This is a genomic window from Armatimonadota bacterium, from assembly GCA_028871815.1.
Lineage (GTDB): Bacteria > Armatimonadota > Chthonomonadetes > Chthonomonadales > Chthonomonadaceae > REEB205.
Genome location: JAGWMJ010000006.1, coordinates 115343 through 222737 on the forward strand (window position 1 = coordinate 115343; position 107395 = coordinate 222737).

104 protein-coding genes and 1 pseudogene (1 of these 105 only partly in view) are annotated in these 107395 nt (G+C 62.6%); 45 read left to right on the forward strand and 60 right to left on the reverse strand.

Annotation, left to right across the window (positions count from 1 at the left end; genetic code table 11):
* The 5 genes in view from KGJ62_08805 to pckA are tightly spaced (at most 54 nt apart) and all read right to left on the reverse strand, a layout consistent with a single transcriptional unit that may run on beyond the window.
* Positions 1 to 384: the beginning of a glycoside hydrolase family 16 protein gene (locus KGJ62_08805; protein MDE2126676.1), read on the reverse strand. The gene continues 417 nt to the left of window position 1, outside the view; the window shows 384 of its 801 coding nt (coding positions 1–384); the start codon lies at positions 382 to 384; its stop codon lies beyond the left edge, outside the window.
* A gap of 52 nt (positions 385 to 436) precedes the next feature.
* A complete protein-coding gene (locus KGJ62_08810; GenBank protein ID MDE2126677.1) occupies positions 437 to 727 on the reverse strand; it encodes a hypothetical protein in 291 nt (96 codons plus the stop codon).
* Positions 728 to 781: 54 nt separating this feature from the next.
* The gene (locus KGJ62_08815; GenBank protein ID MDE2126678.1) at positions 782 to 2029 is read right to left on the reverse strand and encodes a cation:proton antiporter; all 1248 of its coding nucleotides are present in this window, start codon (positions 2027 to 2029) and stop codon (positions 782 to 784) included.
* A 45-nt stretch (positions 2030 to 2074) separates the two neighbouring features.
* A complete protein-coding gene (locus KGJ62_08820; GenBank protein ID MDE2126679.1) occupies positions 2075 to 2803 on the reverse strand; it encodes a glycerophosphodiester phosphodiesterase in 729 nt (242 codons plus the stop codon).
* Positions 2804 to 2827: 24 nt separating this feature from the next.
* Positions 2828 to 4474 (reverse strand): phosphoenolpyruvate carboxykinase (ATP), encoded by a 1647-nt coding sequence (gene pckA, locus KGJ62_08825; protein ID MDE2126680.1) that lies wholly within the window; start codon positions 4472 to 4474, stop codon positions 2828 to 2830.
* A gap of 147 nt (positions 4475 to 4621) precedes the next feature.
* Here pckA and KGJ62_08830 point away from each other — a divergent pair, with 147 nt between their 5' ends.
* Positions 4622 to 5140, forward strand: a complete 519-nt coding sequence (locus KGJ62_08830; protein MDE2126681.1) for a TlpA family protein disulfide reductase — start codon at positions 4622 to 4624, stop codon at positions 5138 to 5140.
* Positions 5141 to 5172: 32 nt separating this feature from the next.
* On the opposite strand, the gene KGJ62_08835 is transcribed toward KGJ62_08830, so the two are convergent.
* The 3 genes from KGJ62_08835 to KGJ62_08845 are packed head-to-tail and all read right to left on the reverse strand — an operon-like array spanning position 5173 to position 7732.
* Complete coding sequence (locus tag KGJ62_08835; GenBank protein MDE2126682.1) at positions 5173 to 5550, reverse strand: DUF2203 domain-containing protein; 378 nt, start codon at positions 5548 to 5550, stop codon at positions 5173 to 5175.
* A 15-nt stretch (positions 5551 to 5565) separates the two neighbouring features.
* Positions 5566 to 6606 carry an ABC transporter permease gene (locus tag KGJ62_08840; GenBank protein MDE2126683.1) on the reverse strand — a complete coding sequence of 347 codons (1041 nt, stop codon included), beginning with the start codon at positions 6604 to 6606 and terminating at the stop codon, positions 5566 to 5568.
* Entirely contained in the window at positions 6581 to 7732 is a 1152-nt protein-coding gene (locus tag KGJ62_08845; GenBank protein MDE2126684.1) for a substrate-binding domain-containing protein, read from the reverse strand. The genes KGJ62_08840 and KGJ62_08845 overlap by 26 nt, the downstream gene beginning before the upstream one ends.
* Positions 7733 to 8028: 296 nt before the next feature.
* On the opposite strand from KGJ62_08845, the gene KGJ62_08850 reads away from it, so the two are divergent.
* The 4 genes from KGJ62_08850 (at position 8029) to KGJ62_08865 (ending at position 13246) form a co-directional block, all read left to right on the forward strand.
* Entirely contained in the window at positions 8029 to 9264 is a 1236-nt protein-coding gene (locus tag KGJ62_08850; GenBank protein ID MDE2126685.1) for a geranylgeranyl reductase family protein, read from the forward strand.
* Between the two features lie 7 nt (positions 9265 to 9271).
* Positions 9272 to 10441 carry a hypothetical protein gene (locus KGJ62_08855; GenBank protein ID MDE2126686.1) on the forward strand — a complete coding sequence of 390 codons (1170 nt, stop codon included), beginning with the start codon at positions 9272 to 9274 and terminating at the stop codon, positions 10439 to 10441.
* Between the two features lie 584 nt (positions 10442 to 11025).
* Entirely contained in the window at positions 11026 to 12063 is a 1038-nt protein-coding gene (locus tag KGJ62_08860; protein MDE2126687.1) for an SIS domain-containing protein, read from the forward strand.
* A gap of 46 nt (positions 12064 to 12109) precedes the next feature.
* A complete protein-coding gene (locus tag KGJ62_08865) occupies positions 12110 to 13246 on the forward strand; it encodes a DUF3866 family protein (GenBank protein ID MDE2126688.1) in 1137 nt (378 codons plus the stop codon).
* A 25-nt stretch (positions 13247 to 13271) separates the two neighbouring features.
* Here the strand turns inward: KGJ62_08865 and KGJ62_08870 are convergent, their stop codons facing one another.
* The 4 genes from KGJ62_08870 to KGJ62_08885 are packed head-to-tail and all read right to left on the reverse strand — an operon-like array spanning position 13272 to position 17728.
* Positions 13272 to 14231 carry an ImmA/IrrE family metallo-endopeptidase gene (locus KGJ62_08870; GenBank protein MDE2126689.1) on the reverse strand — a complete coding sequence of 320 codons (960 nt, stop codon included), beginning with the start codon at positions 14229 to 14231 and terminating at the stop codon, positions 13272 to 13274.
* Between the two features lie 13 nt (positions 14232 to 14244).
* A complete protein-coding gene (locus KGJ62_08875) occupies positions 14245 to 14544 on the reverse strand; it encodes a hypothetical protein (protein MDE2126690.1) in 300 nt (99 codons plus the stop codon).
* Positions 14541 to 16928 (reverse strand): endonuclease MutS2, encoded by a 2388-nt coding sequence (locus KGJ62_08880; protein ID MDE2126691.1) that lies wholly within the window; start codon positions 16926 to 16928, stop codon positions 14541 to 14543. Before KGJ62_08880 ends, KGJ62_08875 begins: the two co-directional genes overlap by 4 nt.
* Positions 16928 to 17728, reverse strand: a complete 801-nt coding sequence (locus KGJ62_08885; protein MDE2126692.1) for a phytanoyl-CoA dioxygenase family protein — start codon at positions 17726 to 17728, stop codon at positions 16928 to 16930. The genes KGJ62_08880 and KGJ62_08885 overlap by 1 nt, the downstream gene beginning before the upstream one ends.
* 69 nt (positions 17729 to 17797) lie before the next feature.
* On the opposite strand from KGJ62_08885, the gene KGJ62_08890 reads away from it, so the two are divergent.
* The 18 genes and pseudogenes from KGJ62_08890 to murQ all read left to right on the forward strand — a co-directional run bounded on the left by KGJ62_08890 (position 17798) and on the right by murQ (position 37562).
* Complete coding sequence (locus KGJ62_08890) at positions 17798 to 18520, forward strand: tyrosine-protein phosphatase (GenBank protein MDE2126693.1); 723 nt, start codon at positions 17798 to 17800, stop codon at positions 18518 to 18520.
* 29 nt (positions 18521 to 18549) lie between these two features.
* Positions 18550 to 21180, forward strand: coding sequence for a hypothetical protein (locus tag KGJ62_08895; GenBank protein ID MDE2126694.1), 2631 nt, complete (start codon positions 18550 to 18552; stop codon positions 21178 to 21180).
* 299 nt (positions 21181 to 21479) lie between these two features.
* A complete protein-coding gene (gene pilM / locus KGJ62_08900; GenBank protein MDE2126695.1) occupies positions 21480 to 22961 on the forward strand; it encodes a type IV pilus assembly protein PilM in 1482 nt (493 codons plus the stop codon).
* A gap of 40 nt (positions 22962 to 23001) precedes the next feature.
* Positions 23002 to 23904 (forward strand): hypothetical protein, encoded by a 903-nt coding sequence (locus tag KGJ62_08905; GenBank protein MDE2126696.1) that lies wholly within the window; start codon positions 23002 to 23004, stop codon positions 23902 to 23904.
* Between the two features lie 14 nt (positions 23905 to 23918).
* Positions 23919 to 24776, forward strand: coding sequence for a hypothetical protein (locus KGJ62_08910; GenBank protein ID MDE2126697.1), 858 nt, complete (start codon positions 23919 to 23921; stop codon positions 24774 to 24776).
* 46 nt (positions 24777 to 24822) lie between these two features.
* Positions 24823 to 25626, forward strand: coding sequence for a hypothetical protein (locus KGJ62_08915; GenBank protein ID MDE2126698.1), 804 nt, complete (start codon positions 24823 to 24825; stop codon positions 25624 to 25626).
* Between the two features lie 640 nt (positions 25627 to 26266).
* Positions 26267 to 26473 (forward strand): annotated as a pseudogene (locus KGJ62_08920) (hypothetical protein).
* A gap of 381 nt (positions 26474 to 26854) precedes the next feature.
* Positions 26855 to 28672: a hypothetical protein gene (locus KGJ62_08925; protein ID MDE2126699.1), complete on the forward strand. Its 1818-nt coding sequence runs from the start codon at positions 26855 to 26857 to the stop codon at positions 28670 to 28672.
* Positions 28673 to 28758: 86 nt separating this feature from the next.
* A complete protein-coding gene (locus KGJ62_08930) occupies positions 28759 to 29304 on the forward strand; it encodes a shikimate kinase (protein MDE2126700.1) in 546 nt (181 codons plus the stop codon).
* A complete protein-coding gene (aroB, locus tag KGJ62_08935) occupies positions 29304 to 30434 on the forward strand; it encodes a 3-dehydroquinate synthase (GenBank protein MDE2126701.1) in 1131 nt (376 codons plus the stop codon). Before KGJ62_08930 ends, aroB begins: the two co-directional genes overlap by 1 nt.
* Positions 30431 to 30715, forward strand: a complete 285-nt coding sequence (locus tag KGJ62_08940; protein MDE2126702.1) for a hypothetical protein — start codon at positions 30431 to 30433, stop codon at positions 30713 to 30715. The genes aroB and KGJ62_08940 overlap by 4 nt, the downstream gene beginning before the upstream one ends.
* Positions 30708 to 32600, forward strand: coding sequence for a PASTA domain-containing protein (locus tag KGJ62_08945; protein MDE2126703.1), 1893 nt, complete (start codon positions 30708 to 30710; stop codon positions 32598 to 32600). The genes KGJ62_08940 and KGJ62_08945 overlap by 8 nt, the downstream gene beginning before the upstream one ends.
* Positions 32597 to 33268 carry a ribulose-phosphate 3-epimerase gene (gene rpe, locus KGJ62_08950; protein ID MDE2126704.1) on the forward strand — a complete coding sequence of 224 codons (672 nt, stop codon included), beginning with the start codon at positions 32597 to 32599 and terminating at the stop codon, positions 33266 to 33268. The genes KGJ62_08945 and rpe overlap by 4 nt, the downstream gene beginning before the upstream one ends.
* A complete protein-coding gene (locus KGJ62_08955) occupies positions 33268 to 33624 on the forward strand; it encodes a hypothetical protein (protein MDE2126705.1) in 357 nt (118 codons plus the stop codon). The genes rpe and KGJ62_08955 overlap by 1 nt, the downstream gene beginning before the upstream one ends.
* Positions 33599 to 34732, forward strand: coding sequence for a bifunctional diaminohydroxyphosphoribosylaminopyrimidine deaminase/5-amino-6-(5-phosphoribosylamino)uracil reductase RibD (gene ribD / locus KGJ62_08960; GenBank protein MDE2126706.1), 1134 nt, complete (start codon positions 33599 to 33601; stop codon positions 34730 to 34732). Before KGJ62_08955 ends, ribD begins: the two co-directional genes overlap by 26 nt.
* A gap of 8 nt (positions 34733 to 34740) precedes the next feature.
* Complete coding sequence (locus KGJ62_08965) at positions 34741 to 35346, forward strand: riboflavin synthase (GenBank protein ID MDE2126707.1); 606 nt, start codon at positions 34741 to 34743, stop codon at positions 35344 to 35346.
* 109 nt (positions 35347 to 35455) lie between these two features.
* On the forward strand, positions 35456 to 36649 hold the full coding sequence (locus KGJ62_08970) for a hypothetical protein (protein ID MDE2126708.1): 1194 nt from the start codon (positions 35456 to 35458) through the stop codon (positions 36647 to 36649).
* Positions 36642 to 37562, forward strand: coding sequence for an N-acetylmuramic acid 6-phosphate etherase (murQ, locus tag KGJ62_08975; GenBank protein ID MDE2126709.1), 921 nt, complete (start codon positions 36642 to 36644; stop codon positions 37560 to 37562). Before KGJ62_08970 ends, murQ begins: the two co-directional genes overlap by 8 nt.
* A gap of 5 nt (positions 37563 to 37567) precedes the next feature.
* Here the strand turns inward: murQ and KGJ62_08980 are convergent, their stop codons facing one another.
* On the reverse strand, positions 37568 to 38596 hold the full coding sequence (locus KGJ62_08980; protein MDE2126710.1) for a peptidylprolyl isomerase: 1029 nt from the start codon (positions 38594 to 38596) through the stop codon (positions 37568 to 37570).
* Positions 38597 to 38700: 104 nt separating this feature from the next.
* Here KGJ62_08980 and tmk point away from each other — a divergent pair, with 104 nt between their 5' ends.
* Genes tmk through KGJ62_09010 form a run of 6 tightly spaced genes read left to right on the forward strand, consistent with a single transcriptional unit; the run spans position 38701 to position 43654 of the window.
* Positions 38701 to 39414 carry a dTMP kinase gene (tmk, locus tag KGJ62_08985; protein MDE2126711.1) on the forward strand — a complete coding sequence of 238 codons (714 nt, stop codon included), beginning with the start codon at positions 38701 to 38703 and terminating at the stop codon, positions 39412 to 39414.
* A 32-nt stretch (positions 39415 to 39446) separates the two neighbouring features.
* Positions 39447 to 40100 carry a thymidylate kinase gene (locus KGJ62_08990; protein MDE2126712.1) on the forward strand — a complete coding sequence of 218 codons (654 nt, stop codon included), beginning with the start codon at positions 39447 to 39449 and terminating at the stop codon, positions 40098 to 40100.
* 7 nt (positions 40101 to 40107) lie between these two features.
* Entirely contained in the window at positions 40108 to 41085 is a 978-nt protein-coding gene (locus tag KGJ62_08995; GenBank protein ID MDE2126713.1) for a CHAD domain-containing protein, read from the forward strand.
* The gene (locus KGJ62_09000) at positions 41075 to 41626 is read left to right on the forward strand and encodes a hypothetical protein (protein MDE2126714.1); all 552 of its coding nucleotides are present in this window, start codon (positions 41075 to 41077) and stop codon (positions 41624 to 41626) included. Before KGJ62_08995 ends, KGJ62_09000 begins: the two co-directional genes overlap by 11 nt.
* A 30-nt stretch (positions 41627 to 41656) precedes the next feature.
* Positions 41657 to 43270 (forward strand): Ppx/GppA family phosphatase, encoded by a 1614-nt coding sequence (locus KGJ62_09005; protein ID MDE2126715.1) that lies wholly within the window; start codon positions 41657 to 41659, stop codon positions 43268 to 43270.
* A 33-nt stretch (positions 43271 to 43303) separates the two neighbouring features.
* Entirely contained in the window at positions 43304 to 43654 is a 351-nt protein-coding gene (locus KGJ62_09010; GenBank protein ID MDE2126716.1) for a hypothetical protein, read from the forward strand.
* A 23-nt stretch (positions 43655 to 43677) separates the two neighbouring features.
* Here the strand turns inward: KGJ62_09010 and recO are convergent, their stop codons facing one another.
* From recO to KGJ62_09025, 3 genes are all read right to left on the reverse strand, one after another.
* Entirely contained in the window at positions 43678 to 44454 is a 777-nt protein-coding gene (gene recO, locus KGJ62_09015; protein MDE2126717.1) for a DNA repair protein RecO, read from the reverse strand.
* 57 nt (positions 44455 to 44511) lie between these two features.
* Positions 44512 to 44715, reverse strand: coding sequence for a hypothetical protein (locus KGJ62_09020; protein MDE2126718.1), 204 nt, complete (start codon positions 44713 to 44715; stop codon positions 44512 to 44514).
* Between the two features lie 65 nt (positions 44716 to 44780).
* Complete coding sequence (locus tag KGJ62_09025; protein MDE2126719.1) at positions 44781 to 45956, reverse strand: hypothetical protein; 1176 nt, start codon at positions 45954 to 45956, stop codon at positions 44781 to 44783.
* 175 nt (positions 45957 to 46131) lie between these two features.
* Between KGJ62_09025 and KGJ62_09030 the strand changes: the two genes are divergently transcribed.
* The 3 genes from KGJ62_09030 to KGJ62_09040 are packed head-to-tail and all read left to right on the forward strand — an operon-like array spanning position 46132 to position 48015.
* On the forward strand, positions 46132 to 46377 hold the full coding sequence (locus KGJ62_09030) for a helix-turn-helix domain-containing protein (GenBank protein ID MDE2126720.1): 246 nt from the start codon (positions 46132 to 46134) through the stop codon (positions 46375 to 46377).
* Positions 46378 to 47238: an ABC transporter permease gene (locus KGJ62_09035; GenBank protein ID MDE2126721.1), complete on the forward strand. Its 861-nt coding sequence runs from the start codon at positions 46378 to 46380 to the stop codon at positions 47236 to 47238.
* Entirely contained in the window at positions 47239 to 48015 is a 777-nt protein-coding gene (locus tag KGJ62_09040; protein ID MDE2126722.1) for an ABC transporter ATP-binding protein, read from the forward strand.
* 581 nt (positions 48016 to 48596) lie between these two features.
* Here KGJ62_09040 and KGJ62_09045 read toward each other — a convergent pair.
* Complete coding sequence (locus KGJ62_09045; GenBank protein MDE2126723.1) at positions 48597 to 49172, reverse strand: four helix bundle suffix domain-containing protein; 576 nt, start codon at positions 49170 to 49172, stop codon at positions 48597 to 48599.
* Between the two features lie 584 nt (positions 49173 to 49756).
* Between KGJ62_09045 and KGJ62_09050 the strand changes: the two genes are divergently transcribed.
* Together KGJ62_09050 and KGJ62_09055 are read left to right on the forward strand one after the other, a co-directional pair.
* Positions 49757 to 51016: a GAF domain-containing protein gene (locus tag KGJ62_09050; protein ID MDE2126724.1), complete on the forward strand. Its 1260-nt coding sequence runs from the start codon at positions 49757 to 49759 to the stop codon at positions 51014 to 51016.
* Positions 51013 to 51717, forward strand: coding sequence for a response regulator transcription factor (locus tag KGJ62_09055; protein MDE2126725.1), 705 nt, complete (start codon positions 51013 to 51015; stop codon positions 51715 to 51717). The genes KGJ62_09050 and KGJ62_09055 overlap by 4 nt, the downstream gene beginning before the upstream one ends.
* A gap of 6 nt (positions 51718 to 51723) precedes the next feature.
* Here KGJ62_09055 and KGJ62_09060 read toward each other — a convergent pair whose 3' ends face one another.
* From KGJ62_09060 to prfA, 20 genes are all read right to left on the reverse strand, one after another.
* The gene (locus tag KGJ62_09060; GenBank protein MDE2126726.1) at positions 51724 to 53724 is read right to left on the reverse strand and encodes an FAD-dependent oxidoreductase; all 2001 of its coding nucleotides are present in this window, start codon (positions 53722 to 53724) and stop codon (positions 51724 to 51726) included.
* A 92-nt stretch (positions 53725 to 53816) separates the two neighbouring features.
* Positions 53817 to 54692, reverse strand: a complete 876-nt coding sequence (locus KGJ62_09065; GenBank protein MDE2126727.1) for a hypothetical protein — start codon at positions 54690 to 54692, stop codon at positions 53817 to 53819.
* A gap of 23 nt (positions 54693 to 54715) precedes the next feature.
* Complete coding sequence (locus tag KGJ62_09070; protein ID MDE2126728.1) at positions 54716 to 56200, reverse strand: 4Fe-4S binding protein; 1485 nt, start codon at positions 56198 to 56200, stop codon at positions 54716 to 54718.
* Positions 56200 to 56694: a ferritin family protein gene (locus KGJ62_09075; GenBank protein ID MDE2126729.1), complete on the reverse strand. Its 495-nt coding sequence runs from the start codon at positions 56692 to 56694 to the stop codon at positions 56200 to 56202. The genes KGJ62_09070 and KGJ62_09075 overlap by 1 nt, the downstream gene beginning before the upstream one ends.
* Positions 56687 to 57199, reverse strand: a complete 513-nt coding sequence (locus KGJ62_09080) for a hypothetical protein (GenBank protein MDE2126730.1) — start codon at positions 57197 to 57199, stop codon at positions 56687 to 56689. The genes KGJ62_09075 and KGJ62_09080 overlap by 8 nt, the downstream gene beginning before the upstream one ends.
* Positions 57200 to 57232: 33 nt before the next feature.
* A complete protein-coding gene (locus KGJ62_09085) occupies positions 57233 to 58792 on the reverse strand; it encodes a hypothetical protein (GenBank protein MDE2126731.1) in 1560 nt (519 codons plus the stop codon).
* A 24-nt stretch (positions 58793 to 58816) separates the two neighbouring features.
* Positions 58817 to 59443, reverse strand: coding sequence for a methylamine utilization protein (locus tag KGJ62_09090; GenBank protein ID MDE2126732.1), 627 nt, complete (start codon positions 59441 to 59443; stop codon positions 58817 to 58819).
* A 354-nt stretch (positions 59444 to 59797) separates the two neighbouring features.
* A complete protein-coding gene (locus tag KGJ62_09095) occupies positions 59798 to 60676 on the reverse strand; it encodes a prephenate dehydrogenase/arogenate dehydrogenase family protein (protein ID MDE2126733.1) in 879 nt (292 codons plus the stop codon).
* A 44-nt stretch (positions 60677 to 60720) separates the two neighbouring features.
* Entirely contained in the window at positions 60721 to 61743 is a 1023-nt protein-coding gene (gene aroF, locus KGJ62_09100; protein ID MDE2126734.1) for a 3-deoxy-7-phosphoheptulonate synthase, read from the reverse strand.
* A 95-nt stretch (positions 61744 to 61838) separates the two neighbouring features.
* The gene (locus KGJ62_09105) at positions 61839 to 62933 is read right to left on the reverse strand and encodes a PKD domain-containing protein (GenBank protein MDE2126735.1); all 1095 of its coding nucleotides are present in this window, start codon (positions 62931 to 62933) and stop codon (positions 61839 to 61841) included.
* Positions 62930 to 63766 carry a YmdB family metallophosphoesterase gene (locus tag KGJ62_09110; protein MDE2126736.1) on the reverse strand — a complete coding sequence of 279 codons (837 nt, stop codon included), beginning with the start codon at positions 63764 to 63766 and terminating at the stop codon, positions 62930 to 62932. The genes KGJ62_09105 and KGJ62_09110 overlap by 4 nt, the downstream gene beginning before the upstream one ends.
* A 67-nt stretch (positions 63767 to 63833) precedes the next feature.
* Positions 63834 to 64331 (reverse strand): RecX family transcriptional regulator, encoded by a 498-nt coding sequence (locus KGJ62_09115; GenBank protein ID MDE2126737.1) that lies wholly within the window; start codon positions 64329 to 64331, stop codon positions 63834 to 63836.
* A gap of 4 nt (positions 64332 to 64335) precedes the next feature.
* Positions 64336 to 64893: a hypothetical protein gene (locus KGJ62_09120; GenBank protein ID MDE2126738.1), complete on the reverse strand. Its 558-nt coding sequence runs from the start codon at positions 64891 to 64893 to the stop codon at positions 64336 to 64338.
* Positions 64890 to 66296 carry a DUF4097 family beta strand repeat protein gene (locus tag KGJ62_09125; protein ID MDE2126739.1) on the reverse strand — a complete coding sequence of 469 codons (1407 nt, stop codon included), beginning with the start codon at positions 66294 to 66296 and terminating at the stop codon, positions 64890 to 64892. Before KGJ62_09125 ends, KGJ62_09120 begins: the two co-directional genes overlap by 4 nt.
* Before the next feature lie 11 nt (positions 66297 to 66307).
* Positions 66308 to 66685, reverse strand: coding sequence for a DUF2089 domain-containing protein (locus tag KGJ62_09130; protein MDE2126740.1), 378 nt, complete (start codon positions 66683 to 66685; stop codon positions 66308 to 66310).
* A gap of 157 nt (positions 66686 to 66842) precedes the next feature.
* Positions 66843 to 67844 carry a hypothetical protein gene (locus KGJ62_09135; protein MDE2126741.1) on the reverse strand — a complete coding sequence of 334 codons (1002 nt, stop codon included), beginning with the start codon at positions 67842 to 67844 and terminating at the stop codon, positions 66843 to 66845.
* Between the two features lie 51 nt (positions 67845 to 67895).
* Positions 67896 to 69017 (reverse strand): CPBP family intramembrane metalloprotease, encoded by a 1122-nt coding sequence (locus KGJ62_09140; protein MDE2126742.1) that lies wholly within the window; start codon positions 69015 to 69017, stop codon positions 67896 to 67898.
* A complete protein-coding gene (locus KGJ62_09145; GenBank protein MDE2126743.1) occupies positions 69014 to 69772 on the reverse strand; it encodes an ABC transporter ATP-binding protein in 759 nt (252 codons plus the stop codon). Before KGJ62_09145 ends, KGJ62_09140 begins: the two co-directional genes overlap by 4 nt.
* Entirely contained in the window at positions 69769 to 70638 is an 870-nt protein-coding gene (prmC, locus tag KGJ62_09150; protein ID MDE2126744.1) for a peptide chain release factor N(5)-glutamine methyltransferase, read from the reverse strand. Before prmC ends, KGJ62_09145 begins: the two co-directional genes overlap by 4 nt.
* The gene (prfA, locus tag KGJ62_09155) at positions 70635 to 71720 is read right to left on the reverse strand and encodes a peptide chain release factor 1 (protein MDE2126745.1); all 1086 of its coding nucleotides are present in this window, start codon (positions 71718 to 71720) and stop codon (positions 70635 to 70637) included. Before prfA ends, prmC begins: the two co-directional genes overlap by 4 nt.
* A gap of 378 nt (positions 71721 to 72098) precedes the next feature.
* Between prfA and KGJ62_09160 the strand changes: the two genes are divergently transcribed.
* Positions 72099 to 72581 carry a DinB family protein gene (locus tag KGJ62_09160; protein MDE2126746.1) on the forward strand — a complete coding sequence of 161 codons (483 nt, stop codon included), beginning with the start codon at positions 72099 to 72101 and terminating at the stop codon, positions 72579 to 72581.
* A 25-nt stretch (positions 72582 to 72606) separates the two neighbouring features.
* Here the strand turns inward: KGJ62_09160 and KGJ62_09165 are convergent, their stop codons facing one another.
* The 6 genes from KGJ62_09165 to KGJ62_09190 form a co-directional block, all read right to left on the reverse strand.
* Positions 72607 to 73218: a GNAT family N-acetyltransferase gene (locus tag KGJ62_09165; protein ID MDE2126747.1), complete on the reverse strand. Its 612-nt coding sequence runs from the start codon at positions 73216 to 73218 to the stop codon at positions 72607 to 72609.
* Positions 73219 to 73405: 187 nt separating this feature from the next.
* Positions 73406 to 73891: a VOC family protein gene (locus KGJ62_09170; protein MDE2126748.1), complete on the reverse strand. Its 486-nt coding sequence runs from the start codon at positions 73889 to 73891 to the stop codon at positions 73406 to 73408.
* 211 nt (positions 73892 to 74102) lie between these two features.
* The gene (locus KGJ62_09175; protein ID MDE2126749.1) at positions 74103 to 74654 is read right to left on the reverse strand and encodes a DUF1905 domain-containing protein; all 552 of its coding nucleotides are present in this window, start codon (positions 74652 to 74654) and stop codon (positions 74103 to 74105) included.
* 163 nt (positions 74655 to 74817) lie between these two features.
* Positions 74818 to 75405 (reverse strand): nucleotidyltransferase, encoded by a 588-nt coding sequence (locus tag KGJ62_09180; protein MDE2126750.1) that lies wholly within the window; start codon positions 75403 to 75405, stop codon positions 74818 to 74820.
* Complete coding sequence (locus tag KGJ62_09185) at positions 75389 to 75625, reverse strand: hypothetical protein (GenBank protein ID MDE2126751.1); 237 nt, start codon at positions 75623 to 75625, stop codon at positions 75389 to 75391. Before KGJ62_09185 ends, KGJ62_09180 begins: the two co-directional genes overlap by 17 nt.
* 69 nt (positions 75626 to 75694) lie before the next feature.
* Positions 75695 to 75910, reverse strand: a complete 216-nt coding sequence (locus tag KGJ62_09190; protein MDE2126752.1) for a type II toxin-antitoxin system HicB family antitoxin — start codon at positions 75908 to 75910, stop codon at positions 75695 to 75697.
* Between the two features lie 304 nt (positions 75911 to 76214).
* Here KGJ62_09190 and KGJ62_09195 point away from each other — a divergent pair, with 304 nt between their 5' ends.
* Positions 76215 to 77198, forward strand: coding sequence for an SUMF1/EgtB/PvdO family nonheme iron enzyme (locus KGJ62_09195; GenBank protein MDE2126753.1), 984 nt, complete (start codon positions 76215 to 76217; stop codon positions 77196 to 77198).
* Positions 77199 to 77304: 106 nt separating this feature from the next.
* On the opposite strand, the gene KGJ62_09200 is transcribed toward KGJ62_09195, so the two are convergent.
* From KGJ62_09200 to KGJ62_09215, 4 genes are all read right to left on the reverse strand, one after another.
* Positions 77305 to 78855 carry a hypothetical protein gene (locus KGJ62_09200; protein ID MDE2126754.1) on the reverse strand — a complete coding sequence of 517 codons (1551 nt, stop codon included), beginning with the start codon at positions 78853 to 78855 and terminating at the stop codon, positions 77305 to 77307.
* 277 nt (positions 78856 to 79132) lie between these two features.
* Entirely contained in the window at positions 79133 to 81130 is a 1998-nt protein-coding gene (locus KGJ62_09205; protein ID MDE2126755.1) for a DUF3857 domain-containing protein, read from the reverse strand.
* 70 nt (positions 81131 to 81200) lie between these two features.
* Positions 81201 to 82121, reverse strand: a complete 921-nt coding sequence (locus tag KGJ62_09210; protein MDE2126756.1) for an ABC transporter permease — start codon at positions 82119 to 82121, stop codon at positions 81201 to 81203.
* Positions 82003 to 82815, reverse strand: a complete 813-nt coding sequence (locus tag KGJ62_09215) for an ATP-binding cassette domain-containing protein (protein ID MDE2126757.1) — start codon at positions 82813 to 82815, stop codon at positions 82003 to 82005. The genes KGJ62_09210 and KGJ62_09215 overlap by 119 nt, the downstream gene beginning before the upstream one ends.
* Positions 82816 to 83097: 282 nt before the next feature.
* On the opposite strand from KGJ62_09215, the gene KGJ62_09220 reads away from it, so the two are divergent.
* Positions 83098 to 83385 (forward strand): hypothetical protein, encoded by a 288-nt coding sequence (locus KGJ62_09220; protein ID MDE2126758.1) that lies wholly within the window; start codon positions 83098 to 83100, stop codon positions 83383 to 83385.
* A gap of 122 nt (positions 83386 to 83507) precedes the next feature.
* Here the strand turns inward: KGJ62_09220 and KGJ62_09225 are convergent, their stop codons facing one another.
* Entirely contained in the window at positions 83508 to 84476 is a 969-nt protein-coding gene (locus tag KGJ62_09225; GenBank protein ID MDE2126759.1) for an aldo/keto reductase, read from the reverse strand.
* Between the two features lie 177 nt (positions 84477 to 84653).
* On the opposite strand from KGJ62_09225, the gene KGJ62_09230 reads away from it, so the two are divergent.
* The 6 genes from KGJ62_09230 to KGJ62_09255 all read left to right on the forward strand — a co-directional run bounded on the left by KGJ62_09230 (position 84654) and on the right by KGJ62_09255 (position 89717).
* Positions 84654 to 85985 carry an ankryin gene (locus tag KGJ62_09230; GenBank protein ID MDE2126760.1) on the forward strand — a complete coding sequence of 444 codons (1332 nt, stop codon included), beginning with the start codon at positions 84654 to 84656 and terminating at the stop codon, positions 85983 to 85985.
* A 537-nt stretch (positions 85986 to 86522) separates the two neighbouring features.
* A complete protein-coding gene (locus tag KGJ62_09235; GenBank protein ID MDE2126761.1) occupies positions 86523 to 87086 on the forward strand; it encodes a hypothetical protein in 564 nt (187 codons plus the stop codon).
* Between the two features lie 98 nt (positions 87087 to 87184).
* Complete coding sequence (locus tag KGJ62_09240; protein MDE2126762.1) at positions 87185 to 87760, forward strand: hypothetical protein; 576 nt, start codon at positions 87185 to 87187, stop codon at positions 87758 to 87760.
* 364 nt (positions 87761 to 88124) lie between these two features.
* The gene (locus KGJ62_09245) at positions 88125 to 88277 is read left to right on the forward strand and encodes a hypothetical protein (GenBank protein ID MDE2126763.1); all 153 of its coding nucleotides are present in this window, start codon (positions 88125 to 88127) and stop codon (positions 88275 to 88277) included.
* 646 nt (positions 88278 to 88923) lie between these two features.
* A complete protein-coding gene (locus KGJ62_09250) occupies positions 88924 to 89247 on the forward strand; it encodes a helix-turn-helix transcriptional regulator (GenBank protein ID MDE2126764.1) in 324 nt (107 codons plus the stop codon).
* Positions 89244 to 89717, forward strand: a complete 474-nt coding sequence (locus KGJ62_09255; GenBank protein ID MDE2126765.1) for an SRPBCC domain-containing protein — start codon at positions 89244 to 89246, stop codon at positions 89715 to 89717. The genes KGJ62_09250 and KGJ62_09255 overlap by 4 nt, the downstream gene beginning before the upstream one ends.
* Before the next feature lie 167 nt (positions 89718 to 89884).
* On the opposite strand, the gene KGJ62_09260 is transcribed toward KGJ62_09255, so the two are convergent.
* The 6 genes from KGJ62_09260 to KGJ62_09285 form a co-directional block, all read right to left on the reverse strand.
* Positions 89885 to 90616, reverse strand: coding sequence for an adenine nucleotide alpha hydrolase (locus KGJ62_09260; GenBank protein ID MDE2126766.1), 732 nt, complete (start codon positions 90614 to 90616; stop codon positions 89885 to 89887).
* A 244-nt stretch (positions 90617 to 90860) separates the two neighbouring features.
* A complete protein-coding gene (locus tag KGJ62_09265) occupies positions 90861 to 91049 on the reverse strand; it encodes a DUF2892 domain-containing protein (protein ID MDE2126767.1) in 189 nt (62 codons plus the stop codon).
* Positions 91050 to 91082: 33 nt separating this feature from the next.
* Positions 91083 to 94343 carry an efflux RND transporter permease subunit gene (locus KGJ62_09270; GenBank protein MDE2126768.1) on the reverse strand — a complete coding sequence of 1087 codons (3261 nt, stop codon included), beginning with the start codon at positions 94341 to 94343 and terminating at the stop codon, positions 91083 to 91085.
* Positions 94340 to 95845 (reverse strand): efflux RND transporter periplasmic adaptor subunit, encoded by a 1506-nt coding sequence (locus tag KGJ62_09275; protein MDE2126769.1) that lies wholly within the window; start codon positions 95843 to 95845, stop codon positions 94340 to 94342. The genes KGJ62_09270 and KGJ62_09275 overlap by 4 nt, the downstream gene beginning before the upstream one ends.
* 69 nt (positions 95846 to 95914) lie before the next feature.
* The gene (locus KGJ62_09280; protein MDE2126770.1) at positions 95915 to 96220 is read right to left on the reverse strand and encodes a helix-turn-helix transcriptional regulator; all 306 of its coding nucleotides are present in this window, start codon (positions 96218 to 96220) and stop codon (positions 95915 to 95917) included.
* Positions 96221 to 96609: 389 nt separating this feature from the next.
* Complete coding sequence (locus KGJ62_09285) at positions 96610 to 97794, reverse strand: hypothetical protein (GenBank protein MDE2126771.1); 1185 nt, start codon at positions 97792 to 97794, stop codon at positions 96610 to 96612.
* Between the two features lie 41 nt (positions 97795 to 97835).
* Between KGJ62_09285 and KGJ62_09290 the strand changes: the two genes are divergently transcribed.
* Both KGJ62_09290 and KGJ62_09295 read left to right on the forward strand, forming a co-directional pair.
* The gene (locus tag KGJ62_09290) at positions 97836 to 98264 is read left to right on the forward strand and encodes a hypothetical protein (GenBank protein ID MDE2126772.1); all 429 of its coding nucleotides are present in this window, start codon (positions 97836 to 97838) and stop codon (positions 98262 to 98264) included.
* Between the two features lie 163 nt (positions 98265 to 98427).
* Complete coding sequence (locus KGJ62_09295) at positions 98428 to 99750, forward strand: M20/M25/M40 family metallo-hydrolase (protein ID MDE2126773.1); 1323 nt, start codon at positions 98428 to 98430, stop codon at positions 99748 to 99750.
* A 4-nt stretch (positions 99751 to 99754) separates the two neighbouring features.
* Here KGJ62_09295 and KGJ62_09300 read toward each other — a convergent pair whose 3' ends face one another.
* The 6 genes from KGJ62_09300 to KGJ62_09325 all read right to left on the reverse strand — a co-directional run bounded on the left by KGJ62_09300 (position 99755) and on the right by KGJ62_09325 (position 106385).
* Positions 99755 to 100603 (reverse strand): phytanoyl-CoA dioxygenase family protein, encoded by an 849-nt coding sequence (locus KGJ62_09300; GenBank protein ID MDE2126774.1) that lies wholly within the window; start codon positions 100601 to 100603, stop codon positions 99755 to 99757.
* Positions 100604 to 100751: 148 nt separating this feature from the next.
* Complete coding sequence (locus tag KGJ62_09305) at positions 100752 to 102917, reverse strand: hypothetical protein (protein MDE2126775.1); 2166 nt, start codon at positions 102915 to 102917, stop codon at positions 100752 to 100754.
* Between the two features lie 184 nt (positions 102918 to 103101).
* Positions 103102 to 104355 (reverse strand): glycosyltransferase family 4 protein, encoded by a 1254-nt coding sequence (locus KGJ62_09310; GenBank protein ID MDE2126776.1) that lies wholly within the window; start codon positions 104353 to 104355, stop codon positions 103102 to 103104.
* Positions 104356 to 104422: 67 nt separating this feature from the next.
* A complete protein-coding gene (locus KGJ62_09315) occupies positions 104423 to 104653 on the reverse strand; it encodes a hypothetical protein (GenBank protein ID MDE2126777.1) in 231 nt (76 codons plus the stop codon).
* Positions 104650 to 104883 carry a hypothetical protein gene (locus KGJ62_09320; protein ID MDE2126778.1) on the reverse strand — a complete coding sequence of 78 codons (234 nt, stop codon included), beginning with the start codon at positions 104881 to 104883 and terminating at the stop codon, positions 104650 to 104652. The genes KGJ62_09315 and KGJ62_09320 overlap by 4 nt, the downstream gene beginning before the upstream one ends.
* A 101-nt stretch (positions 104884 to 104984) precedes the next feature.
* Positions 104985 to 106385: a hypothetical protein gene (locus KGJ62_09325; protein MDE2126779.1), complete on the reverse strand. Its 1401-nt coding sequence runs from the start codon at positions 106383 to 106385 to the stop codon at positions 104985 to 104987.
* Positions 106386 to 107395 lie beyond the last annotated feature (1010 nt).

Here is a 107395-nt window from a genome sequence, read left to right on the forward strand (position 1 = left end):
TCCCATCAGCCAGATGGCCGGCCACGTCCCGCTTCCGCCAGGGAGCTTCGCTCGTACTTCAAGCCGGCCGTACTCAAACGAAAAGGTATCGTGCGTTTGAAGGCTGGCCGATGTGAACTGCGCGCCCTTGTACGGCTCGTGGATACCCGTAATCGTGAGATGGCCATTCTCGACGCGCGCATTCGCAAGCCTGTCTTTGGTGTAGTACTCGGCCTCGTGATTGCGCAGCATGCCCACCTCCCATCCCCACTTTTTGGGGTCGGGCAGGCCGTTACCACTGAACTCGTCATGCCATATCAGGTGATACCCGGGCTCTTTGGGAACAGCGGCGGCAACCTGAAGCGCCGGCGGGCGCGCAAGGAGCACGAGCAGTAGTTGGATCATGGTGAAAGTTTACCGCGACGAAACGCGCCGTCATCCGAAACGGATTCAGCGATCACGAGCTGCCTGCCAGCGAGGTGGCATAGGCAGCTCCCACGCCAAGCAACTGACGCATCTCTCGCGTTTGTGCGCTGGCGATAAGCTCCTCCGACGGCTCATATCCCTGCCAGTGCTTCATCCAGAAGTGGCCGTAGTTGTAGATTAGCGCCTTGCGCGATGACCCCGTACGATTGTTCAGCGCTGCGTGCTGAATTCGGCCATTGAAGATGTATGCCGTGCCGGCAGGCTGCTCCATGCAGATGTGTCCCGGCATTGCGGCCGGATCCTTGTGGGAGGGCAGCACCACGTCATCGTCATCCAGGTTTTCGCCCCGCCAACCGGGAAGCGATGCGTCGGCGCGCTAAGCGGCGCCGCCGGATTTCTTTGCTCGCTTCGTACTGGGAGACGCGGCTGGCTGCCTCGAAGCGCCGGCATCGTCGTTTGGCAGTCGCCGGGCGAGCGGCGCAATCGCAAAGCTCTGTACCAGCACGGAGAAGCCGGCAACGATGAACGTTACCGCCTGCACCACATTGCGGTGGGCAAGAGCGGATGGCAGCACCATCGCCAGCGCCAATGCCAGCGCTCCGCGCAAACCGCCCATAACCAGGAGGGCCTGCCCCCGCAAGGATACAGTGCGACGCAAGCGGGCGAATGGCAGGCAGCATGCGGCAACGGCAACCGCACGCGCTGCAAGTACTACTATTACGGCAATAGAAGCAACTGCAGCCACAGAGGTGAGCGGTTCGCGCGCGCCGGCGATGCCCAGCAGCAGGAACGCGATGGAATTGGCGATGAAGGCAGCGTACTCCCAGAATCCGTCGACCGCTTCGTGCCCTGCAGGCGTGAGCCCGGAGTGCGTGCCCGCGTTGCCCATGACCAGTCCGGCGGTGAGCACGGCCACAATTCCGGAGAGGCCGAGAACGCCCGCTGTAAGGAATGCGCCCCAGGCCGTGAGGGTGGTGAAGGTGAGCTCAACCAGGTGGTCTTGCGAGCGCCCGGCGAAGAACAGCGCCGTTATCGCGAATGCAATTCCGAGGAGCACGCTGCCGCACGTTTGAAACGTGGCGGCGCTCAGCATGGCGCGAACAGGCATCTGGTGCGCTCGCACCATGTCGGCGGCGAGAGCAAACAGAATCGCGGCGGATCCGTCATTCAAAAGGCTTTCGGCCTCCAGGATGGTCCGGAAACGTCCGCCAATCCGCATATCTTTGAGCGTAGCGATCACCGATAGCGGGTCGGTGGCGGCGATAAGGGCGCCAAACATCATGGCGGCCGGCATCGGCCAGCCGGCGAGCCACCGCATGCCTGCAGCCGTAACTGTGGCCGAAATGACTACGCCGAAGGTGGTGAGCACCAGCACGAGCGGCAGGCTATGCCGAAGGTCGGACCATCGAAGCCGGATCGCAGCATCAAAGATGATCGGCGGCAGCAGGGCATTGAAAAGGAGGGACGGTGTGAGCGTGACGCTTGGCGCCAGGCGCAAGCCACCGATCACGAGGCCGGCCGCCACAAGTCCGGCCGTGTACGGAAGTTTGAAACGGCGAGCGATAAGAGCCACGAGGGCCGCCACCAGCAAGAGCAGGCCAAATCGCTCCATCGACTGCGTCATGCCGCTATTATGACCACGAGGCGCGCTTCGACAATTGTGACCCGGTCAGGGAAACTCTGCCGCCACCTGAGCAAGCAAATCGGGACGGTTACTGATGACGCCATCGACTCCAATAGCCAACAGCGTCTGGATCGTGGCCGGGTTATCCACCGTCCAGCAATAGACGCTCACTCCATATTCGTGCAGCGTGGCAACCCGTTCCGCCGTCGCGAGTGGGTACTCCCAGCTGACACCGTCGGTATTGAGGCGCTGGGCCCACGCTTCGAACGGTCCCTGGCCAGCAGGTAGTTCCGAGTGCGCGTCACGGGTTGTTGACAGCCGGAGTTCCGGCCATGCCGCACGAAACGCGGGCGCCACTTCTCGCGAAATACCGGAGATCAATGCGTGGGATGCGCCAAGTGGCCGCAGGGAATCGGCCGTGAGTTGCTCCACGCCGTGGCCGAAGACCTTCATATCGGCCATCAGCCCGCCACGACCAGCCATCTCGGAAACCAGCTCGTCCAGGGTTGGTACGCCCTCGCCGGCACCCAGTTCGAGTGCACCAAGTTCGCTGGCGGTGTGGTCGGCCACACTCCAGCGACGGCCGCTACTATCCTGAGCCTCGTCATCGTGGCACAGCACCAGCACGCCGTCTCGAGAAAGGCGCACGTCGCACTCAACGCTGCCGCAACCCAACGCGACGGCGTGCCGAAAACCGGATATCGTATTGGCCGGATAGTTTGCCGGCGCACCGCGATGTGCGATGGTCCGCCATATCGATGCGCCGTGCATCACGGATCTACGATGATAGCGTCACCGCTAATCCAGCAAAGGGCCGGCTGCGGCAACCGCCTCATCCACCTGAGAGCGGTAGCTTTCAAAGTTGTCGTGGAAGCGCTTCGCCAGCATGCGAGCTTGATGCGCGTACGCGGTGCCATCGGCCCAGCAGGCCTGAGCGTTCAGCAACTCACTTGGTATGCCCGGCGCCGAAACCGGCACATGGAGGCCAAACCAGGGCTCGGGCGCAAATTCAACGCGGCGCAACTGCCCACTGAGTGCCGCTTCCACCATCGCGCGCGTGTAACCAAGGTCGATACGGTGCCCCGTACCAAATCCACCGCCGGACCATCCGGTATTCACCAGCCAGACGTCGGACTTGTGCCGGCGGATGCGCTCTGCGAGCAGGTTTGCATATACCGTGGGATTCAGGGGAAGAAATGGCAAACCGAAGCAGGCGCTGAAGGTGGCTTCCGGGTGATTTGATAGGCCTCGCTCGGTACCAGCGATTTTAGCCGTGTAGCCGCTCAAGAAGTGGTAACTTGCCTGCTCGGGCGTCAAGCGACTGATGGGCGGCAGTACGCCAAACGCGTCTGCGGTAAGGAATACAATGTGCTTTGGATGCGGGCCGATGCTTGGCGTACAGGCGTTCGGCACATGCTCCAGCGGGTAGGCTGCGCGTGAGTTTTCGGTATACAGCGCGCTGTCGTAGTCCGGCTGCCGTGTCGCGCTGTCGAATACCACGTTTTCCAGCACCGCTCCAAACCGGATGGCGTCGAATATCTCCGGCTCTTTCTCCTGACTGAGCCGGATGCACTTGGCATAGCATCCACCCTCGATGTTGAAGACGCCGCTGTCGCTCCAGCCATGCTCATCATCGCCGATGAGGTCTCTGTCTGGGTTTGCTGAGAGAGTGGTTTTGCCCGTTCCGCTGAGGCCAAAGAAGAGGGATGTTTCGCCCGAGCTGCGTGAAACATTCGCCGAGCAGTGCATCGAGAGGACGCCCTGCAGAGGCAGCAGGTAGTTCATCAGCGTGAAGACGCACTTCTTGATCTCGCCGGCATACTCGGTACCGCCAATGAGCACGATGCGCCGGCCCATGTGGATCACAATGAACGTCTCCGAACGCGTGCCGTGTAGTGCGGGGTGCGCAAAACAGCTCGGCGCAACCAGTACCGTAAAACTGCGGCTGTCAGCGGGTTCGGCTGCGTCTGGGGCCAGAGCCTCCTCAACGGAAGCAATCCGGCTGGATCCCGCCGCATCCGGGCGCACCAGCAGCTGCCTTGCAAAAAGGCTGTGCCAGGCATATTCCGAGACGACCCGCACTCCTACGCGGTACCGCTCGTCGGCGCCGGCCGCCAGGGTTGCCTGGAAAAGGTCGCGCGTGGCGAGGTGTGTGCGGACCGTTTCAAGCAGGCGATCAAACGATTCTTCGCTCAGCTTCTGATTAACCGGACCCCAGTGGATGTGGTCGGAGGCGCCCGGTTCGTCCACAAAGTACTTGTCACGCGGTGATCGACCCGTAAACTTGCCGGTCCGCACCGCCAGAGCCCCGTTGGCCAGCAGGGAACCTTCTCCCTGTCGCACTGCGTACTCGATAAGTTCCGCCGGAGATGTGTTGCAATACAACTGGCGACCGGTCGACAAATTCATCTGCTCAATCGCGGTTTCAACGCGCGTATGCGTCATTGCACACGTCCTCCTGGTCCTGTTAATACCCACCACAAGCGGGTGCTACAATAGTACCCGCTTGTGTCGTGGTGGCAGACTAGCCGGCTGCGCGACGGCGGGCCGGACCGGCGGCACACTCGGGTGGTTTGGGACGGAGGCACTCCGATGTTACGGCTGAAGCTGGTAGGCGCCTTTCTGGTTTTGGGGATCGCGCTGCTGGTGGGCTCGTGGTTCTGGCACGTGCCCCAAAGCGAGAGGGTTTCCGGCACGGCTCCCGATTTTGCGCTGCCAGCCGACGGAGCTTTGCCTGCGACGCGTCTGACAGCGCTGCGTGGACATGTGGTCCTTCTCGATTTTTGGGCGACCTGGTGTGGGCCCTGCCGTGAGGAGATCCCTGAACTGGTGGCGCTGCAGAGCAAGTACGGCTCGAAGGGTCTTGAGGTGATTGGCGTATCGCTGGACGATGCCAATACCGCAGCGGCGATACCGGATGCGCGCCAACGGCTTGGCATCAACTACCGCGTGGCGATCGCATCACAAATCCCTGACCTGCACGGCTACGATTTTGCCTCTATCCCAACACTCTATCTAATCGGCCCGCATGGAGCCCTCCGCGGCAAGTGGGTGGGCCTGAATGCCGATTCGGATCTGGATGAGCAGGTGCAGGAGCTACTGCCGCGGTGACACCTGGCCGCGCTCGGCTGGTGCTGAGCGGCCTAAAGCGGTTGGCGTCCGTTGAATCCGTCATCCTCGGTGTGCCACCAGGTGATATCGTCCTCGCCATACAGCCAGCAGAGCAACACCTCGCGGCCGGCTCGAAGGTGCGGAAAGTCCACCAGACCGCGAACCAGATCCTTGACCTGAATGCCTCGATTTTGAATGGCGCGAGCGATCTCATGCAGTTCTGCAAGCTCCGCCGCTCCCGAATTGCGCTGCAGCCCGTGCCCGTTCGATGCCGCCAGCTTCTGTTGGGCGATCGCCTGCAGCTCGTTTTGTGATAGCCGGCCGGCCAGTTCCTGCACGCGCTCGATCTGTATGCGCAGCCAGGGCAGCTCGGCGCGAGCTTCCTGCACGGTGAAACGTTTATGCTCCATGGGGTTCTCGGAGAGTCATCGAGCAGCGCGGCGCTCGCGGATCGCCGTGGTCAATACCGCGAAGAGCAGCACACCGCCCACCACGGTGCCCTCCCAGAGGGACGGTTGTGTAAGCAGCAGGTTGATAGCGCTGAGAATGGTATAGAGAAGCGTCGCGCCCAGCACCGTTCCCAGCACACTCCCCTGGCCACCAAACAGGTTGGCGCCGCCGACCACGGCTGCGGCTACCGCGTTCAGTTCGTACGACAATCCCGCCTGGGGGTCGCCCTGCCCACCATAGCCGGCATACAGGATTCCGGCGAGGCATCCGAGCAGCGCGCTGCAGGTATAGGCAAACAGCTTGACGCGGAACACATTGACTCCGCTGAGTTCGGTTGCCTGCTCGTTGCTGCCCACGCTGTACAGGTACCGGCCCATTCGCGTTCGTGTCAGCACCGTATGCGTCACTACGGCAACCAGAATCAGCACAACGGTGGGTATGGGGAAGTGCCTGCCGATGTTGCCGTTGGCCAACCAGTTGAAGAGTGGGTACTTCACCGGGTCGAGGACGATCTGCTGGTGGTGGTTCATCACCAGCGCCTGGCTGCGCAGTACCAGAAGCGAGACCAGCGTGACCACGAACGCCGGCAGCCGGAGCTTGTGGATCAGGTTGGTGTGTATCCAGCCAAGAACCAGCGCCAGCGCTGCGGTGGCGACTATTCCCAGGAGCACAGCGGCAAGCGTGTAGAGGCGCTGGTCGAGGAGCGTCACGGTGCCGGCCAGAACCATGCCGGAAAAGCCGATCAGGGAACCCAGTGAAAGGTCGATGCCGGCTGTGATGATCACCACCGTCTCGCCGATGGAGAAGATGCCGAGCAGCGAGGTGTTCAGCAGAACGTTCTGGATGTTCCTGGCACTATAGAAGGTCTGCCTTGCGGGCGACCATACCATATACAGACCGAGCATGCCGAGCACGGCCAGAACGCTCATCTCACGTGAGCGCATCACGCCTGTCAGCCAACCCGAGCTGTTGCGGCCGGATGCCGCCGCGTCAGGTAGAGGTGAGGCCTTTTGCATGCAGGTCCTGGATAAATGGCTTGGCATTCGCCGGGGTGATGACCTGTACGCCGGTATCGATAATCGGTCCGTTGCGCGTCATGCCCAGCTTCTTCAACTCGGGGTCGATCAGCTTCAGCGCCGCATCCAGTCCAACCCGGTTGATCTGGTAGAGCATCTCGGCAGAGAGCCGTCCAAACTGGTACGGCTTCTGGACTACGGTGACATCCACCAGGCCCGCCAGCAGGTTGTCGAGCGTGCGCGGCTCGCCATCAAAACAGCAGATCTTGACCTTGCCAATCAGACCGGCTTTCTTGACCTCGTCAACGATGGCTGGGCCGTTATAGGAGTAGAGACCCAGGAAGCCGTTGATTTTTGAGCCGTATTTGGTGATGGCGTCGGCAACATTGGAATGCGCCTTGCCTACAATGTCTGCGTTATCCTCGTAGGGATCCTGCAGCATCGTTATATTGTGGCCATTGATGCTATCCAGAAAGCCATTGTACCGCTGCTTTGCGTTGTCGGCGCTCATGTTGCCAACAAACGCTACCATGTTCCCTCCCTGCGGCAGCAGCTTTACCACCTGCTGGCCGAGCAGCTTGCCGCTGGCGTAGTTGTTGGTGCCTATGTAGACCAGCCTCTCGCTGGTGGGCGAGTCGGAATCGAACGTGATCACGGGGATCCCCTTGGCGATTCCCGAGTTGATGACAGCGGAGAATGCCGCGGCATCGATGGTGGATACGGCAATGCCGTCGGCATTGGCGGCCATTGCCTGTTCAAAGGCGGTTTTTTGGCTGTCGTTATCCGTTCCCGGCGGCGCAGTCCAGCCGCTTTGCGGGCTCAACTGCAGCGCGGTGATCTCGTCTGCCAAACCCTTGCCCATCGAGTCCCAAAACGGAGAATTGCCGTTGGTGATCACCTTTACAAGCACGGGACCGGTGGGCTTGCGTGGCTTGTTGAACGCTGCCGCGGCCGACGACATGGCTACGGCTCCCGTCCCGCCAGCCGAACCAGCCGTGGCGCCGGCCGACGTGGTCGTGCTGGGATTGGCGCCGTTTTCGCCGCCCGATTTACTTTTGTCGCAGCCCATCGCGGCTGGAAAAGCTGCTGCCGTACCAAGAAGAAGCAAAAGCTGGCGTCGGTTCATGGCAATAACCTCATTGAAGTGCGCGCTACGATGCCCGTGCCGTGGGATTCCCTGAGCGGGAAGCCTTTTCCTTCCGGGCGACGGTATCAACGGCTGCGGGGTGGCCGGGCAGGGGCGGAGTCGGGTAAGTAGATACGTTCCACATATCACCCGGAAACGGGCCGGGTCGCCGGCTGCCTGCAGTCGGCGGATGAACTGCCTGCCTACCAGGAGTCACATGGCGTACCGTCCGGTTGAGTCGCTTCACCTGTGCCAGCGTTTCTGGCGCGCCGACCGGCCTGTGCTATAATCCGGCCATGGCCCACTTTGATGCGATCGTGATCGGCTCGGGCCCCGCCGGCAGTACCGCAGCCTTTCATCTGGCGCTCGGAGGGGCTTCGGTAGCGCTGTTGGAACGCTACCGCCTGCCGCGCCACAAAACCTGCGGTGGCGGCATGCCGATGACGATGGCGGACCAGCTTGAGATTGAGCGGCTTGGCCGCTTGGCGCCCGGGAGTTTTGTTGAGGCTGAAGTGGAGTGGATGCGCCACACCTGGATGTTTGGCGATGCCTCGCTGGCGCCTCTAAACCCCAATGGCGAAAAGGGCCATCGCCTGGCACTATGGATGGTACAGCGCGCCATATTCGACGCCGCACTGGCGCGACGCGCCGCCGACGCCGGCGCGGTTTTGATCGACGAAATGGTCGTAAAGAGCGTGGAGGTGGGTGGCCCGCCGACGGTACGTGCCTGCGGACCGGGCGGTGACTGGAACGCCACCTGTGCCGTGGTGATCGGTGCGGACGGCGCCAACGGAGTTACCGCAAAGTGCACCGGCCTCCGGTCCAAGCGCGCGCTTGCGATCGGCATGGAACTCGAGGTGCCGCACCGGTGGGGCGACGGGCATGCTACTCTGCGCCGTGACGTGGCTCATCTGGAATACGGCGCCGTGCCTCGGGGATACGCCTGGGTTTTTCCAAAGGCGGAGCATCTTAATGTTGGCGCCGGCGTCTTTCGGCCGCGCCGCGCCGACGGACGTGGAGATGCCGGTGTGCGGCAAGAGCTGCAGGCGGCCATTGTGGCTTACCTGGCTGCCCTGGATTTGCCGAAGCCGGCCGGTGGGGAGCGCTGGTACGCGCACCCACTACCCATCTACAACGGTATGGACACCGTGCAGACATCGGATGGCCGCGTGCTGCTGGCTGGCGATGCGGCCGGCCTCATCAATCCCTTTTTCGGCGACGGAATCCTGCATGCCGTCAAAAGCGGTAAGCTGGCGGCCGAAGCTGTGCTAAAGGGCGCTCCTCAAATGTACGCGGCGACTGTTGATCAGGAGTTCAAGCGCAACTTCGATGCAGCGCTCCGGCTCGCTCGCTTCTTCTACCAGTTCCCGGGCATGTGTTACCGAAACGGCGTGCAGCGTCCGATGGCGACGCGCACCGCTGGAATGCTGTTGAGCGGTGAGGTTGGGTTTCACCAAATGGCCGGGCGAGCGATGCGCCGGATGCGATCGGCCGATGGCGCCTCCGATCGAGTACCGCAGGCGCTGTCGTGATCTGGGGATGAGGCGCGCGCTCGTGATCGGCGCCGGCAGCATCGGCCGCGGCTTCCTTGCCCAGCTGTTTTACGAGGCCGGTTATGCACTCACATTTGTAGATGCCGATGCCCACCTGGTGGATGCCCTGAACCGGGCCGGCCGGTACTGCCTTCGTCTGGTCGGTGATAGCGAGCAGAGCCTGGAGATCGGTGGCTTCCGCGCCCTGCAGATCGGCCGTGCCGAGGAGGTAAGTCGGGCGGCGGCAGAGGCGGAAGTGGTATGTACCGCTGCCGGAGCCTCGGCACTCCCCTCTGTGGCCCGCATGCTTGCCGCAGGAATCGCTGCCCGTTCCGAGCCGCTGAACGTGATCCTTTGCGAGAACCTGCCGGATGCCAACCGGGCGTTTCTAACGGCGCTGACGCTGGAGCTTGAGCGGACTGGATCTGCCGATGCGGCGCCGGAGGTTGGCGGCGTGCGCGCTGTGGTAAGCCGAATGACACCGGTGGCGCCGTTTGCTGTGACGGGGTCGCTCGACCTCAAGGCAGAACCATACCGGCTATTGCCCCTGGATGCTTCCGCCATGGTTACGCGGCTCGGCCTGGTAGATGGCATGCTCCCCGTGGCTTCCTTCGAGGCATGGATGGCGCGGAAGCTCTATACGCACAACGCCTCACACGCCGCGCTGGGATACGCGGGCGCGGCACACGGCTGCAGATTTGCCGCTGATGCCCTGGCGCTACCGCCCGTCAAGGCGCTGGTGGAGGGTGTGATGTCCGAAACCGGTCCCGCACTCTGCCGCCTGATGGGTTTCGAACCTGCGGAGCAGCGCGAGTATGAGCAACAGCTGCAGCATCGCTTTTCGAACCGCTCCCTAGGCGACACGTGTGAGCGCCTCGCGCGCGACCCCATCCGAAAGCTCGGCCATGCCGACCGTTTGGCCGGCGCGGCGCTGCTCTGTAGAAGCGCCGGAATTGAAGTCCGCTGGCTGCCTCGCGTGATGGCGCTGGCCCTGAAGTGGCGAAGCGCTGAAGACGGCGAATCGATGGAACTGGAACGGTTGGTAAATCGCTTCGGGCCGCTAAAGACGATCGCTCAGGTCTGTGCGCTTGAGCCGAACGACCCGCTGGCTGTGCAGACTGCTGCGGTGTACTCGGAGCATTCAGCGTCGAGCGGTAAGTTTGCCGGTTGGTGCTGAGTAGCCCACGTAGGCCGCGCTACTGTGTCACGGGCGACGACGTCGCACGAAACCGGGCGGCAGCCGGTGAATATGACGGCTGACACACAACCGGTTGGCATACCACCCGGCGTGCAATCGGCCTCATCGGATCCACATCTGCTTCCGCTTTAATACAATGCCGGGCGAGTAACTGGATGTCGCCGAGTTTGGATGCAGCCCAGGAGTGGCTGAAGCAGCAGTTCCGCGGGCGCTTTTCACCCGCCGGCGCGTGGGAGTTGCGCATAACGGCTCGAGGCCGGCAGCAAACACCTGCGATCCGACGGTTCCCAAGCTACCGACTTGGTGGATTGCATCAACAAGGCGGCGATACGTCTTCTCCAGCTGGGCACGAAAGGCAGGGCGGGGATGGCTTACGTGCGAGGTGTTCGGTATGCAGTCGGAGTGTGCATGTCGCGCCACGGCATGGCCGAACAGCCGAGAGCTTCCAGCGCGCCATGGCCCGATGCGCGCGGCCTAAATAGTATTGGTGGCTTACTTTCGACGTGGGTATAATCTTCACAGTCACCCCGTGTTGCTTACTCTGAGGATGAGCTCGAACTGTAATGCAAGTGATGCGCGCCGAGATCAGAGAACAACCGGATGCCGTTGCGCGCGCGCTGGAGAACGCCGCGCCGCATGCCCGGCAGCTTGCCCAGCTGCTGCGGGACCGCGCAACTCGCCACGTCGTCATTGCCGCGCGTGGCACGTCGGATAACGCGGCGACGTACGCCCGCTATCTGCTTGAGATTGCGCTGCGCGTGCCGGTTGGGTTGGCCGCGCCCTCGGTATACACGCTCTACAAGGCCGAAGTGGACCTGCGCGATGCCTTGGTTTTAGGCATTTCGCAATCCGGAGTCGCACCGGACGTCATTGAGGTCCTTGCCGCAGCCCGGGCTCAGGGCGCGGTAACAGCGTGTATCACCAACGACGAGCAATCGCCGATCGCGTCGCAAGGTCACATCGTGCTGCCGTGCAGCGCCGGCCCGGAAAAGGCGGTTGCAGCCACGAAAACCTACACCACCAGTCTGGCGTTGATCGCGCTGCTGGCAGCTGAGTGGAAGCAGGATGACTCGCTGCGCCATGACCTGCTGGCGATACCCACGCACATTGAGGCGACTTTGGGCCTGGAAGCTGAGATGGATGCGCTCGCCGCCGAGCTTGCCGATCTCCGTGAGTGTGTGGTTCTCGCACGCGGCATCAACCTTGCGACCGCGCAGGAGGTGGCGCTCAAGCTTACCGAAACCAACTATCTGGCAGCGCGACCGTTCTCGGCAGCAGATTTCCGGCACGGGCCGATCGCTGCTGCGGGCAAGGAGCTGCCGTGCTTTCTGTTCGCCGCTCCCGGCGCGGCTTATAGTGACGTCCTTGATCTGGCGTGCGAACTGGAGCGTCGCGGCTCGCCCGTTGTGCTGTTTACGTCCGGCTCGCCGGTGGCCGCGCTGGGCCGGCGGTTGGTCCGGCTGCCGGGCAGTGTGGTCGAGCTCCTGAGTCCGTTGCTAACTGTGGTCCCGGGTCAGCTCCTGGCGGCGTCGCTGGCCACCGTCAAGGGAAATGATGCCGACTCGCCGCGCGGCCTGCACAAGGTGACCCGAACCCGGTAGCGCCGGGCGCAGACCTCGCTGCGGCGAAACGCTGGAAAGTTCAACCATGATAACGCGCCGCATGATCGGCACGGTTGAGGAGGTTGTGGAGGAGGACCGTGGGAGACAGATCCTGCGTGTCCGCACGGACGGCGGCGAGTGCCGCGATGCAATTGCGCTCACTGCGCTATGTGGGCTGGTCGCGGTTGGATGCAGGGTAAGCCTGAATACCGCGGCGGTCGAACTGGGCCTTGGCTCGGGTGGCCTGGATTTCGTAGAGGCCCCGCTGGATTCCGCGGAGGATCCGATCGAGCCTGCTGGACACATCCTTAAGGCCCGTTACACGCCCAGCCAGATGCCTGTGCTGGCCGTTGAGGCGCCGGAGAGCTGCGAGCACGAAAACCTCTCTGAGTGGCGCTCACTGGGCGAGCTTCCTGTAGTCTGCGTGGAGTTGCACAGCCAGATCCCGGCGGTATGCGCTGCCGCCCGATGGGAGGTGACGGCGAGCAACCTGCCGCCACCTCGCATCGTTTATGTGATGACCGATGGCGCCGCGCTTTCGCTGGGCGTGAGCGGGCTCGCCAAACGGATGCGGGCTGCCGGCCTGGTGGATGCCGTGATTACCTCTGGTCAGGCGTTCGGCGGTGACATCGAGGCCATCAACCTCTACTCGGCCCTGCTGGCAGCGCATGTGGTGTGTCACGCAGACATCGTCGTAACGGGCCAGGGACCGGGAAACGCCGGTACCGGTACGGAGTTGGGCTTTTCAGGCGTGGATCAGGGCATGGCGCTTAACGCTGCGGCTTCCATGGGCGCGCAGCCGATCGCAGTCGCCCGCATCAGCTTTGCGGATGGCCGCGCACGCCACCAGGGCATCAGCCACCATACGCTAACGGTATTGAAGCACGTGGCGCTTCGCGGCAGCATCGTGCCGCTTCCCCGGCTACCACCGCGACAATTGCGGGTCGTCCGGCAGGCAATGGAGGCAGCTGCCATCGAGCCGCGGCATCAGGCGGTTGTGGTAGATGCCGAGCGCGGACTGCGTGCGCTGGAGACCACCGGCGTGGAGGTGACCACGATGGGCCGGAGTGTGCAGGAGGATCGGGCATTCTTCCTCAGCGCGGCCGCTTCAGGCCTGATTGCTGGCCAGTTGTGCGTGCAAAGGCTTCGCGCGGCTGCCTCAGCCACCACGCCTCAGGAATAGGCGCTGCCGGGCGCAGCTTCGCGGCCTATTTGCCCTTGGCGCCACCCGGAAAGAGGTAGCGGACGATTACCAGGCAAAGCCCGACCACTTGTGCGAAAGTTTGAACTATAAGGGCTATTAGAACTTTATCGAATGGGATCAGTCGCTTTGGAAACGCCACAAGCCCGATAAACAGCAGCAGCTGGAACGCCAGTTCAAACCAGAGCGCGAACACCAGCGTCGCCGACCATCGATCGCGAAGGGTGTTGGCCTGTGCCTGACGTTCGGCTTCTGCCGCCGAGGCTTCCTGAGCCAGTTTGGTGCTGCGGCGAAGTGTGCCGCCGTCCGCCGGAGCGGCGTGGCGATCGGGCCGCGGAGGGATGAGATCCGCCTCCATGAAGGCCAACGGGGCAACAGGTTCGCCGATACCAAATGCCTTCACGATACGGCCCAAGCCGCGCTGCCGCCCTCGCACACGATCGCTCGTGTCGTTGGACATGCGGTATGCGGCTACCTCCTCCGGAACCGCAAACAGCGTGGCCAGGCTGGCTAACGGCGTCTGGTTTCGGCGGTAAGGCGCCAGAGTTTCGTCCGGCATCAGCAGGCAGGCGGCAAACCAGTTCGTGTCGGCTTCCAGCGCATCTGCGGGCGGACGGCCCAGCGCGGAGTGCCGCAACACCAACTCTTCGGCTTCAGGAATGCCACCCAGTTTCAGCGCGGCCAGGCCGCGAGCGATAGCGAACCGCTGCATAGGAAACGGTTCATCGTTAAAGATATGGATGGCTGGCGGCCTGGCCGAAACCACGCACAGTACTGCGTTCTCGTCCTCGCGCGGCCTGATCTGGATGGCAACGCCTTCGTTCTGCGCAATCCGCACCACGTCGACCATCGGTGATCGCCCTGCGCCGGCCGCAGGGTTGGCGAAGTTATCCCGCAGCAGTTCGGCCGCAGCCATGGCGACCTGGGCACTGCGCGGCTCGTTAGCGGCGGATGCCTCGGTATTCATTCTCCACTTCGTCTCAGTGGCCCACCGAATCGTGCCGGTAACCGCGTTTGTCGTTGCGGTGCAGGACCAAGCCAGCGAGATAGTCGCCAGCCAGCGCCATCGATGAAGCCACGGCAATGGCCCCGACCAGCAGAAATGGTGATGCGCGCCACCTGGCGCCTGCGGGCGCCAGCATAACCGCCAGTACGACTACGGCCGCCAAACCTGCCGTGCGAAGAAATACCCGCCAGCCGGCTTGACTCCATGCCGTAACCGCGCCGAGTAGCAGGCCGCCCGCAATGGCTGCCGCCAGTGGCAGTGCAACTGCGATCACGTTTTGAATACCACCACGGTTGCGCCCTCACCGCCTTCGGACGATTCACCGAGACGGTAGCTCTCGACCAGTGGATGCTCGCGGAGTTGTTCGCTCACAACCCGGCGCAGCACACCGGTGCCCTTTCCGTGGATGATGCGGGCCGTATGCATTCCGGCCGCAAATGCATCGTCCAGATACTTGTCGAGCAGCGGCAGCGCGTCCTCTACGCGCATTGCTCGAAGCATCAGTTCGGGCGCAATGGTAAGCGCTTTGCGCATGGCGATCTCGCGCGCGCCGTCCGAAGGACGGTCCGATGCGGCCTTCCTGGCAGCCTGCTTCGCCTCCGGCTTTGCCAGCCGGCGAAGCTGACCCAGCGGGAGCGTGACTCGCATCGCACCGATGATGAGCGCCGCCTGGCCGTTGACGGGGTCTTCGAGAAGCTGCCCGTCCAGGTTGAGCGTAGTCACCCTCACGGTGTCGCCCTTTCGGAGTGGCTCGCTGTTACCACCCGTCTCCTCCGGCTCGGGCGGGGCAGGCGCTTCCCGCGCGAAATCCGACCATGTCTCGGTTTCCAGCCGCTCCAGGCTTTGTTGAGGCGCGCGACCTCGGACCGGCGCTGCGCCGCGCTTTTCGATCTGCTTCAAGAGCGCCTCGGCCCGTGTGCGGGTTTGCTGCAGTAACTGCCGAGCCTCCGCGCGCGCCTCCGCCTGTACACCGGCTCGCAGTTCGGTCGCCTGCCGTACACGCTCCTCGTATGCGCTGCGCAAGTCGGCAGCAGCGTCACGGTCGCGCTCGGCTTCCACCTGGGCGCTCCGAGTGGCACGCCGGGCGGACTCAATCTGCTCGAGCAGCTGGCCGGCGTCCTGGTCGCGTTTCGAGAGGGAACCACGCGCCTGTTCAATCAACTCCTGCGGCATTCCAAGCCGCGCCGCGATATGAAATGCGTGGGAGGAGCCCGGCGTGCCTGGCAGGATGTGATAGGTGGGCGAAAGCGTATCGCGGTCAAATTCCACCGAAGCGTTGAGTACGCCGGGAGTGCGATACGCATACTCCTTCAGTTCCCCGTAGTGACTGGTCGCGATAGTGAGCGCTTGCTGCGCCAGCAGAGCGTTCAGGATTGCCCGGGCCAGCGCCGCGCCTTCAGCAGGATCCGTGCCGGCGCCAATCTCATCGAGCAGTACCAGCGAACACGGCTCGATATCGTGCAAGATCGCCGTGATGTTCTTCAGATGTGCGCTGAAGGTGGAGAGGCTCTGCCGCAGGTCCTGCTCATCGCCGATGTCGGCAAAGATGGCGGGAAAAACCGTAGCCTCAGAGCCTGCGCCTGCCGGAATCTGCAGCCCTGCCTGCAGCATCAGTGATAGAAGCCCTACCGTTTTCAGCGCTGCCGTTTTTCCGCCGGTGTTTGGTCCGGTGATCAGCAGCGTTTTGTAACTTTGGCCAAGCTCGATATCGATGGGCGTTACCGGATCGGGCAGCAGCGGATGCCGGGCGCCGATGTACCGCAAGCGCGCCTCCACATTCACAGCAGGTTCGGTAGCATCCATTTCGGCAGCGAGCTGTGCTTTGGCATGTACGAGGTCGAGGTGTCCGGCGATGCTGACAAGGCTAAGGAGCGCTTCCGCCGACGCCGCGACCAGCCTGGTCAGTTCGCGCAGTATCCGTTGTATCTCCTGCTGCTGCTGAGCGCGCATCTGCTTGAGTTCATTGCCGAGGGGCACCGTAGAGCTCGGCTCCACAAACACGGTGGCGCCGCTCTGACTGACGTCGTGGGCTATTCCACCAAACGCCTTGACATACTCACTCTTTACCGGAATGCAGTATCGCTCCTCGCGAACGGTAACCACAAACTCCTGTATCCAGGCGCTGTTTCGGCTGGACGCCAGGATTTCGTTGAGTTTGTTGTTGAGGCGATGGGTAACGATGCCGATCTCGGTGCGAAGCCGGCGCAGCTCCGGCGAGGCGGTGTCTTTCACCTCGCCTTCGGTAGAGATGCTCTCTTCGATCCGCTGTTCCAGAATCGGCAGCAGCGGCAGTCGCGCCGCCAATGCGGCGAGAACGGGCGCCACACCGGCACGTGCATGGAGATACGCCCGGAGCTGGCGGCCCGCGGCCACGGTGCGCATCACGGCGAGGAGTTCAACAGGCGTCAACTGCTGTTCCAGTTCCGCTCCTCGAATGGAAGGGCCAACGTCGCTAATGCCGGCAAGAGGAAAGGCTCCGGCGGCGCCGATGATTGTGCGGGCTTCCGCGGTTTCACGCAGCCGTTCCGCTACGGTTTCGGGCCACGGCGATGGCGCCAGCGCGGCGGCGAACTGGCGGCCCTGTGGCGTTGCCGTGCAGCGTTCCAGGCGTTCAAGGACCTGTGGGTACTGCAGGACAGACAGTGTGTGGGCGTCCACTACGCCCCTGCATCTTCCGTACTGCGGACGAGGCGGTTCCAGGTTGCGCGCAGTTCTTGCTGGAGCGCACGATCGGCCAGCGGTCCGGAAATCGACGCGTGCCTCAATCCGTCGGTGGCGGGGAAACCGCCGCCCGGCAGGGCGTCACCCTGAACAAAATGAAGCGCCACACCGGCTCTGGACTTCTGGGTTGGATTGGCGCCCGTACAATGAGGCGTGCCGTAGCAGAAGAAGACGGCGCCTCCGGCCTCAAGTTCCACCGTTACGGCTTCGCTCTCTTCCGGAAAACATCGAATATGGTGGTCGCTGAAAGGATCCCGCTCGTGGTTGAGCTGGTCGCGCTGCCTTCGTGGGACGACCCGGAGCGTACCGTTTTCCGTAGTGGCGTCGTCTATTGCGATCCACATCGCCGTTCCCATCGTGGGATCTGAGATGTGAAAGTAGGCGTTGTCCTGATGCCAGGCCGTTCCGGCGCCAGTGTGCGGTGGCTTGAGGAAGACCTGATCGAGGTGCAGCATGCTGCCGACGCCGATGAGGGCGTCGACAGCCGCCACCACGCTGGGCAGGTGCGGCACACATCGGAATGCCTCGCTGTGTGGCGAGAGCGGGCAGAGCTGGAGGTTGAATTGAGTACGCGACGTCGTGCGGGCGTCGCCATCTGTAGCAACATTACGGAGGCGGCCGCTTGCCTGCAGGTGTTGAATCTCGTTGCGCATGGTTCGCGTTTCCGCAGCGTTGAAGAGCGCTGGAACGCACGTCCAGCCTTCGCTCCGGAACTGCTTGATCTGATCTGGTGTCATCTGCATGGCGGTCGAAGGTGGTAAAGGTATAATGTGCGCAAGGTTGCCGGCTCAGGACTTCAGTTTGCAATGAGTATATCCGCTTCCAACAGCGCGCCGCCAAGCCCGTCGCGCCATGGCCGACGTTTGGCACGGAAAGCTGCGATCGGCCTGGTCGTATTCCTTGTCCCGGCGAGCCTTTTTCTCTGGTACATCGGTGTTTTCGGCGGGAACGTGCGCGTGGTGGTGCCTGGCGTTGCATATCGCAGCGCGGAACTCACCGGTTCCAACCTTGGCACGGTGCTGAAGCAGGACGGTATCCGTACCGTTATCAATCTGCGTGGCGGCTCAATGAAGAACGCCTGGTACCGGTCGGAGTTGGCGGAGTGTGCCGCGCACCACGTTCGCCACGTGGATGTACCGATGAGCGCTCTACGCTATCCATCGCCCGCTGCGCTCGACGGCCTTCTTGCCGCTTTTGATAAGGGGCCATATCCGGTGCTGTTTCACTGTGCCGGCGGCGCCGATCGCTCCGGTTTGGCCGGTACGCTGTTCCTGGATGTATACCGGCACGTGCCGCTGGATGCCGCTGAGAACCGGCAGCTTACATGGCGGTATGGTCACATGGCGTTCACCGAGACGCACTTTATGAACGATTTTTTTACTCTCTACCGTAACACCGGCGCCGGTATGCCACTGCGTACGTGGATTGTACAGAAGTATCCGGCGCTCTACGCGGCGCTGCCGTCACGCGACCGGGGCGCCGGCTTCGACCTGACACCTACAGCGCCGGCAAAGGTTGGCGGAACCTGATCCCGGCTCACTGAGGAGGCGAGGCATTCATGCGGTACGATTGTCGTTCCATTGGATTGCCGACGATTGCCTGTCTCACCACCCTCATGGCTTTGTCGATGGCTACGGGTGGCAAGCCGGTCGTCGCGCAAACAGCTCCGATGCGGAGCGCTACGGGCCGCTTCATCTCGGCGCAAGGTGTCGCGGCGCAGGTCGGCAGCTTCCCTTGTAATCTGGCGCTGAGTCCACGAGGAAACTGGATTGCTGTGACCACATCCGGCTCACGCGAGGTACTGACCCTCGTGAGCTCGGTTGATGACCATGTAACCGCTCGAATACCGTTCAACAGCCACCCAAAGGGTGGTTCGCGGGCGGCACTGTACTACGGACTGGCATTCTCGAGGCGCGCGGGTGAAACCCGGCTGTACGTTTCGCGCGGGCCAGAAGACCTCGTTTCGGTTTACCGCGTCACCGGAACGGGTGGTCTTCAGCGGGACGGCGATCCGCTGCACGACCCCTCGCACTGGCCCGGCGGCCTCGGTACGGGCGGCGGACCGAACTTTTTGGCCGGCATTGCCGTAAACAGCACGGGTACCGTTCTTTACACCACGCGCAACGAATCGAGTAGCTGGACGGATGAACACGGCTCCGTCGGCGTTCTTAGCACGCGTACGGGCAAAGTGCTTGCGCAGGTGACAACGCCGGGGTTTCCGTACGCTATTGCCGCGGTTACCGCGGGCCCGCTGGCTGATAAGCGCCTCTACGTTGCCAGCGAACGCGATGGCGTGGTGTCGGATATCGATGTCACCAACCCAGCGGCTCCGGTGGTTTTGCGTAACATTCCAACCGGCACGCAGCCGGAAGCATTACTGCTGAATCACTCGCAGACGCGGCTCTTTGTGGCGAATGCCGGCAGCGACACCGTGACTGCGCTTAACCCCGCCACGGATGCCGTGGAGGGCGCCATCCTGATGCGCCCAAGCTCAGTGCGCGGCCTGCCGGGCTGCACGCCGACCGGCCTTGCATTGAGCCCGGACGACTCCACGCTCTATGTTGCGCTCGCCGATATGAACGCGATCGCAGTGGTCCGGTTCGCCAACGGAGGGCATCGATTCCTTGGTTACATTCCCACCGGCTGGTATCCCACCGCGGTTGGAGTGAGCAGCGATGGCGAACGATTGTTCGTCACCAACGCCAAGGGCATTCGCAGTCCGTCACCCAATGCTCGGCAATTGGGTCCCGGCGGACGGTGGGGCACCTACATCCTCGATATCCTGGAAGGCAGCCTCTCCATGATGTCGGTGCCGCGAGATGCCGACATGCCGGCCCTCACAGCGCAGTCGGTACATAACGCCACGGTAGCCAACGTAGGTAAATGGGTTAGTGCAGGCGGTACCGCCGGCGGTGTGCCGCCCACAGGGATCCGGCACGTGATCTACATCATCAAGGAGAACAGGACCTACGACCAGGTACTTGGTGACGACCCACGGGGCAACGGCGACCCGAGCCTGACCCTTTTCGGCAAGAAAACCACGCCGAATCAACACGCGTTGGCAGACAGGTTCGTGCTACTTGATAACTTCTACTGCGCCGGAGAGGTATCCGCTGACGGCTGGCTGTGGTGCGTTGGCGGCATGTCCAACGCCTATTCAGCCCGCAACGTACCATTCAATTACAGCGGCCGCGGACGCGACTACGACTTCGAAGGCGCCGTCAATGGCGTGCCGGTTGACATGCTGGGTGAACCGGATGTGGCGGAGCCTTATGGCGGCTACATTTGGGATGCCTGCCTGCGGCAAGGCGTAAGCTACCGCACATACGGGATTTACGAAGCCTATGGTTCGGTTGGCGCCGGAGGCAAGCTGCTCACGAAGCCGAACGAGCCGACCAAGCAGGCGCTTACGGGTATTCACACCGATCCCGACTTTATGCGGTTCGCCACCCGTTATGCCGACAGTGACGCATGGCGCATCGACCGGGCCGCGGCTCCAAAGCAATTGCTGGCGTTTGGTCGGAATCATGCTCCAGATCGCTTCAGCGAGTGGAAGCGCGAATTCGACGGGTATGTGAAGAACCACGATCTGCCGCAGTTTGAGATGGTGCGGTTTATGCGGGATCACACAGCCGGCACTACACCCGGCCTCCAAACACCCACCGCGATGGTGGCGGACAACGACTACGCGGTGGGAGAGCTTGTTGACGCCGTTTCCCACAGCCCGTACTGGGCCAGTACCGCCATCTTTGTGGTTGAGGACGATGCTCAGGATGGCGAAGACCATGTGGACTGCCATCGCTCCACCTGTTACGTCATCAGTCCCTGGGTAAAGCCGGGGCTGGTGGACCACAGGTTTTCCAACACCGACTCGGTTTTGCACACTATGGAGGCGCTGCTGAAACTGAAGCCGATGTGCCAGTTCGACGCGGAGTCCAGGCCGCTGCAGGTATTCGGCAGCACGGCGGCGAATATCACACCGTACGACGCGATTCTGCCGTCGCGGGCCGTCATCGCACAGTTCAACACGCATACTTCGTACCGCTGGCGTGACTCCGAGAAGATGAACTTCTCGGTGGCCGATGCGGCGCCCGAGGCTGCGCTGAACAGCATCGTGTGGCACTCTGTAAAGGGAGCCGTGGTACCCGATCCGGCCACGCGTCGCAGCCTGAAGGGTGTGAGCCGATGAACCGTAACCGGGGCGGGTGCATCCAAACCTGTACCCGGCGCGTGCTGCCACGGGGCGACAAACACGGTATTCGCGCAGCGTTAACGGCCGGACGGGGTGTTGACACCTCATCGTAAACCTGTTACAATGCCCATGCCAGTATCTGTCGGGAACGACGTCGCGCCACGCAATCTGCCACTTACGATGCGTCAAATAGAGTGCTCAGAGTTCGGTTGCGTTGCGTCGTCGCTCATCTGGTCCTTCAAGCTCTCGCGCCGCAGCAGCCAACATTCCGTCGCTCGATAGGGGAACAGTGAAGCATGGCCGGTGGATCGTACGTAGGGCTTGATATCGGCACCAGCCTGATGAAGGTTACAGAGTGCCGCAGGGGCTCCGGTGGCAGCATTGAAGTTACTGCGATTGGCTACGCCCCAACCCCGACCGACGCGTATGAGAACAGCATCATCGTGGACGCGGCGGCGTTGGGCAAGGCCGTCAAGGATCTGATGAAGCAGGCTGGTGTGAGCTCCAAGGCAGTTGTCAGTTCGGTAGCCGGGCAATCTGCGGTTGTGGTGCGGGTTATAGAAGTACCGCAGATGTCTGACAACGAACTGGCCGAAGCGATGAAGTGGGAGGTGGAGCGCCACGTGCCCTTCGCGGTAAGCGAAGTTGTGATGGACTTCAAGCCCATCGATCGGGGCATGGCTACTTCCGACGGTCAGCAGATGGAAGTGCTGATGGCGGTTGCCCAGCAGGAGCTGATCGATCGGCATGTTGAGGTGCTGTTTGCGGCCGGCTGCAAGCCGGTGGCGATCGACGTGGAGCCGCTCGCCGTTGGACGCTCACTGCTGGATCTCGGCATTACCAGCACCACCCCCGGATATGCCGTAGCCGTTATCAATATCGGCGCTTCAAACACAGATATCTCCATATACCGCGATAAGCTGCTCGCGTTTCCGCGATCGCTTCCGCTTGCAGGTAACCAGTTGACGCAGGCAATCGCCTCCGCGATGGGCCTCTCGTTTGAAGATGCCGAGCGTCAGAAGTGTGATGTGGGTGAAGTAATACTCGATCAGTTATCGCCCGGAGGCTGGCAGCCCCCGGCGACCTCTCCGACCGGCGGCGGCTTCGTGGACTTTTCGATACCCGCCTCACCGGGCGCGTCGGAACCCGCAGCAGCTCCGGCTCCAAGTTCTTCACCATCGGGCCGGATGCCATTCGATTTCTCATCACCGGGCGAGGCTGCGCCGCCGGCGCAGGCCGACCTCACCGGCGGACTGCCGGGCGCTGCGGCTCTGCCTGAGCCGACGGGCTCCGAGGTTAGCGCGCCGGTCAGCGGCAGCGATACCGCCGAACCGGACGCCACGCCCGAGGCGCCACTGCCCGCCGCATTGACCCATGCGGAAGGCAACGCGATTCGCATCCAGGTGTTCAACGCAATGGCGCCGGTGCTAACCGAGATGGCCCAGGAAATCCGCCGTTCTCTGGATTACTATCGCGGCAAGTCGTCCGATGCTCGGGTTGACGAGATCCTGATTACCGGCGGTGGTTCGCAACTCAAGAATCTCGCTCCGTTTCTCGAGCAGGAGCTCGGCGTTCCGGCCAAAGTCGCCAATCCGCTTGCTGGCGTTACGGTCACGGCAAAGAACTACTCGCCCGACCACATGGCCCGAATGGCGCAGATATTTCCGGTTAGCGTGGGTTTGGGTGTCGTGGAGTTGGTCGCTCCAGCCAAAGCCGCCACTCGACCGAAAAAGCCGCCGAAAGCACCTAAAGTAAAGGCTGGACAGGCAGAGGCTTAGTCGCGAATCCCGGACCTGGCGACCGTCGGAGAAACTCACTATGTTACGCGTAAATCTGCTGCCACCCTATATCTACGACAAGCAAAAGAAGGGCAAGGTGGCTGTCGTCTGGGGCGTCGCGCTGGCGCTGCTGGTGGTTGGCTTTGTGCTGTGGCTGAGTTCCGTCCAGGCTGCCCTGAACTCCGCAACGGATGAAGACAACACCGCGAAGAACTACCAGAACACCTACAATGACCTGAATACCCAGATTGCGGCCGTCCAGACCGCAATCGCGGCGACGCAGGCACGTCAGACGTTTGTGGCAAATGCAGCTACGTACAACGAGGCATGGCCGGACTTGTTCAGCCACGTTCGCGACCTGATCAGCAGCAACGTTGTGCTCTATCAGATGCAGTTGGCGGGTGATCGGCAGACCATTACCTTCTCCGGGTTCGCACCGTCCGAAAAGGCGCTGGTGCAGTGGTGGCAGCAGCTGCGGACGCATACCGATGTGATCCAGCAGGTATCGCTTTCCCTACCGCCGCATCCATTTGTGCCAAACGGCGGAGTCGCCGGTAACAACGCGCCGCTTGGCGCGCAGGGCGGCGCCCCTCCCGGTTTTACCATCCAGCAAAAGATGCAGGCGATGAGCGGCGCTGCCGGCAGCCTCATGGGCGGTGGCCCAACACAAGCCCGCGGCACCGCCGGAGGTGGATCCCAGGCCAGCGCCAACACGGCCGTGCTCGATGGCCGGTCCGGCCTCAACTTTACCGGCGACATCGTTCTCGTGAAGCCATTTGTTGGCGGCGCGTCGGCGCCAACGTGGCCGCCCAGCGGCGGTGGGGGCGGCGGCGGAGCCGGTGGCGGCGCGTTTGGTGGGGGCAAGGGCGCAGGACCGTCGGCCGGTATGATGGGCCTTGGCGGCAGCGGCACCACCAGCAGCAGCAGCGCCGGCGCACAGTAGGAGCAACCGAACAATTGGGAAAATCAATATCCAGGCTGGAACTGCTCCACATCAACCTCATTGGCGCGGGTGCAGCCCTCCTGCTCACCCTGATCCTCTTCTTCGCTCTCATCCGTCCTAAACAGGAGGCAACCACGGCCATGCGGGCCGATGTGGCCAGCGTTGAGGGCTCGGGTGGAACGGCGGCTGCCGTGCAGAGCAAGCAGTCTGACCTTGCCAACACCAAGAAGCAGGCTGTTCAAACGAACGCAGACTGGCAAGTGAGTTCACGGCTGCTGATGCCGGGTGTGCCCTACGGCACCACAGATCAGATTCTGGCCACCTATGAAAACTGGCTGATCAAGGTCCCGGCACAGTGGGGTACGTGGCTCACATCGTGGTACGATGCTCAACGCGCGGATGGAATCACACGAAACCCGGGCGTGGAGTTCGCGATCCCATCGTACTCAACCGATCCCAACACGCTGGCGACGCTCACGGATCTCACCTTTCCACCCGGTGGAAAGGGCTGGAACGTATCACTCACGGCCAAGACATTCGACGACGCCATGCGCCACCTGATGCGATTCAACGGTATGCGCCGGCATGGTATGCCGGTGATCGATAATGTATCGCTTACGGGCCAGAGCCCCAACCTGCAGCTCAGCTATACGCTGAACATCTACGTTATTCCCGGCTCCGTACCGCCGGCTCCGGATCCCATGCTGGGCGGCGCGCTAGCATCGTCGAGCGGAGGTGGTGGCGGCGCACCGGGTCCCGGCGGCTCGCCATTCGGCAACGGCGGACCACCCGGACCGGGCGGCCAGCCACTAAGTGGCTTCGGTGGGCCAGGCGGCCGCGGCAAAAACAGTTCTGCCGGCATGATGAAGTAGTAGCGATTTCACAACCGCCCGGCGGCAATACCAGGAATCCAGCTTTATGAGCAAATTGAACCAACTGTTTTGGCCCGCGTTGTGCCTGGCAGCAACTGCCCTCGTTGCCGGCTGCCGCGGCGGCGCCGGCCAGGATGGCATCACCGAACCGACGAGTGCACCGATTTCCGTGGGTCAGCAGATTCCGCCTCACGGTAATAAGGCCAAAAAGGGCGGTCAGCCAGGGACCTCAAAGCACGGCGCGCAAAAGCCCACCGGCGCCGTGCCGGGCTCGAAACACAAGCCGGCTCCCAAGGGTCAGCCCGGTCTGCCGCCGGGCAAGCATTTGCCAGTGGCGGGCGGGGCGACGGGTGGAGCGCCGACCGCGCATAAGCCGGTGGTGACTGCCCTCGCAATTCCGCATCGCTCCGATCCATTCAGCGTTCCATGGCGCAAACCACCGCCGCCGCCTTACGTGTTTACGCAGGTTGCGCCTCTGCAGCTTGCTAACGTTCAGGTACCACCCCCGGCGCCGGTAAACGCCACGGTACGCGAAGAGCCAAGCCGCCGGGTCTCTGGTATCATGACGGGCGATGGCGTGTACGCGATCCTGGAAGACGCCAGCGGCAATGTAGAGATCGTTCAGCCAGGATCGGTAACCAGTGACCAGTATCGAGTCGTCTCAATAAATAAGGATTCAGTCAAGCTGGAGCGAAAGGTTGCGGGTATCACCTACGTCCAGGTGGTGCCACTCAGCGATACCAGCCTTGGCCCGACTAGTGGAACCGGTAGCCTCGGCGGTCGGCCCGGCCTCGGCGGCGGACGGCCCGGCAATCTGCCGGCAGCAGGTGGCGGGGGCGGCGCTGGCTAGTAGCCGGCGCGTGCTACGGGGATTTGTGGAAGAGAAGAAACGTAAGGTAGTAAATGCGGTGTCTACAGCGCCGCGCAGGATCAGGGAGAAATCAATGAGCAAGTGGCGAGTTTTCGGTATCGGCCTGGCCTCGGCCGGGCTGGCGCTGGCGGCCATGGCGGCGCTGCCCACAGCGGCGATAGCCCAGGATAACGGTGGACAGAGCGATTCCGCCGTAGCCAATCAAAAGGTGAACCTGGATGTGGAGAGCGCACAGCTTTACTACGCCCTCGAGCTTCTTTTCAAGCAGCTGAAGGGCGACGTAAGCTACGTTATCGACCCGTCGCTGAAGACGATTCCCGTGAGTGCGCACCTGCACCAAAAGCCGTTCCAGGTAGTACTGGAAACGCTGCTGCAGCAGAGTGGCGCACCGCTAACCATCAGCGTGCAGAACGGTATCTACAGCATCGTGCCGAAGCGTCAGGACCAGACGGCAACGCCGACCGGCACGAGCACGGACAATACCCAAACCGCACAGGAGCAGCCACGGTTTATCAAAATACCGGGCACCTCGCTGAACTTCAACTCCATCGACATCGTGCAGGCTCTGGGTGGCCGCATCATCATGTCTACGCCTGAGGCCAACAGCTTCGGCAGTGGTGGCATGGGCGGTGGCGGCATGGGCGGCATGGGTGGCATGGGTGGTGGTATGGGTGGCATGGGTGGTATGGGCGGTATGGGTGGTATGGGCGGCATGGGCGGTGGTATGGGTGGTATGGGCGGCGGCGGCTTTGGTGGCGGCATGGGCGGAGGCGGCTTCGGCGGAGGCGGCTTCGGTGGCGGCGGCGGCTTCGGCGGCGGCGGTCGCTAACATAGCGCCATCTGGCTTGGCAGTGTCTGCGACCGGCGGCAACACCACCGGTCGCAGACACCTGCGCGTTCCATGCGCCGGCAACAGCACTCATACTGCACCGTTGCTGGCCGCAGTAGCGCCTCGCGAATTGTGAAGTTGGAAGAAGGACTCTGCGCGAACCACGCAGAAGAGGTAGGCTGAGCCGCGGCAGCAAGCCGCGTATACGGCCACAGGGCATCGGCAACAGGTCTGACCTCTGCGCCGTCAGACATCTAAAGGGGGCTTCGCAACATGGGCTTGCACCGGCATTTGAGGCTTGCAGCAGGGTGTTGTTTCGTCGCGGCGATATTTGCATCGCTGCTTGGAGCGGCACAGCGGCCAGCCGAGGCCAGGGCGTTGCTGCCCGGGCAATCGGGGAATGCGCTGTTCAATACTCCGGTGGATGTTGAGCTGTCGAACGCGCCGTTGAACGTCGCGACGAAGCTCATCATGCAGAAGACCGGAATCAGCATCGTCTTCATTCATTCCGACACACCATACGGCAACGTTACGCTGTCGGTGAAGAACCAGCCGGCGCGCGATGTCTTGAAGCTGATGGCCAAGTCGGCTGGAGCCGATATGTGGGAGGCCAACGGCGTCTTCTTTATCGGACCAAAAGGCAGCGCTCCGAGGCAGGCGCCGCAGGAGCCTGATTCGGCGCCCGGACTCTCGCCCGAGAACCCGAACCCGCCCGGTCCGGTGCGCTACGAGAAGATTCAGTTGATGTACAACGACCCGCGTGACATTCTTCACCGGCTCGGAGTTCTCAGCGGCCCGATTCAGACCATTGAAGATCAACTTACGGCAAACGTGCTGCGGACGATGCTGCGCCAGGAGGATCCATACTCGTCAACCGGCACGATCAGCAGCCCGGCCACGTTCCTGCCGAACGGCGCCATTACGACGGCGCCGCCGCCCCAGGCTGCACCCTCCGTACCGACGGGTACGGCTGCAGGCAGCGTTCTGCCGCAGGCGCAGACCGGTGAAGGCGCATCGGCGGGCCCATCCGGTGTGCTGCCAAGCGGCGTTGGCGTAGGGTCGGATCAAGGCGCCGGTCGCGACCTCCAGAATCCGGACGAGTTTGGCCGCGGTCAGTTTGGCCGCGGCGGCGGCGGCGGTCTCGGCGGTGGCGGGTTCGGCGGAGGGCAAGGCGGCGGCGGCTTCGGCGGCGGGCTGGGTGGACAGGGCGGTGGCGCAGGCGGCTTCGGCGGCGCCGGTGGCGGCGGTCAGGGTCCGGGAGCAGGCGCAGCCGCGGGATTATTGCCGCCAGGCATTACCGCGAACGACCTCTATGCGTTTGATGCAGATAACAGCATCATCGTCCGCTATACCAACGCTGCGGCCCTTCGACAGCTCCGCGAAGTGATTCGCCTGCTGGACGTCAAGCCCAAACAGATTATGATCCGGGCGCAATTCGTCACGGTGACCCAGAATGATATCGACACGTTCGGTATCAACTGGAGCTTCCAGAAGGTTAACCTGGTCGGCGCAGTCAGCACGGGCTTTTCAGCAAGCAGCACGGCGTACATTCAATTCGCTACCGGAAACCTTCAAACGTCGCTCAGCTGGATCCTCACCACGGGCCGAGGTAAGTTGGTAGCCTCGCCGATGGCGACCACCCTGAACAACGTTGCCGTGCAGTTCGTAACCACCGAAGTGGTGCCAATCTTCCTGTCGCAGCCGGTATCGGTCGGAAATGGGACGGTCATCCTGACCTCAACCGTTACGCCGTTCCCGGTTACAACGGGCCTCGCAATGCTGCCGCGGATCAATGGTGATGACTCGATCACGCTGTTTGGTACGGCATTTGTCAGCAGCATTCTGGGAACGGAGACCGGGCCGAACGGTGAAAGCTTCCCGCTGGTCTCCGTAGAAGCGGCTCCGGTGCGCAGGATTATTCGCAGTGGCGATACGATGGTAATTGCCGGCTTGCTGCAGAAGCAGGACCTGGTCTCCAGCAACAGGGTGCCTCTGCTCGGCGATCTGCCTCTTATCGGCAGTCTGTTCCGCTCCCGAGGCGTAACCACCAACGACTCCGAACTGTTGGTGTTCATCACGCCAAGTATCATTCCGGAGCGGCCGCCGCTAAATGGCGTCGCCGGTGGTTTGAGCGGAGCCGGCGGCCTGTCACCGGAATCAGGTCCGGGCGGCGGCGGAGGCGGCATTATTCCGTAACGTCGGCTTTCTCTGTTCGGGTTTACTCGGCGCTCAGCGAACGGTACTGCGACACGCAGCCGAGCGCTGAGCGCCGTTTTCGCCACATGAACCAGTGCAGCAACATCGCCATCATCGGATTCATGGGCGCCGGGAAATCTACGGTCGGTCGACTTTGCGCCTCGATGCTCGGGATGGAGTTTGTGGATATCGACGAGGTTGTTCAGCGCTCCACCGGCCATCGAATCGCCGAGGTATTCGCTGAATGCGGTGAGGGCGAATTTCGCCGGCTGGAGGCTGCCGCTCTCCGCGAAGTCGCGTCGTCCAGCGGGGCGGTCATCGCGACGGGTGGTGGAGCGATATTGAACCCCGATACGCGTGCCACGCTGTGCGCCAGGTGCTTTTGCGTTTGGCTGCGCGTCTCAGTTGCAGAATCGTCGCGACGGCTCGCGGGTGTATCGGCCGACCGTCCACTTTGGTCCAGCGTGCGGGCCGAGTCGGAGGCTCGCCTCGCGGCGCGGGAGCCGCTCTACCGTCTCTGTGCTCATGCCACGGTCAGTACCGACGGGCTCAGTGCGGAGAACGTGGCGCTCGCCGTAGTGCAGCTATGGTCAAAAGGCTGTGGAGACGCCGGGAGCTCGGCGAAGGCGTGATGGCAAGCGCTCCAGTTACCAGTGAGGTGACGGTGCCGCTTGGCCAGCGGAGTTACCCGGTAGTCATCGGTTGCGGACTGATCGCTCCCGGTGCGACAATCGAACGTATCGCGGCGCAGATAGCAGATGGCAAGGTGGCCGTAGTTGCGCAAGCGCCGGTAATCCGGCGCTGGGCGCCGCTGTTCATGCGCTCACTGCACGATGCCGGTGTTCGCTCTGAGCTCATCTGCATTCCGAACGGTGAAGGCGCCAAGTCGCCGGCCAACGTCACACGGCTGTGTCGCCAGTTTGTGGCTCATGGGCTGGACAGGCGCTCAACCGTAATTGCTCTAGGCGGTGGTGTGACGGGCGATCTCGCGGGCTTTGCCGCGGCATCGTATCTGCGTGGAATCCAGTTTATGCAGGCGCCGACCACGCTTCTGGCGCAAGTAGATGCGGCAATCGGCGGCAAAACCGGCATCAACCTTCCGGAAGGTAAAAACCTGATTGGAGCAATCTGGCAGCCCACGCTGGTTGTGTCGGATGTGGATACTCTCGCGACGCTCCCACGCCGTGAGGTTCGGAGTGCGCTGGCCGAGGTGATCAAGTACGGCGTGATAGCCGACGCGGATCTTTTCCGTTACGTGCGGAACAACATGGATGCGCTGCTCCTTCGCGACCCTGCAGCGCTTACTGAAGTCGTGACGCGCTCGTGCCGCATCAAGTCCGGAGTGGTTGCCGAGGATGAAACCGAACAGGGACGCCGCGCGGTATTGAACTTTGGGCATACAGTGGCCCACGCACTGGAGAGCGTCACGCGGTACCGCATCTACCGGCATGGCGAAGCCGTGTCGATTGGTATGGTGGCTGCAGCAGCCATCGGCGTGGAGCTGGGCATCACCGCCGCAACCGACGCCGAGGCGCTGGACGCTTGCCTGCTGCAGGCCGGCCTACCTGTGACGATGCCGCAACTGCCGGTGGACGAGTTGTTGGAGGCCTGCTTCCGTGATAAGAAAACCGTGGATCGGCGGCTGAGGTTTGTACTGGCGCCAAGTATCGGCAAATGCTCCGTGGTGGCTGGAGTGCCGGTAGCCGCAGTGCGAAGCGCAATCACTCTGCTTCAGCGACCACCCTACGGTGCGCTGCGATGAACGGCAACGTGGCGGGCGCATCGCGTAAGGAGCCCGGGCCGTCGACGGCGCGCCTGGTGCTTGCCACCGGGTGGATCCTGCTTTTGGGTGGCCGGTGGTGCCTCGCGCCGGCGCTTCTGGGTTCGCGCCTGCTTAATGCGGTTGAACTGCGGAAGCTGGATGATGGAGTACTGTTAATGGCGTATCTGGCGCTGCTGCTGGCCACCGTGATCGTGCTTGCGTTGAGTTGGCTGCGACGCCGGGAACTACCACAGGAGCGCGCGACGGGCAGCCATGATTAACGAAGTGGCGAACGGCAGATATGAAGCGGTTGAAAAACTGGGTGAAGGAGCGATCTTCGCGGCCTACCGGGCTCGCGACCGGCAGCGCAATCGCGCCGTGACGCTTCGCGTGGTGCGCGGCGAGCTTCAGCCCGACACGGCGTTCATCGATGCTCTCAGGCAGCAGTGCAGTGTCGAGCAGACTCTCAACCATCCCGGCATCATCCACACCGAGGAAGTCGGCCAGCATAACGGATCCACATACCTGGTTTCGGAGTTCGTGCGCGGTCTCGACTTACGGGAGCGGATTCGCCGGATAGCGCCGTTCACACTCTCGGTGGCTGTGGAGTTTGCGTGCGCGCTCGGCGAAGCCCTGCATTACGCGCATAATTCCGGCTATGCACACGGCGACTTGCGGCCGGAGAACATCATCGCCACACCGGAAGGTGCATTGCGGGTTGCAAACTTTTCCGTTTATCGCGCCAGCCTTGCCAGTCCATCTGCGTCCGAACATATAGCGGCGGTGGCAGCACCGTATCGGGCGCCGGAATTCACACCGGGAAGTTTGCCAACCCCTGCCGGCGACATCTACGCGGTTGGCGCCATCGTCTACGAAATGCTGACCGGCGCGCCACCGTACGCGGCCGATAGTACCGAGGCGATGGCGGCGATGCATGCCGGCGCAAACATCCCACGCTTGCGCGCTGCAAATCCCGGTGTACCGCGCGCCGTGGAAGGCATTGTTACCAAGTGTCTCCAAAAGGATTTTACACGCAGGTATGCATCGGCGGCAGAGCTTTTGGCAGACTTGAAGATGGTGCGCGACGCCCTGCGGTTCGGCAAGTCGCTTTCGTGGTCACCGTTAGAGCTGCCGCCAACCGTGCCGCCCGGATCAGCGGCCGCAGTACCGACTGAGCCGGCCGCGCGCACGGAACGCGCCAGTCCGCCGCCGCCGTCGCGTTCAGCCGCCGCCAGGACCACCATGAAGAAGCAAAGTCGTTTCGGTCTCCTTGTATCGGCGCTGCAGATTACGCTCCTCGTTGCGATCGTCCTGGGCGGCCTCGGCGTTGTGGGTATCTGGTTCTACAAGTGGGGTATCCCCAAGGACGTAGGGGTGCCCGATGTGGTTGGCACGCCTATTGATCAGGCCGCTGCCACCCTCCAGCGCCTTGGCCTCAAGGTGATCGAACATCCGGAATACAGTAACCAGCCAAAGAACCTGGTTTACAAGGTGGATGAACCGCCCGGGACGCAGCTCAAGACGGAGCACGCCATCAACGTTTGGTACAGCAAGGGGCCAATGTACATAACGGCGCCGTCGGTCCTCAACATGGATCAGCAAGACGCCCTGCAGGCGGTCAAGGATGCTGGGTTGACGTTAGGCGCGATCACTACAGCAGACAGTGATACGGCGCCACCAGGCACGGTGGTCAGTCAAAGCGTATCGCCCGGTCGGAAGGTGTTCCACGATTCACCCATCAGCCTCGTGGTCAGCGATGGTCCGTCGGCGGGCAGCAGCTCGAGCGCCTCCGGCAATGCTCCGGCATCCGGCGCCGGCGACCAGGCCGACGCCGGTGGCGGAAACAGTGCTGTTCCGCCGACACCTCCGGACAGCGTGGCGAATGGCGCGCAGCCCGACGATCTCACGGTGCCGCACACGTTTGACCGCACCGTGGATATACCCATGGATGGCCGCGGGACACGGACGGTGCGGATCACCTACAGCGACGCGGTCACACCTACTCCGGTGGAGTTGATCAACGAGCCGCACACCGAAGGAGACAAGATCCACCTTAACTTTCCATACTACGGCCGTAAGGTAACACTCAGCATCTATTACGACGGGCGCCGCGTATGGCGCAAACGGTTCGACCCGAAGGCTACGGACAACCAGATCGTCAAATGAGCAGCCCTATTCGCATCGCGCCATCTCTACTCGCGTCGGATTTTGGCCGTTTGGCCGATGCGGCGCGGCAGGCGGAGTCTGCCGGCGCCGAGTATCTCCACTTCGACGTGATGGACGGCCAGTTTGTGCCCAACATCACCATGGGCCCGCAAGCGGTGCGTGCCTTACGCTCGGTCAGTGCTGCCGTGTTCGACGTTCACTTGATGATCGTGCAGCCGGAGCGGTATGTTGCCGAGTTTGCCGCGGCCGGCGCGCAGATTGTAACGGTGCACGCCGAAGCCTGCATTCACCTGCAGCGAACGCTGGCCCAGATTCGTGAGTGCGGGGCGCGCGCGGGCGTTGCGCTGAACCCCGCCACGCCACCATCGGTGCTGGAGTATGTGCTGGACGACATCGATCTGGTGCTGGTGATGACGGTTAATCCTGGATTCGGTGGCGCGAGCTATCTTCCGGAAGCCGCGCGTAAGGCCGCCGTAATCCGGCGGATGCTGGGGAACCGTGCTGCTGAGATCGAGGTGGATGGTGGTATCAGCTGCGAAACTGCCGGAGAAGTGGCTGCCCTGGGCGCACGGGTCCTGGTGGCCGGCACCGCGATCTTCCAAACAGGCGGTACGGTGGAGCGCGCAGTATCCGACTTGCGTGCAGCCGCTGAGGCCGGCATCGCCTGATGGCCGGAGGCACGCTGCTCACACCGAGATCACGTCGGCTGCGTACCATTGGCGCAGTTCTCCTTGGGGCTATCATCGTCCTTGCGGCGATCGGTGCTATCTACGTCGGTCCACTGGTCCACCATGTGCCGGCTGCCGTCCTGGCGTCGCCGGCTGCCCGCAAGAAGAAGCTGCTCGGAGATGTGGCAATCCTGTATTCGTGGTGGGGCCTGGTAACCGGTCTCGTGATTCTTCTGCTGATTGTGGCCTGGCTGGATGTCCGGGAGGTAGCCAGAAGCTACATGGAGCATCGCCAGTCGCTTTGGTCGGAATACAGTCCCACACGACACGATGACGATGCCGGTCCCACCAGTTGATTTGCGATGGATGCGCCGATGTCTGGAGCTGGCTGAGCGTGGCGCCACCAGCCCAAACCCAATGGTGGGATGCGTGGTGGTGCGTGGGGCAGAGAAAGTTGGTGAGGGCTGGCACGAGGCAGCCGGCTTGCCCCATGCCGAAATCAACGCGCTGGAGATGGCCGGCAATGCGGCGCGCGGGGCAACCCTGTATGTGAATCTGGAGCCTTGTTCGCACATCGGCAGAACAGGGCCCTGCGCGGAGGCGGTAGTGCGCGCCGGAGTGACTCGTGTGGTCGCTGCGATGGAGGATCCCAACCCTGTCGTGGCCGGCCGTGGATTCGCAATGCTCCGGGCGGCGGGTATCGATGTGGTTACCGGTGTGCTGGCCGCGGAAGCGGCGCACCTGAATGCCGCGTTTGCTCACTGGCACCGCACGGCAACGACCTACATCACACTGAAAGCGGCGATGAGCCTGGATGGTAAGATTGCAGCCGCCAATGGCGTTTCCCGGTGGATTACCGGCAGCGCGGCAAGACAGAAAGCCCATCGCATGCGCTCACATACCGGCGCCGTCCTGGTGGGAAGTGGGACGTTGCTGCAGGATGACCCGGAGCTGACCGCAAGGCCGCGACGCTACAAGCCGTTACGGCAGCCGCTCCGTGTGGTAGTGGATTCCCGGCTGCGGACGCCCGCGACAAGCCGGGCAGTTCAACGCTGCGCGGCAGATCCGCGGCAGTATCCGATGCTGGTGGTCGGCACGGTCGGTGCGCCGGCTTGCGCCGCGGAAGCGCTGCTGTCGGCAGGCGTCCAGGTGGAACTGCTGGCGGCGGATCGGTCCGGCAGGGTGGACCTCGGCTTGTTGACACGTCTTCTTGCGGATCGCGGCATTCAAAGCGTGCTTTGTGAGGGCGGCCCCGAAATTCAAACGGCATTTCTGAACGGCGGATTTGTCAACCGGCTGGCGCTCTTCGTAGCTCCCGTAGTACTGGGCGGCGACGCATCCGTCATCCAGGGGTATGCTCCAGTAGATCCTGCGTCGGGCCGGCGTTTCTTGAAACCGACGGTGCGTCGCTTCGGCGCCGACCTGCTGATCGAGACGGCGCCCACACCCGGAGACGGTGGATAAGCGAAACCATGTTCACCGGCATTGTTGAGGAGTGCGGCACGTTTGTATCGCGCGACATGCCCGGTGACAGCGGCGGCTTGACCATCGGCGCCTCGGCCCAGCTTGCAAGCGCCGCTATCGGAGAAAGCATCGCGGTCAACGGCTGCTGCCTTACCGTGGTGCGTTCCGGCCCAAACTGGCTGGAGTTTGACGTTATGGCGCAAACCCTGTCGCTCACCAACCTTGGCGATCTGGCTCCCGGCGCGGCGGTAAATCTTGAGCGGGCCGCGATGCTGGGCGATCGGCTTGGTGGTCACCTGCTGCAGGGCCACGTGGATGGTGTCGGCATCATCGTATCGCGCAGTGAAAAGGGAAATGCACTGGTTGTTCAGGTCGCGTTGCCCGCGCCGCTTCCGAGGTACGTTGTGGAACATGGCTCAATCGCTATAAATGGGGTAAGCTTAACGGTGGCAGCCGTGGACGAAACCGCGGTGTCGATCTGGCTCATTCCGCATACGCGAGAGGTTACCAATCTGGGGCAATGCCGGGTTGGCGACCGCGTGAACATTGAATGCGATGTGATCGCGCGGTATGTGGAGCGCCTGATGCGGTTTGATGGTGGCGCGGTGAAGTAGGGGCGGCTTTTTTACCGGCTGCTCGTTTCGCGACCCCAAAGCGATCGTCGCTCGATTGTTGCAGCGGCGGAAATGTGCGATTCCTCCTATTAAACCGTGAGAGGTGAGGATGCGCACGCCACGCCTATTTCGCGCGGCCGGGCTTACCGCCCTGGTCGTGCTCTGTGCACCGGCTCAATCCCAGGTGGTTACGCACGCAGTTTCCGCCGGCACAGGTCAGTCGGCATTCGAGGCGCGCTGGGGCAGCCACGCTGCGCTGTCCATCCGTAGCAACCATCGCAGCCGGCTGATCGTCGGACTGTCGCAGCACGTGTTTCACATCCGGATCGACCCCGACACCGGCGCGCCGCTTATGCCACGCAACGCCCGGGCATTCGTCCGGTTGGCAGCGCCCGCTGTTGGCCCTGCACCGGTCTATACGTGGCGGATACTGCTGACGTGGTCGACCGCCGGCGTCTCAACCGCCTCCAGCCTTGCGCAGCGCACCTTTCAGAGCGCGAGTCCCTTTCGACTTCCTTTCGGGAGCGAGATTCGCGGCGGTACGCTCACGGTCTACGCCAGTACGCAACATGGCGGCGAAACCTGTTGGGGAGAAGCGAGGGCGAAGGTCGTGGCGGATAACCCGGACCAGGACCAGGTGCTCAAGGCATATCCCGCCTCACGGCTCGGACTTATCGCTTCCAAGATTGGCGAAGCAGAAAGCGGCCTGCATCAGTTTACGCCGGCCGGTCTCCCGCTGGTGTCTGCCACATTCGACGTTGGACTCATGCAGTTGAATGCTCCCACGGGCGGCCTGTCATCTCCGGACCAGGTGTGGGACTGGCGCGCAAACGTTGCCCGCGGCATCAGGATACTGGAGGCAAAGCGGAGCTACACGCAGCTGGCGTCACGTCACGCACCACCGGGATTCCGGTCGGTTCGCCCCGATGCCTCGTCCGAATACTGGCTCAGCATGGTCCGCACCATGTGCGGCCGCGCTCCGGCTGTTGCCGATAGCGTGCCCACGCTCTCCAGCGAACCCGGCTCGGGAATGCTGCCCGGAGAGCCGGATCCGGATCACCTTGATATCAGCCAGGTAGAACGTGAAGAGATCCGGCGGTACAACGGTGGTGACGAATACCGGCTGGAACGGGTTGCCGTTGGCTCGGAAAGTTCGTGGCAGTGGGTGATTGATCCCACGCGAGGCGGCATTGCGCCCGGCCGCGGAGACCCGCACTACGTGGACCATGTGCTTCTGGCACGAAGCGGCTTCCGCTTGATCGCCGGACGCAATATAGCGGCTCGGCGCGGCAGCCATGCCTGACGAGCCGGAGAACTCCACGCCGCTTTCCGCGCTGGAAACCGAATCGCGCAACCGTCGCACGGCCGCGCTGGATGCACTGGAACTTCCAATGCTGGTGCAGGCGCTTCACGCCGAGAACCATCGGGTGGCAGATGCCGTGGATAGGGCTCTTCCCCAGGTGGCGGCGCTGGTTGCAGCTCTGGAGCCTCGCCTCGGCGCCGGCGGCCGGTTGATCTATGCCGGGGCAGGCACGAGCGGTCGGCTTGGAGTGCTGGATGCTTCCGAGTGTCCACCCACGTTTGGGACGCCGCCGGGAATGGTAGCGGGCATCATCGCCGGTGGCGACAGTGCGCTGCGCAACTCAATCGAGGGCGCGGAAGACATGGAATCGCACGGACGGAGAGATCTACTGGAGCTTGGCGTTTGCTCCAGGGACGCAGTTGTGGGTATTGCCGCAAGCGGCAGGACGCCGTGGGTGGGCGGCGTTCTGAAGACGGCTGGTGGGTTTGGCGCGCTCACTGCGCTCATCTGTAACGTTTCTCACCCCGAACTTGCGCCGCTTGCCCAGATCGTAATCTCCGCGGTGACCGGCCCGGAACCACTTACGGGATCGACGCGCATGCTGGCTGGTACGGCCCAGAAGATGATCCTCAACCTGGTGAGCACGGCCGCGATGGTGCGTCAGGGCAAGGTTTACGAGAACCTGATGGTGGACGTGCGCGCCACCAACGCGAAACTGAGGGACCGGGCTGTACGGATCGTAATGGCAGGCGCTCCGGCCGAGCGGGATGAAGCCGAGGCAGCGATTTCGGCCGCAGGCGGCAGCGCCAAGATCGCCATCGTTATGGTGGCGCTGCAGATCGATGCGGCCGATGCGGCAGCGCGACTCGAAGCTGCCGGCGGGTGGGTACGGCGCGCGCTGGAAGCTCGCTGACCGCTCTACTGGGCCGGGAGCGGCACCACGGAGGTCACGTGCGCCTTCAACCGCAGCCCGGCCACGAATGCGGGCAGGCGGTTCTTGAGCACCTGCTGCCAGCCGATGTTACGGTCATCCAGGGAAACCGTGGCGCCGCGCTTCTCGCACCGAAACACGTAGAAGCCGTTGGCGGCCTGCACAATTCCGGATGTTTGCCCGGGTTTCAGCGCAAACACCACCTTCTCGAGCACGGGATCTCCGGTGCCGCGAAGCCACGGCCCGTTGAGGCCGGCTTCGGAGCGCGTCGTGTCTTCATTATGGTCGCGCGCCACATCGGCCATAGCTCTTCCCTGCGTCACCTCGCTCAGCCATCGTGCGATCCGATCGTGCGCCGCCGCGGTCTGGGCGGCGCGCTCGGCAGGCGTGGATGTAGAAGGTATCGCCGCGAAGAGCAGGCGCACTTCTACCCAGTCGTCCACCGATATCGCGTGGCCGTTATGGGCAGCGATACTCTGCTTCAGCAGCCGCTCGCAGCGGATGCGGTAGGCCATATCCTGCAGAAACAGCGGCATCGGTATGTGGTTGCGCCGAACAAGCTCCACGTCACTGGCGGTAATCCCCTGCTGCTGCCGCACGGTGTTCAGCAGCTCATGCGCGCGCTGCTGCATTTCGGCATGCGTCACCTGAATGTGCGCCAGGGCGGCTGCGTCGGCGACCACGCGTGAGTCAATCATGCCCTTCAGTACGCTCTTCCACTGGCTGCTCGAAGCGAAGAGCGCGCTGTACAGAGCCGCCGATGGTACTACAGCGGCGCTGCCGGGTCGACCGGCCATCCAGCGATCCTGCAAGACCCGGCCCAGCACGTCCAGGGCTTTGGGATCGATCTGCACCCAGTTGCGCGCTACCGCGCGTCGGGTGATGTGAAAGCCGTCCACCGTGGCCAGAACGTCCGACCCGCGAAGGGGCGGTGCGGCGGAGGCGGGCAGCAGGGTGGTGCAGGCAAACAAGGCAACCAGCGGCAGGTACAATGTTGCGCGTGCGTGAATAATCAAGAGGCTCTTACTCGTGTTTGTACGGCCAGGCGCCTCCAGTTTACCCAACGCCGGTTTTCACACGAGAAGCGAACGCTGGACACTGCGCCCAGGGAGATGACGACATCGACGGTGAACTGAAAGCCCACACCTACGCGGGACGCCTGTTTGTGGTGGAGGGCATCGACGGATCCGGTAAATCCACACAGTTGGACTTACTGTACAAGTGGCTTTCGAATCAAGGCTACAGCGTCTTCTTCAGCGAGTGGAACTCGTCGGAACTGGTGAAGGATACGACGCGGCGTGGCAAGCGTAAGCGGATGCTGACGCCAACCACCTTCAGCCTGATCCACGCCACCGATTTTGCTGCGCGCTTCGAGAATCGCATCGTCCCACTGCTGAAGGCGGGCGTGATTGTGCTGGCGGATCGTTACTGCTTTACGGCATTCGCACGAGACGCAGCGCGGGGTGTATCCCCCGGATGGGTCCGGCACGTGTACAGCTTTGCCGTGCAGCCCGATATCGTCTTCTATTTCAAGGTTCAGCTGGAAACCGCGATCAGCCGGATCCGCAGCAGCCGGTTTGAACTGAAATACTACGAGGCGGGTCGCGACTTGCACCTTGCGGACGAGGATGACGAAAGTTTCCGCCTCTTTCAGGAGCGTATCCTGGAGCAGTACGAGGCAATGGCGGCTACCTCGAGGTTCACCTGCATCACCGCCGAGCTGCCGATTGAGGAGCAGCAGCGTCAGATGCGCGAAATCGTTGGCGGCGTGCTGGCTCGTGCTCCCCACCTGCGGCGAACTGCCCTGGCGCCGACCGCCGGCACGCCGCAATGAACGGAGGGCGCACTTACGGAGATGCCGCCGTTATGTGGCAAGGAGAGCGACTGCCCGGCAAGCTGATCGTGCTGGAGGGTACGGACAGCGTCGGACGCTCCACGCAGATCACACGGCTGCGCACGTGGTTGGAGGCCGGTGGTCACGCGGTGGTAGACACCGGTCTCAACCGTTCTTTACTCACACAGCCGGGCCTCGATGCCGCAAAAAAGGGGCATGCGCTTGGCCGCACGACGCTCAGCCTTTTCTACGCGACCGATTTCGCGGACCGGCACGAAAACCAGATACTGCCGGCACTGAAAGCCGGGTTCTACGTGCTGGCGGACCGGTACTTCTACTCCATATGCGCTCGCGATATCGTCCGTGGCGCCGACCCATCATGGACGCGCGGCATCTATGAGTTTGCGCTGGTGCCGGACCTGGTGCTGTACCTGCGCGTGGACCTGGACCACCTGATCGACCGTGTTGTAAGCGGCACGGGATTCAACTACTGGGAATCGGGCCTGGATATCGGTTTGGGCGACAACCTGTACGACAGCTTTTGCGAGTATCAGACGCGACTGATGGCCCAGCTGGATCGTATGGTAGATGAGTACAACTTCCAATCGGTAGACGCCAACCGCCCGCCGGACGAGATACTGGCGGACCTCAAGGGCCGGATAGCGGCTATCACACGTTCCGAATAGGTCGACCATGTCAAATGCGGTGGAGGTCGCGGTTGTTGCGGTGCGACAGCGCCTGTCGCGGCTGCTGCAGCTGGCATCGTTGCCGGATGCGGCCGATTCGGAGGAGTCGGTACACGATCTGAGAGTGGCGTCCCGCCGCGTGCGTGCGGCGCTGCGCGTCTTCTCCTCCGTGCTGCCCCCTGAGGAGTGCAGCCGGATGGATCGGGAGGCGCGACGCGCCACCGGCGCGCTGGCGAAGGCGCGCGACCTGGACGTTATGCTGCTGGCGTTGACGCAGGCGGCGGCCGGGCTCGACGAGCATGACCGTTCGGCATTTGCCGCCACCATCGCCCACCTCGAAGGAGAGCGCGCAAGAATCCAGCCGGACACGCAGGCCGCCGTGTCGCGGATCACTTCCGGAAGGTTGGATGTGGCCATGGAGCGGATGTCGGCAGCAGAGCAGGCGTCTGCGGATCCCGTTGTCCGTGCGATGGTCCCGATCACGCTGGACCGCATGAAAGAGGTTGAGCTGCAGGCCAACCGCGCGCTTCAGCAGGACGCGGTGGCGGAACTGCACCAGCTGCGCATCACGGTGAAGTGGCTCCGCTATACGCTGGAGATGTTGGAGAATCAGGGAGGGAAGTCGGTGGCCGCCGCGCTTGCGGAACTGAAGCAGGTGCAGGATATGCTGGGCAGCGTGCACGATTGCGACGTTTTGCTTCCGGTGCTGTGGCGGCAGATGCGTCGCTCGATGGGTGGCGCGCACCTTCCGCCGGCCGCAAGCCTTTTGCGCGTCGATTTCGATGGCACGTCGGCCATCGCGCGTGTTTGCGCGCATATTCAGCAAAAGCGCAATGGCTTGAGCGAGTCGTTCCATACGAAGTGGGCAGAGATGCAGGAGCAGCGCTTCTTCCTGCGGCTGGAAGCGCACTTGTGGAGCATGGTGGCGCGCGAGGCTCTCGAACTGAGCCGCCAGCCACTGGAGGAGAATGCCGATGCCATCTGAAGGAGACGATGGCCTGGAGTTGATACCGGGCATCGGGGTGATCCGGGTCCGGGTGCTCCGAAAGGCCGGCTATGGCACTTTGCGGGCATTGCGCGGCGTCACGCCGGAGCAACTCGCTGCTATTGCGGGCATTACCGAGATAAAGGCACACCAGATCGCAGCATTCGTTGCAGCATGGTCAAATGCCAGCCGGGCGCCGGCGCCGCGACCGGCAGCACAGCGTTCGATACAAACGTTCGATTGGCATATTGCTCTGGAGCGCCTTGGTGGCGCCGCAGACGCGGCCCTCCGCGCCCCGGATGCTGCAAGGTTTCGCCCGGCGCTCGCGCGGCAGATTGCGCGCATCAGTCTGCTCTGCAGCCAACCGCACGAAACCTCGCCGGCAGATGGCTGGGCTGCCGAAGTTGAGCGTCTGGAACGAATGCTGCATCGCCTGGATGGAGCCGTGCCCGACAAGAAGGGTCAGAACGCTCTTGCAGACCGACTTCGCGATACCCGCCGGCGCCTGAGCCACATGTTGGAAACAGGCGCCGATGCCTGATTTGATTCTGCACGCGCAACGGATGGCCGAGTGACCCCTCCCGCCAAGGCAAAGGCGCCCCTGCGGGTACTTGCGGCGCTTGATGTAGGTACAAACGCCATTCGCCTTGAGGTGGCCAGAGTCACCGGCAACATCGCCACGCCAACGCTCAGCTATCAGCGTGAAATGGTGCGCATGGGAGACCAGGAGTTTGGCCACGGCCGGCTGACGCCGGCAGCCCTGGAGCGTGGGGCGCTGGTGTGCGCCCGGTTCGCCGATGTCGCACGGGGATTCGGAGCCGATGAGATTATTGCGCTCGCAACATCGGCCGTGCGTGAAGCTGCCAACCGCGACGAGTTCATCGAGCGTGTCCGGCAGGAGGCCCACCTGGATGTGCGCGTAATCTCCGGACCCGAGGAGGCTCGACTCTGCTACCTGGGTGTGGTGAGCGCTGCCGACCTTGGAACCGAGACAGCACTGTTTGGTGACGTCGGCGGCGGCAGCACCGAGATTATTGTGGGTGATGCAGTCCGCTACCATGAGCTTGAGAGCGTCCGTACCGGATCCATCCGGCTGACCAATGCGTGGGTTCGCGGGTCCAAAGGACCCGTCTCGCGAGAGACGTTCAATCAAATGAAGGGCGAGGCGCGGGCGCTGGTGGCGCCGGTCGTCCGCAAGATGCGCGAACACCACCCTTTCTCGCGGTTCTACTGCAGCGGCGGCAGCGCGACGAACCTGGCCCAGGTGACCGCGCGCCGGCGCGGCGATCCGCCTGCCAGCATTAACAACTATACGGCGAGTTATGGCGACCTGCGTGACGCGTCGGAGATGCTCTGTCGATTGAACCTGAGCGAACGGCGCGAAGCACCGGGTCTGGAACCGGATCGAGCCGACCTGATTTTGGGCGGCGCGGCCATTCTTCTGACGCTGCTGGAGGAGGCCCAAACGAACGCGCTTACGGTGAGCACGCGTGGTCTGCGACACGGTATCCTGGTCGACCGCCTGCTCCGCGAGCAGGGCGATACCGATGGCGCTTCAGCGCCTCCGCTGCGCGTGGAGAGCATTTTGCGACTGTGCCGCGCGTGTCAGTTTGACGAACCGCACGCACGGCACATCTCGTTTCTGGCCGAGCGCCTGTTCGATGATCTTTGCCGCCTGGGCTATCACCAATATGGCGAGCGGGAGCGTGAACTGCTTCACTATGCCTCGCTGACGCACGATATCGGCTGCTTCCTGTCGCACTCCAACCATCAGCGGCACGCGTGGTACCTGGTCCGAAACTCCGACCTGCTGGGCTTTACGGATAGCGAAATAGCGTTAATTGCCAATGTCTCACTCTACCATCGGAGGGCGATGCCAAAGCGCAGCCATCCGGGCATGCAGGGTCTGGACGGCGATGAAGTCCGACAGGTGAAAGTTCTGAGCGCTATTTTACGGATCGCCGAAGCGCTGGACCGCAGCCATCTGGCGTTGATTTCGCAATTGCGGCTCACACCATCGCGGAACCCCGACACTCTGACGGTAACGGCTGTAACACATGAGAGCTGCGAGCTTGAGAAATGGAGTTTCGCATCGAGCAAGGATCTGTTTGAGCGCGTGTTCCACACGGCTCTGGCGCTGCGCTTTGAGGCGCCTGCCGGTGTTGCGGAGCCGGTCAGACCTTAGACTGGTGTGAGTTGGCCCGGAGGAGACTGTTTATTGGCTTCATGGGAAATGACTTACGACAGCGACGAGGATTTGCTGCTCGTAACGTTCGAGTCGTTTGACGACACACTGGCGCGCACCATTGCTCTCAACGACAACATCACACTCTACACCGATGCATTTATGAACGCCGGCTGGGGACTGGAGATATACGGATACGCGGCGCTGCTGCAGGTGAATGAGACCTACCTGGATGGCCTGCGCCCGCTCTCAGAAGCCGATGCGCGGCGCGTTTTGCGTGTGCTGGATACCGGCTGTCTCACCGCGTTTCTGCGCGTTACCGATCCTGGCGAGCTGTTGGCGGTGCTGCGCGCGCCACACGTTACGGAACTTTTAGCCATGTAGCCGCGCGCGGCCGCATTGTGGGCCTAAACACCCTCAGCGCCCGCCCGCTCCATCGCACGTACGGAGTCAAGGAACTCCAGGCTGCGCACTTTTCGCTCACAGTGCGCCATTACGAACGCGCGGCACAGGGCTGCAACCTCCTTGCGGACGCCGCCGGCTGGAACGCTCCGACCGGAGTGCGCGATCCCGGCATGCAGCAGCCAGCGATGCGCTCCTTCACCGAGCCGGAAGCTGTCGGGCGCATCGTCCGCGTGCTGGCCGCACAAGATGCCGCCCAGTTCCGCGCTGAACCCGCCGCACCCAAGCCGAACCGGATTGCGGCAAACCACGCAGCCATCCAGCGCGGGCTGGTATCCAATCGCACTGAGCAGCTGCAGCTCAAATGCGAACAGAATGCCGTCGCTCCAGGCAGGGTCGTCCTGAAGCTGCAGCAAGGCTTGTTCCAGGAGCGCGTACACCGCTCTGCTGGCGCCTGCGTCGCGCTCCGCCGTGAGCGATCCTACCAGGTCGCACAAATAGCCGGCCCGCGTAACGGTGGCGAGGCCCATGCGCAGTGCCGGGAACGAGTTCAGGACTTCGCATTGAGTCACGACGTCCATGGATCGGCCGGCTGCCAACTGCATCCTGCTGATGGTGAACGGTTCCGAGGCGCCGGCAAGCCGCGCTCCGGGCCGGCGGCTGCCTTTGGCCACCACGGGCAGTTGCCCGCGGTCCGGCGTATAGATCGCCATGGCGCGGTCCGATTCTCCCAGATCACGCCGGCGCAATACGATGGCCGTAACCGTGTAGGTTCGCGTCACAACGACGCCGGCCGCCCGGGCGGTAGCAATTGCCGTGGAACTCCGGCCTGCGGGCCGTCAGGCAGCGTGGTGAAGATCGTGCTCCCCAATGGGTTCGTCTTCCGCATCCTCCCACCGTTTCTTGAGGAATGCACGGCCGGTAGTCCCATCGGCCATGCATACCGATATAAGCTCCCAGCCTCGCTCACCCTCGTGGTTCAGCTTCGACTCGCTCATATGCATCTCGCGCAGCACCAGAACCTTGTAACGCCATCGTTGCATGGATGTATCTCCCTGCAGAGGAGCTACAGGCGGCTGCGGCATCACGTGGGGCAGGCCGTCTGCAGCTACTTCTCGAAGCCGCGCCGGTACTGCACGAATCGGCGCTGCAAGTCCTTCAGAGCAAAACGCATGGCATCGCGCGCCACGCCGGTATTGGAACTCCAGCTTCCGCGGTCGGTGGAATTCGCCGCCATCTCCGCCGTTCCAAAGCCGCGCCAGACGATGGCTCCATCGCCTACCCTCAACAGCGCCCCGGCGGCTTCGGCACGGGCCTCTCGAACGGTCACCACCTTGCCGGTCGTTCGCAGAATGCGGCGCGACGTCGCATCGTCCAGCTCGATATCGGTGGTGCGAGCTATTAATACGTAGTTTACACCGATTCGATGGGCAACCTGCAAGACGGTGCGAAGCGCGGGGCGCGCGCTCTCGAGACTGGAAGTCGCGGCGAAGGTTCGCGCGGATGGCGCAGGTCGAATCACGTCGCTCGGGGCGATCGGGGCAAAGTCGGGAGTAAACCACGATGTCACATCGTGCGGAAGGCCCGTGACCGCACCGGGGCGGAGTATTCGGCCGGCTTTTGAGAACACCAGCATGTCGGCCTGTGTCGGCGCCTCCACGGGCCACAGCGCCACGCGCGCATCGGGCGCCGCGAACGGGTCCGAATCTCCTGTACGCAGCGTGTGCGCGGCAAGCATGGCGGCACGGTGCGCGGCGGCCTTGATGAGGTCCAGCTCCCGGACTGCCGGGCCGCCACGCCCCAGATGGTTCGACCAGCCGGTCAGAGGCAGTGTGAACGTTTCGGCCCGCGGGCCGGTGACCTGGAGATGCCCGCGGAGAGTCAGAAGCGCTCCACCGTTCGACTTGACGGTGATCGGCGTTTGCAGGGCGACGCGAATGCTCTCCGAGTTGGAGCGGTTGGTCACTTGCCGCCGACGTGACTGAAGGCGCCGTGAGAGGTCGCGCGTCACATACCATGCCGCCAGGCTTCGCACCTCGCCGGCTGTCAGCGGCTTGGGTATCTTCGGCTTGTCGAACACTCCGCCGGATGGATTGGTGCGCTCGGAGATCTCTGCAATGCGCCGCTCCAGGTCGGCCGGGAGCGCCCGCACCACAACGAGCCACGAGCGTTCAAGCCCTTGGTCGGCCTTCTCGATTGCGGGGGCATTCCGGGGCTGCGCCTGCCCGGCCTCAAGAGCAGTAAGCGCCGCAAGGATGCCGGATCTCAGAAGCGCTCGGCTCAAAACCACGGTTGCCGACTCCCACTGATCGTGAAAAGATGCCGTTGACAGTTTCTGCTGTGCTTTTGTATACTACCCTCGCCGTCGGGCTGCGCTTTTCGCGGCCCGATTTTTCTTCCCTTGAGGCCGACGGCAGAGTCGCCGCACTCGATTTGATGTGCCCGTGAGAGGTTACCGGATGAACGTTGACGCGCAGGACCTGCTGACTGTGGAACAGGCGGCAAAGTTTCTCCAGATGAGCCAATCGAGTATCCGATCGTACATCCGTTCCGGCCAATTGGAGGCGTACCGCGTGGCAGGGAAGCGGAAGGTACTTATTGCACGAGAAGCGCTCATGGCACTGCTAAAGCCTGTCGTTCCCAAAGCGCCAACAGGCGAGGCGCCCGAACCGTCTTCGCGCTCCCGTACGGATGGCGAGCGCTGAATGCGCGAAAACCTCTCGGAGCTGTGGCGCTTCCGCGGGCTCTTGCGGCAGTTGATCGCGCGCGATCTGAAGGTTCGCTACAAGAACTCCATCTTCGGCTTCCTCTGGTCCATCGTTCCGCCGCTGCTGCAGGTGGTGGTCTACAGTTTTCTGGTTCGGATACTGCTCCACATCCACGCGCCAAACTATTCGGCATACCTGCTGTGCGGGCTGATTCCGTGGACGTTCTTTTCTGTTGCGGTGCTGGATGCCAGCCAGTCGCTCCTCATCTTCTTTCCGGTGATCAAAAAGGTATATCTGCCGCGCGAGATCATTCCCCTTGCCATCGTGGTGAGCAACTTCGTCCACTTTATGCTCGGCTGGGCTGTGTTTTTCGGCGCCTTCTACGTGTTTGCGCCGCTGCTCGGGATCCACATTCCCGTGCAGACGGGGTTACTCTGGTTCCCTGTCATCACTCTGATCCAGTTCATTCTGGTGCTCGGCGTGGGGTTATGGGTTGCCGCGCTGAACGTATTCTATGAGGATGTGAAGTTCATCCTTCAGACCCTGTTCGGCCTGCTGCTGTTTGTATTTCCCGTCATGTTCGTAACCGAAAGCGTCTACTACTCCAGGCTCAACGCGGCACATCCCTGGATGTTCAAGCTCTATATGCTCAACCCGATAGCCTCCATTATCGACGCCTACCGCAAGACGCTGCTGCAGCCGGTGCCGCGTGGCTCATTCAACATGAAACCCAGCAACATGCCGCTGCCCCTTAACTGGCCGGAGTTCTGGGGTTCGGCGCTCATTTCGGTATTGATACTTGTGGCGAGTTACGCGTACTTCAACAGCCGCAAGTGGAAGTTCGTGGAGCGTCCCTAGTTGGCCGATTCCGCCAACGACGCCATAGTTGTGGACCACCTGGTCAAGCGCTTCGAAATCCGCCATCGCGGGTCTCTGAAACTGGCGATTCTGGGCGTGATCCGCAAGCAGCGCGTAGAGCGGCTTACCGCACTGAACGACGTATCGTTCACGGTGCCGCACGGGCAGACGGTTGCCGTAATCGGGCGCAATGGCTCCGGCAAGTCCACGCTGCTGGGCATTCTCGCCCGTGTGTACAAGCCCACCTCGGGGGTGGCTCGGCTCACCGGGCGCGATGGTGGTATCGCTCGTGTTGCGCCCCTGTTGGAACTCGGCGCCGGATTCCACCCGGACCTCACGGGTCTGGAAAACATCGACTTCTACGGGGCCGTGCTTGGCATGACGCCGCGCGATATCCGTGACCAGCTTGATGCGATCGTTGCGTTCGCGGAACTGCCCGAAAAGGTGGATACCAAGCTGCGCGGGTGGAACGAAGGCGCGAAGCTGCGGTTGGGCTTTGCGATTGCGGTACACACCCGGCCCGACATCCTGCTGGTGGACGAGGTGCTTGCCGTGGGCGATGAGCCGTTTCAGAACAAGTGCTACGGCAGGATACGTGAAATGCAGGCCACAGGCACCACCATCTTGTTCGTGTCGCACGACCTCGCAGTGGTCTCTCGTGTGGCAGAACGGACGATCTGGCTGAGCAAGGGCGTGATCGAGCGAGACGGCCCAACGGCTACCGTCGTTCAGGATTATCGTGATGATGCCGCGCGCAGCGGAGTGTGGCTGGCGTAACAGGTGTGCGGCGTCGTGGTTTGGCGGCGGTGGCACGTGTGGCGACAAACTACACCTCTCCGCCATAGGACCAATGGGACGTATGCGACGTATAGGTGCAGCTGGCCGCCCCTTTTTGTTGGTTGCAGCCGGCGGGTGGGCTTCCGTGACCTATATGTCCGATTCTCGGGAGGGTTAGGCGCCGCTGTTACGTGTGTCGACAAACTACACCTCTCCGCCATGGGACCAATGGGACGTATGCGACGTATAGGTGCAGCGAGGTTGGCTGGTGTTGGTTACAGGCGGCGGACGAGGCCGATGGCCATCCGTGACTGGGATTGGCCCCATATGTCGTATATGTGGTATATGTCCTATTCTCCGGTCGGTTAGCCGCCGCTGTCACGTGTGGCGCGCTAACCTACACGGCTCCGCCATGGGACCAATGGGACGTATGCGACATATAGGTGCAGCTAGTGGCGCTTTTTGTTGGTTGCAGGCGGCGGATGCGGCCGGCGGGCTTCCGCGACCTATATGCCCTCTTCTCCGGAGGGTTAGGCGCCGCTGTCACGTGTGGCGACAAACTACACCTCTCCGCCTATGTCCTATCCTCCGGGGGCCCGGTCTGACGGCTCGTCGCGACGCCGGTGTCTCGCATGACGCATCCGTTCCCTGAGCCCGCCTTCGGCCAGAAAGTCCGCCTCCTGTCTCCTCAGTTGCTGGTCGAGCAGGTACGTGGCCTGATGGATAAGGCAGATGACCGTGTTTGCCGCCTGTTCGCCGTCGTCCGATTCGATTCGGCCGGCAAATACCTCATAGCCGGCCTGTTTCATAGCTCCCAGTCGGCGTACCTCTTGCGCCTCCCAACTGCACTTGTCCCACAGCCTGAACCGCCTGAGCCTTATGAAGTCGTGATAATCGGCAAGAAGTTCTTCCAGACTTGCCCGCGCCACGCCCGTAAGTTTGATCTCGGTTTCCCGTGAGGTACCGGACGCCATACTGCCTTCGATGATGTTCTGTTTACCCGACCGTGCCGCTTGCGTCATCTGGTCGCCGGTTCGACTGCGCGGCGGCAGAAACCGCGAGCAGAAGTGGTACGTGCAGTCATAAACGAGTTCGGCCTTCCGGTACGAGAGAAGCCCGTTGTATCCGCCATGCTTCGGAATAAAGCCGTTTCGCATCTCTGTTATCCTTCATTTGTCGCTAGCGGTCGCTGCCCAGGTAGTTCGCCATCACGTTGAACGCACTCGCGGAAGGCGAACTGTCATAGGATACTGTTCCCGTATCGCCAAAGCCGGAAACCGAAGCGGCGCGGCGGGTTAGCCGACACCTCTCCGCCATAGGACCAATGGGGCGTATGCGACGTATAGGTGCAGCCAGTTACGGTGCTGTTGGTTGGTGGCGGCGGATGGGCTTCCGCGACCTATATGTCGTAGTTGTCGCCTATGTCCTATTCTCCCGATGGTTAGGCGCCGCTGTCACGTGTGGCGCTAACCGACACCTCTCCGCCATGGGACCAATGGGACGTATGCGACATATAGGTGCGGCTGGCGGCCCCTTTTTGTTGGTTGCGGGCGGCGGATGGGCTTCCGCGACCTATATGTCGTGGTTGTCGCCTATGTCCTATTCCCTGGGCGGTCAGGCGCCGCTGTCGCCTGTGGCGAAACGTAAATGACCGGGCGCCAACTGTCATCCGGAGCGAAGCGCAGGTTCTCTCCGCCTCGGCGCGTGCAGGTATTCCGGCGCCGGCGCATAAAGTGGAACTGTGGGCAACGGAAACGAGAACAGCGCGATTGTGCTGGAGACGGCCAGGCGCGTTGCGCTTGACATTCTCTCCAGCAATACCGGCGTTGAGGCGCTGAAGGATATCGCGGAGGCCGCGCGCACTCTTTCCGGAGCGCGTTACGCTGCTCTGGGGGTGGCCCGGCTCGATGGCGAGGGACTGGCCGAATTCGTTACGGTCGGCCTCACGCCTCACCAGGAGGCGGCAATCGGCGCCCGCCCGCGCGGCCTGGGCGTTTTGGGGCACCTCCTGAGCTGCAGGACGCCTGTGCGGATCGACCGGCTCAGCCAGCATGAGCGCTCGTTCGGCGTACCTGCAGGCCATCCACAGATGGAGAGCTTTCTGGGCGTGCCGATCTGGGCCGGCGACTCGGTTGCGGGAAGCCTCTATCTCACCGATAAACGCGGAGGTGAGGGCTTTACGGAGGATGACGAGATTGCCGTTCAGGCGCTCGGCGAGTACGCAGCCGTTGCGATCTACAACCTGCACAGCCTGGCGCGCCAGCGCGCGCTCGTTCGCGGGTTTATTTCGGCGCAGGAAGAGGAGCGCCGGGCGGTAGCCTGCGACCTGCACGACGGCCTGACGCAGTTCGTTATGGCCTCGCACGCGCACCTGCAGGCGTTCCAGCGGGCCAGCGCGGCAGGGCGCTCGACGCAGGCGGAACTCGAACTGGAACAGGGCTTGCGCTGCCTGAACCAGGCCGTGCTGGAGTCGCGCAGGCTGGTGAACGGTCTGCGACCGCTGGCGCTCACAGCGCTTGGTTTGGCCGGCGCGCTGGAGCAGATGTTGGGCGAGGAGAAACGCGCTGCGGGATGGCCGGAAGCGAGACTGGAGCATAATATAGGCGGCAGGCGGTTTGATGCGGGTGTGGAGGCCACGCTGTATCGCGTGGCACAGGAGGCGCTGACCAACGTTCGCAAGCATGCGGGTCCGGCGTCGGTGGTGGTGGAACTGTTCGCGGAGAGCGCGGCTGAAGGGTGCGCGGAGGCGCTGAAACTGACTGTGCGAGACTCGGGAATTGGATTCGCGTTCGAGAGACTCCCCGTGGATTACAACCGCGCCGGACTTCCGGGCATGGCGGAGAGGATGCGGCTGCTGAGTGGTTCATTGAAGATAGAGAGTGCGCCGGGAACCGGAACGCTGGTTACTGCGCACGCGCCGGCATTGCCTCCCGACGCCGGTCCCGCTGAGCTTGCGGCGCAGCAGAACGACGTTCCGGGCGCCGAGAATCGGATCGCATGATCCGTCAGGGCCAAACACCTGGAAACCGGCCGGGGCGCAAGACGCGGATACTGCTGGCGGATGACCACGCTATCTGGCGCGGTGGTGTGGCGGCGATCCTGGCCGACACCGAGTTTGAGATTGTTGGCGAGACCAGCTCCGGCGCCGAGGCCATTGAAGCAGCGCGCCGGCTCAAGCCCGCGATGACGCTGCTGGATATCCGTATGCCGGGCGGAGATGGACTGGAAGCGCTGGTTGTACTGAAACGTGAACAGCCGACCATGGCCGTGATCATGCTGACCACCTACGATAATCCAACATTCATGGCGCAGGCGGTTGCCGGCGGTGCGGCCGGCTACCTTCTGAAGGGTGTGGATTACCCGACGTTTGTTGAGGCGCTGCGTGCCGTATCGCGTGGCGATACGCTGCTCTCCGCGTCGGAACTGGTTCGGTCGCTCCGCTCCGTGAGTGATAACGCGGCCGGCGCCGCGGAACTGGTGACGCCATTGACCGAGCGCGAGAACGAAGTGCTGCGTTTGCTCTCAACCGGCCTGAACAACCGCGAGATTGGCCAGACCATCTTCATCGCCGAGAGCACGGTCAAGACACACGTTGAGCATATCATTGACAAGCTTGGCGTTTCCGACCGCGTGCAGGCCGCCGTCTGGGCGGCCCGCTGCGGAGTGCTGGCGCGTCACGGCGCCGGCGGCGGTACGGGGTAAGCCTGCTCAGGCCCGAGCAGCCCCGTTGACCCTGCATGACCAGCCCTCGCTGAAGGTGAGGCGCTGCATGCTGATGGCGCGGGTTGGGCACACCTGGGCGCACAAACCGCACCGGATGCAGGTGTCTTCATCCTTGAAGAGCACCATATCTTCGTTGGCCTCGATGCGCGCTTGCGGCGCGACCACCACGGACCGATCTTCGTCGCGCAGCACCACCGTGTTCTTCTTGAGGTGGTAGTGATCGGATTCCGCCAGCCGCTGGAAGGGCTCTTGCTGCTGCAGATCGAGGAGTGTCGGCATCTGGAGGCAGTGGGTCGGGCATACCTCAACACAGGCTCCGCACAGGGTGCACTGCGTGTTCCAGAGTGTGTCGACGCCGCAATCCAGGCAGCGGCCGGCTTCGGCGCGGGCCTCATCCAGCGTGTAGCCAAGATCCACAATGGCGCGAGGAAAGCGGATGCGATCGCGAACGGGCAGGGCCGGCAGCGGCACGCGCGTGTTTTTGTCCAGATCCGGTTCGCGAAGGTAAGGCCCGAGATCCACGTGGAACTGTACGGCATCGCGGTGGAGGCGGGCGCCCGTGCAGTATTCGTACACCGACCGGGCAGCATGCTTCCCGCTGGCGATCGCATCGATAACAAGTTTCGGTCCGTAGGCTACATCACCCGCCACGAAAACCCCGTCATAGGAGGTCATCTGCGTGTTGGCGTCCCAGGCGATCTGCCCTGCGGAGAGCCGCACGTTGTCGCCGGCTTTCTCGAGGAACGAGAGGTCGACGGCCTGTCCTACTGAAAGCAGCACCGTATCGGCCGGCAGGTCTACCAACTGGGTGTTGTCGTAGATCGGGCGGAATGCTCGATTCTCGTCGTATACGCGGACGCAGCGCCGGAATCGCACGCCTTCCACGAGAGGACCATCAGGACCCGGCTTGGTAAGTATCTCGACGGGGCCCCAGCCGTTCTTCCGCAGGACGCCCTCTTCCTCACCCTCTTTGATATCGATGGTCTCCGCAGGCATCTCGGCAGCAGATTCGAGGCAAACCAGCGTGACTTCCCGCTCTCCAGCCTGCCGCGCGGCCTCTCGCGACACGTCGGCCTGTTCTTGACGCAGCACAGTTCTTGAAACATCGTAGGCTACGCTTCCGCCACCAATCACGATGACGCGACCGCCTAGACGCACGGGTTCGCCGATCGCGACGGAGCGAAGGAACTCGACGCCTCCGTACACGCCCTTGGAGGCGATACCCGGTATCGAGAGACCGCGGGATCGCTTGCAGCCGACGGCAATGACGACCGCGTCGTATTCGTCGCGCAGCGAGCTCAGCGTAACGTCGCGGCCCACCTGCACCCCACAGCGGATTTCTACACCCAGCGCCTGAATGACTTCGATCTCGGCCTTTATCAGGTCGCGCGGCAGTCGGTACTCCGGTACGCCGAGGACCAGCATCCCGGCCGGCATCGCCTCACTCTCCAGAATGGTTGGCCGCAGCCCCAGTAAGGCAAGATCGTGAGCGCACGCCAGGCCGGCAGGTCCTGCGCCAATAATCGCAATGCGCTGGCCGGTCGGGCGCTTGAGCGATTCCGCATACAGACGGATGACGTGCATGAGGTCATCCGATTCGGCGCATATCTTATCCGTGTCGCTGTTCTGCAGATAGGCGGCGTGGTCGGGTCCGGAAACCAGGGTTGGCTTGTCCCCGTTATTGGCTGCGCGATAGGGCCCGAATCTCTCGGTAACCACGCGCTTCAGCGCCCGGATGGCGATCGGTTCGTCGATCATTCCGCGCCGGCAGCTTGCCTCGCACGGCGCACCGCAGATACGTCCGCAGATGGAGGCGAGCGGATTCGGCCCACGGGCTATGAGGTATGCAAGCTCAAAGTTTCCCTCTGCAATCGCACGCACGTATCCACGGGCGTCGGTGTGAACCGGGCACGCTACCTGGCAGCGGATCTGATCCTTCCAATAGGTGGGCGTGCCGAGAGTGATCGGGTGTTGTGCCGGTTCCATCCTGCGTCCTTTCTACGCACCAACAGGTGCTATACGGCTTGAAATGTGCCACCAAACGCCAGCCCCGCCGGCTTGTGCCGACTCCCGAGCCGTTACGACTTGCCTTTGTCGGGAGCGGCAGTCACGATAAACTGCCCGTTTGCGTTGTCGATCTGCGGTCCCGCTTCGGTGCTGCTGTAGATGGTGAAGGTGCCCGCCTGATCGGCTTTGAATTTGAAGCTGCGGCTCTCACCCGCCATGATGCCCTGCAGGTCCACCTTGGACTCATATCCGCTGATGCAGAATCCCACTCCGCCGCCGCTGCTGCCGGGCTCCAGCGGAATGCCGTTCGAAAGCGACTTGACGGTCAGTTGTATCACGTCACCCTGGTGGACCTTGATGACGGATGGCTGAAACCCCTTGTCCTCCGACACGGTCACTCCCACATTCACGTTCGCCGGGCCCATCGGCTCGGTGACGGTCAGAATCCCGATCATCCCCTCGTGACCCTGCTTTTTGGTTGGCGTACAGGCGAATCCCATGCCGGTGCAGCTGCAGACCTTGGCGCACATGAAGGGAAACGAGCCGGCCTTGTTGGCAACAAAGCTGATCGTATCCACCTGTCCCGGATCGACGTCCACCGGACCGACGCCGATCGCCGGAATCGTGAAGGCGTGGGTGACGTCGTCGCTACTCAACGTGATAACAACGGTGTCTCCAAGGTTCACGTTCATGTCGCTGAACTTGTGGGGTCGGCGCCACCAGTAGTTCCAGCCGGCCACTCTGTCGCTTGTCCACATGCCGGGCTTCGCGATGCCGGTGAGCTGGAAGACGTGCACCTTGCCGGTCGTCGGCTTGTTTCGCTTCTCCGCGGTGGCAATCTCCTGGCGAATGTGGTGCGCCTGATAAACGGTCCCGAACACCGGCGCTCCTGCCAGACAAAGCAGCAGAATAGCGATCGTAAAACCTTCTTTGCCTGCCGATTTCATAGCACTCTCCTTATCGGCCGCGCTCAGCCGGTATACAGCTTCAGGAAAACCATTGTAATGGCCGTGAGCAGCACCGCAAGCGGCGCCAGGCTCAGCACAGCGGCCCGGCGGTTGGTCCACATGGTGTCGGCGATCTCACGTCCGCGGATCAGCGCGTAGTAGAGGCCGAGCATCAGGCAGGGGATCTGGATATAGGGCATCCAGGCGGGATGGAAGGGCGCCCACGCCACGTGCGCGGTGCCGAACAGGTTCCAGCCCCAGCCCATCGGATCCGAGATCACAGCAATGATGTACGCGCCGCTCACCATGATCAGCGGGAAGCTGAACGCAATCCATGCCATAAGGCCCAGCGGGACCAGGGTGTAGCCATACTTGATGAACAGGTCTTTCATCGACGGGGCCGGCGTGCCTTCACGCGCTTTGGCGCTTGCCACCGCCAGTTTTCGACCAAGACCTATCGCGACGTAGTAGATGGCCGGCAGTGCGACCAGAGACGAAAACCAGAGGATGGAGACGTAGGTCGCAAAGCCACGCCAGTTGCCGACTTCGGCCACGTTCGCCCAACTCTTGATCTTGCCCCATGGACCGAGCAGCACTACGGAGTAGGCCATCGCCAGCACCAGCATGATGAAGGCTTTCCAGAGTTCGTCGTACCCCTTGATCGCCTTGTCGCTGCAGAACGGCCTCCAGAAGAGGGCAATGTTATCGTTCGGGCACGATTTCACGCATTCGGTGCACATGCCGCAGTAGTTGTTCCGCTCCAATCGGCCCATGTAGATGATCCACGGGCAGGCCCATCCTTTGTCGCTTCCGGCGACGCATGCCTTGGAGGTGCACTTGAGACATGTCTCACGTTTGCGCGCCCGGAGTTCCACCATGGAGGTCATGGAGTAGAGGCTCAGAAATCCGCTGACCGGGCAGACGTAATTGCAGAACACGCGCTGGCGATACACCAGGCCCATCACGCCGGCGATAACGATGAGGCTGCCCAGCATGATCACCGTGGCCATAGGCCGGGTGACCAGATGCGCACTGAATGAGGCCAGCATCAGGAAGCCGATGTTTTGAACCCAGATGTTGCAGAGTGGTTTCGGCCAGACCTTCAGTTTGCCGAACAGCTTGTTGCGCGTACCCGCCGAATTGCCCGACCGCACATAGGTAAGCGCCCGCCTCTGAACCCAGTCGCCAAAGAATGGCAGCGGGCACATCGTGCACCAGAGGCGCGAGCCGAAAGGCATCAATACGGCAATAAGCGCAAACCACCATAAGATCCAGATGAAGACGATGATGATGTTGTGGCTGCCCACCGGGGTGCCGAACACACCGGCCAGCAGGAATATCCAGAACATGATGAGGTTCGGGATAATCAACATCATCGGGAAGTTGCGCATCTTGAACAGGCGTCCAAGAAACGGAAACTTGAGGAAGAGGTCGACCCGACCCGGCGTCTGTTGTGGTGGCTCCGGTTGGATTACCCGCAGAGGAATTCGCTCTCCTCCAGCTGCCATCAGTTCTTCTGCCTTTCTGCCGCAAGTGCACGCAAGCGTGACTGCAGCGCCTCAACGTGGTCGTCTTCGTATGCCGCAAGGCGCCCGTACAGTTCCAGGAGCGCCGCGTCCTGAACCGTTGTGGAAAGCTCGGCATAGAAGGCTCTCGCGCCCTCTTCCGCCCGCAGTGCGGCCTCCAGCACGTCACGCCGCGTCATGCTGTCGATGATCAGCGTTTCGGCATCGTCGATGTCTACCGCCTCCACCACTTCGTCAACGTCGTGCTCATCAGCCGCCGGAATCTCTCCGCCGAAGCGTGCTTGATACAACTCCTCAAGGGCGCGTCGATGAGCCAACTCCTCGTTTTTCATATCTTCAAACAGTTCGGCAGCCTCGTCGTTGTACTGTTCAAAGATGTGACCGAACGTTTCGTACCGTTGTGCGTTGCGTGTTTCCACGGCGATCGCCAGCGCCAGCATCTTGCGCGGCGGCAGATCTTTCACAGAGTCAGCCATGTTTTTTCATACCTGTTCCGGCGCCGGCCAGCAGCGCCACCATCGCCACAGCCACGAGCCCGCCAATACCGGCTGCAAACTCCCGGTTGGGTGCAACCACCATCTCGCCAATCATGAACGGATGCATGAAGCCGCATGTTTGAGAACACCGGAACCGGAACTTGCCCTCCCTGGTGGCAATGAACTGGATGTAGGGCACCTTGTGGAATGCCGTGTGCTCCAGCGGGCGGCGCTCGTACGGCTTGTCGTCGGGCGATATCTTGGCGTCGAGGTCGTAGCCATCCAGGTAGAACCCGTGCGTCACGTCCAGCGACGTCAGGTAGATCCGCACGCGGTCACCCTTGTTCACATGGATGATCGACGGGTTGTATGCGTACTTGCTGGCCGTTATGTGGAACGTCCGGTCCGTTGGGCGGTGCACCTTTCCGGCGGCAAATGCGCCGAGGGCGGCTAATCCCACCACATACAGGCCTCGCAGGGCCGTAACTGTTCCTCTTGATGCCATAAGAGCCTCCCGTCTTTGGGTGTGCGCGCAGACCTACAGCGCGAAGTCGTAGAACAGGTACCAGGCGTTTCCGGGTACGTGTGTGCTGGATGCGCCCTGAAGGTCGGGAACAAACTCGATGCCGGCTTTCAGGTTGCGCTGAAGGTAACGTGTATAGTTCAGCGTGATCGTATCCACGTTGAGCGCCGGCTCCCTCGTCGAGTCGAGGCGGTCCCATCGCACATCGAACAGGTCTTTGTCGTCGACCAGGTAGGTGGCCTCCACGAAGCCACCGGTGTGCGACACGTGCGATAAGCCGGAGCCCACGTTCGTGTCTTCGCCGCGTTGGTAGGCGAGCAGTAACTCCATCGCGCGGCGTGACACGCCTGCTATGTCGCGGTGCGGGCCCAGGTGGATGTCGGCTTCCAGGCCATACCGCTGGAATCCATCGGTAAAGCTGGGCTGCGATGCTGCCGGCCCCATATTGAACGTGTTGCTGCCCACATAGACCACAGGGCCGATCCACCAGCCCTGTGGGTTGGCATAGGAGAGCCGCGCGTAGCCCTGGATTTTGCTGGAGCCCACATCTCCACGCGTCACCAGGCCAGCCTGATAGAAGAGGCCCTTACGGACGTCGTAGTCGGACTTGGATATCTCCATTGGGCCGGCCGGCACCGGCGGGGTGGCCGCGGCAGGCGGAGCTGGAGGCGGGCCGAGTTTTTGAGTCAATTGACTCAATGTCTCGTCGGCGTCCTGCTGCGTGATTGTGCCCTTTTTCACGAGCACGTTCAGCACCGCGCGAGCAGCGATCACCTCCGGGGAATCGGGCGGCGGCTTTGCCTCCGTCTGGTTCAGCTCGGCCTCCATCTCCTTCTCCTCGGCAGAGGTGACCTTGCCGGCCTCCCCCACCTTGGTTTTTGCCTCCGGCACGCCTTTTCCGATGCCCGTGCCGATTGCCCCAAACAGATTGAAACCGGTAACCTCGTCCTGTTCGGCAACGCCCATGCCGGTTGGGTCTACCGCATAGATTGCGTACGGTGTTTGCGTGAGGATGCGGCCCGTCGAGATACCGAACTCATCAATATTGAACTTGCCCACCTCAAGGTTGAGGCGGGTAGGGTGATGGCTGATGAGGTCGGTAAAGATGGCGCGGACGTTACCGATTTCCGACGAGAAGCCGCCGGTGCCATCTTCGTTCTTGATGGTGTCGATCTCGGCCCAGTAACCCATTCTCGGCGCCGGGGTCCCGGCGGAGAGAAGGTCGATTTCACTGTCGAGCTGGTTGCTGGATGTGCCGCCTGTGCCGGTTGAACCGGCCAGGCTGCCTTGAATGCGCATCGCCAGCGGCAGCGAATCCAGCAGCTCCAGCGCCTTGTCCTCCGGCATGAGGATTTTGCCGATGCCCTCATCCCCGGGCACCCGGAAGCCGCGCAGCTTGAACGCCCAGCCATAGTTATTCAGTCGCGGCACCACCGAGTGGCATCGCGCGCAGGTCGTGTGGTACTTCCGGGCGAAAGCGGGAATGGCGCGAGCACCCACGGGCGCCGCAACAGCAGCGGCGGCAGCCAGTCCCCCAATAAGTGTCAGCTTCCAGGTGTGCATCGTTCTGGTCATCCTGTTGGGTTTCGATGTCAACCCTTACTTGGCGTACTTCACCAATAGCCGAGCTTCGCTGTGGGCGGTCACGGTGAGCTTCTCGGTAAGAAGGCCGGACTTTTCGCTCCACACCTTCACCGTGTAGGTTCCGGCCGGAACTCCCGGAATGCGGAAGAGGCCGCGAGCATCCGATACGGCGAAGTACGGTGTATCCACCACCACGATCCAGGCATGCATGCTGGCGTGGATGTGACAGCGCACGTCGATGGGGCCAACCTTGTCAACCTTGAGCAGCGACCGCGAACCGCGTCCCGGCTGGCTGAGGTTGAACGTACCGGTCTTCGACGTGGAGTAGGTGTTGTGGAGGAAGTCGTCCGAGTTGCGGAACTCCACGGTGCCACCCTTCATAACGGCCACGACATGTGGATTGAAGGTCTTGTTTTGCTGATCGATCACCGCGTGCATCGCCGCGGGGCTTGCATGGCCGTGAGCGCCCTCGATCGAAATCACGGCATCCACCAGTGCGGCATTACCAGCCATCACTTTTCCTGCGACGCCGTCGGCGCGAGCGCCAACCGAGAGGCAGAGAAGTGAGGCCGCGGCCAGGCAGCTTGCGGCGCCAAGCACCCTGGCCCCGCCGGTGATGCGCAACGCTCTCAGTGAATTCATTTCATCCTCCGGATCCGGCGGTTCTGCCGCCGGGATGTACAGGGATCGCTTCAAGTGATCCTGGGAGGATGCTACACCGCGAGCGGGAAGCAATACATCCGCTAAATGACGGATTGTGCGTCCGTTCACAAAGATTGAACGGCGCGCAGGAAGTGGGGACGCGAGGCTACGGAGCCATGCCGTCACGGCGGATCGGAGCGCGAATGCAGGCGATTCCGAGGCGCGCTTGAGCTCGCGGCCCGCTCCGGGAACACAGCTTTTTGGCGTTGGTCCGTGGGGTTGGAGCTATCGGCGGAGCCGCTGTTCAAACGCCCGGCATCTCAGCCGAACGCTACGTGGACCGGCCCGCCGACGTCACCGCCGTCGCCGTAAACGCGTTTTATCGGCCGCCGAAGCCCGCAGCAGCTCTGCGAGCGCAGGCGCATCTCCGGCATGGATAGCGGTCACGAGTGTATCGAAGCTCCGGGAGAACTGTGCCGCGGCGGCTTCCAGGCGGGCGGCGTTGGCCGTCAAAATACCGGACCACAGCTCCGGATTGCTCGCGGCGACACGCATCATATCGCGATAGCTGCCGCCGGCCAGGCGGTGGGCAAGTTCGCCGGCCCTGTCCGCGGAGACGGTACCGCTGTAGGCCCATGAGATAAGGTGGGGCAAATGGCTGGCCAGGGCGGCTGCGGCATCGTGCTCCGGCGCAGATGCCGGTATCGGCCTTGCGCCTACGTGACGCACAAGCGCTTCCACCGCGCGATACCTGCGGGAGGAGATTCCGCCTCTATCGGCAGGGATGAGCGCCCAGGCCGCGCCGTTTAAGAGCTGTCCCTGCGCCGAGCGTATTCCGGATCCGGTGCCGCCGGCCATAGGATGGCCGCCAATAAACCGGCTGCCGAGGAGCTGCTTGCCGGCACGGCAGATCGCTTCCTTGACGCTGCCGGTATCGGTGACCAGAGCATGCGGCTGCAGCGCGTTAGAGATTTCGCCGAGCAGCCTCACATTTGCGTCAACAGGTCCGGCGAGTATCACCAGATCGGCGTCGGCCACGGCGAGGGCGGCCGACGGCATTGCGTGGTGGATGGCGCCGAGCTTCTGCGCCAACAGTACCGTGTCGGGGTTGACGTCGAAGCCGCTGACGACCCGCGCAGCGGCGAGGCCGAGCCCGATGGAGCCACCGATGAGGCCCAGCCCGAGTATCGATATCCGTGGGGGCAGTTCCGGCGGTGCGGTGGTCTGAACCATTGTCGCGAGGGACGCGCGGTGTGGGCTAGGCGCCTGCCCACGTTTCAGAGAGAGCGACCCACGGCGGCCGCAACCGGCTTCAAATCCGTCATGAGTGTGGCGAACTGCTCAAATCCCAGCGATTGCGGGCCATCCTTCACCGATTGTTCCGGCCGGGGGTGCATCTCCAGGATGAGGCCGTCGGCGCCGGCGGCAACGGCGCCCCGGCTGACCGCTGCAACCAGTGAGCGCCTGCCGGTGCCGTGGGATGGGTCGGCGATCACCGGCAGGTGCGATAGCTCCTTCACCGCCGGAATGGCGTTTAGATCGAACGTGTTTCGTGTGTACGTCTCAAAGGTACGGATACCCCGCTCGCACAGTAGAATCTGGTAGTTGCCCTGGCTGGCTATGTACTCGGCGGCCTGCAGCCACTCCTCAATCGTGCTGGCCCAGCCGCGCTTCAGCATCACGGGAATGCGGGACGCGCCAACTTCCCGCAGCAGCGAAAAGTTGGTCATGTTTCGTGTGCCGATCTGGAAGATATCGGCATACCGACCCACCAGTTCCACATCGCGCGTATCCATCACTTCAGTGATGATCGGCATGCCGGTCTCGGCCCGCGCATCGGCCAGGAGCTTGAGTCCGGCCTCACCCATCCCGTGGAAGGAGTATGGCGAGGTGCTGGGTTTGTAGGCTCCGCCACGCAGGATCGTGGCGCCATGTTCTCTGGCCCTGCGAGCCGTTTCCAGCAGCATTTCGGGCCCTTCAACGGTACATGGCCCGGCCATAACGCAGATCCTGCCGCCACCGATCTCAACGCCGCCGACGGTAATGCGGGTGCCTTCCGGCCGGAACGGCCGGGCCACGAGCTTGTACGGGCGAGATATGGGCACCACGCGCTCCACAAATGGCAGCGCCTCATAGTGCTCCTTGAGATCTCCTTTGTCGCTCTCGGGCGTGCCGATAACGCCGATGACCGTATGCTCCACACCCTCCGACAGGTGGTAGCGGTAACCGCGCGCCTGCAGATCGTCGAGCACGCGCTGCCGTTCGTCGGCCGAGGCTCCATCCGCCAGCACAATAATCACCGCTCAAAACTCCTTTAAAGCAAAACGGGGAGGTGAGCCCCGGTCTGTGGACCGGAGGTCAGCTCCCCATTTGCAGGTCCGAGATACGACGCCGGTTACTGGGAAACGTGAACCTTGAACGTGGTGACAGCCGGCTTTTTGACGCCGAAAATATCGCTGACGGTGACGGTTACCGTGTAGTCTCCCGGGCGGACATAGGTGTGGTTTACCGTCTTGCCGTCAATCTCATCCTGGATGCCGTTACTCGCGTCGAAGTCCCACGAGTATTTGAGCGGCGTGATGCCTGCGTGTCCGTCCGCGGTGTAGCTGTACTGCTGGAACCGTGGCACGGCGATGACGTCGGCAATGGGATCGACCGAGATCGGTGTGCTGTCATCGACGAGCTGCATCTGGGCCAGGTAGAGGTATCCGGTGGAGTCGCCAAAGATCCGGATCGATTTGATCTGGGCGTCGTCGGCACTCAGGCCCTGGATGGCGCTGATCGGAACGGCAACCAGCTTCCAGTCGTTGCTGGTTGATGCTGCTGCCAATGGGAAGTAGATGCCGAACTCTTTTCCGGTTGTGGTGGTGAAGACGGCTCTCAGGTGCGTGATCGGTTTGGCCGGCTGCGTCGTGGCCGGCTGCCCATTCTGGCCGTTCTGGCCCGGTCTGCCACCCGGTCCCGCGCCGCCGCTGCTGCCCGGCAAGCCACCGCCGGCTCCGCCACTACTGCCAGGTAGGCCACCGGGCCCCGGCCGGCCGCCGGCGCCGCCGGGCCCGGGAAATCCACCGGCGCCGCCGCCGAACAGGCCACCGCCCTTGCCGAACTTTCCGGAAGCGCCCTGCGCGCCGTAAACCTGCACCGCCATCTCCATGTACGTACCGGTGCGGCTCAAGTACGATGCCAGGTTGACCGGCTTGTTGAAGGTGATGTTGGCGCCCTGGTAGGGCCCCTGCGTGGTGATGAGGATCGAGTTGGGCCCGGAATACGTTACGTTGTTATCAAACCTGGCTTTTCCGCTGCCCCAACCGCTGACGGTTATGCCGGCCGATTCCGCCGTGCCGCCGTTATACAGGTAGCCGGGCGCTTGTGCCGTGGCCGTGTTGGCCGCGAGCAGCATCATCGCTGGAGCCACGCATGCAGCCATGGCCAGCACGCCGCGCGCCCCGGTGACTGCAGCCGTGCAACGCCATCCGAATGTAGTGCTCATTCCATATCCTCCGGTTGTGCTCGCGGTCCCAGCATAACGCGTGGGGCGCCGGCAGCATTGGTGACGCGCAGACGCCAGATAGACGCCGCGCGACCCGTGTTTTGTTCGATATCGACTACTGCGCCGCACAACTCGGCCGGCGCCATAGCGGTTTCATAGCGCACCGGCATGCCGGTGATGAAGCGCTGAACCACCAGATCGGACTGGACGCCGATCACCGACCATTTCGGACCGGTCATTCCCACGTCACTCATAAACGCCGTACCGTTCGGCAGTATCTGCTCGTCCGCTGTTTGCACGTGGGTATGCGTGCCCAGTACGGCGCCGACGCGTCCATCGGCATGCCAGCCGAACGCCTTCTTTTCCGAAGTGGCCTCTGCGTGGAAGTCACACAGTACCACGTTAGTGATCTCTCGCGCTTTGTTCAGCAGCTCGTCGCCAGTTCGGAACGGGCAGTCGACGGCCTCCATGAAGGTTCGGCCAAGGAGTGAAATCACGGCAAGCGTTCCGCATGGCAACGAGTATATCCCCATACCGCGGCCAGGTGTATCCGGCGGGTAGTTAGCGGGCCGCAGTATCCGTGGTTCATATTTCAGATACTCGCAAATCTCACGGCGTGCGAACGCGTGGTTACCCAGCGTCAGAACGTCGGCCACATCCGGCGCCAGCAGCGAATCGGCGATGGCCGGCGTGATACCGAGGCCGGCGGCGGCATTTTCGGCGTTCATCACCACCGCCTGGAGGTGAAGCCGCTGCCTGAGAGCCGGCGCCAGCTCGATCGCCCAATCTCGCCCGGGCCGGCCCGTGATGTCGCCAACCATCAGCAAGCGCATCACGCCGTCGGTTGGTGGCGGCAGGACTGGAACCGCAGGTTGGTTGGTGGCGCCGCTGCCCGCGCCGCTATTCATAGGAGCTATTCCGCGCAACACCACGGATAACCTGCGCGATCACGGACGGTGGAAAGCCGCGCCTCTGCATCCAGCCCGTGAGTTTGCGGCGTGCGCCAACAAGATCGATCTCAGGCTTTCCGGCGATCATCTGGGCCCAACGGCGCTCCGCGGCGGCCATAGCCTGATCCAACTCCTCTTCAGGCGAATATGCGGAGAGCGCAGTGGCTATCAGCTCGCGCGGAATCCCCCGAGTACGCAACTCCTGCTCAAGTCGTTGGCGGCCGTAGCCCTTACGCGGCGCACGGTCGGCGACCCAAGCACGCGCAAACGCTTCATCGTTCAGCAGGCCACGATCACGCAGGCTGCTGACCGCGGCATCCGCTGTCGCGGCGTCGAAGCCCATTCGGAGCAGCCGCTGACGGAGAGTTGTTGCGGTGCACGGCACGCGCTTCAGGCTGCGTTCTGCTGCCGGCAGCGCCTGTTCGGGCGGTCGGTCGCCGGTGCGCAAACGGCTAGGCCGCGCCCGAGCCGACGGTTGGTGATTCGGGTTGGTACGCGGCCTCTATCCCCGACATAAGTCGTGCGGCCTGCTCGGCGCTGATCCGTCCTTCGGCCACCATGCCGAGCACGCGCCGTCGCGCCTCGATCTGCTTTTGGGCCAGGTCCTCCGCCGCGCCCGCCGAGCCGCGAAAGCGGCGGCGTACGCGCTTACCGGCGCTTCGCGATGTACTGGTCACCATGATTCGCACGCCTTCCCAGGTATCGCGGGCGGCATTCTTGGCCGATTCCTTGATCGCCACACCGGCCAGCTTCCATATCATGCCCATCAATCCCGGCGCCACGTGCAATGTGTACTGGCTGCCGTCCGGGCGCTGCATCTGGATGGCAACGCGGGGCTTTTCGTCCGGGCTTTTGGCATCGGCCCGCGCGCCGGCCTGACGCCCGTTTCCGCCAGCGTGTGGCGATACGGGCGTATCCAGAATCAGCGCGGCCTGTTCGGCCGTCAATGCGCCTTCCGCCACGAGGCGCAGTATTCGGCTGCGCTCCCCCTCATCCGGCATTGTGGTCACGCTCTCTTGATTCGGCTGTCGCCGCTGATCGTGTGGATGGTGACGGACCCCGCACCGGTACCGATCTGACCATGCCACATGGTATCAGTGGCTGTCACGTCCTGTGCGCTCAGTTCGCAGCCGACGTCGCCGGATGTCGTATTCATGGCTACTCGAACGTTACTGCCATCAGGGATGGCAGCGTGGACATCGCCGGAAATGCTGTTGATCTGCATCGCGCCGGAGAATGGCTGAACCAACTCCAACGAGATGTCGCCGCTTACGGTCTGGGACTGGATGCGGTTGGCAGCCAAACCGGTACCGTTTGCGTCGCCGGAGACGGTCTTCAAAGTGATGTTTCCGTTCCCATTCCGCAGGCTAACGTCGCCGCTGACCGACTCCACGCTGATGTCGAGCGGCGCTTCGGAGGCTGCGTCGGCGACGGTAACGTCTCCGGAGATCGACTTGCACTCCACGCGCCCGCCCTCAACGCGGTTCACGCTGACGTCTCCGCTTGCGGTGCTGGCGGTGATGCCGCGCCGGATATCGGCGGCGCGAATGTCGCCGCTCTGGCTGGCCAGCGCGGCAGCTCCGCCGATTCGCTCAGCGCTGAGTTCACCACTCACGGTTTCACCGCGCACGTCGCCTCCCATATCTGCCGTGGTAAGGCTGCCGCTCACCGTGACGATCTCTGCGCGCTCGTTCAACTGAAAGACGGCGGCTTCGCCAAAGCGCGTGGTTGCCCGAAGGGTGGATGCCTTTGGCAGGCGCATCTCGATATCCACCGTGCCGCGGCGGAGATACTCCGGCACCGAAACCTTCACGTCCAGCCGCGTGTCCGTGCCGTGGGTCTCAACGCGGTAGAGCGCGGCGTTTGCCACCGCCTCATTGGATGTTGCGCCCCACGCCACCTTGCGGATCACCACCGACGCAACGTCGGAATCGACCCCCGTGATGCGCACGTTGCCGGCCGGGTTCTCAACGCTGACGTAAGCTCCGTGCTCCAGGTGGTGCTCAGACTCGTTGGTCTCTGCATGTTCCGGGTGGCTCGCCGTATTGACGGGTCGGCTGTCGTCGCCGTCGGTCCAGATGCGTACGCGGTTGGAGACGTTGGCGCCCCAATGCGCGCCGGTTTGTGAAGCGCATCGCAACTGAACCTGCAATTGGCGCGCTATTCGCTCTGGAGCGATTCGCGATACGGCGCGCGAAATCTTCTCGCCAAGGTCGTCCAGGTCGATCTTCGGCGCTCCGTGTTCGCGCGGACGCTCCGGCCGCTTCTGCCCATCCCACTCTTTCGGCTTCGCCTTTGCGTCTCCGCCTTCGCGGGTCTCGCCTTTCAATGTGGCGATAAGCGTTTCAGCTTCCTGTGCCGTGATCTTCCCGTCCTGCAGTAACTGCAGAATGCGCATTACGCTGTCATCCATGCCATTGCTCCTCAACCTTCATCGTTCAGCGCGTCCGCCGCGGTCGTCAGCGGCAGGTCTCCCCGCGCCACTGCGCGCAGTATCTCTCTTCGGCGCTCTTGTGCGGCCTCATCCACCGTCTGCCTCGCCAGTCCCAGCGCGCGAAGGGCCTGCGTCAGCCGGTTGCGGACTGTGGGATACGATATCCCGAGTTCGCGCTCCACCCGGGTGATATTGCCTTCGCACCGCAGGAACAGTTCGATAAATGCCGACTGCTCCGGGCTCAGTGCGCAGAACCGGCACGGTTCGAACTCGGCGCGAACGGTGGCGCCGCATGCCTGGCAGCACAGTTCGCGTGGGGCCATGAGCCCCTCCTCGCAAACCGGGCACAGATTAAGCAGTTTGGCCATGTTCGGGCAAGTTGGGATGCTGACGCCATAAATCGCTTCAGCCATCCATACGAAGGAGACACGGCTTCGGTTTCACAGTTTCAAAAAGTTTATGTGCGGCTAACTAATCGTAAGGCAAACTACCGATTTGGATGTCCAAATTCAACTTTCCGTACGTTTAGGCGCCTGGTGTCGCCGGATTGGCCGGTGCGTCGCCGGGTTGGATCGACCGCTTTGTGCCGAGTGACGGGGCCTTTACGGCCGGGCCGGCCGCCGGCGCCTTGCCGTCACCTGGTTTTTGTCCCGCCGGCACCTGGTTGATCGCCGGTTTATGGGCGGTTAGGGCTTTCAGCGAAGAAAGGCCACTCAAAGCGTCGGCGCTGGTCGGGTTGTACTCCAGAGACACATTCAGTGCATTGCGAGCGTCCTCGGCCCGGCCCGCCATCATATACGCCATGCCCAGATGGTAGTAGATCACATCGGCGGCTTCCGCCTTGGAGCCCAGAGCCGACATGCGGTCGGCTGCCTGCGTCAGCACATCCACGGCGCCGTTGTAGTCCTTGAGCTTGTAGAGCGCCCATCCGTAGCTGTCTTCGATTTCGGCCAGGAGGGCCGGTTCATTCGCTGTGTCCGAGTTCTTCCTGGCCGCCCGCAGCGCGTCGGCCAGGTACTGCCTGGCAAGCGGTAAGTTCTGATCGTTCTGAACCATCAAATAGCCGAGCGTGTTCAACACGAACGGGCTGGAGGGATCGATCTTCTGGGCCATGGAGGCTTCGCTGATGGCGCGGAACTGCGGCTTTGCAGTATCTGTTTTGGCATAGGCATCCGCAAGGCTGCTGTGCAGCACGGCCAGGTCGGTATTGCTCACGTGGCGGCATGCCTGAATTCCACGCTGCAGATACTCCTCCGCCATCGACCACTGACCATAGGTGCTGAGCAGGCCGGATACTTCCTCGTAGGTGGCAGCCGCCGTTGGCGCCGTGTGCACGTAGTTATCCAGGTAAAAGCGCGCTCTCAGCGTATCGCCTTTGTGGAGTTCGACACTGGCCTGCTCGAGGTCGGGCGATTGCCGGTGCATCACCTGCGCGATCAGCACCCAGCCGATTACGCCAAGGCCCACGGCCAGCACCAGACGCAGCACCAGCTGCAGCGCGGTCAGCAGCCCGGATGATTGCCTCAAATTCTGCATCTCCCGGCCATGCCGCACAGCAGCTCCACGGCGGCCGCCAACTTACCGGGAGTGCGGTACAAGCAGGACAATGAAACTTACTCCGTTGTTGATACCGTGCATCATCATTGTTACATACAGCGATCCGGTGGATTCATACGCCCACGCCAGCAAAACGCCCATCACCACGATGGCGGGCGATGCGATTGGGTTGAAGTGCGCGGCCCCAAACACAAGGCCGCTTACCACCATTCCCACACCGGGGTTCCACCGACGTTTGATGCAGTTGTAGAGCCAGCCTCGAAACAGCAGCTCTTCGCCGATCGGCACTGCAATCGAGCCGACCAGGGCCATTGCCAGTCGCATTGGAAAGCTCTTCATTGATTTCGTCATCGCGCCGGCGTCCACGGAGCTGGCCGCGCGCTCGAGTGCGTGGAACCGCGCTGCTCCGAGAGCAAACCGATAGAGCTCCGTCACGAAGGCGTCGAGATAGTTCGAGAAGACCAGCAGTCCCACACCAAACAGCAGACCGAGACAAAGCAGGCGCCAGTTCGGCCGTCCAAGACCCACCGAACGAAGTGAAGCCCCATACAGGCGGAACACCCAGAGTGGCAGGCCAATGAACACGATGTTCTGAATGACCAGCAGAGCGACAGTCATCCAGGGCTGCTGCAAGTACGCCTGAACGGCATTGGGATCGGCGGCCGCATTTGGGTTGAACAGGAACAGTGGCAGCATCAAGGGCATGACAAGAACAGTGATAATCACAATAGCAGCCTGAACGCCCAGATACCAGTGCACGGCGCTCCACCTGGCCGCGAATGGCGGTTTGGGCATGTTTGAAGCGCCCAATGCCTCCTGCTCGGTGGCGCTGAGATCGAAATTGGGCATACCAGGATCCGGTTCCGCACGCTCGTCACCATCAGACAGGCTAACTTGCGCCGCCGATTCCCGCGCAGGCGGCTCGATCGCCTCTGAGGTGTCTGCGTCGTCCGGGCGCTCACCTTGCGACTCCGGCCAACCTGTGTCGTCGCCCGGCGCCAGCGGCCGCTCGATCGCCAGCCGGCAGCGACGGCGGTAGCTCAGCCACACGCCGAGAATGACAGAGTCGGAGATGAGCATGAGGAGCAGAACGATTTGACCGGCAATCGTCATCGCCTGCGATGGAGCGGCTTGCAATATCACGAGATGCACTCCGTTTCAAGCCGGGTTAGGCCGGCGCCCTGGCCACTCGACCCCGTTCGAGCCAGGAAGACCTCCTCCAACGAACCGCTCTCGCAGCAGACTTCCGCCACCGTGCCCAGTGCGATTAGCCGTCCCCGGTGGATGATCCCAATTCGATTGCAAATCTTCTCCGCGATCTCCAGGATGTGCGTCGAGATGAAAACCGCACAGCCGTCGCGGCACAGTGACTTCAGAACCTCGCGCATGGTTCTTGCTCCGTCGGGATCCAGGCCGACGGTGGGTTCATCCAGGAAGAGCACGCGAGGCGCGTGAATGAGCGCGCCTGCAAATGCGATCTTCTGCCGCATGCCGCGTGAGTAGCTCCCAATCAATTGCCTGGCCTTGGACCCCAGCTCGAAAAGCTCGAGAAGCTCCGGTATGCGTGCTGATCGCGCTCGCGCATCCACCGAGTAGAGATCGGCCATAAACTGAAGGAACTCGATGCCCGTCAGCTTTTCATAGAGGAAAGGATTATCCGGCACATAACCGAACGTGCGGCGCGCCTCGATCGGCTGCGTTTGGATGTCGAAACCGCAGATACGCGCGGATCCACCCGTCGGCCTGAGCAAGCCGGTCATCAGTTTGATGCTGGTTGTTTTTCCGGCGCCGTTCGGGCCTAGAAACCCGAAGAGTTCGCCGCCGGGAACCGTGAGCGTGAGCTCGTCCACAGCCAGGAGACCGTCGAACTGCCGCGAAAGCTGCCTGCACTCGATCAAGCCGGAATCTCCGCGACCAGCAGACGATCGATACCGGCCAGATCTTTCATGGCGCGCGTCTGCAAAAAGCCGGCTCTTTCCGCGAGCTGCTTCAGTGCGCCGATCTGGCCAATTCCCACTTCCATCATCAGGGCGCCACCTGGGGCCAGCACGCCGGCGGCCTGACGAATAACCTCCGCCGGCAGCTCCAGTCCGGTTGGTCCGCCATCCAGCGCAATGCGCGGCTCATGGCGCACCTCCGGCGGCAGGCACTCTATCGCGCCGCTGCTGATGTAGGGTGGATTGCACAGAATCAGGTCCAATCCGCCGCGGACGGCTTTGAGGAGGGAGGCGCACATGAAGGCGCACCGCCGCTGGATGCCGTGGCGTACGGCATTCCTGCCGGCAATCTCAATGGCGGCGGCGGAGAGATCGATGAAGAGCACCGATGCCGCAGGGCGGTGGATGGCGGTGGCGATTCCGACGCAGCCGCTGCCCGTGCAGACGTCGACCACGCGTGCAGCTGGCCTCCCGGCAAGAAACTCGAGCGCGGCCTCCACCATCAGCTCCGTCTCCGGGCGGGGCACAAGCACGCCCGGACCAACGAGGAAGGGAATGCCATAGAACTCCTGTATACCGCGCACCCATGCAAAGGGCTCACGGCGCTCCCGGCGTTGAATCCAGCCCCGAAACCGCCCGAGTTGGCCGGCGTCCGGCGCCGCGACGGTGCCCGCGATGATCTGTGTGCGTGTGGCGTTCACTGCGTCGGCTAGAAGCACCTGCGCTTCCAACCTGGGCTGCTCGATACCTGCTTCGGCCAGTGCCCGCGAAGCGTCGTCAACCAGCTGCCGCAATGTCGCCGCGCCAGAGTACGCCTGAGCGCTCACGCCGCAGCGCTCTCCTGCAGCTTCAGCGCCTGGTCAAACGTGATGAGTTCATCGATAAACGACTGGATGTCGCCGTCCAGTACACCCGCCACATTGTGGAGCGTCTTGTTGATGCGATGGTCTGTGACACGGCCATCCGGAAAGTTGTACGTGCGAATCTTTTCGCTGCGTTCTCCAGAGCCGACCTGCAGCCTCCGGGCATTGGTCATTTCGGCGTTGGCTCGAGCCAATTCCGCTTCGTACAGGCGGGAGCGAAGCACCACCCATGCCTTGGTTTTGTTCTGCAATTGGCTTCGCTCGTCCTGACATGTGACCACGAGACCGGTAGGCTTGTGGGTAAGCCGTATGGCGGTGGCGACTTTCTGTACGTTCTGTCCACCGGCGCTCGAGGCATGGTATACATCCTCCACCACGTCGTTGCGGTCGATCTCCACGTCCACTTCCTCGGCCTCTGGGAGAACCGCCACCGTGACCGTGGAGGTCTGGATGCGTCCGCTCGACTCGGTGACGGGCACGCGCTGCACCCGGTGGACGCCGCCCTCAAACTTGAGCTGGCTCCAGGCGCCGCGACCCGCAACTTCGCATGTTACTTCCTGAATGCCGCCCAAACCGGTTTCCTGCAAACTCAGCGTCTCCAGTTTCCAGTGGCGCCGCTCCGCATATCGCGCGTACATCCGGAATATCTCGGCAGCAAACAGGCGCGCTTCCTCACCACCCGCAGCCGCTCTTATCTCCATAATTACATTACGACTATCATTGCGATCTTGTGGGAGGAGAAGCGTCCGGATCTGGCTATCCAGCTCCGCCTGGCGGTTTCGCATCTCGTCGAGCATCTCCTGGGCGGCAATCCGCTCGTCGGCCTCGGAAGCGGCTACAAGCTCTTCCGCCTCTGGAATATCGGTGGACAGCTGCCGGTATTCACGAAATGCGAGCGCTACGCTTTCAAGTTCGTTGCGTGAGCGCGCCAGTTGGGTGTACAGCTGGTAGTCACTGCCGATCTCCGGATCATTGATCTGGGCAAGCAGATCGGTATAGCGTCGATCGATCTCTTCGAGACGCGGAAGTGCAGCTTCGAGGGACAAATTGTGAGGTGGCCGATCGTCCTTAAGGTAGACGCCGGTATTCGACGCCCTGGCGCCATTGTACCCAACCGTATTCCGGGGCTTGTGTTTTGCCCAGGGCTGCGGGCGCAACGCAGCGCCGGGGCAAGTTCAAAATCGACTGCGCCACAGGCTCCGCGTCATTCCCGCCGCACTACCATTCGCAGCGGTCAAGCTGTCTGGAAGAGCGGTCCGCCGAAACCATGCGCCGCTTGACTATCCTATGCTCGCCGCAGGCCGGACCGGCCGCGCGACGACCGCAGTCAAAATTCGCTATACTGGTGGGCCGCGGCCGTACGCGCTGCGCCGGCGCCCTCGCGGCAGCGGGCACGGCAATGAAGATCAGGAAGGATGACACACATGGAAAGCCTGGCAGCAACTTGCAAAGAGAGCGCAGTGCGCGGTATGGAGCGCTTCCTGAAGACGTTCTCATTCGTACCGGATGACAAGCTGACCTGGACGCCGACGCCAACGGCCAAGTCCGCCATCCGGATCGCCGCTCATACCGCTCTCACAGCGGGCAATATGGCCCGCGTGATCCGTGCCGGGACGTTTCCGGGGCGTGACGAGTTCCTTGAGCGGATGGCGCAATCAACCGCGGCCGAAGCGGCACTGACGAGCCGCACTGAGATTGAGAGCGAGTACCGGAAGAATACGGCTGAGGTGCTTGCGGCATTGGACTCCCTGACGCCGGAACAGATCGGCGCTTCGCTGGAGACCGGGTTCGGGCAGCCGATGCCGATGACGCTGCTGATGCAGATGCCGGGTATTCACGGGATGTCTCACGCCGCGCAGATTGAGTATCTTCAGACCTGCTGGGGCGACCAGGAGATGCACTTCTAAACCATGTGCGTTGCGCGGGCTCCATCTACGATCGAGATGCTGCGCTTGAGCCCCCATTCGGACCGCTGCCCGGCACAGTTCGAGCAACTACCCAGTGGTGCATTCCCAGCCGCCGAACCCGCGCGAACCCTTCGCGCTCAAACATGGCGAGCGTGCCCCCGTGCAGAAACGATGACGAGGTTTTGCGGCCTTCCACGTCTTCCGGATACGCCTCAACCGCTCCGCCGCCCAGCCGGGCGATCTCCTCAAGCGCGGCCTTCAGCGCCATGTTCGCCAGCCCTCGTTTGCGGTAGCCTTTGCCAACGAAGAAGCAGGTGATTCGCCAGTCCGGCAGCTTATCCAGGCCGGTCTCATACTGTTTTCGGTGCTTGATGTTGCGGAGTTCGTCAGGCGGACCGAATTGGCACCAGGCTATTGCCGTGTCGCCCTCGAAGACCATCGCCGCCTGCGCTCGACCCTCGCGAACGAGTCGCTCCTTCGTCTCGCGGTACGGCTTGCACTGGCCTTTCGGTCCGGTCGGATCGAGGTGGAAAGCAATACACCAGCATCCGCCCCAAATGCCGCCGTTGGCAGCAACCAGCCGGTCGAACTCCGGCCATGTGCTCTCGTCGAGCATCCGGACCGTCAACTCTGGCATCACTTCACGCTCCCGGTTGCAAACCCATGCGACTTGTCGACCGGCGTTAACGGTCGATCATCGTCATCACAGATGCACGTTATCTCGGAATTGTACTAACAGAACCAGCGGGCCAGGCAGGTCGTGGGCGTAGGCGCCATGGATCCCACGACGCCTCTCAGACGGCCATCAAGCGCGACAGGCATCCTCAGCCGCGACGCGCCGCCTCGATGGCTGCGATGTCGATCTTTGTCATCTGCATCATCGCATCGAAGGCGCGCTTGGCGGCCGCCGGATCGGGATCGGCGATGCCTTCCACAAGGACGGCCGGCGTGATCTGCCATGAGATGCCCCATTTATCCTTGCACCAGCCGCAAACACTTTCCTGGCCACCGTTGCCGACGATCGCGTTCCAGTAGCGATCGGTCTCTTCCTGGTCCGTGGTAGATACCTGAAACGAGAACGCCTCGTTGTGCGTGAACGCGGATCCTCCGTTGAGACCGAGGCATGGGACGCCCATCACCGTAAACTGCACGGTCAGAACGTCGCCTTTCTTGCCGGAGGGATAGTCGCCGGGCGCGCGGCAAACGGCACCTATGGCGGAATCCGGAAAGGTTCTGGCGTAAAACAGCGCAGCCTCCTCGGCGTTGCCATCGTACCAGAGACAAATCGTATTCTTTGCCGGTTTATCCATGTTCGTGGTCTCCCACTTCCATTATACAACAGGCGTTAGGCGCGTCCGGACCGCAGCGTCAAGCGCGGGTGCGGCCAGCGAGGCACTTGCCGGCTCGAGTCGATTGTGCCGCAAACATATCTGCGGGAACGCACTCGAAGTGGATCCGTCCGCCGGAGATTGACCGCATTCTCACCCCGATCGTCACGCGTCACCAGGATTTAGGCGCAGTTCACTTGCTGGACGGCGGATCCATCAGCTTGCCACTTCGGGCTAGTTCGGGGTCGGTGCATGCCGCCAGGTTGAAGCAGCACGGCCGTCGATGCTTGCCGCCTAGTTTAGAGATGGTTTTGTCGATGCGTATGGCGCGCGTATTCGCGTTGCGGGTTTCATTGACCCATCGAACCCATTCCCAGCGCGCCATCGGCGTGATATCGCTCCATTTGTCCTGGACGTCCCGCGGCGCAGCTTTCAAAGCATTTACAAGGTCTTCCGGCACCTCGGGTTCCGGCCATTCATCGGCTATCTCAAGCACCAGGCTCGCCCGGTCACCCGCTCCGATGCCGAGGGCCGCTTGCAGTCCGGCATCCACGCGCATCCAATGTCCAAAACGCCCGTCCGGTTCCAGGACGGTCCGGAATACGCGGCTGTTGATCGTGCCGTTTACAGCCACCTGCCCGCGTGACGGCAATTTGGCGCTCGTTTCCGCAGGCACCTTGAGAATAGTCTGTTCCTTAAGAGCGAACAGCTCGGCTTCAAAGCGGATGGAAACAGCAGGTGTCATGGTCGTACCGGCCCGATCGTTGTCAGCGTGCGAGCTGCTCGCGGTCAATGCGTCTCATCTCGTCGGGAGCCATGCTGAGTACAAACGTAAATCGCTCGGCCCAATCGCGGCGAGCGTGCGGGCTGCCAAAACCCTACCGAGGATGGAATCCACTCTCTCCCGGTCAGAAACCCGCACCGACCGGATCGGTGAGGAGCGGTTCGATTGTAGACCACAACTCAGGCGCTTCCAGCAATGTCGCATACTGTTCAACCCAGAACCGGATTCGGGACCGGTCTATAGCAGGATGCACTTCCGCAATCGTTTGGATGTCGGCACGGTCCTGGTGTCGGTTTGCAATTGCTTTCAGGATGATCAAATCCTCAGGCGTCGGGAGACGTACTTTCAACTCCCCATCCAGATGTTCGGTTGACCTCTCGATGACTTCTGCCTCAAAGTGCATGCAACCAAGAGCGATGTCGATTGCCATGCCGCTACGTTGGTGCGTCAGTCCAACAAAGCGCGCCTGCCGGGCGAAGTTGCCCATCCCGCGAGAGCGGGGGACGAAGCCGCGGGCTTCCAGGTCCGCTAGAAGCGCATCGACGTGTTCGGTGTCAAACATCACAAGGGCATCCACGACTCGGGTGTACCTTGGTCTGGCCACAAGGCACACTGCTACACCGCCGATCACCACCGCTTTCAGCTTCAGTCGCTCAAATGCGTTGGCGAGGTCCGCCAACGCTGCAACATGCGTTTCAGCTAACGGATTCATGATAGCGCGCCCGAATCTTCTCCCATCGCTCCGCCACAGAGTTGCTAGCGTATAGCGGCGCCCTTTGCGGGATTCGTTCGGCAAACTGTATGATCGCGGCGTAGTCGCGGAGCTTCTCTGGGAACGTCGCCTTCCGCCACTCCTGGACTTCAAAGCGGTGAAATGCTTCATATCCGGCACGCTGCTCGCGTACAACCTGCTTCATCTCTTCCAGTGTCATCCCGATCGCCCTCGCTAATCAGACTTCGGCCGTGTTGTAGTGGCCAGCTGTGCCATCTGCTGAGCTGAACTACGCTGCAACCTCTAGCTTGCCAGCAACGCAAATCGGCTCAGGAATATCCAGTCCGTCCTCTCGGATGCCCTGCAGGTGAAGCTTGATTGCGTCGCGCGTGTTGTACTTAGCCACTTCTCGCGTGGCACCAGCATTAACGCATCCAGGCAAATCTGGAACATAGGCCGACCAGTTGTTCGATCCCCGTTCGTAGATTACGGTATATTCCCTCATGGACTCTCCAGTCCGGCCTGTCGCCAGACGCGCCATTACGTCTTCGGGCGCGTTTCGTCGCGATGATACGGGCTCGCAAATGGCTTGATGGTCGTACCACAGAACGCACTTTCCTCCGCACCCACGCCGCCGGATTAACCTGTTTCGACAGCAGATATCGGATGTACGATTACTGTTGGTCCAGTACCGCGCTTTCCATTTGGGCAGCCGGCGATCGGGCTGCTCATGCTGTGCGTGCGGCCGAAGAAGGCGCGAAGGCGACCAGCGTGCCGGCGAAGTACTGATGCCCGGGAGGTGATGCGCCATGCAGCTGGGAGACGCGGTGACGTGGTGGGTGAAGTGTACAATCTGCATCGGCTGCACTTTAGCCCTGACACCGGCTCTGCAGGGGCAGGGAAGCGGTGCCGAGCCGTCAACCCGGCCGCCGCCACCCGGCCGATTTGCCGGCGACAAATGCACGAACCCGCGCGATGGGGCGGTTTTGGTTTGGGTTCCAGCCGGCGACTTCTGGATGGGTACCTCCGACCAGGAAGCCCGGATGCTCGCGCGGGCGACGCCGGCTAACCGATTCACCTACCGATTTGACCGCGAAAAGCCCAGGCACCGTGTATACCTCGACGGCTATTGGATCTACCAAACGGTTGTCACCGTGGCTGAGTACCGCAGGTTCTGTGCGGCGACCGGGCACCGGATGCCGGACGGACCCTACTTCAAGGTCCCTGATCCCTGGCCTGCCACGAGCCCGGTAGAGGACGTTAGCTGGTTTGACGCGCAGGCGTACTGCAAGTGGGCCGGCGCCACACTGCCAACCGAGGCGGAGTGGGAGAAGGCCGCACGGGGCACGTCCGGGCAAATGTACACTTGGGGCTCAAAGTGGGACACAGCCCGCGCCCCGTCCAAGGTTCGTGCAATGGAAACCGCCGGTGTTGCAGTCCCCCCGGTCGGGAGCAACCCCCAGTCGGCCAGTCCATACGGGTGTCTCGATATGGACGGCAGCGTGTGCCAGTGGTGCTCGGACTGGTACTCGTCAGACTACTATCGGCATTCACCTGCACGTAACCCACGCGGTCCCGCTTCCGGAACCAACCGGGTTATGCGGGGCGTCACCTGGAGGTCGATGACACCGGACTGCTACCGCGCCGCCGACCGGGATCCTCCCGGCCTTGAGCCGAGCTTTCGCGGGCTTGGGGTCGGATTCCGGTGCGTTGTCTATCCGGCCAAAGCCGGGACTGCAGGTCGCGATTCCACGCCCACCCAGGCAGCGCCGGCACCACGCCTTGCGCGGTGAATCTCTCCCGCGCCGCCGTGCCGCAGCCATGCCCGGGTCCTGATGGCTCGACCGCAAGAGTTCGGACCCGCAAGATGCGGGAATCGGCGGCCGCGTTCAGGCAGCGCTATGACTTCGCCCGGCGTGTGTAGGTCTGCCGGTAGGCACTGGTAAGCTCATCCACAAGCCATGCCGTTGCAGGGTACTGCTGCCGCTGAGCGGCGGTCAGCTGCTCAAACAGCGCAGGATAGCGCTCAGCGAGTTGGGATAGCCAGCTCTTGTCGTCTACATCTGCAAGGAGGCCAGTTCGATTGCGCTCATACTCTTTAAGGAAGTTCAGCCACATGGTTATATCGTCGCGCATGCCCGGGTCGGAGCCGAAATAGCTGTCAAGTGTGAAAGCGTGCTGTTGGAGTAAAGATGCAATACGGGCCTTTGCAACCGCGTTCAGCGCCGACTCCAGCTTCCTGTGTGTCGCATCGTCGAACCAGCCAAATGATGGGTACTGAAGATAGTTCCACAGCGCCGCATCGGCCAGGTGATTGGAAAAGTAGCCCGTGAACTCTTCATGCCACTGCGCTTCATCGTAGTTTGGCATTGTAAAGATCATATTCGCGGCGTCGACCCAGGGCTGATCCCAGCGCAGCTTGATGTGATCGAAGGCATCGGAGATGGTCTGCATCTCCTGTCGCTCGCGCTCTGGTGTACCGCCCGGAACGACCGCACCGGTCGCAAGGTTGATGAGCGAGTCGATCGGCAGATAACTGCCGGCTCGATTGTTGCTGATCTCCACGCCAAACGTGTTCTGTAACCTGACGCACCGCACTCCGAAACGCATCTGGGGGTCGTCGTCATGCGTCACGCGCTGCATGACCACCGGCTGCCACGCCTGCGTCGACTCCCGGTACACCTGATAGTCCCAGAAATCAACGGTGAACTCGCCCGGCGTCTCCTCCATCTCGGAGTTGAATGAGAACATCTCGGGTGTGAGATAGGCCGAACTCCCCTCCGGCAGCGCGTAATACAGTTTGTATCGGTGGCCATCCCAGCCGACCGTTGCCTGCCACTCACGGTAATTGCCGTCACCGAGCGGTTCCCCACCGTACTTCCAGCCCGTCTTGTCCGTGATAGGATCTCCGCGGGCGATCTCGACCTGTACCTCCTTGCCGGCCAGGTTCGCCTGCGAGATCATATCCGTCTTCCAGAAGCCTTTGATCCCGTCCACGGTGTATGTCTGGCGCGGAAACATCACCGGGTCGCTGGTTTTCGCGCCGGTAACTCCGGGTTCGTCGCGGTCCTCCACCGCGATCCGGTACGACGCATCGGGCGATTTCCACTTGCCGTGCATTGGCCAGGTCGTATGGGTATAGTCGGCGTATGCAAGGCCGTCTGCATAGGCTTTGCTCTCGATCATCACCGTGTGCTTGCCGCTGCCATGCAGCCGGAAGTAACCAAACACGATCTTGGTTGTGGGGCTCGTGTCCGCCACAACCCGAAACCTGTACCGCGCTCTGATGGCATCGGGAACCGCGGTGCCGGGCGCGAAGTACGCCTGAACGCCGGTAAGACCGTAGATCGGAGCAGCCGGCCCGGCTTCGTGCGTTGGCGTCCGTGCCGCGGATGCAAGCACGATGCTTGCGGAGAACAGACGGGAAACCATCTGAAGAGGTTGAGTCAATGGCTCGCCTCGATTCACCGATATGCGTCACGCAATGGCGAATTACCACCAACCTGACCGACGGTGGCGCCTATGCGCGCGCAGAAGCTCCCTCACCCGTGCTGCGCCGGCACAGCCATCCGGAGATATCCGGCGCCTGGGCGATCCAATCCCCCAGACGGTTCCTTCCCATCTCTTGGTGAGTATTCCTTCGCGTGTTGTGTGGCGGGCCGTCGGCTGCACACTATCGCGCCGCGCGTGCCAATCTCACTTGCCGGCCGAGCCTGGGTCCCGGCTGTTATCGCTGCCCAACCGGCGCGCCAACATCCGGTTTCAGGACGATAACGTCGCGGCGAAGCCCGGATAGAGCATCAAAGTACGCGGCAAACTGCGTTACCGAGCCGGGCGGTGAGCTGCCGCGGCGAACGGTTACCGTCTCGGTGACTGTGACAGACCTACCATCCGGAGCAGTGGTGCTGGTGCGCGTATAGGTATCGCTCGGGCTGCTGAGGGTGGTGTTGGCGGGCAGCCGCAGCAGCGTCCATCCATTCGGCAGCAGCAGCCGGGTAGTGCTCGTCCAGCTACTGCCATTCCGTGACACGATCGGCCACTCGCGGGTGCCTGGCGGAAACGGATTGGTGTAGCCGTTCCAGTATCGCGCGCCCATCATCGGCGCCAGCATCGATCCACGTCCGACTTGCGCCCACCCGGATGCTTCCGCCGTTAAAGTCAGCTTCACTGGCCCGCTGAGCTGCCCGGGCGCCGGAATCGTGTAGGTTTGCATCGTGGCGCCGGGCGCCAGGGCGTCGCAAAGGCGAAGCGCTGTCGCCCGGCGCTCTTCGGCGCCATCGTTCTGGAGAGCGGCGCGCATCGTTTGTGCCCCGTAACCGGTGATGGTGATGGCCACGGCGATGCCGGCGTCTCCATTGCGGCGCAGCGTCACAGTGGTATCGGCGTTCATCTTGTTGTCATCGGTGTGGTAGGGCGGTATCCGTTGAAACGTACCTTTGCCGGAATCGATCACCAGCGCGTCGCAGCCTCGGTCCTGGTAGGGTACGTCGCCGTAGCTACAAACGTTGGACGTGGGGTCGAGCCAAACCGCACGCCCTGCCACGGTGGCGAGTGCGATACAGTGATCGAATGCAGCCAGCGATGGCAGGCGATTCGGAATGATGCCGTCGCTGTTGGTCTGCAGCAGCGCTGGATCCGCGCGTATGCCGCCGATGCGGAGCATTGTGATCAGTAGCGTCGCCTTGTCCTTGCAATCGCCATACCGCCTGCGGAACACCTCGGACGCGGCGTGCGGTCGGAAGGCTGCCATGCCCAGATCACGACCAACCGTTCGTGTATGTTGTGCCACCCAGTCGTAAATTGCCCGAGCACGCGCCGTCGGGCCGGAGGCGCCGGATGTGATGTCGGCGACCTTCCGGCGGATTGCCGCGTCCGGTAGAGTCTGCGGAGTGACAAGTGCGGCGAATCGCTCAGCCACCTGCCGCCACGAGGTTAGCGACGTGGCCTCCAGCCAGATTTGCGCCTGTCGCAGCGGCGGCATCTGAGGCTCGATACGGATCGGCGGAACCTGCCGCATACGCCAGCTATAGCGGATCGTGCCATCGGCGAGCCGCCGCCTTGACGGCAGAATGCCGTGATCGTTGTGCAGCCGATAGTGGAGCGGCATCGACCTGGGAACCGTAACTGCGCAGCGGCAGATCACCGCCGGCGCACTCCCCGAGAACAGCCATTCGCTCCAGAACTGGCGCGGAATGAAAACCGGGCGCGTTACAACGCGCCAACTGTAGTCAATCACCGATCCATCTTCAACCGCGGGCATCGTAAAGCGTGCGGCGCACGCGTCGTCGTAGCCAGGGAATTCGCCCCATTCCGGGCTGCGGTGCACATCCTGTGCCCCCAGCACAACGATCCCGCCGTCCGGATGGATCGTCCGCGCCCATAGAATCTGCACCTTCTGGTAGGCGCTGTTGTACGGGATGCTGACCTCCGAACGCGCACGCGCATTTGCGTTGCGAAGCAACAGGGAAAGCCGGTAGGTGGCTACCGTGCCGCCATCGGGCTTTACATGAACCGATGCGGTATCCAGCAGGCGTACGGCGCTGCAGTCCGGATACTGCGATTCGCGCGGCGCCAGGGTCATCGCCTCGCGAAGCAGTGCGTCCACGGGCTCGGGCCGCTTTACCGGCGCCTGTGCGAGCACGGCGATTGGCTCGACCAGGCACGCCAGTGCTGCGGCAATCGCTGCGGCCAATCTCAACACGGCGTGACGGCGGACCTGAACCAAAGGCGATCACCTTTCTTGCAGTACGCGCGCGTATGGTGCGATGCAAACGTCCGGGCGCGAAAGCAGCCGGCTACCGGACGATGTTCCCGTAGAGGCGAGAGCAGATGACGACGAGGACGGCCGTGACGGCTATGAGAACGGTGAAGTCAAGACCCATGCCAAAGCGAGTCGCTCCGCCTAGTGGCATCAGCGCGCGGAGACCATCGACTTCGTAACTCAAGGGGTTGCAGCGCGATACCACTTGCAGCCACGTTGGCATCAGCGTGATCGGATATATGGCATTACTTGCAAAGAAGAGCGGCATCGTCAGCAGTTGGCCAATCCCAAGCATCCGCTGCTGCGTTTTCACGACGCAGGCGATCATCATCGAAAAGCAGGCGAAGAGAGCGCTGCCCAGAACCACGAGTACGACTACTCCCAGCAGGTTGGCCGGGTTCATGTTCAGCCGGACGCCGGTTGCCGCCGCCAACGTGTAGATGATGAACATCTGGAGCACGCCGCGCACACTGGCAGACAGCGCTTTACCGAGGACGAGCGCAGATCGTGGCGCCGGGCTGGCCAGAAACTTCACGAGCGCGCCCACGTCGCGCTCCCAGATGATGGATATGCCGTAGAAAATGGAGACGAAGAGGGCGCTTTGAGCGAGAATCCCCGGCGCCATGAAGTCGATGTACCGCATCGATCCCGTGGGAATGCCATGCAGGCGACTAAAGACCTGGCCGAAGAGCAGGAGCCACAAGGCGGGCTGGACCGCTCGCGAGATCAGTTCAGACGGATCGTGGCGCAGCCGTCTCGCCTCCATATCCACCATGGCGGCCACGGTATTCACGAAGTCCACGGCGCTGGGCCCGGCGGCGACGCGCGCGGTAGATCTATTTAAGGCGGTTTGCAACGCGTCGCGCTCCCGCGGCCTGGCGAAACCCACCTGTGGCGCCTTCGAGCTCGGAAGCTGCGTAGGCAGCGAATACCGTATCCAGCGTGGCCGTCTCATCGCCGATGGAGGCTTTCAACTGCGAAGGCGTACCTTCCGCGGCGATAACGCCGAGATGCATGATGGCGATACGGTCACACAGGCTGTCGGCTTCCTCCATATAGTGGGTCGTGAGGATGATTGTGGCTCCAAACTCGTCGCGCAGTTTCATCAGGTGGGTCCAGACGTTATCGCGGGCCAGCGGATCCAGGCCTACCGTGGGCTCATCCAGAAAAAGCACATTGGGGCGGTGAATCATCGATTGAGCGATCTCCAGCCGGCGCAGCATCCCGCCGGAGTAGCCCTGAACCAGACGGTCGGCTGCATCTGCAAGTCCCATGAAAGCTAGCGCCTCGCGGATCCGCGAACTGCGTTCGGAGCGGGGAATGCCAAACACCCGTGCGAATACGAGCAGGTTTTCGTAGCCGGTGAGGTTTGCGTTTGCGGAAACCATCTGGGGCACATATCCGATGCTGCGGCGCACGCTCCATGCCTGTCGCACCACGTGGAAGCCTGCCACCCACGCCTCGCCGTCTGTGGGTGGAAGCAGGGTGGTGAGCATCTTGATGGTGGTGGTTTTGCCGGCGCCGTTTGGCCCAAGCAGCCCAAACACCTCGCGGGAGGCAACGGCGAGGTTCACCGAGTTGACGGCCTTCAATTCTCCAAAGCACCGCGTAAGATTACGCGTTTCTACAATCGGCCGCTCGTCGGACATACCCCACCGTGCTGCAATCGACGCCAAACAAAAGCAACCCGGCTGACTACGCCGCAGCACAGCATCAAATTCGTCAACCATCGGCAGTGTAGCGCAAACCCGGCGGGTGATGCAAACACCAACGCCGGGGTGTGTACAAAGGAAGTCTCCAGTCATGTGCGCTCTTGAACACAATGGCGCGTCACCCGGCGGCCGAAGACACGTTCCCTTACTTTACAAAGGTGAGCAGTTCCGGACAAGAGTGACCGGTCAAGCCGCTCCCAGCAGAAGGGGGACATGACGATGAAGAAGCTTATTGGATTGGGCATTGTACTGGCAGCGATGCTGCCCGCATCGGTGGCACTGGCTGACGGCCATGGTGGCCGAAACCGGCAGGATAGCCGGAATCGTCAACCGGCAGTCGTGATCAGCATTCCCTGGGTGATCGGCCAGATCTTCGGGTCACGTGATCAGGGGTACCGGTACGATCAGAACCAGCAGCTGATGCGCAGCATGTTCGACCGTAACAGCCGCGACCACCGCGATAGCCGTGACGGTCATGACAGAGGTGGCAATCGCGGCCACAGGTAGACGGACAGCGCCGCTGGCGGCCCTCACACGGCAAAGCGCCCCGCGCCCTGCACCACAAGGCGCGGGGCGCTTTGCCGTGCTCTTGAGATGGCAGGCTTGGGGAGACCTGTGAACCGGCCAGTCTATGCACCGTGCGAAATGAACCGGATCTGCTCCGGCGTCAGTTGATGGTCCAATGCCGACATGCTCTCGCGCAGGTCGGCTTCCCTGGTGCAGCCTACGATCGGAATCGTGACGAACGGCTGGCCACGGAGCCAGCCCAGGGTCAACTGCGGCAGGTTCATCCCGGTTTCACCCATCAGGTGCTCCATCCGGCGCAGCCGCGCCGAAGTCTCCGGCAACCGGTATGCGTTTTCCGCGGGCGGATTCATCTTGTCGAGGGTTCGGCGGGCAAGGTGGCGGAACAGACCGCCCGCCTGACTCTGGAACGGTATCGCCGCCATGCCGGTCTGCTCGTGGTAGATGAAGCGGCTCTCATCCATGAAGCAGACGTCGCGTGCACCGTACGGATAGTTGGCGATGACTGCGGCGTTCCACCAGACCTGGTCGGCCACAAAGCCGGCGTATCCACGATCGGCGGCCGCGGCCCCAGCCGCCCACATTCGGCAGACCTGCCAGTTGGAGGCGCCATAATGGCGAATCTTTCCCTCAGCGCGGGCCGCTTCCAGCGTATCGAGGATTTCACCGACCGGCACCTCCGGATCGTCCCGGTGCAGCCAGTAGAGATCGATGCAGTCGATCTGAAGCGCGTCGAGGCTGGCGTCGAGATCCGCGCGGATATCCGCCGGCCGGCAGCGCTGCACGCCGGGCTTATCAAACAGCCAGTGTGCGCCCTTGGTGGCCAGCACGATCTCGCTGCGGTTTTCACGTGCGCGCATCCAGCGCCCGATCGTTTTCTCGCTGGCAGAGCGCTCGATGCCGGCGACCCAGTCGCCGTAGCAGTGGGCCGTATCGATGAAGTTTCCGTCGAGTTCTACGTATAGATCCAGCAACCGAAATGCCGGTTCCTCGCGGACCGCCGATCCAATGCTGCCGGTGCCGAAACATATCTGGGAGACGGAGAGGCTGGTATTTGGTATCGTGATGTTCATAGCGGTTTCGCTGCGCCTCGTGGCGCGGGCCGGAACAGGAGACACACGGCACACTATACCGCTATCGTGGCTTTGGCGTCTGCGAAGCCCGGAACTCCTCGCGCCTTTCGGAATGCGGTATCCTGCTCCTTCAATGGCTGGTTCTACGGCGCGACATACGTGCCAGGAATGGTCGCTTTGACAAACAACTCGAACGATGCGCGCGCGGCATTTATTCGGGCATCGGTGTGGCACGGCTCACTCGACGCCGCCCGTGCGAACCTTGCGGAGCATCCTGAGCTTGCGGAATGCGATATCTACACCGCGGCGCTGCTGGGTGACGACGCTGCGGTGTGCCGTTACCTTGCCGCCGACCGAGGGCTGGCAGTGGCCAAGGCGCCGCCGCTGAATTGGGATGCGCTGACGCACCTCTGTTTCTCAAGGTTCTTCAGGCTGGAGCCGGAGCGCTCAGACGGCTTCATTCGCGCGGCTGTTGCACTGCTGGATGCCGGCGCCAGCGCTCGGACCGGCTTCTTCGATGAGACGCATCGGCCGGAGCCGGACTTTGAGAGCGTGCTCTACGCTGCCGCCGGCGTGGCGCATCATGCGGGAATGACGCAGCTTCTGATCGACCGCGGCGCCGATCCGAACGAGGGCGAGGTGGTCTACCACAGCCCGGAGACGGATGACAACGCCGCGCTGAGGGTCCTGGTAGAGACCGGGCAATTGACACCGGACAGCCTGGCCACGATGCTGCTGCGCAAGGCCGATTGGCACGATCTCGAAGGCATCCGATATCTTCTGGAGCGGAACGCCGATCCAAACTTTATAACGGGTTGGGGATTCACCGCGCTGCACCAGGCGCTGCGGCGAGATAACAGCCTGTCGATTGTGGAGGCGATGCTGGATTACGGCGCCAGTCCATTGCTGAAAAACCGGAACGATCACCGGACCGGGACTGCCATCGCGGCCGGCCGGGGCCGGGGCGACGTACTGAACCTGTTTGTGCAGCGAGGCATTACCGTTGACCTCGATGGCGTCGATCGGCTCATCAGCGCCTGCGCTCAAGACGACGACGAAGCGATAGGCTTGATCGTTAAGGGGCTTCCGGAGCTGGTTGGTGAACTGCTTGCAGCCGGCGGCGCCGTACTGGCCGTTTTCGCCGGAAACGGAAATACGGCCGGCGCCGCTCGCCTGCTGGACCTTGGCGTGCCCGTAGACGCCCGGTTTGTGGAGGGGGATGGCTATTTCGACGTTGCGCCAAACAGCACGGCGCTCCATGTGGCCGCGTGGCGGGCGCAGCATCAAACCGTCAGTTTTCTGATTGAGCGTCGTGCGGATCTGGACGTGCTGGACGGCAAAGGCCGCAGCGCACTGATGCTGGCCGTTAAAGCCTGTGTCGATTCTTACTGGATGGAGACTCGAGCGCCGGATTCTGTGAAGGCGCTGCTGGAAGCCGGGGCATCCGCGGAGGGCATCGTCGTGCCGTGTGGGTACGAGGCCGTGGACACATTATTGCGAGACGCGTAGGTGGGGGAACCCTTGTGGGCAACCCATGCCATTGCGGCCAGGCTGCCCGCCATCCCAGGACCGTCCGGACCACGAGCACTGCGCCTGGGCGCTGCTTCCGCAGCGACGCGCTTACGAAACGGTAAAATGCATCGTTCGCTCGCTTGCAGCGCGCAGCGTTTGATAGTAGAATCCCTCCGAATGGTCGAAGCGGGGAGTCAAGGGAGAGGCGCCGATCGGCCGAGTTCACTCAGGCAACGCAACGCTGCCGCTTCGTCGCTGTCTCTTTAAGCAATTTGCGCTGATGTGCCTCGCCGAAGCGCACTGCTGCCTGGTTCAACGCGGTTGTTCGCCGCACAAGATAGCACCCAGTATCTTCCGGATGCCGTCGATGTTACGGCTACTCCGGCCTCGTCTACAACACCTCCGACGGCTGCTTCTCCGTAACGCTGCGGGAGGGCGGTACGTTCGGAGACGGCGCGACGGACTATCCGTTCCGGTTTGGCTGCTAACCAACGGCCCCCCGCCACCCTCCCCCCGGAAACCAGGAGGAACACAATGAGACACCGATTCGTGGTTCCGGCGGCTTTGGCCGCTCTGGGCGCTATCGCTGCCGGATGCGGGGCCGGTGGCAGCTCGGCTGCGAACGCCGCCGCACCGCACCCCGCGTCGGGACCGCCGTCACATACCGTCGACGGTATCACTTTCAGCCAGGCTGTGACCACGGACGCCGCACGGGGTACGCCCCTTACGGGCGGGGCCTGGATTACATTCACCGTGTCCAACGGCACAAAGGGCAGCGTCGTTTGGCCGGGCGAGCCGTACTTTTCGGGTACCTGTACCAGCGCGACCGGGCAGGTGACTTACTTCCCGCCGAAGGGGGGAGTCTCCGGCTTGGGCGGGTGGCCGGCCATCAACATCGGGCCCGGGCAATCCGCAAGTGTAGTGGAACCAGCCGATGGCCTCCCGCCCGGAACGTACACGATCGCCTCGTACATCGGTTCGTCGCTATACGGCACCGCCTTTCAGCAATATGGCATACGTCGCAACGGCGAGACTTATATGCCCGGCTATCCCGACAAGACGCAAACCGCCACTCCGGTGACGATCACCGTGCCGTAGTGGCGCGAGGTGCTGAAGCGCGACGGACTATCCGTTTCAGCTTGGCTGCTAACCAACGGACCCCCGCCACCTTTCCCCCGGAAACGAAGAGGAACACAATGAGACACCGATTCGTGGTTCTGGCGGCTTTTGCCGCTCTGGGCGCTATCGCTGCCGGATGCGGGGCCGGTGGCAGCTCGGCTGCGAACGCGGCCGCACCGCACCCCGCGTCGGGACCGCCGTCACATACCGTCGACGGTATCACTTTCAGCCAGGCTGTGACCCCGATTCCCGCAAGCGGTTATCCCCTGCTTGGCGGGGCCTGGATCACGTTCACCGTCGTCAACGGCACAACGGGCAGAGCTACCTGGCAGTGCGATCCGTACTTTTCTGGTACCTGTACCAGCGCAACCGGGCAGGTGACTTACTTCGGGCCGGCGGGAGGGGTCTTCGGCCTGGGCGATTGGACGGCCATCAACATCGGGCCCGGGCAATCCGCAAGCTTTACGGAACCAACCGGTGGCCTCGCGCCCGGAACGTACACGATCGCCTCGTACATCGGTTCGTCGCTTTACAGTACCGCCTTTGGCGCCTCGGGCATAGGTGCCGGCGAGGCTAAAATGCCGGGCGATCCCAAGACGACGCAAACCGCCAACCCGGTGACGATCACCATTCCGTTAGGCGCTGGATGGTAAGGGCCGCAGCGCACGGATGCTTGCTGTCAAGGCTTGCGTCGACGCATTCTGGACGGAGAGGCGCATGCCCGATTCGGTGCACGCGCTGCTGGTAGCCGGGGCATCGGCGGAGGTCATTGCCGTGTCGTGAGGATACGAGGCAGTGGAACCATTGCTGCGAAGGCGTAGGAGCACGGCTGCACGGTGAATCGGGCCGCAGGTTTCTAATGCCGCCAGGCGATGGGCAAGGATCGGCCGGGCGGCAGCACCCGCGGTATGCGGCGCTCCGCTCGCCGACAGCGCTCGGGCCTTTGTTGAGAACGTTGCCACCGCGGTGGTGCTCAAAGCGCTGCTTGACCGGAACTTCGGCATTGAGGATTTCAGGATGACACCTTTCGCCAGCGGCCGTGGCGGCGCGGGTCTCGTGATTGACGACCGCGGTACGGGTAAGCGAGTTACCCTGAACATTCCTGCCGAGGGCATCGTGGCCAGGCTTTCGTTGACGGGTCCAGTTGGAGACACGGCGAGCGAGGATTAATGTTCCGGCGTTGAATTCGCGCGGATCGTTGGGTGGATCGCCGGGCCGGCTCGAGTTTGACATTGGACGGCAGACACGTTCCGCGCGCGATTCGAAATGCGGCATTTTGAGAATGGAGTCACAAGCCTGCCGGCATCTGAGTGCCGGCTCGACGAAACCGGACTATCGGTCCAGTTACGCCGGCCGCCACTCGATACGGACGACGGCGCTGGCGAAACTCAATTGCCGGTCGCTTGCGAGAAGAGTGGTGACCTGCCAGGCGTACGCTCCGCGGTGATATGTGCTTCGGCGGCACAGGTCCGCCGCAGTTGAAGCGACTTGCCGAGACTCAGCCATATGCAGGTATTCACGGCGCACTCGAGCCATTCCGGGTCGCCGACCCGGGGGCGCACATTGTCAGGATGGCTGTCATGCTGGGCACTTACGAATAGCAGTCCTGACGCCGAGCTTTTATCCTCGGCGCGAGCGCGCGCTCCTGTAACCGGTACCATCGCGCGCCATCCCAGCTGTCACACCGTCGCCCGCATTCAAAGAGGGCGTATTCAGGCCGTGCGGAGTTGTGCAGCGGCATACGGCCAAAGCAGGCCCGACTTGACAAACCTCATCCGGGTATGCAATACTTAACCAAATGGTTAACAATATGCCGATGCGGCTTGACCGGGTGTTCGGTGCGCTTGCCGATCCTACGCGGCGCGCCATTCTGGAGCGGCTGACGGGCGGCGACGCAATGGTAACGGAGCTTGCTGCGCCGTTCAACAGCTCTCTGCCGGCCATCTCCAAGCACCTTCACGTTCTGGAGGAGGCCGGCCTCATAGTACGGCGCGCCATCGGCCGCAAACGCATCTGCAGTATTGTGCCATCCGCCATGTTGAGCGCCGAGGAGTGGCTCGATACGTATCGGCGCTTCTGGACGGAACGACTGGACGCATTGGAAGAGACCCTAAAATCGGATGAGGAGAATGAGATATGAGTCAGGATACGGTTGCGAGTGCTGCCAGCCTGGTGATCAAGCGGACGCTGGCTGCGCCCGTGGAGAAGGTTTGGCGTGCGTGGACGGACCCGGCGCAGATGGCGCGGTGGTTCTTTCCGAACGAGCGGTGGAACCAGTCGACGGTGGACATCGACCCGGTCCCGGGCGGCCGGTTCAGCGTGAAGATGAACCATTCGGACGGCGATGTGTTTCATCTGACGGGCCATTACGTGGAGATTACTCCCGGCGAGCGCCTCGTGTTCACATGGTCGGGCAGGCATGGCGACGACTGTACCGATGAGTCGCTTGTCACGGTTGAACTGAAACCGGCCGCAGCCGGAACGGAGCTCACGCTCACGCATGAACGGATCACGGCGGCTGAGGAGCGCGAGCAGACCCAGGCGGGATGGACGGGCTGTCTCGAGACTCTGGCGAAGTTCCTCTGCGATGTGGCGCCTGCAGGCGGTTAGACTGCACGCAGATGCTGCCGCTGCCACTGCTTCCGGCGCAGCGGCAGCATTCTGCCATTTAACGGGCCGCCGTGCACCGGCGCCGCCTCGCTATCGAGGTGGCTTGGCTGCTGCGGCGCGTGAACCGAATTCCGTGGCCCCGATCACTACCGGACGCGCGAATGGCGCTATCCAGACGGGTTAGCCAGCAGATCGGTGAAGACGAATCCGTCACGCTCCACGGTTTCGCCGTGCAGAACCGCTATGGGATGGACAAACATCGGCCCATCCCACGCGAATGTGTGGAACTCACCGCGCTCGCCGCACGGATCCGCCTCTGCGGGCAGGGCGTTGAGCAAGTCGGCGTCAAACTGCCGCCCGGCGAAATCTCGCGGAATCTGGCCAGGATCGACGCAGGTGATGTGCGCCCGAAGGCCGCCATCGATCATTTCGTGAGCCAACTGCGTGGTGTTGATCCCCCACAGGGGAAAGACCGGCACGTAGGCCGTGCGTTCTGCCAGCTTCTCCTCGCGGTAACGGCGGACATCCTCCAGAAACAGGTCGCCAAAGGCCACATGTGTGAATCGCCAGTGAGACTGCGCTAGATCCAACGCACGCTCCATAACCGCCTCATACTCCGAGTTTGAGCAGGGCCAGGGCAGCGGGGCCGTGAGCATGGGCAAATTGGCGGCGTGCGCTTGCGCTTCCACAAGCTCACGGCGGACTCCGTGCATCGCGACGCGGTCGAACCGGGCGTTCATGGTGGTGAGCAACCCCACGACCTCCAGGTGCGGCGACTGGCGCAGGACATGCAGCGCCCACGCGGAGTCTTTGCCGCTGCTCCAGGAGAGGAGTACGCGGTTGCGCGGTGTCGCCTCTGAGGCTCGATGGGTATCTTGTGGTGCGGATTGGCGTCTCATATTGAACCTGATGAACGTGGACTGAGCGTGTGATCGAGCCGGGTTGCCCGGCTTGCGTGCCTGTGCACCACCGTCACGCCGACCAGTAACGCCGGCGGTTACGGTTGCCGCCCGCAGCCTCGAGCTGACGCGCACGAAAGGCATACGACACGAAGATCGGTTGTGCCGGCGCTTCGCAGCCGTCCGAACCGCCGGTGAGCGGGCGTGTTGTACCCGGCGTGACGCCACCCACGGCTTTCGACTTCTACGCCAGCTTGCGGCGGCGTTCCAGCAGCCACTTCATCGGACACCAGTCTGTGAACCCGCTCTGGAGCAGGTTGATCCCGACGAGCAGTGTTACTACCAGCCACCAGCGATTCACCAGCAGCGCGGCGAGAACCGTTGCCGTGACCGCCACTCCTGCGATAAGGCGCAGGCTTCGTTCCACATACATCCTCTTACCCCTTTCGGTTTCTCGCTCCGATCGTTACGCGGCGGCGCCGGACTGGCGGCGCTTCATGCCGAAGTAGAGGACCGGCACGGTGAAGCGTGATATGAGAGTTGATGCGACTTCGCCCGCCATCAGCGAGATCGCAAGGCCCTGGAATATCGGGTCGAACAGGATTACGGATGAACCGACTATCACGGCGGCCGCAGTCAGCAGCATGGGTCGAAATCGCGTAACACCGGCATCGATGACGGCCTGTTCGAGCGGCATTCCCTGGCGCAGTCGAAGATCGATGAAGTCGACGAGAATGATTGAGTTCCGAACGATGATGCCGGCTCCCGCGATAAACCCAATCATCGACGTCGCGGTGAAGAACGCTCCCAGCGCGGCATGCGCCGGCAGTATGCCGATGAGCGTCAGTGGGATTGGAGCCATGATCACGAGTGGCGTTGTAAAGGACTGAAACCAGCCTACCACCAGAATGTAGATGATGACCAGAACGCCCGCAAAGGCTATTCCGAGGTCACGGAACACCTCGTAAGTGATCTGCCATTCGCCGTCCCATTTCATGGAGAGGTGGTCCGTGGAGCGCGGCTGACGAATGGAGAGGATGTTCATGCGCGCGCCACCCGGAAAGCGAAGCGCGGCCAGCCTGGGATTCATGGCCAGGATGGCATAAACCGGGCTCTCCTGCCGGCCCGTGACGTCACCGGTGACGTAGATCACCGGCAGCAGGTTCTTGCGGTACCTGCTGGTATCGGCGGCGATCCGGCGCGCGTGGACGAGTTCTCCAAGCGGTACCATGGATCCGTTGGATCCGGCCACGTTGAGGCTCTCCAGTGCAGCAATGCCGCTTCGATCGTTCCGGCTCAACCGAACATCCAACGGCACGTCCTCACGCGCTTCCGGGTCGTGTGCCAGCCCCACTTCCTGGCCGCCGAGCGCCAGCTGCAGTGTCTGCGCAATTTCGGCAGAGTCGACTCCGCTCAGCGCCGCCTTCTCGCGGTCCACGTGGAATTGCCAGGTAGGTTGGGCATCGTCCACCGTCCAGTCCACATCCGTGACGCCGGCAGTTGTGGTGAATATCTGTTTGATGCGCGCCGCGGCGGCGAGCCTGGATTCGGCGGTTGGCCCGTAGACCTCCGCGACCAGTGTTTCCTGCACCGGCGGACCCGGCGGTACTTCGGCAACCTTCACCCGCACACCCCAATTCCGCGCGATGCGAGCGATATCGGGCCGTATGCGCTTGACGATATCATGGCTGCCGGCCCTGCGGTCGGCCTTCGGCACGAGGTTCACCTGGATGTCTGCTTGCCATGCCTTATCCCTCATGTAATAGTGGCGAACGAGGCCGTTGAAGTTGAATGGCGATGATGTGCCGATGCTGAGTTGGTAGTTGCTTACCTCTGGAATGCGCGCCACGTAGTCGCCAAGAGCGCGGGCAGCCGCTGCAGTCTGCTCCAGAGTTGTGCCGTTGGGCATATCCACGATGATCTGAAACTCGTTCTTGTTATCGAAGGGGAGCATTTTAACGATCACCGATTTGGTGAAGAGCAGCGCAACCGCTCCGACCATCAGCAGACCGACCAGTGTGAAGAAGGCAAGCCGCGCGCGCGTCGACCTCAGAAGCGGAACCATAATGGCGCGATAGAGTCGCGTGAGCCGATCCGTTCTATCTTCCTCTCGCCCTGGCGCTTCCATCCTCGGCGGTTCGTGGGTTGGGCTTTTGTGAAGCAGGCGGTACGCGGCCCAGGGCGTCACGATAAACGCCACAGCAAGCGAGAAGAGCATGGCGGCCGAGGCGCCGACCGGAATGGGACGCATATATGGGCCCATCAAGCCTCCGACCATTGCCATCGGCAAAATCGCGGCGATAACCGTAAACGTAGCCAGTATCGTGGGATTGCCGACTTCATCCACCGCACGGACGGCGGCCGCGATTGGGCTGGCGTGAGTGCCGGCGGGCATCCGGTAGTGCCGCACGATGTTCTCTACCACCACAATCGCATCATCCACGAGGATACCAATGGAGAATATGAGTGCAAAGAGCGTGATCCGGTTCAGCGTGTAGCCATAGAGGTAGAAGACCAGCAGCGTCAGCGCCAGTGTCACCGGAATGGCGATCGCCACCACGAGCGACTCCCGTATACCGAGGACAACTGCGATGAGCAGCGTCACGGAGACCACGGCGATCAGCATGTGAAACAGGAGCTCGCTGGCCTTTTCGTTTGCAGTTTCGCCGTAATTGCGTGTCACCGTGAGCCGCACGTCGTCCGGCAGAAGCGATCCGCGCAGCGCGTTGACGCGAACCATCACGGCATCTGCCACGGCAACTGCGCTCGTCCCCTTGCGCTTTGCCACGCTAATGGTCACGGCCGGTTCCAGCGCGGGCGCATCTGCGCGATGCGCTGCCCTGCCGTAACCGAAGAGCACGTAGTTGGTTGGCCGCGCCGGACCCTCATGTACTGAAGCCACGTCTCCCACACAGATCGGCCGAGCCCCTACCACCGAGACCACAACGTGAGATACATCGGCGGCGCTCCGGAGGTATTCGCCGGCGTCCACCGCGATCTGCGCATTGCTCTGTGTAAAGGCGCCTGCTTGCGACCGCTGGTTGGCGTGGCGGATCGAGTCGGCAACTGCCAGCGGCGTCACATGGAACGCTGCGAGCCGCGCGGCGCTCAGGTCAACCAGCAGCCTCCTTCGTGGGCCGCCGATGATGCGCGTCGCCGACACATCCGGCGTCTGCTTGATCGTCTCTTCGAGGCGTGAAGCAAGCAGGCGGAGCTGGTAGGCCGAACTGTTGGCGCTGTGGAGCGTTATCGCCAGCACCGGAACATCATCAATAGAACGAGCCTTGATGATGGGAAGCGAGGCGCCGGGGGGAATGATGCTGTAATTGGACTGCAGCTTTTCGCGAAGGCGGACAAGGCTTGCGGTTTCATCTTCACCGACGCGGAAGCGGACAGTAACCAGCGACTGGCCAGGTGAGGAGGTGGTGGTGATGTACTCCACTCCAGGAATTTCCCACAGCAGCTTCTCCATGGGTACGCTGACCCGCCGTTCGACCTCGCGTGCAGTGACACCCGGCATCGTAACGATCACGTCCATCATCGGTACGATAATCTGTGGCTCTTCTTCCCGAGGAGTTTTCAGGACGGCGAAGAGACCGAGGGCTAACGAGGCAATGATTATCAGCGGCGTGAGACGCGAGTTGATGAAGGCCGCGGCAATGCGGCCGGCGATACCGTCACGCGGCTGCGCCGGGCCTACGGCGCCGTGCTGCCGTTCGTGACTCATTGCTGTACCTTCGCGCCATCGCGAAGTCCCTCGACCGGAACGGCAACCACCCGTTCGCCTGCATTCAGGCCCGAGCTTACGGCGACGAGCTTGCCAACCCGTTCGCCGGTCTCCACAAGCCTTAGATGCACGATGCCGGCCGCCGCGACCATCACAAACCTCAGCCCCTGCCGCGACATGACCGCGGCTTGCGGCACAAGGATCTCGCGCCGTGCTCCAATGACGAACTTCGCCCGGCCAAACGCGCCCACGGCACCATCGTACGAGTTCGGCAGGTCTATCTTGACCGCGAACGTATGGCTGGTGTTGTCACCCTCCGGCGCGATCTCGGCAACCGGCGCCATGACCCATGAACCGCCTCCAATGCTGAGCGGTACCAGGCTCCCCGCGGCGATCCGACCCAATACACGTTCCGGCGCTTGCACCAGGAGGCGCAACCGCCCACCTTGAACCGTCAGCAGTGGCACGCCCGGCACCGCCATCGCCCCTGGGTCCGCCATCCGCTGCGCCACGACGCCGTCAAACGGCGCGGTTATTCGGGTGTACGTCGAGGTGACCACGGCTGCATTCAGCGATGCCGCCGATTGTGCGAGCTGCGCCCGAGCGCTGATCACCTCCTGCCGACGCACCTGGACCTGCATCGCGATGGCCCGAGATTGCTGCAGGGCTGCTCTTGCCGATTTCAGGCCGGCGCCGGCTTGCGCCACGGCCTCTTGAGCGGCACGCACGTCTTCGGCGCGGCTGCCCTCAGCCGTCAGGCTCTGTGCCTGCTGCGCCGTTTGCCATCGCGCCTGAGCGACCTGGAACTGGCTCCGACTTTCATCCATGGTTTGGTCCGAGATCGCCCCCTCGTCATGCAGCTGCGTCATGCGCATCAGGTTTTGCTGTGCCAGCGCAAACGATGCATGCGCCTCGTTAACGGCAAGGGCTGCCTGGGCGCGTTCCTGTGGCCGCGGACCAGCGGTGGTGCGCTGAAGGCGGGCCTCAGCCGCGCTCATTGCGGCCGCTGCCTCGTTGACGTGCGCGGCCGCATCGGCAATGCCGGCCACGCTGGTTGCGGCCTCCATTGCGGCCCTCACATGCGCCATCTGCAAACCGGCTCGCGCCGTGTTCACGTCAGCCGTCGCCTGCGCCTCGGCAGCTGTGAGGTCGCGGCCATCCAGGGTCATCAGAAGCTCACCGCGCTTCACCCGTTCACCCATGTGGACCATCACCGCCGTGACGCGGGAGGTGATGCGCGATGAGAGATCGGCCCGCTGCTGCGCTTCAACGGTTCCTGATGCCGTGACGTACTCCGGCACCCATGTCGCCGCTGCGGCCGCTGTGATGACCGTGGTGACCGGAGCGGTAACTGCGGGGGCCGCATGCGCCGAAGTCGATTCCATTCGCAGCAAGGTGAAGAGGCCCACGGCGACAAAAACGGCGCCGGAAGCCGCCGCCACTTTACGGCCCGGCCGCGAAAGGGGCCGTTGAGAATCGGTAGTTGGGTTTCCAACTGTCATTGCAACCTCCATATCCGAAACCGTCGGTCTGCCAATCCGCGACGAGGCACAAGCAGCGAACGGCAGGGCTCACCCGCGCGGCTGATTCCGGCGGATGCACTGCAGAAGAAGAAGCACACTCGCATCCTCGATCTGGTAGAGCACAAAGCTGCCGTTGCGCTGTGCGCGCAGCACATGCTGGTCCTTGAGGATTCGCAGCTGCTGGCTGACCACGGCCTGGGGTGCGGCTGCTGCGTCGGCGATCTGGGTGACGTTGCGCGGCCCGCCTTCGTGTTCGAGGAAGTCGAGTATTCGCAACCGTATCGGATGTGCGACCGCGCGGATCATAGGCGCTACGCGTTCAAGGGTGGCCATATCAATGAGTTCGTTGGTCATATTCTTCCTGGAGCAACTGAATATCAGCATATCTCAATATTCATATATAGTATGCATGAGTGCGCCGAATAGTTCCCATTGAATCGGCGCCAAGTCGCACATAACCGCGACTGGAGGTGCTGCGCCGGCCATAGCGACGCCACGAAAACCTGGCTGACCCCGCCGTCATCCAGGATAGCGTCGAGTCAACGGCGTTTGATGGTTCCGGATCTGCCGGCTCACCCGCAGGCGCGGTGGCGTCGGACGAACCCTCCGCCATCGTCGGATTGCGGCGCGCCCATGCGTCCCGCACGACCAATATGTTTCACTGCCGGATGGGCGAATGGGAGGTACGGGACAAGCTGGGGTTGTTTGGCGTTACCCCGTATATGAGACACATCGACTTTTGTTCAGGCGCCGCGGCCTATAGGCGGCACTGGCGCAGCCACAAGCCACGTGCCCGGCGCGGCAGCTTCCAGAAACGCCCGCGCCGCGCTGGCCTGGTCCAGCAGCTTTTCGTCCGCGGGGCTGTGACCGCTTACGGGCGTGTCCCACTGCGCTGTGTACCAGCCGGATCGGCGGCGCCCGGAGGTGTGCAGCCAGAGGAGCGCGCGCAGTGTCACCTGTCTCCAGTTGGCATCGCCATCGGCCCGGTACAGCGCTTCGAATCCCTCCAGCAGCAGGTGTGCGAATGCGCCGCCATCTTTGACGCCACCCGTGACCGGGTCGATCCAGCGGCCTACAGCCGCGCCGCCGCTCTGTTCGGCCAAAGCGAGAAAGCTGTGGTGGTTCGTGATGCGCCACAACGCGCATTCGGCGCGAATCATGAGCGCTGTGTTGTACGACCATTCGGTTTTGTCGACAGTGCCATCGGCATTCACATGGTCGAAGTAGAGTCCCGTGGCGTCACGCAGGTTTGCACGCGTCCAGCCTTCCAGGCGCTCACCGGCCGCCAGATCCCTGGCCTTGTGCGTAAGCTTGTATAGTTCGAGTGCGCCCACAGCCGCCGGTGCATTTGAGCACGTGTTTTTCGATTTCCGGTCGCGCTCGCGCCACCAGATGCCGCCGCGAAGTGCGGAGTCTTCGCCGCTCAGCACGAATCGGAGGGTCTTCTCCGCTCGCAGCAAATCCGCGGGGCGGTGCGCGATGCTGTACGCCTCGATCAGGTCGAGCGTCATCCACGCGTTATCGTCATAGTAACAGTCGGGCGGCTTTGGGAGCGGCAGCACATCGTAGCCTCCGAGTGGCCGGTCACTGCGCCAGTAGGCGTCCAACCCGCGTACGCAGCGGTTCATCCGCCCGGCTTTGCGCGAATCGAGACGTGCGGCAGCCGCCAGCGCAGCGAGTTGAACACCGCATCCCCACATAAATGCCGGGTGCTGCGGTGCGCCACGGGTGGAGGCGTCGGCATAGAGCGGACCGCTACCTATGAGGAACGACCGGTCGATCCGTCGCTCCAGGCGCCCGCCCCAGCGAGCGAGTTCCGAGCGGCCCGGCGGTTTCGGCGTCTGCGACCTGGGCGGCGCTGCGGCTGCAGTCAGAGGCGCAATAAGCAACAGGAGGAGGAGGAAGGCTGTGCGGCGGTATACTGGCATTGGGTTGCATGGGAGCGCTCAGCAGCCATCAGCACGTTGCCATGCGAGCAAACCACCGCGGAGCGGCGCGAAGCACCACGCTCTTTATAATCACGGCGGTACTCCTGATTCTGCTTGCGGCCGGCGGCGTTGCAACCGTAATTGTACTGCGTGTTCTGCACCCGTCGCGCTCGTTCCTGAAGAACACCCTCATCGAGGAAGCCCGGCCGATCTACCAGCGCGATATCGAGCGGATGAGCGCCATTCGCCCGGCTCAGGAGCCGAGGCTGACGTTGGGGCATATCGATTGTGTGATTACGCCAACGGGTAATGTACAGTACCCGTGGTCAGGCACGCTTACCGTCTTCTCGGCTGCGTATGGCGGTCCATCCGGAGCGCATCCGGGTGGAAAGCTTCCCCCGCCGCGCACGTACCGGTTCCGCTGGCACGATCGACGATGGACCCAGGAAACGGCTGGTGCAGGAGGCTGACACGATCCGCTGGATCGAGCGCGGCACACATGTCGAATGCGCCCGCGGGCTCGCAGGTACCTTCCCATTCTCCGTCCAACCTCTCCGCGTCCGGCTGGTTGAACCTCCTCGCCGGTAGCGATACTCTAAAGCGTGGCCGGCAACGCTCTCTTCTACGGAACCAATGAACACAACCATCCATCAACGGCCCGCGGAGCTGCTGCAGCAGCTCCTGCGGTTCAACACCACTAATCCTCCGGGAAACGAAGCTGCATGTATCGGCTTTATCCGTGACCTACTGGCCGAGTACGGTGTGCCGTCGCAGCTGATTGAAAAAGCCGATGGGCGCCCGAATTTGATCGCCCGACTTACCGGCTCAGGATCGGCGCCACCGCTGCTCTTGCAGGGCCACGTGGATGTGGTGCCGACGGCGGGCCAAAGCTGGACGCACCCCCCGTTTGCCGGCGAGCTCCATGACGGCATGATCTGGGGCCGTGGCGCGGTGGATATGAAGGGTGGCGTGGCGATCATGCTCGCGGCGTTCCTGCGCGCGAAGGCGGAGAACGCATCGCTGCCCGGCGACGTTATCCTCTGTATCCTCTGTGATGAGGAGGCCGGTGGTGACAATGGCGCCAGGTTTTTGTGCGAGGAGCGCCGCGACCTGTTTGCCGGTGTGAGGTTCGCCATCGGAGAGTTCGGCGGCTTTTCACTGCAGGTTGCGGGTCGCACGCTCTACCCGATCATGGTGTCGGAGAAGCAGATATGCTGGATGCGCGTGCGGTTTCGTGGTCCGGGTGGCCACGCTTCATCGCCGATTCATGACACGGCGATGATTCGTGCCGCCCGCGCGATCCAGGCGTTGGATGAGCATCCTCTCCCGGTTCATATCACGCCCGCCGCATGCGCCATGTTCAGTGGGTTCGCCGAGGCTCTGCCGGAACCTGCTGCCGGGCACTTCCGGGATCTGATGGTGGCGGAAAAGGCGGACGCGGCGCTGGAGCACCTGGAGCCGTTCCGCAAAATCATCGCGCCGCTGATTCGCAATACCGCGTGCCCCACTATCATCGCGGGCGGCAGCAAGGTGAACGTGATTCCGTCGGAGGTCGTGATGGAGGTGGATGGCAGGCTGCTGCCCGGAATGACGCCGGTTGATATGACGCGAGAACTCGGGTCTCTGGTTGGTGAGCACGCCGAGATTGAGATTGTTCGGCATGACCGCGGCACGCCAGCGCCGGACATGGCGCTGTACCCGACGCTGGCCGATATCCTGTGCCGAGAGGATCCCGGCGCGGCGGCAACGCCGCTGCTGCTTGGGGGTGTGACGGACGCGCGATTCTTTGCTCAGATCGGTATCCAGACGTATGGCTTCTTACCGATGAAGTTCCCGCCGGATTTCGACTTCTGGTCCACCGTGCACGCGGCTGATGAGCGCGTACCAGCCGGCGCCATCCTGTTTGGCGCAAACGCCGTCTTTCAGGCGCTTCAGCGATTTGGAGCCGCGTCTTAGTCGGCTACTGGTCCAGGATGTCGCGTTCCGGCCGCTTCACGTCGGTCCAATGATCGTCCGGCATCCGGCCGCGGCAGATGGTGCTGTTCTTGGTCCAGCCATCGTCCAGCGATCGAACCTCGCCCGCGGCATACCGGATGGTCATACCGCAACGGCGGCGGTTCGAGGTGTTGGGCTCGGAGCCGTGGATGAGCATGTCGGCATGCAGCGAGATTTGCCCGGCTTTCAACTCAAACGGAACCGGCTTTCCGTAGTTTTCGGCGCCTTTGATTTTCTGCGGGAGGACGCTGTTCTCGTCGGCACCGCTCATATCAAACTCCACCATTCCGAGCGTATGCGTTCCCGGGATCACCTGCATGCAGCCGTTGCCCAGGTCCGAGTCATCCACTGCCAGCCACATCGTGACGGTATGCGCGGGCGTGAGCGGCCAGTACGAGGCGTCCTGATGCCACGATACCACCTTACCGTCGCCAGGCATCTTGCAGAAGTACTGCGTGCCCCACGCCACGATGTTGGGGCCGAGTAGATCCTGCACGTAGTCCAGGATGATTGGATTGTGTGCGATATCCCAGTACGGTTGGCTGAACCGCATCATGCGGCGCAATGAATAGCTATCGCCCCCATCTTTCAGTTGTTTCGCCAGCAGCCGGTCGAAGTAGTGGCGATGCTCCAGTATCTCGTCATCGGAGAATACCGGCAGGCCTTTCAGGTAGCCGTTGGCATTGTACGATGCAAGCTGCTCTTGCGTAAGGCGAAGCGGATGCTCGGCGCCGGCAGGGTGGAAGGTGAGATCACGCTCCAGATTGTCCCACGTAACCGAGTCGTCAAAGGTTCTTTGGGCCAGGTTCACCATCGAACAGTTCCTCCATGTTGGAGCAGGATGCGCTGCCGATTAGCATTCATGAGTGGTGGGCGGAAGTCCTGCAGGCGGGTCGCGGTAACTCCCGCGGCGGCCGGCCCCGTGGAGCGCCCGGAGGCGAATTCTGCCGGCACACGTCGCTCTATCTGCCGTGTAGCGCCACCACGAACCGCGCCGTTACGCTGACGGCAGCGGGCTTTGTGCGGACTGCATCCTCGTGGAGCAGTCCAATCGGGTAGCGGCTGGATGCGCCAAGCGCAGCAACCTCAATCCTGTGACGGCCCGGCGACAGTCTGCGTAGATCGATCCGAAAACCGTCGGTGGCGATGTGGGTCGCGATGCGTTTGCCATCGAGATTGACGTTGTAACCGGCCGGCGCTCTTCCGGCTACCCTCCAACGAACCAACAACCAGGGCCCGTGAACCATCTCACCGCTGGTGGGATGTTCCAGAGCGATGAGCGTGGTTGCCGGATGCGGTTCATGGTACATGCGCACCAGGGCTTTCGTAAGGTTGTAGTACTGGTAGCCCCATCCGCCACTTCCGCGATAGCCGTGAGCCGTGAGCGAGGTCGGCTCGATGTCATCGGAGAGCTCCGGCGTGTAACAGTCCTCGAACTGATCTTTGTTCGGGCCGCCTCCGCCGCCTTTCGGCTGGCCGGCGAACTCGTTCCACTGGTTGATCAGCAGAAACCGTGGACGCACCCGCATGGCGTACTGCCACTGCGTGAGATATGTGGAGCCTCCCAGCCGCCCACGCGCCTGCGGATAGGTCCAGCCTCCCGCACCAAAGTATGCCGGCGTGATGGTGAGCGCCTCCGGCATGCCCTCAAACGACGTTACGATCGGTAGCAGCGACCCGTCCATCCAACTCCAATATCCGGCCTGTGCGAGGTGGTTTGCCTGAAACTGGCTGCCCATCCAGCGTACCGTGAAGGGCGTTGAAGCCAGCGGCGGCATCGTGGCGCGGAAGGCGGGCCCGCCGCCATCGAATGGCACGATGAGCGGCTTTCCGAGGTAATGGAGCCACAGTCCGCTGTATTTGGAATTCCGCACATAGTGCGCATAGACCCAGTCCATCTCCTCGTGCAGCGCTTCTGTGGTCGTCGGCGGCCCATTATCCAGGCCGAGCAACAGCGTCACACGTGGAACGCTGACTCCCTCCTTTCGCATCGCGGCGAACACATCCAGCGTCTCGGTGGTTGAGCGGATAAGTTCATCCACGCCGGGATCACGCTCGCGCCAGTGCTTCTTACTCCACAGGTTGTTGGACCAATCGATGAGGAGATAGTCGATTCCGGCCTCCGTCAACCAGAGCGCGTGCTGCCGGATCACGCTGCGGTCAAACGAACTGTAATCTCCCAGCTCGGGTACGGCTTCGGCGGTATCCCAGCGCGCGTTGAGCGGCGTGAACCAGGGTTCCCACTCCATTCCAACCAGGTGGTTCGGATCGAGGGGCGGCCGATGGATCGTCCGGGATCGGACGCGGATCGTGATGGAGTTACTGCGCAAGGACCCAGCAGGTGCAGGCTCGCCAACGCGAAACGGGTCCATCGCCTTCATGCCCGGCCATCCAGTGATTGTGCGGCCCCACACACCTCCGCCGACCGTCGCGATCTCGGTAGCCGGCTTGCCCGAAGGCGCCACGTTTTCCGGCCAGCCGGCCGGCTGCGATGAAGAGACGCTCCATGAGCGGTCCGTAGCCAGTGACCTGGTGGCGCCACGACCGCGGATGGCCAGCCGAGCGAGCAGTCCGGCGGGTCCCGAGCCGTTGTGCGCCTCAACCGTGAGAATATTGGAGCCGGCATGCAGGACGGACGCCGGCACCGCAGCGTGCTGCACTGCATGATAGTCCGAACCGGCAGCAACTCTCCGTCCGTTGATCCACGCTTGAAAGGAATCGTCGCAGGTGATGTCGAGCTGGGCAAGTGTCGCGCGAAACTTCAGGTTGAAGCGGCGGGTGATGAATACCGTCTGGTTATCGAGGGTGACGTTCGACCATATCCAGTGCGCCGGATCGGGCGCGGTTTGCGGCGTGATCAGCGCCTCGATTTCGGCGGCGCCAACGTTCGGGAGCGGCAGTAGAAGCAGCGCTTTCCCGGCTGGGCCGGAGCGCGCCGGCGCTCCCCACTGCTTCCCGTTGACGTAGGGCCAGAGCTCGGCGCCCGGTACGGCGCGCCCGCGAGCGTCCCGCACCTCGGCACTCACGGCGGCCGTTCGGCCCATGCCTATGGCGGCGGTATCCGAGCGGAGACGGATGGAGGAGGGAGGCGCGAACGACAAAAGCGCCGTCAATGCGATAGGCAGCATAGTCTGGATCCTTCGTCAACTACCACGCCGGCGGCAGCAGCATCGCTCCTCGCCGTCGGTTCAACTCACCGGTCTGCACGCGCGGATCCCCACAAGAGCCTGGTCGGCGCTCCCGTCGTAAACTGCCGTGGCGCATCTGGCTTTCCGCCTCCCAATACGTGGGATCCGGCGTCATCACAGGCCGTTACCAGGAGCTTTCGCGGTACTCGTTCCAAACGCGGTTGTAGACTCGCAGCGTATCAGCGGCGATATGCGTCCAACTGAAGTGAGAGTCGACGCGCTTGCGTGCTCGCTTCGCCAGCCGGAGAGCCGTTGCGCGGTCTTGAAGCACGCGCGTTACTCCCCAAGCCAGGCTTTCCGGATTATTGGCCCAGGTAACGGTGCCGGAAAGGTCGTGCTCAACCACTTCCGGCAGACCGCCTGCATCCGACACGACGACAGGCGTGCCGGCGGCCATGGCTTCAAGGGCGACGATGCCGAACGGTTCATAAAGGCTTGGGAAGCAGGCGACATCGGCTACCCGGTAGAGCCTCAGGAGCGCGTCATCGGAGATAAACCCGGTGCAGAACACGTTGCCGCCGACACCAATACTGTGGGCGAGGTCTACAAGATGCTGCCGGTGCCCACCGCCGGCGATCACCAGTTTTACGCCGCCGCTGGCGGAGCGAATCTGCGGCATGGCTTCCACCAGTATCTGCGCTCCCTTTTCGCGCACACCTCGCCCGACAAACAACACCAGCTTTTCGTCTGGAGCTGCAAATCGAAGCCGGAAGTCGGCCGCTTCCGCTGCACTGAAAGGAAAGTGGAACTTTTCGGCGTGTATGCCGTTCGGGATCACGTCGATTTTGTCGCCCGGGCAGTTGAGAGCAAACTCCACCTCGCGGCGCATGAACTCCGCGCAGACGATGACGCGCCACGCCTCGGTTGTGAGCCACACCTCGGTATCGTTGATGTAGTGGTTGGTATCGGTGTGAATGCCCTGGTTTCGCCCGAACTCAGTAGCGTGAATTGTGCCGACCAGCGGTAGTTTGAAGGCATGCTTCAGCTCCACGGCGGCGAAGCTCGCGACCCAGTCGTGGGCATGCAGCAGCACCGCCTCGCCTTCACCGAGCGACTTGGGGTCAATTGGAGCGCGTCCCTTCTTGCGGCCCAGCCAGTCATGGCAGAGCGCCCAGGCGCGGTCGCGCATGGCGGCGTTGAGTTGATGGAGCCAGTGAAAGAAGTCGGCATGCCCGCCCGGAGCGTCGTATGGCGCCACGCGATGAATATGGACGCCGCGCACAACCTCCTCGGCGGGCGCCCCCGGGAAGTCACACGTTACAACGTGCACCTCCAGCGTTGGGTCGGCCGCAAGTGCCCACGAAATCTCTTCTACATGGCGGGCAATGCCGCCAACGATTCTTGGCGGATACTCCCACGTCAGCATCAGGATGCGCACGTCAACTCCTTTTGGCGCGTGCCGACGCCGAATGCCGGCCGTCTCGCAAGGCCAGCCCGGGAGCCTTTCAATCCATTTCGACCGGTCCAGGCGGTGGTTTCAAGTGGCGTGCCCGGTATTCAGCCAGCAATGCGCGGTACTCCGCCTTCTCGCGAGCATACACGGCGGCGGCGTTGTGCAGTTGCTGCCTCAAGCTGTCGCGCCGCATCGCTTCCTGTTTCATCACCACCAGGGAGACCAGAATGCACACCGCGGGTAGCAAAAGGAACAGACGATCCGAGGAAGTGAGCGGCTTCAATGGAGGCCGGCTTTCATCTGGTTGACCACAACGGTAGTATTCTGCAGGTTGCCCTGCGTGTCGTTCAGGGCATCATCGTACAGAGCTGCGACCTTGCCGATTCGGACCGTTTGAATCATAGCCAAAGCCAAAACGGCCAGTGTGGCAACCATGATGAAAATACGGGTGGTGAACCCGATGGCATTCGAAGGCGCCGCGCCCGAGCTATTATCGTTTGGACCGGATGACACCGCAACCTCCCGCAGTGCGGCACGGGCCGATTCCGCGCGCTTTAGCGCAGTGCGGCAGCCAACGCCGCCCGTGCAACCTGAGTCTCCTTCTCATTATGCCACTAAGCGACCTGCTTGCGGTCGCCAGGCGCTGCAATTGCCACCAGCGCCGATACCAGGCACAACCAGCCGAACATCCAGCCACCGCGGACGAAGATCGTCGTTCGATGGGCCATGGCAACCGGCACATCGATCATTGTCGGACCCGCTGTGACCACTCGCGCAACGGAAGCCCCGTGCGAATCGCAGGCAAACGTACTCCCTGCCGTATCGGCGGCGGCAAGCCATAAGCCGGTTTCCGCACTTCGCATTCTCAGTATCTGTCGCTGCTGTGCGTTCTGAACCGGTCCCCACCGGGCCGGATTATCACTTGGGGCGAGGAGCAGTTGCGCGCCGTTACGCGCCAGTCGAAGTGACACGTCGGGACTATCCAGGTCGTAACAGATCGCGACGCCGACGCGGCCGAACGCCGCCGGGAATACGCGCGCATCGCGTCCCGGCGTGCCATCACGGAACATCGGCACGGGATGGTTCTTGTGGTGAACGCCCAGTACCGTCCCGTTTGAGCCAATGACGAATGCGGCGTTGAAGTACGCGTCGGTGCTGCGGTTCGGCACATCCCTGGCGCCGAATACGAACAGGGCGTGCTGGTCGGCCGCAAGCGCGCGCAGCTTTTGCCACAGCTTCGGGTTCCACCGAGGATCGGACATAAAGCTGTATTCCGACCAGAGGATCGCGTCGAGCCTCCGCCGTGCGGGTACGGTCGAGAGCGCGAAGTGGACGCTGTCATCCTCGCTTTGTGCCTGCACCAGGCGGATAACTACGGGATGTTCCGGGCGCATCGGAGAGCGCGGAAGCAAGCAGACAGCGCCCCAGCTAGCGAGCGCCGCGATGCCGATCCGCGGTCGAAACCGCGTGCGGGCGATCTGCGTGGCAAGCATCACGAGAAGGAATGAGACGCCGTAGGAGCCTGCGACTGCCGCAATAGGCCAGAGTGGCGCGCCTCCGAGGGCGGCGTATGCGATGCCGCCGACGCTGGTGCGCGGCCAAACGACCTGCTCACGCAACACCTCCAGCGCGACGCATAGCGCTGGTGCCGCGAGCCAGGCGGGAATCCGGGCGCGTCGCGACGAGCACCAGGCAAGAGCCGCGCCAAATAGTGCCGGCCAGCACGCAGCAATTGCCCAGAGTGAGATCGATGCCGATCCAAACAGCCGGGTGAGCCAGAAGAGAGTGATCGCCGACCACGGATAGCCGAAGCAGATGCCGGTGATGAATCCCTCTCTTGGCGACGCCTCTTCCAGCACCGCGATAAAAACGGCAAGCGCCAGCGGTATCACGAACACAAATCGATACGGCGGAAACGCGAGCGAGAGAAGCGCGCCGGCGGCTGCGGCGACCATGCATCGGGTCGGCAGGGAGGTACGGTCGCTACGGTTTGAGTGGCCCGTTTGCTCTGTCATACTCGAGAAGACGCATCCATGGCCTTCATTATTCGATTCGCCTTCAAAAGCGATTCAAGGCAAGCTGGCTTGCCACTCGGATCTGGAGACGCGGATCGTATGTCACAGACGCGCAGGCATTCGCGGGGTTCGGTATCACGATTGCGGGCAGCGACGTCCGCGCCGCGAATACGGCCACCCTCCGCTCCGCCGTCCGGGCCTCGGCCCTGTCATTCTGAACACGAAGCGCGGCCGCCAGGCATCGTGGAAGAGTCTCGGTGGGATCGTCTTGGCCCTGTCGAAGCGCGTACCGCTGCGCGACCTCTCAGCGGGACATCGAAAAAGGCAATTCAGAAAAGTTCTCCGGATGGAACTATCTGGCCCATGACAAAAAGGTTTCGCCGGCCCCTTGCCAAGTCCGTTCGGTGGCGCTGGCGCCCGTGATCCTCCACCAAGAATAGTTTGGGACAGTCTGTGAACGCGGAATCGGCGATTCGCGCGTTGAATTTACTCGCTGAAATGGTGAGTAAATGAAGCCTGAATACCGTCGTATTCCGATCAAGCTTGAGGTTGACCCTACGCGTTGCATGACGACGGCATTTGCCGGGATTATGCCATACCTTGATCTGTGGAATGCTCTGGGTATGCCAACCGGCGATATTTGTGGTAGACCGGTATCGAAGACTCGAAATTGGGATTCAACGGAGCAGCGCCGATGAACCGGAACACTTCAGGCAGCCGCGCGACGCAACGCAACGCGGCCCGTCCGACTTGGCCGTTTAATCAGCTTGCGTTGACGCTCCTGTGCGTGCTGCTGTTCGGAATCCTCCATGTCCGCTCGGCGCCAAGTTCCAGCGTCGTCATTCTGGCGGGAATGCGTGTACGGCGTTGCCCGGGACCACACCAGTTCGCGCCGGCCATCATCTATCCGTTCTATTTCGGGTACTGACACGCCCCCATTCATCCCCCAGAAGGAAAGCAAGCCATGAAGAGCGCCTATCTTGCGGCTGCGATCTTTGCAGCCACCCTGG

Coding starts and splice junctions, on each gene's coding strand:
- KGJ62_09035 (MDE2126721.1), top strand. CDS start 46,378: ATGCGCGAAAACCTCTCGGAGCTGTGGCGCTTCCGCGGGCTCTTGCGG.
- KGJ62_09175 (MDE2126749.1), bottom strand. CDS start 74,654: ATGACACCTGCTGTTTCCATCCGCTTTGAAGCCGAGCTGTTCGCTCTT.
- KGJ62_09090 (MDE2126732.1), bottom strand. CDS start 59,443: ATGAATTCACTGAGAGCGTTGCGCATCACCGGCGGGGCCAGGGTGCTT.
- KGJ62_09180 (MDE2126750.1), bottom strand. CDS start 75,405: ATGAATCCGTTAGCTGAAACGCATGTTGCAGCGTTGGCGGACCTCGCC.
- KGJ62_08930 (MDE2126700.1), top strand. CDS start 28,759: ATGAACCAGTGCAGCAACATCGCCATCATCGGATTCATGGGCGCCGGG.
- KGJ62_09160 (MDE2126746.1), top strand. CDS start 72,099: ATGGAAAGCCTGGCAGCAACTTGCAAAGAGAGCGCAGTGCGCGGTATG.
- KGJ62_09235 (MDE2126761.1), top strand. CDS start 86,523: ATGAGACACCGATTCGTGGTTCCGGCGGCTTTGGCCGCTCTGGGCGCT.
- KGJ62_08955 (MDE2126705.1), top strand. CDS start 33,268: ATGGCCGGAGGCACGCTGCTCACACCGAGATCACGTCGGCTGCGTACC.
- KGJ62_09060 (MDE2126726.1), bottom strand. CDS start 53,724: ATGGAACCGGCACAACACCCGATCACTCTCGGCACGCCCACCTATTGG.
- KGJ62_08840 (MDE2126683.1), bottom strand. CDS start 6,606: ATGCAAAAGGCCTCACCTCTACCTGACGCGGCGGCATCCGGCCGCAAC.
- KGJ62_09045 (MDE2126723.1), bottom strand. CDS start 49,172: ATGCGAAACGGCTTTATTCCGAAGCATGGCGGATACAACGGGCTTCTC.
- KGJ62_09065 (MDE2126727.1), bottom strand. CDS start 54,692: ATGAAATCGGCAGGCAAAGAAGGTTTTACGATCGCTATTCTGCTGCTT.
- KGJ62_08990 (MDE2126712.1), top strand. CDS start 39,447: ATGTGGCAAGGAGAGCGACTGCCCGGCAAGCTGATCGTGCTGGAGGGT.
- KGJ62_09080 (MDE2126730.1), bottom strand. CDS start 57,199: ATGGCATCAAGAGGAACAGTTACGGCCCTGCGAGGCCTGTATGTGGTG.
- KGJ62_08995 (MDE2126713.1), top strand. CDS start 40,108: ATGTCAAATGCGGTGGAGGTCGCGGTTGTTGCGGTGCGACAGCGCCTG.
- KGJ62_09220 (MDE2126758.1), top strand. CDS start 83,098: ATGAAGAAGCTTATTGGATTGGGCATTGTACTGGCAGCGATGCTGCCC.
- KGJ62_09185 (MDE2126751.1), bottom strand. CDS start 75,625: ATGACACTGGAAGAGATGAAGCAGGTTGTACGCGAGCAGCGTGCCGGA.
- KGJ62_09110 (MDE2126736.1), bottom strand. CDS start 63,766: ATGCGCTTGCTGATGGTTGGCGACATCACGGGCCGGCCCGGGCGAGAT.
- KGJ62_08850 (MDE2126685.1), top strand. CDS start 8,029: ATGGCCCACTTTGATGCGATCGTGATCGGCTCGGGCCCCGCCGGCAGT.
- KGJ62_08895 (MDE2126694.1), top strand. CDS start 18,550: ATGCGGTACGATTGTCGTTCCATTGGATTGCCGACGATTGCCTGTCTC.
- KGJ62_09285 (MDE2126771.1), bottom strand. CDS start 97,794: ATGCCAGTATACCGCCGCACAGCCTTCCTCCTCCTCCTGTTGCTTATT.
- KGJ62_09290 (MDE2126772.1), top strand. CDS start 97,836: ATGCGAGCAAACCACCGCGGAGCGGCGCGAAGCACCACGCTCTTTATA.
- KGJ62_09165 (MDE2126747.1), bottom strand. CDS start 73,218: ATGCCAGAGTTGACGGTCCGGATGCTCGACGAGAGCACATGGCCGGAG.
- KGJ62_09075 (MDE2126729.1), bottom strand. CDS start 56,694: ATGGCTGACTCTGTGAAAGATCTGCCGCCGCGCAAGATGCTGGCGCTG.
- aroB (MDE2126701.1), top strand. CDS start 29,304: ATGGCAAGCGCTCCAGTTACCAGTGAGGTGACGGTGCCGCTTGGCCAG.
- KGJ62_08845 (MDE2126684.1), bottom strand. CDS start 7,732: ATGAACCGACGCCAGCTTTTGCTTCTTCTTGGTACGGCAGCAGCTTTT.
- KGJ62_09225 (MDE2126759.1), bottom strand. CDS start 84,476: ATGAACATCACGATACCAAATACCAGCCTCTCCGTCTCCCAGATATGT.
- KGJ62_09095 (MDE2126733.1), bottom strand. CDS start 60,676: ATGGTTCAGACCACCGCACCGCCGGAACTGCCCCCACGGATATCGATA.
- KGJ62_09085 (MDE2126731.1), bottom strand. CDS start 58,792: ATGACCAGAACGATGCACACCTGGAAGCTGACACTTATTGGGGGACTG.
- KGJ62_09215 (MDE2126757.1), bottom strand. CDS start 82,815: ATGTCCGACGAGCGGCCGATTGTAGAAACGCGTAATCTTACGCGGTGC.
- KGJ62_09280 (MDE2126770.1), bottom strand. CDS start 96,220: ATGACCAACGAACTCATTGATATGGCCACCCTTGAACGCGTAGCGCCT.
- KGJ62_08940 (MDE2126702.1), top strand. CDS start 30,431: ATGAACGGCAACGTGGCGGGCGCATCGCGTAAGGAGCCCGGGCCGTCG.
- KGJ62_09030 (MDE2126720.1), top strand. CDS start 46,132: ATGAACGTTGACGCGCAGGACCTGCTGACTGTGGAACAGGCGGCAAAG.
- ribD (MDE2126706.1), top strand. CDS start 33,599: ATGACGATGCCGGTCCCACCAGTTGATTTGCGATGGATGCGCCGATGT.
- KGJ62_09195 (MDE2126753.1), top strand. CDS start 76,215: ATGCAGCTGGGAGACGCGGTGACGTGGTGGGTGAAGTGTACAATCTGC.
- KGJ62_08885 (MDE2126692.1), bottom strand. CDS start 17,728: ATGACACCAGATCAGATCAAGCAGTTCCGGAGCGAAGGCTGGACGTGC.
- pilM (MDE2126695.1), top strand. CDS start 21,480: ATGGCCGGTGGATCGTACGTAGGGCTTGATATCGGCACCAGCCTGATG.
- KGJ62_09270 (MDE2126768.1), bottom strand. CDS start 94,343: ATGAGTCACGAACGGCAGCACGGCGCCGTAGGCCCGGCGCAGCCGCGT.
- KGJ62_08965 (MDE2126707.1), top strand. CDS start 34,741: ATGTTCACCGGCATTGTTGAGGAGTGCGGCACGTTTGTATCGCGCGAC.
- KGJ62_08860 (MDE2126687.1), top strand. CDS start 11,026: ATGCAAGTGATGCGCGCCGAGATCAGAGAACAACCGGATGCCGTTGCG.
- KGJ62_08835 (MDE2126682.1), bottom strand. CDS start 5,550: ATGGAGCATAAACGTTTCACCGTGCAGGAAGCTCGCGCCGAGCTGCCC.
- KGJ62_08855 (MDE2126686.1), top strand. CDS start 9,272: ATGAGGCGCGCGCTCGTGATCGGCGCCGGCAGCATCGGCCGCGGCTTC.
- KGJ62_09020 (MDE2126718.1), bottom strand. CDS start 44,715: ATGCAACGATGGCGTTACAAGGTTCTGGTGCTGCGCGAGATGCATATG.
- KGJ62_09190 (MDE2126752.1), bottom strand. CDS start 75,910: ATGAGGGAATATACCGTAATCTACGAACGGGGATCGAACAACTGGTCG.
- KGJ62_09125 (MDE2126739.1), bottom strand. CDS start 66,296: ATGGATGACAGCGTAATGCGCATTCTGCAGTTACTGCAGGACGGGAAG.
- KGJ62_08915 (MDE2126698.1), top strand. CDS start 24,823: ATGAGCAAATTGAACCAACTGTTTTGGCCCGCGTTGTGCCTGGCAGCA.
- pckA (MDE2126680.1), bottom strand. CDS start 4,474: ATGACGCATACGCGCGTTGAAACCGCGATTGAGCAGATGAATTTGTCG.
- KGJ62_09305 (MDE2126775.1), bottom strand. CDS start 102,917: ATGCTGCCTATCGCATTGACGGCGCTTTTGTCGTTCGCGCCTCCCTCC.
- KGJ62_09000 (MDE2126714.1), top strand. CDS start 41,075: ATGCCATCTGAAGGAGACGATGGCCTGGAGTTGATACCGGGCATCGGG.
- KGJ62_08830 (MDE2126681.1), top strand. CDS start 4,622: ATGTTACGGCTGAAGCTGGTAGGCGCCTTTCTGGTTTTGGGGATCGCG.
- KGJ62_08865 (MDE2126688.1), top strand. CDS start 12,110: ATGATAACGCGCCGCATGATCGGCACGGTTGAGGAGGTTGTGGAGGAG.
- KGJ62_09240 (MDE2126762.1), top strand. CDS start 87,185: ATGAGACACCGATTCGTGGTTCTGGCGGCTTTTGCCGCTCTGGGCGCT.
- KGJ62_08945 (MDE2126703.1), top strand. CDS start 30,708: ATGATTAACGAAGTGGCGAACGGCAGATATGAAGCGGTTGAAAAACTG.
- KGJ62_09250 (MDE2126764.1), top strand. CDS start 88,924: ATGCGGCTTGACCGGGTGTTCGGTGCGCTTGCCGATCCTACGCGGCGC.
- KGJ62_08870 (MDE2126689.1), bottom strand. CDS start 14,231: ATGAATACCGAGGCATCCGCCGCTAACGAGCCGCGCAGTGCCCAGGTC.
- KGJ62_09255 (MDE2126765.1), top strand. CDS start 89,244: ATGAGTCAGGATACGGTTGCGAGTGCTGCCAGCCTGGTGATCAAGCGG.
- KGJ62_09055 (MDE2126725.1), top strand. CDS start 51,013: ATGATCCGTCAGGGCCAAACACCTGGAAACCGGCCGGGGCGCAAGACG.
- murQ (MDE2126709.1), top strand. CDS start 36,642: ATGCCTGACGAGCCGGAGAACTCCACGCCGCTTTCCGCGCTGGAAACC.
- KGJ62_09245 (MDE2126763.1), top strand. CDS start 88,125: ATGACACCTTTCGCCAGCGGCCGTGGCGGCGCGGGTCTCGTGATTGAC.
- KGJ62_08905 (MDE2126696.1), top strand. CDS start 23,002: ATGTTACGCGTAAATCTGCTGCCACCCTATATCTACGACAAGCAAAAG.
- KGJ62_08890 (MDE2126693.1), top strand. CDS start 17,798: ATGAGTATATCCGCTTCCAACAGCGCGCCGCCAAGCCCGTCGCGCCAT.
- KGJ62_08815 (MDE2126678.1), bottom strand. CDS start 2,029: ATGACGCAGTCGATGGAGCGATTTGGCCTGCTCTTGCTGGTGGCGGCC.
- KGJ62_09070 (MDE2126728.1), bottom strand. CDS start 56,200: ATGGCAGCTGGAGGAGAGCGAATTCCTCTGCGGGTAATCCAACCGGAG.
- KGJ62_09105 (MDE2126735.1), bottom strand. CDS start 62,933: ATGAGCACTACATTCGGATGGCGTTGCACGGCTGCAGTCACCGGGGCG.
- rpe (MDE2126704.1), top strand. CDS start 32,597: ATGAGCAGCCCTATTCGCATCGCGCCATCTCTACTCGCGTCGGATTTT.
- KGJ62_09275 (MDE2126769.1), bottom strand. CDS start 95,845: ATGACAGTTGGAAACCCAACTACCGATTCTCAACGGCCCCTTTCGCGG.
- KGJ62_09170 (MDE2126748.1), bottom strand. CDS start 73,891: ATGGATAAACCGGCAAAGAATACGATTTGTCTCTGGTACGATGGCAAC.
- KGJ62_09210 (MDE2126756.1), bottom strand. CDS start 82,121: ATGAGACGGCCACGCTGGATACGGTATTCGCTGCCTACGCAGCTTCCG.
- KGJ62_09295 (MDE2126773.1), top strand. CDS start 98,428: ATGAACACAACCATCCATCAACGGCCCGCGGAGCTGCTGCAGCAGCTC.
- KGJ62_09300 (MDE2126774.1), bottom strand. CDS start 100,603: ATGGTGAACCTGGCCCAAAGAACCTTTGACGACTCGGTTACGTGGGAC.
- KGJ62_09325 (MDE2126779.1), bottom strand. CDS start 106,385: ATGACAGAGCAAACGGGCCACTCAAACCGTAGCGACCGTACCTCCCTG.
- KGJ62_09265 (MDE2126767.1), bottom strand. CDS start 91,049: ATGTATGTGGAACGAAGCCTGCGCCTTATCGCAGGAGTGGCGGTCACG.
- KGJ62_09130 (MDE2126740.1), bottom strand. CDS start 66,685: ATGGCCAAACTGCTTAATCTGTGCCCGGTTTGCGAGGAGGGGCTCATG.
- KGJ62_09260 (MDE2126766.1), bottom strand. CDS start 90,616: ATGAGACGCCAATCCGCACCACAAGATACCCATCGAGCCTCAGAGGCG.
- KGJ62_08970 (MDE2126708.1), top strand. CDS start 35,456: ATGCGCACGCCACGCCTATTTCGCGCGGCCGGGCTTACCGCCCTGGTC.